The 115,343-nt window shown below is 68.5% G+C and carries 99 protein-coding genes, 5 tRNA genes and 1 pseudogene (2 of these 105 cut by a window edge); 61 read left to right on the forward strand and 44 right to left on the reverse strand.

Annotated elements, in window-relative coordinates:
• Positions 1-42: the 5' portion of an isochorismate synthase gene (locus AC6CID_RS05020; protein ID WP_024102991.1), read on the reverse strand. The gene continues 1,101 nt to the left of window position 1, outside the view; 42 of the gene's 1,143 nt are visible here — the first part of the coding sequence; it begins with the start codon at positions 40-42; its stop codon lies off the left edge, out of view.
• A 178-nt stretch (positions 43-220) separates the two neighbouring features.
• Here AC6CID_RS05020 and AC6CID_RS05025 point away from each other — a divergent pair, with 178 nt between their 5' ends.
• From AC6CID_RS05025 to entS, 5 genes are all read left to right on the forward strand, one after another.
• Positions 221-7,984: an amino acid adenylation domain-containing protein gene (locus tag AC6CID_RS05025; RefSeq protein WP_498353651.1), complete on the forward strand. Its 7,764-nt coding sequence runs from the start codon at positions 221-223 to the stop codon at positions 7,982-7,984.
• 94 nt (positions 7,985-8,078) lie between these two features.
• Complete coding sequence (locus AC6CID_RS05030) at positions 8,079-9,107, forward strand: ABC transporter substrate-binding protein (RefSeq protein ID WP_006551842.1); 1,029 nt, start codon at positions 8,079-8,081, stop codon at positions 9,105-9,107.
• Positions 9,108-9,217: 110 nt separating this feature from the next.
• Positions 9,218-18,595: an amino acid adenylation domain-containing protein gene (locus AC6CID_RS05035; protein ID WP_498353652.1), complete on the forward strand. Its 9,378-nt coding sequence runs from the start codon at positions 9,218-9,220 to the stop codon at positions 18,593-18,595.
• Positions 18,517-18,738: a phosphopantetheine-binding protein gene (locus AC6CID_RS05040; protein ID WP_006551840.1), complete on the forward strand. Its 222-nt coding sequence runs from the start codon at positions 18,517-18,519 to the stop codon at positions 18,736-18,738. Before AC6CID_RS05035 ends, AC6CID_RS05040 begins: the two co-directional genes overlap by 79 nt.
• A gap of 10 nt (positions 18,739-18,748) precedes the next feature.
• Entirely contained in the window at positions 18,749-19,999 is a 1,251-nt protein-coding gene (entS, locus tag AC6CID_RS05045; RefSeq protein ID WP_072740531.1) for an enterobactin transporter EntS, read from the forward strand.
• A 68-nt stretch (positions 20,000-20,067) separates the two neighbouring features.
• On the opposite strand, the gene AC6CID_RS05050 is transcribed toward entS, so the two are convergent.
• Both AC6CID_RS05050 and AC6CID_RS05055 read right to left on the reverse strand, forming a co-directional pair.
• Positions 20,068-20,466 carry a hypothetical protein gene (locus AC6CID_RS05050; RefSeq protein ID WP_498353653.1) on the reverse strand — a complete coding sequence of 133 codons (399 nt, stop codon included), beginning with the start codon at positions 20,464-20,466 and terminating at the stop codon, positions 20,068-20,070.
• A 74-nt stretch (positions 20,467-20,540) separates the two neighbouring features.
• The gene (locus AC6CID_RS05055; RefSeq protein WP_072740525.1) at positions 20,541-21,974 is read right to left on the reverse strand and encodes an MDR family MFS transporter; all 1,434 of its coding nucleotides are present in this window, start codon (positions 21,972-21,974) and stop codon (positions 20,541-20,543) included.
• A 108-nt stretch (positions 21,975-22,082) separates the two neighbouring features.
• Between AC6CID_RS05055 and AC6CID_RS05060 the strand changes: the two genes are divergently transcribed.
• Positions 22,083-22,970, forward strand: coding sequence for a phosphoribosylaminoimidazolesuccinocarboxamide synthase (locus tag AC6CID_RS05060; RefSeq protein ID WP_006551836.1), 888 nt, complete (start codon positions 22,083-22,085; stop codon positions 22,968-22,970).
• Between the two features lie 6 nt (positions 22,971-22,976).
• Positions 22,977-25,124 carry a S9 family peptidase gene (locus tag AC6CID_RS05065; RefSeq protein ID WP_072740524.1) on the forward strand — a complete coding sequence of 716 codons (2,148 nt, stop codon included), beginning with the start codon at positions 22,977-22,979 and terminating at the stop codon, positions 25,122-25,124.
• 83 nt (positions 25,125-25,207) lie between these two features.
• On the opposite strand, the gene AC6CID_RS05070 is transcribed toward AC6CID_RS05065, so the two are convergent.
• A complete protein-coding gene (locus AC6CID_RS05070; protein WP_494292705.1) occupies positions 25,208-25,900 on the reverse strand; it encodes a response regulator in 693 nt (230 codons plus the stop codon).
• A complete protein-coding gene (locus tag AC6CID_RS05075; RefSeq protein WP_006551833.1) occupies positions 25,897-27,450 on the reverse strand; it encodes a sensor histidine kinase in 1,554 nt (517 codons plus the stop codon). The genes AC6CID_RS05070 and AC6CID_RS05075 overlap by 4 nt, the downstream gene beginning before the upstream one ends.
• 262 nt (positions 27,451-27,712) lie before the next feature.
• Here AC6CID_RS05075 and AC6CID_RS05080 point away from each other — a divergent pair, with 262 nt between their 5' ends.
• The 3 genes from AC6CID_RS05080 to bluB all read left to right on the forward strand — a co-directional run bounded on the left by AC6CID_RS05080 (position 27,713) and on the right by bluB (position 30,461).
• Complete coding sequence (locus tag AC6CID_RS05080; RefSeq protein WP_033096838.1) at positions 27,713-29,077, forward strand: cation:dicarboxylate symporter family transporter; 1,365 nt, start codon at positions 27,713-27,715, stop codon at positions 29,075-29,077.
• A gap of 228 nt (positions 29,078-29,305) precedes the next feature.
• Positions 29,306-29,800 carry a glutathione peroxidase gene (locus AC6CID_RS05085; RefSeq protein ID WP_019290035.1) on the forward strand — a complete coding sequence of 165 codons (495 nt, stop codon included), beginning with the start codon at positions 29,306-29,308 and terminating at the stop codon, positions 29,798-29,800.
• Between the two features lies 1 nt (position 29,801).
• Positions 29,802-30,461 carry a 5,6-dimethylbenzimidazole synthase gene (gene bluB, locus AC6CID_RS05090; RefSeq protein ID WP_019290034.1) on the forward strand — a complete coding sequence of 220 codons (660 nt, stop codon included), beginning with the start codon at positions 29,802-29,804 and terminating at the stop codon, positions 30,459-30,461.
• A gap of 82 nt (positions 30,462-30,543) precedes the next feature.
• Here the strand turns inward: bluB and AC6CID_RS05095 are convergent, their stop codons facing one another.
• Entirely contained in the window at positions 30,544-32,670 is a 2,127-nt protein-coding gene (locus AC6CID_RS05095; RefSeq protein ID WP_498353654.1) for an oxidoreductase, read from the reverse strand.
• A 138-nt stretch (positions 32,671-32,808) separates the two neighbouring features.
• Here AC6CID_RS05095 and AC6CID_RS05100 point away from each other — a divergent pair, with 138 nt between their 5' ends.
• Complete coding sequence (locus tag AC6CID_RS05100) at positions 32,809-33,513, forward strand: DUF2334 domain-containing protein (protein ID WP_024103003.1); 705 nt, start codon at positions 32,809-32,811, stop codon at positions 33,511-33,513.
• Between the two features lie 58 nt (positions 33,514-33,571).
• Positions 33,572-35,215 carry an FAD-binding dehydrogenase gene (locus AC6CID_RS05105; protein WP_220666533.1) on the forward strand — a complete coding sequence of 548 codons (1,644 nt, stop codon included), beginning with the start codon at positions 33,572-33,574 and terminating at the stop codon, positions 35,213-35,215.
• Positions 35,216-35,309: 94 nt separating this feature from the next.
• Here AC6CID_RS05105 and AC6CID_RS05110 read toward each other — a convergent pair whose 3' ends face one another.
• Positions 35,310-35,954, reverse strand: coding sequence for an MBL fold metallo-hydrolase (locus AC6CID_RS05110; RefSeq protein ID WP_006551826.1), 645 nt, complete (start codon positions 35,952-35,954; stop codon positions 35,310-35,312).
• Positions 35,955-36,141: 187 nt separating this feature from the next.
• On the opposite strand from AC6CID_RS05110, the gene AC6CID_RS05115 reads away from it, so the two are divergent.
• From AC6CID_RS05115 to purM, 12 genes are all read left to right on the forward strand, one after another.
• Entirely contained in the window at positions 36,142-36,537 is a 396-nt protein-coding gene (locus AC6CID_RS05115) for an LLM class flavin-dependent oxidoreductase (protein ID WP_006551825.1), read from the forward strand.
• Between the two features lie 126 nt (positions 36,538-36,663).
• On the forward strand, positions 36,664-36,909 hold the full coding sequence (gene purS, locus AC6CID_RS05120) for a phosphoribosylformylglycinamidine synthase subunit PurS (protein WP_006551824.1): 246 nt from the start codon (positions 36,664-36,666) through the stop codon (positions 36,907-36,909).
• Positions 36,906-37,583, forward strand: coding sequence for a phosphoribosylformylglycinamidine synthase subunit PurQ (purQ, locus tag AC6CID_RS05125; protein WP_006551823.1), 678 nt, complete (start codon positions 36,906-36,908; stop codon positions 37,581-37,583). Before purS ends, purQ begins: the two co-directional genes overlap by 4 nt.
• A gap of 348 nt (positions 37,584-37,931) precedes the next feature.
• On the forward strand, positions 37,932-38,282 hold the full coding sequence (locus tag AC6CID_RS05130; RefSeq protein ID WP_033096835.1) for a VOC family protein: 351 nt from the start codon (positions 37,932-37,934) through the stop codon (positions 38,280-38,282).
• 71 nt (positions 38,283-38,353) lie between these two features.
• Entirely contained in the window at positions 38,354-39,649 is a 1,296-nt protein-coding gene (locus AC6CID_RS05135) for a M18 family aminopeptidase (protein ID WP_220666534.1), read from the forward strand.
• Entirely contained in the window at positions 39,646-40,320 is a 675-nt protein-coding gene (locus tag AC6CID_RS05140; RefSeq protein ID WP_231781116.1) for a Uma2 family endonuclease, read from the forward strand. The genes AC6CID_RS05135 and AC6CID_RS05140 overlap by 4 nt, the downstream gene beginning before the upstream one ends.
• Positions 40,321-40,387: 67 nt before the next feature.
• Positions 40,388-42,667 carry a phosphoribosylformylglycinamidine synthase subunit PurL gene (purL, locus tag AC6CID_RS05145; RefSeq protein ID WP_024103009.1) on the forward strand — a complete coding sequence of 760 codons (2,280 nt, stop codon included), beginning with the start codon at positions 40,388-40,390 and terminating at the stop codon, positions 42,665-42,667.
• Between the two features lie 2 nt (positions 42,668-42,669).
• The gene (locus AC6CID_RS05150; protein WP_064061100.1) at positions 42,670-44,445 is read left to right on the forward strand and encodes an alpha/beta hydrolase; all 1,776 of its coding nucleotides are present in this window, start codon (positions 42,670-42,672) and stop codon (positions 44,443-44,445) included.
• Positions 44,446-44,477: 32 nt separating this feature from the next.
• A complete protein-coding gene (locus AC6CID_RS05155; protein ID WP_033096965.1) occupies positions 44,478-45,128 on the forward strand; it encodes a CPBP family intramembrane glutamic endopeptidase in 651 nt (216 codons plus the stop codon).
• 11 nt (positions 45,129-45,139) lie between these two features.
• Entirely contained in the window at positions 45,140-45,526 is a 387-nt protein-coding gene (locus AC6CID_RS05160) for a sterol carrier family protein (RefSeq protein ID WP_024103011.1), read from the forward strand.
• 98 nt (positions 45,527-45,624) lie between these two features.
• Positions 45,625-47,208 carry an amidophosphoribosyltransferase gene (purF, locus tag AC6CID_RS05165; RefSeq protein WP_006551815.1) on the forward strand — a complete coding sequence of 528 codons (1,584 nt, stop codon included), beginning with the start codon at positions 45,625-45,627 and terminating at the stop codon, positions 47,206-47,208.
• Positions 47,209-47,345: 137 nt separating this feature from the next.
• Positions 47,346-48,419 carry a phosphoribosylformylglycinamidine cyclo-ligase gene (gene purM / locus AC6CID_RS05170; protein WP_498353655.1) on the forward strand — a complete coding sequence of 358 codons (1,074 nt, stop codon included), beginning with the start codon at positions 47,346-47,348 and terminating at the stop codon, positions 48,417-48,419.
• A gap of 225 nt (positions 48,420-48,644) precedes the next feature.
• Here purM and AC6CID_RS05175 read toward each other — a convergent pair whose 3' ends face one another.
• From AC6CID_RS05175 to ygfZ, 4 genes are all read right to left on the reverse strand, one after another.
• Positions 48,645-48,836 (reverse strand): DUF3073 domain-containing protein, encoded by a 192-nt coding sequence (locus AC6CID_RS05175; RefSeq protein WP_006551813.1) that lies wholly within the window; start codon positions 48,834-48,836, stop codon positions 48,645-48,647.
• A 194-nt stretch (positions 48,837-49,030) separates the two neighbouring features.
• Positions 49,031-50,011 carry an asparaginase gene (locus AC6CID_RS05180; RefSeq protein WP_006551812.1) on the reverse strand — a complete coding sequence of 327 codons (981 nt, stop codon included), beginning with the start codon at positions 50,009-50,011 and terminating at the stop codon, positions 49,031-49,033.
• Positions 50,008-50,712 (reverse strand): MOSC domain-containing protein, encoded by a 705-nt coding sequence (locus AC6CID_RS05185; protein ID WP_024103012.1) that lies wholly within the window; start codon positions 50,710-50,712, stop codon positions 50,008-50,010. The genes AC6CID_RS05180 and AC6CID_RS05185 overlap by 4 nt, the downstream gene beginning before the upstream one ends.
• Entirely contained in the window at positions 50,709-51,839 is a 1,131-nt protein-coding gene (gene ygfZ / locus AC6CID_RS05190; protein ID WP_006551810.1) for a CAF17-like 4Fe-4S cluster assembly/insertion protein YgfZ, read from the reverse strand. The genes AC6CID_RS05185 and ygfZ overlap by 4 nt, the downstream gene beginning before the upstream one ends.
• Positions 51,840-51,895: 56 nt before the next feature.
• Between ygfZ and AC6CID_RS05195 the strand changes: the two genes are divergently transcribed.
• The 5 genes from AC6CID_RS05195 to cydC all read left to right on the forward strand — a co-directional run bounded on the left by AC6CID_RS05195 (position 51,896) and on the right by cydC (position 58,935).
• Positions 51,896-52,750 (forward strand): aminodeoxychorismate lyase, encoded by an 855-nt coding sequence (locus AC6CID_RS05195; protein WP_024103013.1) that lies wholly within the window; start codon positions 51,896-51,898, stop codon positions 52,748-52,750.
• A gap of 241 nt (positions 52,751-52,991) precedes the next feature.
• Positions 52,992-54,491, forward strand: coding sequence for a cytochrome ubiquinol oxidase subunit I (locus AC6CID_RS05200; RefSeq protein ID WP_006551808.1), 1,500 nt, complete (start codon positions 52,992-52,994; stop codon positions 54,489-54,491).
• Between the two features lie 12 nt (positions 54,492-54,503).
• The gene (cydB, locus tag AC6CID_RS05205) at positions 54,504-55,541 is read left to right on the forward strand and encodes a cytochrome d ubiquinol oxidase subunit II (RefSeq protein WP_006551807.1); all 1,038 of its coding nucleotides are present in this window, start codon (positions 54,504-54,506) and stop codon (positions 55,539-55,541) included.
• Between the two features lie 2 nt (positions 55,542-55,543).
• A complete protein-coding gene (gene cydD / locus AC6CID_RS05210; protein WP_498353656.1) occupies positions 55,544-57,271 on the forward strand; it encodes a thiol reductant ABC exporter subunit CydD in 1,728 nt (575 codons plus the stop codon).
• Positions 57,272-57,288: 17 nt separating this feature from the next.
• The gene (gene cydC / locus AC6CID_RS05215) at positions 57,289-58,935 is read left to right on the forward strand and encodes a thiol reductant ABC exporter subunit CydC (RefSeq protein WP_498353694.1); all 1,647 of its coding nucleotides are present in this window, start codon (positions 57,289-57,291) and stop codon (positions 58,933-58,935) included.
• Between the two features lie 309 nt (positions 58,936-59,244).
• Here cydC and AC6CID_RS05220 read toward each other — a convergent pair whose 3' ends face one another.
• Positions 59,245-59,382: a hypothetical protein gene (locus AC6CID_RS05220; protein ID WP_228045205.1), complete on the reverse strand. Its 138-nt coding sequence runs from the start codon at positions 59,380-59,382 to the stop codon at positions 59,245-59,247.
• Here AC6CID_RS05220 and AC6CID_RS05225 point away from each other — a divergent pair.
• The gene (locus AC6CID_RS05225) at positions 59,321-61,027 is read left to right on the forward strand and encodes a BCCT family transporter (protein WP_228045097.1); all 1,707 of its coding nucleotides are present in this window, start codon (positions 59,321-59,323) and stop codon (positions 61,025-61,027) included. The two genes, AC6CID_RS05220 and AC6CID_RS05225, sit on opposite strands and share 62 nt — an antisense overlap.
• Before the next feature lie 75 nt (positions 61,028-61,102).
• Here AC6CID_RS05225 and AC6CID_RS05230 read toward each other — a convergent pair whose 3' ends face one another.
• From AC6CID_RS05230 to AC6CID_RS05260, 7 genes are all read right to left on the reverse strand, one after another.
• Complete coding sequence (locus AC6CID_RS05230; RefSeq protein WP_006551803.1) at positions 61,103-61,765, reverse strand: heme-binding beta-barrel domain-containing protein; 663 nt, start codon at positions 61,763-61,765, stop codon at positions 61,103-61,105.
• Positions 61,766-61,949: 184 nt separating this feature from the next.
• On the reverse strand, positions 61,950-62,255 hold the full coding sequence (locus tag AC6CID_RS05235; protein ID WP_006551801.1) for a DUF1416 domain-containing protein: 306 nt from the start codon (positions 62,253-62,255) through the stop codon (positions 61,950-61,952).
• A 2-nt stretch (positions 62,256-62,257) separates the two neighbouring features.
• Complete coding sequence (locus AC6CID_RS05240) at positions 62,258-63,094, reverse strand: sulfurtransferase (RefSeq protein WP_006551800.1); 837 nt, start codon at positions 63,092-63,094, stop codon at positions 62,258-62,260.
• A 105-nt stretch (positions 63,095-63,199) separates the two neighbouring features.
• Positions 63,200-63,664 carry a DUF4395 domain-containing protein gene (locus AC6CID_RS05245; RefSeq protein ID WP_220666538.1) on the reverse strand — a complete coding sequence of 155 codons (465 nt, stop codon included), beginning with the start codon at positions 63,662-63,664 and terminating at the stop codon, positions 63,200-63,202.
• 118 nt (positions 63,665-63,782) lie between these two features.
• Positions 63,783-63,866, reverse strand: coding sequence for a putative leader peptide (locus tag AC6CID_RS05250; RefSeq protein WP_363887211.1), 84 nt, complete (start codon positions 63,864-63,866; stop codon positions 63,783-63,785).
• A gap of 45 nt (positions 63,867-63,911) precedes the next feature.
• Positions 63,912-64,337: a thioredoxin family protein gene (locus AC6CID_RS05255; protein WP_220666539.1), complete on the reverse strand. Its 426-nt coding sequence runs from the start codon at positions 64,335-64,337 to the stop codon at positions 63,912-63,914.
• The gene (locus AC6CID_RS05260) at positions 64,334-65,116 is read right to left on the reverse strand and encodes an LmeA family phospholipid-binding protein (protein ID WP_081364962.1); all 783 of its coding nucleotides are present in this window, start codon (positions 65,114-65,116) and stop codon (positions 64,334-64,336) included. Before AC6CID_RS05260 ends, AC6CID_RS05255 begins: the two co-directional genes overlap by 4 nt.
• Positions 65,117-65,281: 165 nt before the next feature.
• Here AC6CID_RS05260 and AC6CID_RS05265 point away from each other — a divergent pair, with 165 nt between their 5' ends.
• The 6 genes from AC6CID_RS05265 to pstB all read left to right on the forward strand — a co-directional run bounded on the left by AC6CID_RS05265 (position 65,282) and on the right by pstB (position 71,293).
• A complete protein-coding gene (locus AC6CID_RS05265) occupies positions 65,282-66,091 on the forward strand; it encodes a winged helix-turn-helix transcriptional regulator (RefSeq protein ID WP_024103019.1) in 810 nt (269 codons plus the stop codon).
• Positions 66,088-66,999, forward strand: a complete 912-nt coding sequence (gene mshD / locus AC6CID_RS05270) for a mycothiol synthase (RefSeq protein ID WP_019290021.1) — start codon at positions 66,088-66,090, stop codon at positions 66,997-66,999. Before AC6CID_RS05265 ends, mshD begins: the two co-directional genes overlap by 4 nt.
• A 276-nt stretch (positions 67,000-67,275) precedes the next feature.
• Positions 67,276-68,400: a phosphate ABC transporter substrate-binding protein PstS gene (gene pstS, locus AC6CID_RS05275; RefSeq protein ID WP_006551794.1), complete on the forward strand. Its 1,125-nt coding sequence runs from the start codon at positions 67,276-67,278 to the stop codon at positions 68,398-68,400.
• An 88-nt stretch (positions 68,401-68,488) separates the two neighbouring features.
• Positions 68,489-69,544 (forward strand): phosphate ABC transporter permease subunit PstC, encoded by a 1,056-nt coding sequence (gene pstC, locus AC6CID_RS05280; RefSeq protein ID WP_006551793.1) that lies wholly within the window; start codon positions 68,489-68,491, stop codon positions 69,542-69,544.
• A 3-nt stretch (positions 69,545-69,547) separates the two neighbouring features.
• A complete protein-coding gene (pstA, locus tag AC6CID_RS05285; protein ID WP_006551792.1) occupies positions 69,548-70,471 on the forward strand; it encodes a phosphate ABC transporter permease PstA in 924 nt (307 codons plus the stop codon).
• A 45-nt stretch (positions 70,472-70,516) separates the two neighbouring features.
• The gene (pstB, locus tag AC6CID_RS05290; protein ID WP_006551791.1) at positions 70,517-71,293 is read left to right on the forward strand and encodes a phosphate ABC transporter ATP-binding protein PstB; all 777 of its coding nucleotides are present in this window, start codon (positions 70,517-70,519) and stop codon (positions 71,291-71,293) included.
• An 88-nt stretch (positions 71,294-71,381) separates the two neighbouring features.
• Here the strand turns inward: pstB and phoU are convergent, their stop codons facing one another.
• The 6 genes from phoU to AC6CID_RS05320 all read right to left on the reverse strand — a co-directional run bounded on the left by phoU (position 71,382) and on the right by AC6CID_RS05320 (position 78,467).
• Positions 71,382-72,104: a phosphate signaling complex protein PhoU gene (gene phoU / locus AC6CID_RS05295; RefSeq protein WP_006551790.1), complete on the reverse strand. Its 723-nt coding sequence runs from the start codon at positions 72,102-72,104 to the stop codon at positions 71,382-71,384.
• 85 nt (positions 72,105-72,189) lie between these two features.
• Entirely contained in the window at positions 72,190-74,052 is a 1,863-nt protein-coding gene (locus AC6CID_RS05300) for an LCP family protein (RefSeq protein WP_259444015.1), read from the reverse strand.
• A 770-nt stretch (positions 74,053-74,822) separates the two neighbouring features.
• A complete protein-coding gene (gene dusB / locus AC6CID_RS05305) occupies positions 74,823-75,965 on the reverse strand; it encodes a tRNA dihydrouridine synthase DusB (RefSeq protein ID WP_024103024.1) in 1,143 nt (380 codons plus the stop codon).
• 192 nt (positions 75,966-76,157) lie between these two features.
• A complete protein-coding gene (locus AC6CID_RS05310; protein ID WP_220666540.1) occupies positions 76,158-77,111 on the reverse strand; it encodes an acyl-ACP desaturase in 954 nt (317 codons plus the stop codon).
• 205 nt (positions 77,112-77,316) lie between these two features.
• The gene (locus AC6CID_RS05315; protein ID WP_019290016.1) at positions 77,317-77,919 is read right to left on the reverse strand and encodes a DUF937 domain-containing protein; all 603 of its coding nucleotides are present in this window, start codon (positions 77,917-77,919) and stop codon (positions 77,317-77,319) included.
• Between the two features lie 86 nt (positions 77,920-78,005).
• Positions 78,006-78,467 carry a hypothetical protein gene (locus AC6CID_RS05320; protein WP_006551784.1) on the reverse strand — a complete coding sequence of 154 codons (462 nt, stop codon included), beginning with the start codon at positions 78,465-78,467 and terminating at the stop codon, positions 78,006-78,008.
• A gap of 187 nt (positions 78,468-78,654) precedes the next feature.
• Between AC6CID_RS05320 and AC6CID_RS05325 the strand changes: the two genes are divergently transcribed.
• Positions 78,655-79,293, forward strand: coding sequence for a hypothetical protein (locus AC6CID_RS05325; RefSeq protein ID WP_024103026.1), 639 nt, complete (start codon positions 78,655-78,657; stop codon positions 79,291-79,293).
• A gap of 84 nt (positions 79,294-79,377) precedes the next feature.
• Here the strand turns inward: AC6CID_RS05325 and AC6CID_RS05330 are convergent.
• Positions 79,378-79,450, reverse strand: a tRNA-Lys gene (locus AC6CID_RS05330).
• Between the two features lie 333 nt (positions 79,451-79,783).
• Here AC6CID_RS05330 and AC6CID_RS05335 point away from each other — a divergent pair.
• The 8 genes from AC6CID_RS05335 (at position 79,784) to AC6CID_RS05370 (ending at position 84,285) form a co-directional block, all read left to right on the forward strand.
• A complete protein-coding gene (locus AC6CID_RS05335) occupies positions 79,784-80,443 on the forward strand; it encodes a TetR family transcriptional regulator (protein ID WP_006551782.1) in 660 nt (219 codons plus the stop codon).
• A 100-nt stretch (positions 80,444-80,543) separates the two neighbouring features.
• A tRNA-Glu gene (locus AC6CID_RS05340) sits at positions 80,544-80,616 on the forward strand.
• Positions 80,617-80,670: 54 nt separating this feature from the next.
• Positions 80,671-80,744: transfer RNA gene (locus AC6CID_RS05345), tRNA-Asp, on the forward strand.
• A gap of 39 nt (positions 80,745-80,783) precedes the next feature.
• A tRNA-Phe gene (locus AC6CID_RS05350) sits at positions 80,784-80,860 on the forward strand.
• An 85-nt stretch (positions 80,861-80,945) separates the two neighbouring features.
• Positions 80,946-81,019 (forward strand) — tRNA-Asp (locus tag AC6CID_RS05355).
• Positions 81,020-81,243: 224 nt separating this feature from the next.
• A complete protein-coding gene (locus AC6CID_RS05360) occupies positions 81,244-82,482 on the forward strand; it encodes a glycosyltransferase family 4 protein (protein ID WP_006551781.1) in 1,239 nt (412 codons plus the stop codon).
• Positions 82,476-83,207, forward strand: coding sequence for a class I SAM-dependent methyltransferase (locus AC6CID_RS05365; RefSeq protein ID WP_024103028.1), 732 nt, complete (start codon positions 82,476-82,478; stop codon positions 83,205-83,207). Before AC6CID_RS05360 ends, AC6CID_RS05365 begins: the two co-directional genes overlap by 7 nt.
• Positions 83,194-84,285: a glucosidase family protein gene (locus AC6CID_RS05370; protein ID WP_064061891.1), complete on the forward strand. Its 1,092-nt coding sequence runs from the start codon at positions 83,194-83,196 to the stop codon at positions 84,283-84,285. The genes AC6CID_RS05365 and AC6CID_RS05370 overlap by 14 nt, the downstream gene beginning before the upstream one ends.
• Position 84,286: 1 nt before the next feature.
• Here the strand turns inward: AC6CID_RS05370 and AC6CID_RS05375 are convergent, their stop codons facing one another.
• Both AC6CID_RS05375 and AC6CID_RS05380 read right to left on the reverse strand, forming a co-directional pair.
• A complete protein-coding gene (locus AC6CID_RS05375; RefSeq protein WP_006551778.1) occupies positions 84,287-84,949 on the reverse strand; it encodes a class I SAM-dependent methyltransferase in 663 nt (220 codons plus the stop codon).
• Positions 84,924-85,157, reverse strand: coding sequence for a hypothetical protein (locus tag AC6CID_RS05380; RefSeq protein WP_498353657.1), 234 nt, complete (start codon positions 85,155-85,157; stop codon positions 84,924-84,926). The genes AC6CID_RS05375 and AC6CID_RS05380 overlap by 26 nt, the downstream gene beginning before the upstream one ends.
• A 792-nt stretch (positions 85,158-85,949) precedes the next feature.
• Between AC6CID_RS05380 and AC6CID_RS05385 the strand changes: the two genes are divergently transcribed.
• The 5 genes from AC6CID_RS05385 to AC6CID_RS05405 are packed head-to-tail and all read left to right on the forward strand — an operon-like array spanning position 85,950 to position 89,356.
• Positions 85,950-86,348: an ArsR/SmtB family transcription factor gene (locus AC6CID_RS05385; protein ID WP_033096821.1), complete on the forward strand. Its 399-nt coding sequence runs from the start codon at positions 85,950-85,952 to the stop codon at positions 86,346-86,348.
• On the forward strand, positions 86,345-87,442 hold the full coding sequence (gene arsB, locus AC6CID_RS05390) for an ACR3 family arsenite efflux transporter (RefSeq protein ID WP_019290010.1): 1,098 nt from the start codon (positions 86,345-86,347) through the stop codon (positions 87,440-87,442). Before AC6CID_RS05385 ends, arsB begins: the two co-directional genes overlap by 4 nt.
• Positions 87,443-87,445: 3 nt before the next feature.
• Positions 87,446-87,859 (forward strand): arsenate reductase ArsC, encoded by a 414-nt coding sequence (locus AC6CID_RS05395; RefSeq protein WP_072740566.1) that lies wholly within the window; start codon positions 87,446-87,448, stop codon positions 87,857-87,859.
• A gap of 14 nt (positions 87,860-87,873) precedes the next feature.
• Positions 87,874-88,935 (forward strand): ArsO family NAD(P)H-dependent flavin-containing monooxygenase, encoded by a 1,062-nt coding sequence (locus tag AC6CID_RS05400; RefSeq protein ID WP_006551771.1) that lies wholly within the window; start codon positions 87,874-87,876, stop codon positions 88,933-88,935.
• 13 nt (positions 88,936-88,948) lie between these two features.
• Entirely contained in the window at positions 88,949-89,356 is a 408-nt protein-coding gene (locus tag AC6CID_RS05405) for an arsenate-mycothiol transferase ArsC (RefSeq protein ID WP_006551770.1), read from the forward strand.
• Between the two features lie 52 nt (positions 89,357-89,408).
• On the opposite strand, the gene AC6CID_RS05410 is transcribed toward AC6CID_RS05405, so the two are convergent.
• A complete protein-coding gene (locus tag AC6CID_RS05410; protein ID WP_006551769.1) occupies positions 89,409-89,900 on the reverse strand; it encodes an ArsI/CadI family heavy metal resistance metalloenzyme in 492 nt (163 codons plus the stop codon).
• A 97-nt stretch (positions 89,901-89,997) separates the two neighbouring features.
• Between AC6CID_RS05410 and AC6CID_RS05415 the strand changes: the two genes are divergently transcribed.
• A complete protein-coding gene (locus AC6CID_RS05415; RefSeq protein WP_006551768.1) occupies positions 89,998-90,357 on the forward strand; it encodes an Rv2640c family ArsR-like transcriptional regulator in 360 nt (119 codons plus the stop codon).
• 124 nt (positions 90,358-90,481) lie between these two features.
• Here AC6CID_RS05415 and AC6CID_RS05420 read toward each other — a convergent pair.
• The 7 genes and pseudogenes from AC6CID_RS05420 to AC6CID_RS05450 form a co-directional block, all read right to left on the reverse strand.
• Positions 90,482-91,135 (reverse strand): annotated as a pseudogene (locus AC6CID_RS05420) (LLM class flavin-dependent oxidoreductase); the annotation flags it as partial.
• Positions 91,045-91,413 (reverse strand): carboxymuconolactone decarboxylase family protein, encoded by a 369-nt coding sequence (locus AC6CID_RS05425; protein ID WP_006551766.1) that lies wholly within the window; start codon positions 91,411-91,413, stop codon positions 91,045-91,047. The pseudogene AC6CID_RS05420 and the gene AC6CID_RS05425, both read right to left, overlap by 91 nt.
• Positions 91,410-92,309 (reverse strand): NAD(P)-dependent oxidoreductase, encoded by a 900-nt coding sequence (locus tag AC6CID_RS05430; RefSeq protein ID WP_498353658.1) that lies wholly within the window; start codon positions 92,307-92,309, stop codon positions 91,410-91,412. Before AC6CID_RS05430 ends, AC6CID_RS05425 begins: the two co-directional genes overlap by 4 nt.
• Positions 92,306-93,055, reverse strand: a complete 750-nt coding sequence (locus tag AC6CID_RS05435; protein ID WP_498353659.1) for an SDR family oxidoreductase — start codon at positions 93,053-93,055, stop codon at positions 92,306-92,308. The genes AC6CID_RS05430 and AC6CID_RS05435 overlap by 4 nt, the downstream gene beginning before the upstream one ends.
• A gap of 26 nt (positions 93,056-93,081) precedes the next feature.
• Positions 93,082-94,551 (reverse strand): aldehyde dehydrogenase, encoded by a 1,470-nt coding sequence (locus tag AC6CID_RS05440; protein WP_498353660.1) that lies wholly within the window; start codon positions 94,549-94,551, stop codon positions 93,082-93,084.
• Between the two features lie 160 nt (positions 94,552-94,711).
• Positions 94,712-95,542, reverse strand: coding sequence for an oxygenase MpaB family protein (locus AC6CID_RS05445; RefSeq protein WP_498353661.1), 831 nt, complete (start codon positions 95,540-95,542; stop codon positions 94,712-94,714).
• Between the two features lie 46 nt (positions 95,543-95,588).
• Entirely contained in the window at positions 95,589-96,185 is a 597-nt protein-coding gene (locus AC6CID_RS05450; protein ID WP_019290002.1) for a TetR/AcrR family transcriptional regulator, read from the reverse strand.
• A gap of 87 nt (positions 96,186-96,272) precedes the next feature.
• Here AC6CID_RS05450 and AC6CID_RS05455 point away from each other — a divergent pair, with 87 nt between their 5' ends.
• From AC6CID_RS05455 to AC6CID_RS05495, 9 genes are all read left to right on the forward strand, one after another.
• On the forward strand, positions 96,273-97,499 hold the full coding sequence (locus AC6CID_RS05455; protein ID WP_498353662.1) for a cytochrome P450: 1,227 nt from the start codon (positions 96,273-96,275) through the stop codon (positions 97,497-97,499).
• Between the two features lie 76 nt (positions 97,500-97,575).
• Complete coding sequence (locus AC6CID_RS05460) at positions 97,576-98,136, forward strand: TetR/AcrR family transcriptional regulator (protein WP_016693012.1); 561 nt, start codon at positions 97,576-97,578, stop codon at positions 98,134-98,136.
• A 75-nt stretch (positions 98,137-98,211) separates the two neighbouring features.
• A complete protein-coding gene (locus AC6CID_RS05465; protein ID WP_006551758.1) occupies positions 98,212-99,399 on the forward strand; it encodes a cytochrome P450 in 1,188 nt (395 codons plus the stop codon).
• A complete protein-coding gene (locus tag AC6CID_RS05470; RefSeq protein ID WP_006551757.1) occupies positions 99,392-100,177 on the forward strand; it encodes an SDR family oxidoreductase in 786 nt (261 codons plus the stop codon). Before AC6CID_RS05465 ends, AC6CID_RS05470 begins: the two co-directional genes overlap by 8 nt.
• A complete protein-coding gene (gene cyp51, locus AC6CID_RS05475; protein WP_006551756.1) occupies positions 100,174-101,562 on the forward strand; it encodes a lanosterol 14-alpha demethylase in 1,389 nt (462 codons plus the stop codon). Before AC6CID_RS05470 ends, cyp51 begins: the two co-directional genes overlap by 4 nt.
• A gap of 7 nt (positions 101,563-101,569) precedes the next feature.
• Positions 101,570-101,764, forward strand: coding sequence for a ferredoxin (locus tag AC6CID_RS05480; RefSeq protein WP_006551755.1), 195 nt, complete (start codon positions 101,570-101,572; stop codon positions 101,762-101,764).
• Between the two features lie 15 nt (positions 101,765-101,779).
• A complete protein-coding gene (locus AC6CID_RS05485) occupies positions 101,780-102,331 on the forward strand; it encodes a Cif family virulence factor (protein WP_006551754.1) in 552 nt (183 codons plus the stop codon).
• Complete coding sequence (locus AC6CID_RS05490) at positions 102,325-103,584, forward strand: hypothetical protein (protein ID WP_498353663.1); 1,260 nt, start codon at positions 102,325-102,327, stop codon at positions 103,582-103,584. Before AC6CID_RS05485 ends, AC6CID_RS05490 begins: the two co-directional genes overlap by 7 nt.
• Before the next feature lie 22 nt (positions 103,585-103,606).
• Complete coding sequence (locus AC6CID_RS05495; protein ID WP_006551752.1) at positions 103,607-105,184, forward strand: GMC oxidoreductase; 1,578 nt, start codon at positions 103,607-103,609, stop codon at positions 105,182-105,184.
• 49 nt (positions 105,185-105,233) lie between these two features.
• Here AC6CID_RS05495 and AC6CID_RS05500 read toward each other — a convergent pair whose 3' ends face one another.
• The gene (locus AC6CID_RS05500) at positions 105,234-106,697 is read right to left on the reverse strand and encodes an FAD-dependent oxidoreductase (RefSeq protein ID WP_064061897.1); all 1,464 of its coding nucleotides are present in this window, start codon (positions 106,695-106,697) and stop codon (positions 105,234-105,236) included.
• A gap of 23 nt (positions 106,698-106,720) precedes the next feature.
• A complete protein-coding gene (locus tag AC6CID_RS05505; protein ID WP_498353664.1) occupies positions 106,721-107,566 on the reverse strand; it encodes an LLM class F420-dependent oxidoreductase in 846 nt (281 codons plus the stop codon).
• 163 nt (positions 107,567-107,729) lie between these two features.
• On the opposite strand from AC6CID_RS05505, the gene AC6CID_RS05510 reads away from it, so the two are divergent.
• A complete protein-coding gene (locus AC6CID_RS05510) occupies positions 107,730-108,413 on the forward strand; it encodes a TetR family transcriptional regulator (protein ID WP_006551749.1) in 684 nt (227 codons plus the stop codon).
• Positions 108,414-108,460: 47 nt separating this feature from the next.
• Here AC6CID_RS05510 and AC6CID_RS05515 read toward each other — a convergent pair whose 3' ends face one another.
• The 6 genes from AC6CID_RS05515 to AC6CID_RS05540 all read right to left on the reverse strand — a co-directional run.
• Positions 108,461-109,288 (reverse strand): hypothetical protein, encoded by an 828-nt coding sequence (locus AC6CID_RS05515; RefSeq protein WP_498353665.1) that lies wholly within the window; start codon positions 109,286-109,288, stop codon positions 108,461-108,463.
• 169 nt (positions 109,289-109,457) lie between these two features.
• On the reverse strand, positions 109,458-109,565 hold the full coding sequence (locus tag AC6CID_RS05520; RefSeq protein ID WP_006551747.1) for a methionine/alanine import family NSS transporter small subunit: 108 nt from the start codon (positions 109,563-109,565) through the stop codon (positions 109,458-109,460).
• Complete coding sequence (locus tag AC6CID_RS05525; protein ID WP_019289992.1) at positions 109,562-111,166, reverse strand: sodium-dependent transporter; 1,605 nt, start codon at positions 111,164-111,166, stop codon at positions 109,562-109,564. Before AC6CID_RS05525 ends, AC6CID_RS05520 begins: the two co-directional genes overlap by 4 nt.
• A gap of 84 nt (positions 111,167-111,250) precedes the next feature.
• On the reverse strand, positions 111,251-112,369 hold the full coding sequence (locus AC6CID_RS05530; protein WP_006551745.1) for a lysylphosphatidylglycerol synthase transmembrane domain-containing protein: 1,119 nt from the start codon (positions 112,367-112,369) through the stop codon (positions 111,251-111,253).
• The gene (locus AC6CID_RS05535; RefSeq protein ID WP_498353666.1) at positions 112,370-113,800 is read right to left on the reverse strand and encodes an HAD-IB family hydrolase; all 1,431 of its coding nucleotides are present in this window, start codon (positions 113,798-113,800) and stop codon (positions 112,370-112,372) included.
• A protein-coding gene (locus tag AC6CID_RS05540; RefSeq protein ID WP_498353667.1) for a glycerol-3-phosphate 1-O-acyltransferase crosses the window boundary here: on the reverse strand, positions 113,797-115,343 show its 3' portion. The gene runs 856 nt beyond the window's last position; only the last 1,547 of its 2,403 coding nucleotides appear in the window; its start codon lies off the right edge, out of view; it ends in the stop codon at positions 113,797-113,799. The genes AC6CID_RS05535 and AC6CID_RS05540 overlap by 4 nt, the downstream gene beginning before the upstream one ends.

Here is a 115,343-nt window from a genome sequence, read left to right on the forward strand (position 1 = left end):
GGCCCGGTCGGTAGCGGTTGCGCCGAGGACCGGCACTTGCATTCTCGTACCTTCCGGTTGAGGAGGTCTGCTGGCAGGACCGCGCCACAGGACACACGATCACTGAGCAACATATACGGTAAGCCTAACCTTTGGTACTGTGCCCTCCGGCGCCGCAGCGCGCACATCAGCGGATTCCGTTCCCAGCCAATCGTTTCGATCGAAGGAAAGAGGATCTCCAGTGCCCCTAGCCGGACCGGACGCCTCACGGCTCGCTCTGTCGCGCGCACAGTCGGGCGTATGGTTCGCCCAGCAACTGAACCCCGACAACCCGCTGTTCAACACCTCGGAATGCATCGAACTGCGAGGCGCGGTCGACGAGGAAGCGCTGGTCACAGCGGTTTCCAAGGCGGCATCCGAGGCCGAGGTGCTGGTCGCGGGGTTCGAGACCCTCGCCGACGGTACAGTCGTCCGGATTCCCGGTGCGCGCACACTCGATCTCGCCCCGACCGTCGACTTCACCTCCGCGGCGGACCCCTGGCAGGCGGCCCACGAGTGGATGGCGCGCGACCTCGAGCGGCCCGTCGACCTGTCGGTGGATCCGTGCGTCCGGGCCGCGGTCCTGCGACTCGCCGACGATCACGTCCTGCTCTACCTGCGTGCCCATCACATCGTCCTCGACGCCTTCGGGTTCTCGCTGTTCAACCGGCGCATCGCCGAGCGCTACAGCGCCGCGGTCGCCGGTACGGAAGTTGCTGCCGCACGGTTCGATTCGGTCGAATCGGTGATACGGGAAGAATCGGACTATCGCGACTCGGCCGACTTCGACGCAGACCGTGACTTCTGGAACGCGTACCTCGACGGCGTGGACGAAGCGGTCGCCCTGCGGCCCGGCCCGGGTGGCATCGCGCGGCGCTCCCGTGGCACGCGCTTCACCCTCGACGCCGACCGGCAGCGCGGTCTGGTGGCTCTCGGCAAGGAGGTCGGCGCGAGTTGGGGTGACGCGGTCACCGCGCTCGTCGCCGCCTACCTGCGCGGAGTTACCGGCCGCGAGGACCTCACGCTCGGTTTCCCCGTCATGAACCGGCTCGGCAGCGCCGCACTGCGGGTGCCGATCACCGCGGTCAATGTCGTTCCGCTGCGCCTGAATCCGACCGCATCGGCCACGCTCGTCGAGCTCGTCGCGCAGGTGCGCGACGGAGTGGCGCTGTGCCGCAACCACTATCGTTACCGCACCGAGGACATACAGCGCGACCTGCGACTACCGACCGGATCCCGCGGCGTCATCGGCCCGTCGGTCAACGTCAAACCGTTCGGCGACTCGCTCCGGTTCGGCGACATGCGTGCGGCCGTGCACTCGGTCGCCCGAGGACCCCTGCAGGACTTCATGGTCACCGTGCGGCCCCTCGACGGCAGTGCCGGACTCGAAGTGTTCGTCGACGTCGACGCCGACGTCTACAGCGAGGCGGATCTGACGATCCACACCGAGCGGCTGGAGATGCTGTTCGGTTCGGTGGCCGAGCGGGATCTGCACACCCCGCTCGCGCAGGTGTCCGTCCTGACCGCCGCCGAGCGACGGACGATACTCGACGACTGGAGCCACAGCCCGGACATCCCGTTCGACCCGGAGCTGACGCTCGTCGATCTGCTGCGGCAGAGGATCGAGGTGGCCCCCGACGCACCGGCCGTGGCCGACGCCCGTGTGACGCTCACCTACGCGCAGTTCGGCGCGCGGGTGCACCGCCTGGCCCGCCACCTCGTCTCGAGCTTCGATCTCGGCCGGCCGCACGCGCGGGTGGCCCTCGCGCTGCCCCGCACCGTCGACGCGCTGATCGCGATCCACGCCGTCCTCGAGACCGGCGCCGCCTACGTCCCGCTCGACGTCGATCAGCCCCTCGAACGCCTCGCCCACATCCTCGGCTCCACCGACCCCGTCTGCATCCTCACCACCCGCACGACCGACGACCGGGTCGCCGAGGTGACGGGGGTGCCGAAGCGCGTCGTGCTCGAGGATCTCGACCTCGACGCCGTGTCCGACGCTCCGCTCGACGACTCGGAGCGCGGCCCGCTGACACCCGACTCGATCGCCTACGTGATCCATACGTCCGGCTCCACCGGCAGACCGAAGGGCGTCGTCGTACCCCACCGTGGGCTGGTCAACCTGTTCCACAGCCACCGCGCCCAGGTGTTCACCCGTGCCGCCCGCGAGGCCGGCCGCGAATCCGTCCGCCTCGGACTGGCCTGGTCGCTCGCATTCGACGCGTCGTGGCAGCCGTTGCTGTGGATGCTCGCCGGGCACACCGTCGACATCGTCGACGAGGCGACTCAGCGCGACCCGGCGGCACTCGCACGCCGCGCCCTCGACGAGGGATGGGATTTCGTCGAGTTCTCACCGAGCCGGCTCGAGCAGTTCGTCGACGACGGCCTGTTCCCGGACGGCACCGTGCCCACCCTCGGTTTCGGCGGCGACGCCGTCTCCGAGCGGTTGTGGAGCCGCCTGCGCGAACGCCGGGGTGCGGCCTTCAACTTCTACGGCCCCACCGAGTGCAGCGTAGACGTCCTCGTCGCGGAGGTCGCCGACGCCGAGACACCGGTCGTCGGCCGTCCCGTCGCCAACCTGCGCGTCCACGTCCTCGACGCGGGACTCGCACCCGTGCCCGCCGGAACCGAAGGTGAGCTGTACGTGGCCGGGCCGGGTGTGGTCCGGGGATATCTCGACGCGCCTGCACTCACCGCCACGAGGTTCGTCGCGAATCCGTACTCGGAGGACTCCTCGGGTCCGTACGCCCGCCTGTACCGCACCGGCGACCTCGTGCAGTGGACCGAGGACGGCCGCATCGTCTACCGCGGCCGGGTCGACAACCAGGTCAAGGTCCGAGGATTCCGCATCGAACTCGGTGAGGTCGACGCCGCTCTGCTGCGCATCCCCGGCGTGTCCCGTGCGGCGACGGTGGTGCGCACCGATCCCTCCGGTGCTGCGCAGCTCGTCGGCTATCTCGTGGGGCAGGACGTGCCCGAACCGGTCGAGGCGCGCCGTCTCGTCGCCGAGTTCCTGCCCGGGTACATGGTTCCCGCGGCCCTCGTCGTCCTCGACGAGATGCCGTTGACCTCCAACGGCAAGCTCGACCGCACGGCGCTGCCCGAACCGGACTTCTCGTCGATGGTCTCGTCCCGCGTCGCGGAGACCGAGACCGAACGGACGCTGTGCCGGATCTACGCCGACATCCTGGGTCTCGACACGGTGGGCGCGGACGACGACTTCTTCGCGCTCGGCGGGCACTCGCTCAGCGCCGCGACACTGCTCGCCCGCATCCGTGACGAGCTCGGTGTGGAGTTGCCGATCCGGACGGTCTTCGATCATCCGCAGGTCGTCGCGCTCGCCGCGCACTGTGGAGACCACCCGACCGCCGCTCCGGCCGGACCGGCGCTCGTCCCGCGCGGTGAGAACGATCCGGCGGCCCTGTCCCTTGCACCACTGTCGTATGCGCAGCAGCGGCTGTGGTTCATGTACCGCATGGAAGGGCCCAGTCCGACCTACAACGTCCCCATCACGGTGGACCTGCACGGACCGGTCGACCCGGATGCACTGCGGCAGGCGGTCTCCGACGTGCTCGCGCGCCACGAGAGTCTGCGCACCGTTCTCGTCGAACGCGACGGCGTGGGGATGCAGCAGGTGCGCGGAGTGGAAGAAGTTGCCGGGGTCGCAGTTCCCTTCGCGGTCGAGGCCGTCGACCGCGACGCGCTCACCGGGCGCCTGCATTCCGAGGCCCGGCACGCGTTCGATCTCGAACGCGAGATCCCGTTGCGGATCCGGTTGTTCACGATGGCGCCCGACGAGCACGTGATGCTCGTGCTCGCCCACCACATCGCGAGCGACGAATTGTCCACGCCGCTGCTGCTGCGCGATCTCGGCACCTTCTACTCCGCGCACGTACGTGGCGACTCCCACGAGCCTGCACCGCTGCCCGTGCAGTACGCCGACTACGCGATCTGGCAACGGGAACTCCTCGGCGACCAGGACGACGAGGACTCGCTCGCCGCACGACAACTCGCGTTCTGGCGCAAGGAGCTCGACGGTCTCCCGGCCGAACTCGACCTCCCCGTCGACCGCCCGCGCCCGACCGTGGCCTCCTACGCGGGTGGCGGTGTCGAGCACCGGATCCCCGCCGACCGCGCAGCGACGATCCGGGAGGCCGCGCGCACGACCGGCACCACGATGTTCATGATGGTGCACGCGGCGGTGGCGGTCGCACTGTCGCACAGCGGCGCGGGCGAGGACATCCCGCTCGGATCGCCCACCGCGGGACGGCCCGCACCCGAACTCGAGGACCTCGTCGGCTTCTTCGTCAACATGGTGGTGCTGCGCACCGACCTCTCGGGCGACCCCACGGTGCGGGAGCTGCTCGCCCGGATCAAGGACACCGACGTCGCGGCGTACTCGCACCAGGACGTCCCGTTCGACCGCGTCGTGGAGACCCTCAACCCCGAGCGCAGCGCGGCCCGGCACCCCCTGTTCCAGGTGATGGTGCAGTACCAGAGCCCGCCGGCGATCACGGGATTCGACGGCCTGACGCCTACACCCTCGTTCGTCGCGAACGACACCGCGATGTTCGACCTCACCTTCGGCGTCATCGAGGAATCCGACGGTGGTTTGTGCGTGCGCGTCGAGTACGCCCGCGACCTGTTCGACGAGTCGTCCGCCGAGGCCTTCGCCGCGCGGGTCGAGCGGGCCTTCGCCGCGGTGTGCGCCGATCGGGACGCGAGGCTCTCGCAGCTCGCTCTGCTCACCGCCTCCGAGCGTGAGGTGTTGCGCGCCGGTGATGCGACCGCGCTCCCGGATCGCTCCGGACCGCGGAGCCTGCCCGCACTGTTCGCTCGCACCGTGGAGCGCTACGGCGAGGAGACCGCGCTGGTCACGTCGTCGAGCCGTCTGACCTTCCGTGACCTGGATGCGTGGTCCGACCGGATCGCCCGTCACCTCGTCGCGAACGGGATCGGTCCCGAAGACGTCGTGGGACTGAGTCTTCCGCGCGAATCCGTGCTGGTCGCGGCGATCCTCGGCGTGTGGAAGTCGGGAGCGGCCTATCTGGTGCTCGACCCGGAGCAACCGGCCGACCGGAACGAGTTCATGCTCCGCGACGCGGGTGTGGGCGTCGTGCTCGACGTCGACGCGGCCGGATCGATCACCGGCCCCGGCCCGGACGTGCACCTGCCGGACGTGCACCCGGACACCACCGCCTATCTCGTCTACACCTCCGGATCCACCGGCACCCCGAAGGGTGTGGTGGTACCGCACCGCGGTGTCGTGAACCTGTGGGAGACGGTGCGCACCCGTACCGTCGGCGATCCCGCGACGCGCCGACGCACCGTGCTGCTGAGCTACACCTTCGCGTTCGACTCGTCCGTCGAGCCTCTCCTCGCGATGCTGGGCGGCCACACCGTGCACGTGCTCGCCGAGGACCTCATGGCCGATGCCGAGGGGATCGTCCGGTACGTCCGGAGGCACCGCATCGACGCACTCGATTGCGGTCCGGTGCTCGCCGGTCGCCTGCTCACCGAGGGGCTCCTCGACCCCGCCGCGCCGCACCGTCCCGAGTCCATGGTGCTCGGCGGCGAGGCGGTACCGGGTGAGCTGTGGTCGCAGCTCGCTGCGGAAACCGATGTGCGCGTGAGCAACATGTACGGTCCGACGGAATGCACCGTCGACGCGACCGGCGTCGTACTCACCCCGGGCAGCATCCCGAACATCGGAACGCCGATCCACGGCGGCCGGGTGTACGTCCTCGACGCGCACCTGCGGCAGGTGCCCCCGGGTGTGCCCGGCGAACTGTACGTCGGCGGCCCGCACGTCACCCGCGGCTATCTCGGCCGGAGCGCGCAGACCGCGGGACGGTTCGTGGCCGACCCCTTCGGCACCGGCGGCGAGCGCCTGTACCGCACCGGCGATCTGGTGCGCTGGAGGATCTCCGGCACCGACGGCCCGGTGCTCGACTACCTCGGCCGCACCGACGACCAGGTGAAGATCCGCGGCTTCCGCATCGAACTCGGTGAGATCGAGACCGTGCTCGGCGGCCATCCCGCGGTGAGTGCCGCGGCGGTCGTGGTCCGCGAGGACGAACCGGGTCGAAAGCGGCTCGTCGCCTACGCGGCCGGAACGACGGACCCCGACATCCTCCGGATGTACGTCGCCGACCGGCTGCCCGACCACATGGTCCCCGCCGTCACGGTCGTGCTCGACGAGCTCCCGGTCACCCGCAACGGAAAGATCGACCGCAGAGCACTTCCCGAGCCGGTCTTCACGCCGGCCACCGAGAGTCGCCTGCCGGCGGACGAACTCGAACAACGCCTGTGCGAGCTGACGGCGTCGGTGCTCGGACTCGATGCCGTGGGCCCCGACGACGACTTCTTCGCTCTCGGTGGCGATTCGATCGTGTCCATCCAGCTGGTGTCCGCGGCGCGCGCCGCCGGGATCCGGTTCACCGCGCGGCACGTCTTCGAACACCGCAGCCCGGCGGGACTCGCCCGCGTCGCGGAGATCGAGGACGGGCCCGGGACGGTCGACGTCGAGGCGGCACTCGGGGACGTCCCGGCGACTCCGATCGTCCACGACATGCTCGACCGTGGTGGACCGTACGCCCGCTACGCGCAGTCGCGGCTGCTCCTCGCGCCCGTAGGGCTGACGCTCGACCGGCTGACCGACGGCGTCCAGGCCCTGCTCGACACGCACGACGCGTTGCGGGCCGTCTTCGATCCGCAGGCACGGGTGCTCGACGTCCGCCCGGTCGGTTCCGTCGACGCCGCCGATGTCGTGACCCGCGTGGACGTCTCGGACTCGGTCGACCTGCAGGAGGCGATCGTCGCCGCGACCGGGATCGCCTATGCCGAACTCGATCCCGCCGCCGGCGCGCTCGTGCGCGTGATCTTCTTCGACGCCGGTCCCGACGCGCCGGGACGGGTGTTCGTCGCGGTGCACCACCTCGTCGTCGACGGTGTGTCGTGGCGCATCCTGGTGCCCGATCTCGCCGGTGCGGTCGACGGTGTCGCCCCGGTGCGCGCAGGCACGTCTCTGCGCCGCTGGGCGCGGGGACTGCTCGACGGAGTGCCGGCGCGCAGATCCGAATTGTCGTTGTGGCGGCGCATCCTCGCCCCGGCGGGACGCGTGCGTCTGGCGTCCGGTGATCCGGATCCCACGCGGCACACCATGGCAGAAACCGCGAGGGTGCAGGTCGAGGTTCCTTCCGAGCTCACCGACGCGCTGCTCACGACCGTTCCCGAGCGGTTCCACGCCGGCGTCGAGGACGTCCTGCTCACAGCATTGGCGCTGGCGTCCGCGCGGGTGTGCGGCGAAGGGGCGGTCGCGGTCGACCTCGAAGGGCACGGCCGTGAGGAACAGGCCGTTCCGGGGGCGGATCTGTCGCGCACGGTGGGGTGGTTCACCACGCTCTATCCGGTGCGCCTGGACGTCGCGGGACTCGATGTCGCCGACGCGTATGCCGGCGGAGCGAGCGCGGGTGACGCTCTGAAACGCGTGAAGGAACAGCTGCGGGAGATCCCCGACAGTGGAATCGGATTCGGGATGCTGCGGCATCTCGACCCAGTGGGCGGCCCGGAACTCGCGAGCGTCGGCGCTGTGGACATCGGATTCAACTATCTCGGCCGGTTCACGCTGGGCGAGACCGAAGGGCAGGCGTGGGCCGGTGCTCCGGAGGGTTCGGCGCTCGGTGGGGCCACCGAAGCCGACATGCCCGTGGCGCACGCCGTCGAGATCGGTGTGCTCACCGACGATTCCGGTGCCGAGCCGGTGCTGCGCGGGATGTTCGGGTACAGCCCCGATCTCGTTCCTGCGGAGAGAGTGTCGGCGTTGGCCGACGAGTGGATCGCGGCGCTGCGTGCGCTCGCCGGGCACGCGTCGGACGAGGACGCGGGCGGGTTCACACCGTCCGACCTCACGCTCGACGACCTCGACCAGTCGGAGATCGACGATTTCGCGCTCGAATTCGGCTGAGGACGGAGCGCTTGGCGAGGCGGTCTCTTTCGGTTAGCCTAACCAATCATGACCGGGGCAACGCGCCCCGGCGGGAGACTCTGGGAGAACAACGATGCGCGTTCTGGAACGCAAGCGCGCGCGGGGCGCCGCGGCGCTCGGCGCGGCAGCCCTGCTGGCCGTCGGACTTGTGGGATGTTCGAGCGACGGCGACAGCAGCAGCGCGGAGAGCGGCACCGACTCCGCCGCGACGCGCACCTTCGAAGCGCAGAACGGCAGCATCGAGATCCCGGCCGACCCCCAGCGGATCGTGTCCTGCGGCTACGCAACCCTCCCGCTCATCCAGGCCGGCGCGAACCTCGCCGCCGTATGCGAGTGGAGCCGCGAGCTCGACAACATGGACGAGGAGACCCTGGCCGCCTACGAGGCGCTGCCGAAGGTCGCTCCCGACGGCGCCGTCTCGGAGCTCAACTACGAGGCAGTCACCGCCGCAGATCCCGACCTCATCATCATGGGCGTCCCGGCCCGCGTGCAGGAGCAGGTCGACGTGGCCAAGCTCGAGGCGCTCGCCCCGGTGGTCTTCGTCGGGCTCACGGTTCCGGGCGAGTGGCGCGAACTCGGTGAGCAGTACGCCGATGCCGCGAACGTCAGCGACTCCTACGGGGAGTTCAAGGAGGAGTACGAGGCTCGCGCTGCCGAGATCGCCGACAAGTACGCCGACTCGCTCGGGGGCCTGAAGTTCGCCGGCGTCTGCGGTGTGTGCGGTACCGAGCCCGGTGAGTTCTCCCGCGAATACGCCTCGTCGTACACCACCAACCTGTTCGACGATCTCGGGTTCGACTTCTTCGGTGAGCCGACCGATCCCGAGGGAGTTCACGCCGAGTACCTGTCGGTCGAGCAGTTGCCCGAGAACCTCGGCGAGGCCGACGTGATCGTCTACGGTGTCGAGGCCGACGGTTCGTTGCCGCCCGAGCTGGAGGAACTGTTCGCCTCCCCGCTGTGGCAGGATCTTCCCGCCGTGAAGGCCGGCAACCTCGTCGCCGTCAAGCACTCCAGTGCAGCGACCTACGAAACCGCTCTGCTGGCACTCGATTCCATCGATGCCGAGTTGGCGAAACTTCCGGCCAACCAGAGCCAGGAGTAGTCGCTGTTGCGGGCCCGCCCCGCACCACCGACCGAACGGCCCCCGACGTCCCGGCGCGGGGGCCGTTCGTCGTCCGTGCCCGAAATGACCGTCCATACCGAAAGCGACAGATGACCCGTTCCACTGCGCTCGAAGACATCGTTCCGCTCTCGCCGCTGCAACAGGGCTTGCTCTACCTGAGTACCGTTGCGGCGCCGACCGGCTCGACATCCGACGACACGGCTGGGGCCGATCCCGACGCCCACACGGTGCAATCGGTGGTGCGACTCTCGGGGGCGGTCGACGAGGAGCGGATGGCGGCCTCCGCGCAGGCGCTGCTCGACCGTCATCCGGCGCTGCGCACGTGCTTCCGTCCCCGTAAGGACGGCCGTACGGCGGGTCTCGTCGTGTCGGGCGTGGAGAATCCCTGGCGCAGCGAGGATCTGTCCGGTCTCGAACGCGCCGAGGCGGAACGCCGGCTCGAGCAGATCGTCGAGGACGACCTGCACGACTGGTTCGACCTGACGCAACCGCCGCTCGTTCGCTGGACCTTCGTGCGGTTCGGCGCCGACGAGGTGCGCCTGCTGCTCACCGCCCACCACATCGTCGTCGACGGCTGGTCGTCCCCGATCATCGTGCGCGAGCTGCTCGAAATCTACGCCGCCGGGGGATCGGCGTCGGGCCTGCCGTCCGTGCGCCCCTACCGCGACTACCTCGCGTGGCTCGGGCGCCAGGACCGCGAGGCCGCCCGGTCGCTGTGGCAGGAGGCGCTCGACGGTGTGAGCGAGCCGTCGCTCGTGGCACCGCCGGGAGCGACCCGCTCGTCGGAACGCTGCGGCGAACTCGAGGTTCCGGTCCCCGACGGGCTCGGCGCGAAGCTCGCGGAGCTCACCCGCGCGAGCGGCGTCACGCTCAACACGGTGCTGCAGACCGCGTGGGCGATGCTCCTGTCCGGTCTGCTCGGCCGCGACGACATCGTCTTCGGCGCGACGGTCTCGGGCCGCCCTCCGGAACTCGTCGGCGTGGAATCGATGATCGGGCTGTTCATCAACACCGTTCCGGTGCGGGTGCGGCTCGATCCCGCCGCGACCGTCACCGAACTGTTGCGACGCGTACAGCTCGAGCAGTCGCGCACCGTCGATCACCAGTACCTGGGCCTGTCCGAGGTGCAGCGCGCCGTCGGGATCGGTGAACTGTTCGACACCCTCACCGTCTTCGAGAGTTATCCCGTCGACCGCGACGCCCTCGAGCGAGCGCAACGCGCCGGGGGAGTGACGATCACCGGCGTCGACGGACGCGACGCCACCAACTATCCGCTGGTCCTCACGGCCGGCATGTCCGATCGGCTCGTCGTCAAGCTCGACCACCGCCCGTCGCTGATCGACGCGGACGAGGCCGCCGCCCTGGGCGCCCGCCTCGTCGCGATCCTCGAGGCCCTGTGTGCCCGGCCCGATGCGCCTGTCGCCGACCTCGACATCCTGCCGTCCTCGGAACGGGAACGTGTACTGGGCACCTGGTCCACCGCACCCGCGGCACCGTCGAGCGGCACCGTCGCCGACCTGCTCGCGCACCGGTTCACCGCCGGCACCGACCGACCCGCAGTGGTGTGCGGTGAGCAGGAATCGTCGTTCGGTGAACTCGGCGCGGCCTCGGCGCGACTGGCGAGGTTGCTCGTCGACCGCGGCGTGCGACCCGACGACCGGGTCGGTCTCGCGCTTTCCCGGACCGGCGCCATGGTCGACGCGATCGTTGCCGTCCTCACCGCCGGAGGCGCCTATCTGCCGCTCGACCCGTCCTATCCCGCCGACCGGTTGAAGCACATGATCACCGATGCCGCACCGCGTCTGGTGATCACCACCGAGGCCGTGCGCGCGGGTCTCGGTGAGGTGCTCGACGGGGTCGACGTGCTGGTCCTCGACGACCCGGATGTCGAGTCCACACTGTCGGCGCTGTCGTCGGCTCCGCTCACGGACGCGGACCGGCGCGCTCCGCTCCGCCCGGATCATCTGGCCTACGTCGTCTACACCTCCGGCTCCACGGGTCTGCCGAAGGGCGTGGCCGTCTCGCACGCCAATCTCGCCGACCTGCACGCCGCACAGGCCGCCGGGCCCATGCACGCCGCCGGTCGTGCGCCGCGCGACGGGCAGTGGCACGTCCTGCTCACCTACCCGTTCGCCTTCGACTCGGCGGTCGCCGCGCTCACCTGGCTCTTCGAAGGCCATGTGCTGCATGTGCTTCCCGACGACAACCGTGCCGACGTCGACCGCATCGTCGACTACGTGCGCACCCACGGCATCGACTACGTCGACACCGTGCCCGTGCTCATGAACCGCCTGCTCGACGCCGGTCTCCTCGAACCGGGTGGGCACGTTCCCGCGATCGTCACCGTGGGCGGCGAAGCGGTGAGCACCGCGCTGTGGCAGCGACTCGCCGCGAGCGACGTGGTGGCGACGAACTGCTACGGACCCACCGAATGCACCGTCGACGCGACTTCCGCGCACATCGCGGGGGACACCGTGACGATCGGCGGTCCCACTCCCGGGACGAGCGTGCGGGTCCTGGACCACTGGCTGCGTCCCGTGCCCATCGGAGTGGCCGGTGAACTGTACGTCTCCGGAAACGGTGTCACCCGTGGCTATCTCGGCCGCCACGACCTGACCTCGGCACGCTTCGTCGCCGATCCCTGCGGGTCCGCGGGTGCCCGCATGTACCGCACGGGTGATGTCGTGCGCTGGACGGACGACGGCACACTCGAATACGTCGGCCGCGACGACGACCAGGTCAAGATCCGGGGATTCCGAGTGGAACCCGGCGAGATCGAGACCGCGCTCACCGCGCATCCGGCCGTGCGGAACGCCGTGGTGGTCGCACACACCGACCACCGGGGGACCACCCGCCTCGTCGGGTACATCGTCGGCGACGGACCCGACACCGCTGAGGTGCGGGCCGCGCTCGCCGACCGGTTGCCCGACTACATGGTCCCGGCGGTGCTCGTCACTCTTCCCGTCCTTCCGATCACGGCCAACGGAAAGATCGACCGGAAGGCGTTGCCCGAACCGGACTTCTCGTCCCTGGCGGGTGCCGGCGAACCGCGCACCGAGACAGAGCGGACGCTGTGCGCCACCGTCGCCGACGTCCTCGGCCTCGACCGCGTGGGTGTCCACGACGACTTCTTCACCCTCGGGGGCGATTCGATCGTCTCCATCCAACTCGTGTCGCGTCTACGCGCGGCCGGCCTGCGCGTGACCGCCCGTCAGGTCTTCGAACTGCGCACCGCAGCCGCACTCGCCACAGCGTGCGAGGCACCCGCCGAGGAACCCCGACGAGCCCGGACGGCGGCGACCGGCCCGGTGCCCGTCACGCCGATCGTGCACGAATCCCTCGCGTCCGGATCGTTCGACTCGCTGCGCCGATTCACCCAGTCCCGGACGCTCGTCGCCCCCGTCGGCCTGCGGGAGATGGATCTGGTCACGGGTGTGCGGGCGCTGCTCGCGGCCCACCCCATGCTGCGCTCGCGGTTCACCGTCGGCGACTCGGAACCGTCGGGGCGTACTCGTCGCGGTGCGACATGGATCGTGCCCGAGGACATCCCGGAGGCCGCGACGCTCGTCCGGCGAGTGGATCACTCGACCACGGAACAAATTTCGTGGAACGACCTCATCGCCGAAGCGTCGGCGGAGGCTGTCGACGCACTCGACCCCGAAGCCGGGGTGATGCTCCGCGTGGTTTTCCTCGACCCGGGACCGCAGCAGGCCGGACGGATCGTCGTCGTCGCGCACCACCTCGTCGTCGACGGCGTGTCGTGGCGGATCCTGGTGCCCGACCTCGCCGGTGCCGTCTCCGCGGCCACCCGCGGGGAGACGCCAGCGCCGGAGGACACCGGGACGTCCTTCCGGGAGTGGGCGGAATCGCTCGTCGAAGCGGCCTCGTCCGAGCGGATCACCGGATCGTGGCCGCTCTGGGAATCCGCCCTCGCCGCCGAGAGTTCGCCCGCGGTGGGAAGCCGCGCCCTGGACCCGCAGCGCGACATCGTGTCGACCTCGGCGTCCGTCGAGATCGACGTACCGGTCGACGTCACCGAACGCATCCTCACCACGGTGCCGTCCGCCCTCGGTATCGGCACCGGCGATGTGCTGCTCGCGGCCCTCGCACTCGCCGTCACCGACGTCTGCGGCGGATCCGCCCTGCGAGTGCATCTCGAGGGTCACGGACGCGAGGAACAGATCGTGCCCGGTGCCGACCTGTCGCGTACCGTCGGGTGGTTCACCTCCCTGTACCCCGTGACGGTCGAACTCGGCGGAGACCGTGCACTCGACGGCGGTGCTCCGCTCCGGGCCGTCGCCCACGCGACCGAATCGCTGAAACGCATTCCCGACAACGGAATCTCCTTCGGTCTCCTGCGTTTCCTCGGCGACGACCGCGACCGCTTCGATGGCTACCGGACCCCGGAGGTGATGTTCAACTACCTCGGCCGGATGACCCTCGGCGATACCGCCGACTCCGCGTGGTCGGCCGCACCCGAGGCGGCCGCGCTCGGTGGTTCCGTCGATCCGGCCATGCCCCTCGACCACGTCCTCGACGTCAACGCGATCACGGAGGACGGACCGGACGGACCCGCTCTCTCGGCGGTGTTCACCTACGCCACCGGTGCTCTCGACGCCGATCGGGCCCGCCGGATCGGGCAGCGCTGGCTCGCGGCACTGCACCTTCTCACCGACACGGTCTCCGGCGGTGCCGTGGGCGTCCCCGTGCCGTCGGTGCTCACGGCGTCCGGGTTGTCCGTCGACGAGGTGCTCGCACTGCACGCCGAGAATCCGGACGGCATCGAGGACGTCGTGCCGCTGACACCCCTGCAGCGCGGCATGTACTTCCTGGCCGGACTGAACGAGCCGTCGGGATCGGGCAGTGTCGCCGAGGGTGTCGATGTCTACACGATGCAGACCGACCTCGCCCTCGACGGCCGCGTCGACGCCGGCACGATGCAGCGCTCGGTGCGTGCACTCGTCGACCGGCACGCCGTTCTGCGCACCGGCTATCGACTCGGCGCAGCGGGCGAACCGATCGGCGTCGTCCGTCGCGCCGCCGAACCGCACTGGGAGGTCGTCGATCTCGGGACCGTCGAGCCCGGCGAACTCGACACGCGGGTGGCGGAACTGCTCGCCGCCGACCGCACCCGCAGATTCGATCTCGCGGCCGCACCCCTGGTGCGCTTCACGCTGGTGGTCGCGGGACCGACGCGTGCGCGACTGCTGTTCACGATGCACCACCTCGTCTCCGACGGTTGGTCCACCCCGCTGCTCGTGCAGGAACTCCTGCAGATCTACGCCGCCGGGGGTTCCGCCGCCGGACTCGCGCCGGTCGTGCCGTTCTCCGACTACCTCGACTGGCTCGGCGAACAGGACGTCGCGGCCGGTGTCGAAGTGTGGCGCGAGTTGCTCGACGGCGTGGACGAACCCACCCTCGTCACACCGTCCGGTACGGCGCTGCGACCGCAGTTTCCCGCCGAACTGACGGTCGCCGTGCCCGACGGGCTGTCGCGGCGGCTCGTCGAAGCGAGCCGCGCACAGGGCGTCACGGTCAACGGACTCGTGCAGACCGCCTGGGGCCTTCTCGTCGGGTCGCTCACCGGCAGAACCGATGTCGTCTTCGGTGCGATCGTCTCCGGGCGCGTCCCCGACGTGCCGGGCGTGGAATCGATGATCGGCCTGTTCATCAACACCGTCCCGGTACGCGTCCGCACGCAGGCGGGGGAGTCGATCACCGATCTCGTCACTCGCACGCACGGCACCCAGAACCGCGTGATGGACCACCAGTACGTCGGTCTCGCCGACATCCGACGTGCCGTCGGGATCGGCGAACTGTTCGATACCCTCCTCGTCTTCGAGAACTACCCCGTCGACCGCGACGCCCTCGACGCGGCGCAACGGGACGGCGGCGTGCGGGTCGGGTCGGTCGGGGGTTCGGACGCCACGAACTTCCCGCTCGTGCTGGTCGCGGGACTGGAGGACGAACTGCACCTCGGCCTCGAGTACCGGACCGATCTGTTCACCGAGGACGACGCCACCGCACTGGGGGAGCGCCTCGTCCGCATCCTCGACCAGCTCGTCGCCGAGAACCCCGGCACCGTGGCGCAACTCGATGTGCTCACGACCGCCGAGCGGGCCGGTCTGCGCAGCGACCGGTCGACGACCCCCGCGGCCCCGTCGAGCGGAGCGGCGACCGTCGCCGATCTCCTGGCGCGGCAGATCGCTCGCACCCCGCACGCACCTGCGGTGGTCGCCGACGGCACGACACTGTCGTTCGCGGAACTGGGCGGGCGCTCCGCGCGACTCGCGCGGCTCCTCGTCGACGCCGGAGTCGGACCGGAGACGGTCGTGGGACTCGCGCTGCCGCGGTCCGAGCACATGGTCGTCGCGATCGCGGCGGCGATCTCGTCGGGTGGCGTGTACGTGCCGATGGACCCGTCCTATCCGCAGGATCGACTGGCGCACATGGTGTCCGACTCTCGACCACAGGTGATCGTCACGGTCGCCTCGGTTCTCGACGGTATCGTCCCCATCGCAGGCGACACGAGGATCGTGGTGCTCGACGACCCCGACCTGCAACTCGGCGAATTCTCCACCGCCCCACTGACGGATGCCGACCGCCGCGGTGCGCTGCGCCCGCACAACGGCGTGTACGTCATCTACACCTCCGGTTCGACCGGACTGCCGAAGGGTGTCGCGGTCACGCACGCGAACCTGCTCAACCTGTTCGAGAGCCACCGCGCGGATCTCTACGTCCCGACCGTAGCGGCGTCCGGACGCGATTCCGTCGGCGTCGGGCACGCGTGGTCGTTCGGTTTCGACGCCTCGTGGCAGCCGACCCTGTGGCTGCTCGACGGACACACGGTGCACGTCTTCGACGAGGACACCATGCGTGATCCCGAACGGATGGTCGCATACACGCTCGAGCACGAACTCGACTTCCTCGAGGTCACCCCGTCCTTCCTCGACCGCATGCTCGCTGCCGGACTGTACGAGAGCGGACACCGCCCCGCCTCCGTCGGATTCGGTGGCGAGGCAGTCAATCCGGCGTCGTGGCAGCGACTGCGGGAGCTGACCGACGGGCGCGCCTTCAACCTCTACGGACCGACCGAATGCACCGTGGACTCTCTCATCGGGGCCGTCACCGACGCCGACACACCGTGCCTCGGCCGGGCCGTGCACGGCGCCGGCGCGTACGTCCTCGACGCGATGCTCCGGCCCGTCCCGATGGGTGTGGTCGGCGAACTGTACGTCTCCGGTGCCGGTGTCGCCCGCGGATATCTCGGCCGACCCGACCTCACGACGGTGCGGTTCGTGCCGAATCCTTTCGCCGACGACGGCACCCGTATGTACCGCACCGGCGACCTCGTCCGGCGGGTGCGTGGTGCCGACGGCCGGCCCGTGCTCGAATTCCTCGGCCGCGGCGACGATCAGGTCAAGATCCGCGGCTTCCGGGTCGAACTCGGTGAGGTGGAGGCCGCGCTGACCGCGGTGCGCGGGGTGCGGGACGCGGTCGTGGACGCGCACACCGACAGTCGTGGAGTGACGCGTCTGGTCGGCTACGTGACCCCGGACGGTGCCGTCGATCCGGCGGTCGTCCGTGCCGCCGTTGCCGAGCGTCTGCCCGACTACATGGTGCCCGCCGTGGTGCTCGTACTCGACGCCTTCCCCGTCACTGCCAACGGCAAGGTCGACCGGAAGGCGTTGCCCGAGCCGGACTTCTCGTCGCTGGTCGGGGCGCGTGCACCGCGTACCGACACCGAGCGGGTCCTGGCGGGACTCGTCGCGGACGTGCTCGGACTCGAACGGGTGGGGATCGACGACGATTTCTTCTCCCTCGGTGGCGACTCGATCGTCTCGATCCAGCTCGTGTCGAAGGTCCGGGCGGCAGGGCTGTGGATCACCACGCGTCAGGTGATCGAACTGCGCACCGTCGAGGCACTCGCGGCCGCGATCGACAGTGGCGGCGGACAGACCCGTCCGGCAGCCGTCGGCGACGTGGCAGGCGAGGTGACCGTCACGCCGATCGTGTGGGACACCCTCGAGCAGTGGACGGGGTTGTCCCGGTTCTCGCAGGCGCGACTGCTCGTCGCGCCGGTCGGGCTCACGCTCGACACCCTGCGTACCGCGGTCGAGGCACTCGTGGCCGCCCATCCGATGCTGCGCTCGACCTTCCGTGTCGACGACGAAGGCCGGCCGTCGTGGACGGTCCCCGAGACCGTTCCCGACCTCACCGCAGCCGTGCGGCGCGTCGACGCCACGGGCCGGGACTGGGACGAGTTGTTCGACGAGGAGCGTGAGAACGCGTACGCCGCAATCGATCCCGAGAACGGGACGATGGTGCAGATCGTGTGGTTCGACTTCGGGCCGCAGCAGGCCGGACGCGTCCTGATCGTCGTGAACCACCTCGTGGTGGACGGCGTGTCGTGGCGGATTCTCGTCCCCGACCTCGCCGACGCCGTCGAACAGGCCGAACGCGGGGAGACGGTGACCCTGTCGTCGAGCGGCACACCCTTTCGGGTGTGGGCGGACGAACTCGCGAAAGCGGCACGCTCGGAGCGGATCACCGCGTCGTGGTCGGCCTGGCAGCGTGCCGTCGACGCCGACGAACCGATGCTCGGTTCGCGCCCGCTCGACCCGGCACGCGACACCGTCCTCTCGACCCGGTCGACCCGCGTGCAGCTGCCCGTCGACGTCACCGAGCGTGTCCTGGCCGCGAACGTCGTCGACGACATCCTGCTCTCGGCCCTCGCCGTCGCGGTGGCGTCGGTCCGGGGTGGCGACCAGGTCCGCATCGACCTCGAGGGACACGGCCGGGAGGAGCAGGTGGTCCCCGGTGCCGACCTGTCGCGCACGGTCGGCTGGTTCACGTCGATATATCCGGTGACGGTGGATCTGGCGGAGGTCGACGTGGCGTCCGCGTCCCGGGACACCGACGCCGCGGGCGCGGTGCTGCGTGCGGTGGCCCGCGCGTCGCGGGAACGACCCGACAACGGCATCGGCTTCGGCCTGCTGCGTCGACTGAACCCGGACTTCGGCGACCGCTTCGCCCGGTACGTGCCGCCGGCCGTCGTCTTCAACTACCTCGGTCGGCTCACGCTCGGCGAGGCGTCGGGCAGCCCGTGGTCGGGTGCACCGGGCGCCGCTGCGATCGGGGGTTCGGTGGATCCGGACATGCCGCTCGACCACGTCCTGCAGGTGGACGCGATCACCGAGGACACCCCGGACGGCGCGGTTCTGGAATGCGAGTTCGCCGCCGCAGCGGACGTGGTCGACGCGGACACGCTCGCCGAGATCGCGCGGATCTGGCAGGAGACGGTGCAGGTCGTCGTCGCCGCGAAAGAACTCACCGGCACCGCTTACCAGGGCACAGCGCCTGCACACATCGAAACAAGGAGAACACCATGCTCGATCGCACTACCGTCCTCGCCGACACCGCCCGGATCCTGGACATCGACGTCGACGAACTCGACCCCTCGGTGAGCCTCGTCGACCAGGGACTCGACTCCGTCCGGCTGATGGCCCTCGTGGAACAGTGGCGTAGCGCCGGCGTCGAGGTCGACTTCGTGGACCTCGCCTCCGCCCCCGACCTCGAGCAGTGGATCGCGCTGCTCACCCGCGGATGAGCGGGTGATCGTGGCCGTCTTCGAGAAGCTCCTCATCGACCTCGACCCGCTGCGGACCAGCCGCGAGTTCCGGTACCTGTTCACCGCACGCGTCGTGTCGCTGTTCGGTCTCGGTTTCCTCATCGTGGCCGTGCCCGTGCAGGTGTACCAGCTCACCGGCTCGACGGCGCAGGTCGCCGCCGTCTCCGCGGTGATCGGTGCGACCACCTTCGGGGCCACCTTCGCGGGCGGGGTGCTCGCCGACCGGTACGACCGGCGGAACGTCATCGCCCTCGCCCGCGGCACCGCGGGCGTCGCCTTCGCGCTGCTGGCGATCAACGCGTTCCTGCCCGAACCGCAGATGTGGGCGATCTACGTGCTCGCCGTCGTCGACGGCATCGCGGGCGGGATCTCGTCGACCGCGCTCATGGCGGTAACCCCCAGCCTGATCCCGCGCGACAAGCTCGCCGCGGCCGGCGCGCTCATGGCGCTGACCGCCGACCTCGGCTCCATGATCGGCCCGGCGCTCGGCGGTGTCGTCATCGCCGCCGGTGGTGTGGGTGTGGCCTACGCGCTCGCGGCGTTCACCACCGCGATCACCACCTTCTGCATCACCCGCCTGCCGTCGCTGCCGCCGACGCACGTGGCGGAGGAATCACCGCTGAAGTCGGTGGTGTCGGGTTTCCGGTACGCGGCACACAACCGCGTAGTGGGGCAGGTGCTGATCGTCGGATTCCTCGCGATGCTGCTGTCCGGCTGGGCCGTGCTGATCCCGGAGTTCGCCGACGAGGTGCTCGGCGTCGGACCGTCGGTGGTCGGCCTGCTCTACACCGCACCCGCCGTCGGAGCCGTGGTCGGCTCGCTGACCAGCGGCTGGACCGGCTCGATCCGCCGGTACGGGCTGGTGGTGTACCTGCTCATGGCGGTCTCCGCCGCCGGTCTGGTGGGTGCCGGCGCGACCGGCGTCCTCGCCGTCGTGCTGCTCGGTCTGGCCGCGCACGGTTTCGGCGACTCGCTCGCGGACGTCGTGCGGTACGCGACCGTCCAGCGCAACACCTCCGACGAGTACCGCGGACGGATCGCGGCCGTGTGGGGCGCGCAGGTGACGGCCGGTACCTCCGTCGGCGCGGTCGCGGCGGGCGTCGTGGCCTCGCTGGTGCCGATCTCGATGGCCCTGACCATCTACGGCGTGGCAGGTGTGGTGATCATCGCGATCATGTTCGTTGCGACCCCGACGCTGCGGCGGTTCGAGGACACGGGCGATCTCGAAGCTGTGGGCTGACCTGCGGGTCGACGAGCGGGGCCGGGGTGATCCCCGGCCCCGCCTTCGCGTCGATCAGCGCTTTCGCGTCATACCCGTCCGTCGCGCGCCCAGGCCTCCACGGCCGAATACCCTTCGCTGACGCCCTGGGTGTAAGCGACGAGCGCGCCGTACAACCGGGATCCCTCGGTGGCGAGTTCGATGGTGCCCACCCAGTCGGCAGCGCGTGCCATGACGTGCGCGCAGATGTCCTGCCGGTCGCGTGTCGCGGACGACACGATCCGGAACGCCTCGTCGGCGATCCGGAAGGTCTCGGCGACACCGCGCCAGAAGTACTCCGCGTCCATGGCAGAGCGCAGCGACTCGTAATCCGTCGTGTCCTGCATCGCCGTAGCGTGTACCAGTCGCTGCAGAGCATGCTCCGCAGCTCCGACGGGGAAGTACGTCACGTCGTCGATGGTGTCCTTGCCGCCGCTTGTCGTTCTCACCGCAGAGATGGTGCCCGATCTCGAGCGAATACGAAACAGCTCGTAGGTAACGGTATAGGCACGCGGCGTGTCGCCTACCCGGCCGCCGCCGGACGGTTCGGGATCAGGCACACGCACGACACCAGCAGGACGGCGCAGACCAGAACGGCGACGAACACCGGCGCCACCGAGTCCGCCAACTGCGCCGCACCGGGAGTTCCGGTGACGGTCTCGTCCGCCGCTGCGCCCCCGAGGGCTGCATTGGCCAGCGCACCGAACACCGCCACGCCCACCGCGCTGCCGATCGCACGTGCGAAGGCGTTCGCGCCCGTGACGACGCCCCGCTCGGACCAGTCGACGCTGGACTGCGCCGCGATCAGCGCGGGACTGGCGATCAACCCCATCCCGAGTCCCACGAGCACGCAGCAGAGCGCCACTTCCCCGGGAGCCGAATCCACCCCGACCTGCGTCAACAGCGCCGCGCCGCACAACAGCGGCACCGCACCCACCAGACCGGTGTTGCGAAAACCGATCCGCAGATAGAGCCGGCCCGACTGCGCCGCCGCGATCGGCCAGCCGATCGTCATCGTCGCCAGCGTGAAGCCCGCGACGAGCGCCGTGGTCCCCAGCGCGCCCTGCACGAACGACGGAACGTACGAGGTCAGACCCAGCACGACCGCGCCCACCAGGCACGACACCGCGCTGGTGGTGACCAGCACACGTCGCGTGAACAGCCGGATCGGCAGAATCGGCTCGGCGGCGCGGGACTCGATCCACACGAACACCGCGATCAGGGCTGCACCGGCGGCGAAGATGCCGATCCCGGTCGCCGACGTCCACGCCCATGACTGCCCGCCCTCGAGCAGGCCGAGGATCAGCAGGGCGGCGCCTACCGCGAGTGTCGCCGCGCCGGCCCAGTCCACGCGCGGTCGCGGTCCCGACGGCGTGTCCTCGCGGAAGTTGCGGACGAGCACCCACGCCGCGAGGGCACACAACGGCAGGTTGATCCAGAAGATCCACCGCCACGACAGGAAGTCTGCGAAGACACCGCCCACGGCCGGGCCGATCACCGCCGACATGCCCCACACACTGGCGAGATAGCCCTGCGCCTTGGCGCGCTCGGCGACCGTGTAGATGTCCCCGGCGATCGTCTGTGCCATCGGCAGCACCGCACCGGCGCCGAGTCCCTGCACCGCGCGGAACGCGATCAGCGTCGGCATGCTCCACGCCACCGCGCACAGCACCGAACCCGCCGCGAACACCCCGATCCCGAACAACAACAGCGGAGTGCGGCCGAAGACGTCGGAGAGTTTGCCGTAGACCGGGACGAGCACCGCCTGCGTGAGCAGATAGGCGGAGAACAACCACGGGAACTGCGTGAAGCCGCCCAGGTCCGCGACGATCGTCGGGATCGCGGTCGCCAGGATGGTGCTCTCGAGCGCCACGAGGGAGGTGGCGAGCATCAGAGCGATGAGGATCGGGCCCCGCTCGGACCCGAACCCGACGTCCACTCGCGACGATGCGGCCATGCCACTCCTGTTCCCACTCGTACGTTCGTTGTTCCACCCGGCGGTGAACGAGTGGGATATCCGCCACGGGGTGCGGTACGCCCACTCGATGAGCACTAGGGTGTCAGCGTGCGTCCTTCACTCGAGTCCTACCAACACCTCGCCGGCGGCAAGGTGCGTGATCTGTACGTGATCGACGACGAGCACCTGCTCCTCGTCGCCAGTGACCGGATCTCGGCCTACGATCACGTGCTCGAGACCCCGATCCCCGACAAGGGGCGGGTCCTCACTGCGATGAGCGTGTTCTTCTTCAAGCTGCTCGACGCCACCAACAACCACCTCGCGGGAGAACCCGACGACGAGCGTATCCCCGAGGAGGTCCTCGGCCGCGCACTCGTGGTCAAGCGCCTCGAGATGGTGCCCGTCGAGTGCGTCGCCCGAGGCTTCCTCACCGGCTCCGGCCTGCTCGACTACCAAGCCACGGGCTCCGTCTGCGGTGTCACCCTGCCCCAGGGGCTCGTCGAGGCCAGCAGACTGCCCGAACCGATCTTCACCCCGGCCAGCAAGGCTGCGCTCGGCGACCACGACGAGAACATCTCCTTCGACGACGTCGTCGAGAAGGTCGGTCTGAACCTGGCGATGAAGCTGCGCCAGGACACGCTCGATATCTACGACCGCGCCGCCATGTACGCGTCCGACCGCGGCATCTTGCTCGCCGACACCAAGTTGGAGTTCGGTCTCGACAAGGCCGGCAATCTGGTGCTCGCCGACGAGGTCCTCACCCCGGATTCGTCCCGCTACTGGGACGCGAACGAGTACGAGGAGGGCAAGGTTCAGCCCAGCTTCGACAAGCAGATCGTCCGGAACTGGCTCACCGGACCCGAATCGGGCTGGGACCGCGCCTCCGACACCCCGCCCCCGCCGCTGCCGCAGCACGTCGTCGACAAGACGCGAGCTCGCTACATCGAGGCGTACGAACGTATTTCGGGACTGTCCTTCGACGATTGGATCGGCTGACCGCATATGACCTCCTCGAAGATCACTCCGCCGGTCGCGAAGAAGGTGCCGCTAGAGCGCACCCATCACGGGCACACCTTCGTCGACGACTACGAATGGCTGCGCGACAAGAACGACCCCGAGGTCGTCGCGTACCTGGAAGCGGAGAACTCGTACACCGAGGCGCAGACGGAACATCTCGCTCCGCTGCGTGAGGCGATCTTCGAGGAGATCAGGTCGCGCACCCAGGAGACCGACATGTCGGTCCCCACCCGGATGGGTGACTGGTGGTACTACGCCCGCACCGTCGAGGGCAAGCAGTACGCGATCCAGTGCCGGTGCCCGATCGCCGACGCCGACGACTGGACACCGCCCGACGTCACGCCTGGTGTGGAACTCCCCGGCGAGCAGGTGCTCCTCGACGGCAACGTCGAGTCGGAAGGGCACGAGTTCTTCTCGCTCGGGGCGTTCTCGATCAGCCACGACGGCACGCTGCTCGCGTACTCGACCGACGTCGTGGGCGACGAGCGCTACACCCTGCGCATCAAGGACCTCACCACCGGTGAGATGCGGGCGGACGAGATCCCCGGCACCGCACCGGGAGCGACGTGGGCGCTCGACCACAGCCACGTCTTCTACCAGACGGTCGACGAGTCGTGGCGGCCCGACACCGTCTGGCGGCACAAGCTCGGCACCTCCGTCGACGAGGACGTGAAGGTCTTCCACGAACCCGACGAGCGGTACTGGGTGTCGATCGGTTCGACCCGCAGCGAGAAGTACCTCATGATCTGGGTCGGCTCGAAGATCACCACCGAGGGATGGGTGCTCGAATCCGAGAACCCCACAGGCGAATTCCGTGTGATCCTGCCGCGCCGCGAAGGTGTCGAGTACGGTGCCGAGCACGCCGTGATCGCCGGTGAGGACCGCTTCCTGATCCTGCACAACGACGTCGACCCCGAGACGGGGAAGAAGGCCGAGAACTTCGTCCTCGCCGAGGCTCCCGTCGACGACCCGTCCGCGCTGCGCACCCTGATCGAGCACCGGCACGACGTGCGCCTCGAGGACGTCGACGCGTTCGAGGGACACCTCGTGCTCGGCTACCGCCGCGAAGCCCTCACCCGACTCGCGGTGTGGCCGTTGACCGACGAGGGTTACGGCAAGCTCACCGAACTCGAGTTCGACGAGGAACTCTTCGCCGTCGGACCGGGCGCGAACCCCGAATGGACCCAGCCCACACTGCGTCTGGGCTACACGTCGTTCATCACCCCGAGCCGGGTCTACGACTACACCGTGAGCACCGGTGAGCTGAAGCTGCTCAAGTCGCAGCCGGTGCTCGGCGAGTTCGACCCGACGCTCTACGAGCAGCGCCGCGAGTGGGCGACCGCCGAGGACGGCACGAAGATCCCGCTGTCGATCGTCGCGCGCAAGGGCACCCCCGAGAACGCGCCCACGCTGCTGTACGGCTACGGCTCGTACGAAGCGAGCATCGACCCGGCCTTCTCCGTCGCACGCCTGTCGCTGCTCGACCGGGGCATGGTCTTCGCGGTCGCGCACGTGCGCGGCGGCGGCGAGATGGGCCGGCACTGGTACGAGAACGGCAAGTCGCTGACGAAGAAGAACACCTTCACCGACTTCGTGGCGTGCGCGCGGCACCTGATCGACGCCGGCGTCACGAGCCCGGAGAAGCTGGTCGCCGACGGCGGCAGTGCCGGTGGCCTGCTCATGGGTGCGGTCGCGAACATCGCACCCGAGCTGTTCGCGGGCATCCTCGCGAACGTCCCGTTCGTCGACCCGCTCACGTCGATCCTCGATCCGTCCTTGCCGCTCACGGTGATCGAATGGGACGAGTGGGGCAACCCGCTCGAAAACCCAGAGGTGTACGAGTACATGCGCTCGTACAGCCCCTACGAGAACGTCGAGGCCAAGGATTACCCGGCGATCCTCGCGATCACCAGCATCAACGACACGCGCGTGCTCTACGTCGAACCCGCCAAGTGGGTCGCCAAGCTGCGCGCGACGAAGACCGGCGATGCGCCGTTGCTGCTCAAGACGGAGATGAGCGCGGGACACGGCGGTGTGTCGGGCCGGTACGAGAAGTGGCGCGAGGTCGCGTTCGAGTTCGCGTGGGTGCTCGAGACGTCGGGCGCCTGCCGCGCGGAGACCGCTGCGGGCTGAGCTCGGTATCCGCTCGCGTTCTCGCTATTCGCCGCAGCAATTGCCGACGCGAATGACGAACTGTGTAGCCGATAGCAGACCGCTCACCTGCGCAGTTCGTACCGGACCTGAGGCCGGCCGGCGCGGCCGTACTCGGTGAAGCGGGTCGCGGCTCCGTCGTCGGCGAGCCGTTCGAGGTAACGCCACGCCGTCACGCGTGAGACCCCCACGGCCGATCCGACTTCCGCAGCGGTTCGCGGCCCGTCGGCGTGATGAAGGAAATCGGTGATCTTCGACAGCGTGTCGGGGGAGATGCCCTTGGGTGTGGACGGACGGGAACTGCTCGTGCGCAGAGCCGACATGGCGCGATCGATATCGTGCTGGCCCGCCGCGGTCTCGGCGTCGCGCAACGCCGAGCGGTAGGCCACGTACTGTTCGAGCTTGTCCTGCAGTGCCGCGAAGGTGAACGGCTTGAGCAGATACAGCACCACACCCCGCGCGACCGCCGTCCGCACGACCTCCAGATCGCGGTTCGACGTGACGGCGATGATGTCGGGACTCGGACGACCGGCGCTCAGGCGTGCAGCCACTTCGAGGCCGCTCGTGTCGGGGAGCCCGATGTCGAGCAGCACCAGATCCACCGGTGTGCCCACCCGCGCAGCCGACGCGACCGCCCGCACGGCGTCGCTACCCGTGTGCGCGACACCTACCACCTCGAATCCGTCCACCCTCCCGACGTATTCGCGGTGGGCCTCGGCGATGAGCGGTTCGTCCTCGACGACGAGCACCCGGATCACGACCGGCTCTCCAAGGGGATCACGGCGACGATCATCGAACCCAGCGACGGTTCGGTGCGCAAAGTTCCCCCGTGACGCGCCACGACCTGGGCGACGAGTGCGAGTCCGAGGCCGCGCTGCTCGGACTTGGTGGAGTAGCCGCGCTGCATGGCCTGGGCCAGCACCTCCGGCGACATCCCCGGCCCGCTGTCGGCGACCTCGACGATCATCGACGAATCGTCCCGACGCACAGTCACCTCCACCCATGGGTCGTCCGACGCATGGGAGGCGTCGATGGCGTTGTCGATGAGATTCCCGACGAGGGTGACGATATCGCGCGCCGGGATGGACGGAACCGGGCCCAGTTCCGTGTCGTCGGTGACGGTCAGTTCCACACCTCGCTCGGCCGCCTCGTCGATCTTGCCGAGCAGCAACGCCGACAGCGCCGGCTCGTGGATGGCACTTGTCAACCTGTCGATCAGGTGCTGGGAGACCGCCAGTTCCTGCGTCGCGAACGCGACCGCGTCCTCCGTCCGGCCGAGTTCGACCATCGTGACGATGGTGTGCAGACGGTTCGCCGACTCGTGGGCCTGCGCCCGCAGCGACTCGGCGAATCCGCGGACCGAGTCGAGTTCACCGAGGACACCGCGCAACTCGGTGTGGTCGCGGAGGGTGACGACGGTGCCGATGCGGCGCTCGTTCCAGTTCACCGCGTCGCTGTTGACGACGAGGGTGCGGTCGCGCGTCAGGTGCACCTCGTCGCGTGCCTCGCCGGTGGTTGCGAGTTCGCGCAGTGTCTCGGGCAGGGCGTCGAAGGGGACCGGCCCGGTCGGGGGAAGGCCGAGCAGGCGGCGTGCCTCGTCGTTGACGACGTCGACCTGCGGTGAGGCGCCGGGTGCTCCACCGAACACCAGCAGCCCTTCGCCGATCGAGTGCAGGACGGCGTCGTGGTGTTCGTACATGCGCCGCAGCTGGTCGGGATCGAGCCCGAGGGTCTGACGGCGCAGGCGCCGCGCGATCAGGTATCCGCCCGCCGCGGTGACCACGAGCCCGGCCGCCACCAGGCCGACGATGCCCGGAAGGCTCCGCACGAAGTTCTCGGCGATCCTCTCCCGTGTCACCCCGACCGACACGAATCCGACGAGCGTGCCGTCGTCGTAGACCGGCGCGATGGTGCGGATCGACGATCCGAGGCTGCCCGTGTACGTCTCGGTGAACGGCGTGCCCGAACGGGCCTCATCGGTGTGGCCCGTGTACGGCAACCCGATCTGCTCCGGCACCGGATGTGTCACGCGGATGCCCTCGGGGTCCACGACGACGACGAAGTCCACCCCTGTCGCCTCGCGGATCTGCTCGGCGCGGGGCTGGAGCGCTGCGGTCGGATCGGGGGAGAGCAACCCGTCCGCGACCTCCGGGAAGAGCGCGGCTGTCACTGCGATATCCGTCACGGTGCGGCGCGTGGCCTCGTCGGCGTCGCGGCGTTCGTCGACGACGATGAGCGCACCCGCCACGATCGCTATCACCGTGAACACCACCAGCTGGAGGATGAGCAGCTGGCCCGCCACGCTCATCGGCGGTCTCGCCTGGCGACGGTTCACCGTTCACCTCCCGTGAACACTATGTACACAAACTTCTCCCGCGGCGACCCGGCCACCACCATGTCCTTATGTGGACGTGATGCCGGTCACCACCCGGGCGCGGAGCGGCCCCTACCAGGGTCCCGTAGTACCCGACCGAACCACGGTCGATTCCCGAGTCCTCGCCGGTGCGTCACCGCATCCCGTTATCCGTGAACATCGCGCGACGAGCCCGCGCATGATCGAAGGGCACTCCATGAGCACCACAACCGTGCGGGGCGAGAAACGCCGCGACCGTACCCACTGGCTGTACATCGGCGTCATCATCGCCGTCGTCGCCGGTATCGCTGTCGGATGGCTGGCCCCCGAGACGGGCAAGTCGCTCGGTGTCCTCGGCACCATGTTCGTCGACCTGATCAAGATGATGATCAGCCCGGTGATCTTCTGCACCATCGTGCTCGGCATCGGGTCGGTCCGGGCAGCGGCGAGCGTCGGCCGGATCGGTGGACTCGCGCTGATCTACTTCGTGGGCATGTCGACCGTGGCCCTCGCAATCGGCCTGGGTGTGGGCAACCTGCTCGACCCGGGCTCGGGGCTCACCCTCGATCCGGCCAACGCCGGCTCGGGTGCCGAACTCGCCGAGAAGGCGCATGCCGCCGGCGGCACCGTCGACTTCATCGCGTCGATCATCCCCACCTCCCTGTTGTCCGCACTGACCGAGGGCAGCGTCCTGCAGACCTTGTTCGTGGCGCTGCTCGTCGGCTTCGCCATCCAGGGCATCGGCAAGTCGGGTGAACCGATCCTGCGGGGCATCGGCCACCTGCAGAAGCTGGTCTTCCGCATCCTGACGATGATCCTGTGGCTCGCCCCGATCGGTGCCTTCGGTGCCATCGCCAACGTCGTCGGCCAGACCGGTCTGAGCGCGGTCCTGCAGCTCGGTGTTCTGATGATCGCCTTCTACCTCACGTGCGTCGTGTTCGTCTTCGGTGTTCTCGGATCGTTGCTGCGAGCGGTCTCCGGTGTCTCGGTGTTCAAGCTCGTGAAGTACCTCGCCCGCGAGTACCTCCTCATCTTCGCGACGTCGTCGTCGGAGTCCGCGCTGCCGCGTCTGATCGCCAAGATGGAGCACCTCGGTGTCCAGCGCACCACCGTCGGCGTGGTCGTGCCCACCGGTTACTCGTTCAACCTGGACGGCACCGCGATCTACCTGACGATGGCCGCCCTGTTCGTGTCCGACGCGATGGGCAGTCCCCTGAACATGGGTGAGCAGATCTCGCTCCTGCTGTTCATGATCGTCGCCTCGAAGGGTGCGGCCGGGGTCACCGGTGCCGGTCTGGCGACGCTGGCCGGCGGTCTGCAGAGCCACCGCCCCGACCTGCTCGACGGTGTCGGCCTGATCGTCGGTGTCGACCGGTTCATGTCCGAGGCGCGTGCCGTCACCAACTTCTCCGGCAACGCCATCGCGACCCTGCTCATCGGCACGTGGACCAAGTCGGTGGACCGTGACCGCGTCGACGAGGTGCTCAGCGGACGGCTGCCGTTCGACGAAAGCATGATGGTCGACGATCACGAGCCCGCTCCCGAGCGCGAACCGGCGAAGCTGGAGAAGGTGTCCGTCTGATCCGGCATCCGCTATGACAATGGCTGTCCGCTACGGAAATTTTCCGTAGCGGACAGCCATTTCTGTAGCGACTACGCGCCGGCGGCGTGATCACGACATCCGCCGGCTCGAGGACCTCGACGAGGAGAAGGTCCGGAAGTGGGTGAGACAGGCCGCCGCGCTGCCGGGGGAGAAGATGTAGCACGCCGATGTTCGGGGGAGTGATCGGGCACACGATAGTTTGGATGCATGACCACGCCTCTCCAGGACATCCCGATCAACACCCTCTCGGGTGAACCCACGAATCTCGGCTCGTACGAGGGCCACGCGGTACTCGTCGTGAACGTCGCGTCCAAGTGCGGCCTGACCCCGCAGTACACGGCACTCGAGAAGCTCGCGCAGGAATACCGCGACCGCGGACTGTTCGTCGTGGGCGTGCCGTGCAATCAGTTCATGGGTCAGGAGCCCGGAACGCCGGAGGAGATCCAGGAGTTCTGCTCCGCCACCTACGGCGTGACCTTCCCGCTGCTCGAGAAGATCGAGGTCAACGGCGAGAACCGGCATCCGCTCTACGCCGAGCTCACCAAGCACCCGGATGCCTCCGGCGAGGCCGGCGACATCCAGTGGAACTTCGAGAAGTTCCTCATCGCTCCCGACGGCACGGTCGCCGCGCGCTTCCGTCCCCGCACGGAACCGGATGCGCCCGAGATCCTCGACGCCCTCGAAGAGATCCTGCCGGCCTGACATGTTCGGCACAGAAGCGCGGGACGCGCTGTACGACATCATCCGCATGCGTCGCGACGTCCGTGCAGAATTCAGCGGGGAACGGCTCGACGAGGACACGCTGATGCGCATCCTGCGGGCCGCCCATCACGCACCCAGTGTCGGCAACACCCAGCCCTGGGACTTCGTCGTCGTACAGGACGAACAGCGGCTGAAAGAGTTCGCCGAGCACGTCGCCGGTTGCCGGCAGGCGTTCGCCGACTCGCTCCCCGAGGACCGGAAGAGCACCTTCGACCCCATCAAGATCGAAGGCATCGTCGAATCGGGGACCGGCGTCGTCGTCACCTACGACCCCGAACGCGGCGGCAAGCACATCCTCGGCCGTCACACCATCGACGAATCCGGCCTGTTCTCGGCCGTGCTGGCGATCCAGAACCTGTGGCTCGCCGCGACCGCCGAGGGGCTCGGCGTGGGATGGGTGTCGTTCTACGAGGAGGACTTCCTCGCCGACTTCGTCGGAGTGAGCGCACCCGTGCGTCCCATCGCGTGGCTGTGTGTCGGGCCGGTCACGCGGCTCCAGGAGATACCCGACCTCGAACGGTTCGGCTGGCGCAAGGGGCGCCAGCTCGAGGAGGCCGTGCACCGCGACAGGTTCGCGGCGCCGGGTGACCGGGAAGCCTGATCCGACGGGTGGCGACCGGTTCGTGAGTGCGCGAGCCGGCCGCCACCCGCTGTTTCACAGATCGGTCGTCACCAGCCTGTTTTCAGAGTTCGGTCGCGACCTTCCAGGCACTGTGGATGGCGCCCTCGATGTAGTCGACCCGACCCGCGTCCCCGACGACGCGGACATCGATGTCCGAGCCGGCCAGTTCGTCGGCGAGCGGTGCTGCCGCCGACACACCGGACGCGACCACGACCATGCGGGCGCGTACCGATTTCGTCTCGCCACCCACGGTGAACTCCACCGTCTTCGGGGTGATGCGCTGAACCGTCGCACCACGATGCACCTCGAGGCCGACCTCGCGCGCGTGCTTGACGGCGGTCCACCGGCGCGGCATCGCCATCGGCACCCCGAGCTGCTTCCCCTCGGCGAGCAGCGTCACCCGGCTTCCCCGCTCGGCCATGAACTCCGCGAGTTCGAGCCCGACGAGCGACCCGCCGATCACGACGACGTCCTTCGCCATCGGCAGGAAACGCAGGAACCGCCGGCTCAGATCACGGATCCTCCGAGGGCTCGTGGTGATACCGGCGAGCCTGCCCACCCGGCCCATCACCCGCAGCACCGGGGACTGATCGGAGACGTCGCCCGCACCCGTCATGAGCGCACGCATGCTGTCGCCGGTGTGCACGTGCGGCAAGTCCCCGCCCGGCACGGTGGGACGTTCCCGCACGGCGCCCGTCGCGACGACCACCACGTCCGGCTTCAGGGCGCGGATCGATGCGGAGGTGGCCTCGGCGCCGAGCCGCACGTCGATGCCGAGGCGGGTGACCTCGGCCGTCAGCCATTTCAGCAGCCGCTCGTTGTCGGGGGTGGTGAGGGTCGAGAACCACAGGGTCCCGCCCAGCCGGTCGGTCTTGTCCAGGACGGTGACGCGGTGCCCGCGCTCGGTGGCGACCCGCGCAGTCTCGAGGCCGCCCGGCCCGGCACCCACCACGACGACGTGCTTCGGCGCCGCAGTGCGGACGAACGGCACGAGTGTATCGTTGCCCAGCGCCGGATTGACCGCACAGATGGGCGTGGCATCCCAGAAGTTCTCCTGCACGCACACATAGCAGTTGATGCACGGGCGGATCTGCTCGCTGCGGCCCTGCTTGAGCTTGGCGACGAGCGCGGGATCGGCCAGCAACTGACGTCCCATCGCGACGAAGTCGGTGACGCCCTCGGCGATCATTCGCTCGCCGACCTCCGGCAGCATGCGGCCGACGGTGATGACGGGGATCGACACCGCACGCTTGATGACCGCCGCGTTGTGGGTGTAGTAGCCGACCTTGTCCGGCAACGGGCCGTCGGTGAAATTCGCGAACGCGTTCAGCGCGGTGCCAGTGACGTGGAGTGCATCGGCACCGGCCTGCTCGAACAGCACTGCGGCAGCAGCGGATTCCTCGACGGTCAGGCCGTCCGTCTCACCGTATTCCTGCCCTGCCAGCCGCACGATGACGGCGAGGCGGTCGCCGACCTCGGCCTTGACCGCGCGGATCACCTCGCAGGTCAGCCGGGCCCGGTTCTCCAGCGACCCGCCGTATCCGTCGGTGCGCTGGTTCGTGTAGCGGCTGAGGAAGGCGCCGAGCACGTAGTTGTGGGCGGCGTGGATCTCGACGGCGTCCGCTCCGGCGGCGGCGACCCGGCCCGCGGCCTCGGCGAACATCCGGATCAACCATTCGATGTCGCTCTCGGAGGCCTCGTTGTAGGTGGCCTGCGCGCCACCCTGGATCGATGCCATGCGCTGCAGTTCCGCGGGCGTGCAGTCGGCCATGGCGCTCATGTCGCCCGGCGGCTTCGGGATGCTCGGCACGAGCTGCGGCCGGCCCTGCAGGGTGTCGATACGGGCGACCTTGCCGTGGTGCACCATCTGCACGCACAGTTTGCTGCCGGCCTCGTGGACGGCGTCGGTCAGTGCGCGGAGGCCGGGGATGAACCGGTCCTCGGACAGGCCGGGTTCCTTCGTGCTGGTGCATCCCGCCGGATAGGCGACCGCGCAGCATCCGGTGACGATCAGCCCGGTGCCTCCGGCCGCGCGGGCGACGAAATGATCGATGTCGCCCTGCTCGATCTCCCCGTCCTCGCAGAGGTTCATGTCCATGGCGGGCATCACCACGCGGTTGTCCAGGGTGATCGGCCCGATGGTGCCGGGGGAGAGAAGGCGCGTATAGGTCTGGTTCGGGACTGCCACGCCCGGACGGTATGCCCGGCTCCGTGTGGCCGTCGACACTGTCCCGATGAACGGGATGCGGATCGCCGGCCCGAGTCTTCATCCGGACTTCCCGGTCGGGCAGGACGCCGTTCACCCGAGTGCAGCAGGCTCGGGGGCATGAGCGGACGGATGATCGTGTCGGTGTCGGGGATCCGGGACGTCACGCGCGACCTCGTGGACGCCTTCGCCCGTGAGACGGACGCGCGTGGAGTGCCGTTGTCGCTGTTCGTCGCACCCCGCCTGAAAGACCACTACCGCCTCGTGCGGGATCCGGCGACGCAGGAGTGGCTGCTCGAGCGACGCGAGGGCGGCGACGCGATCGTGCTGCACGGTTACGACCAGGCGGCGACGAAGCGACGTCGCGCCGAGTTCGCGACGCTGCCCGAGCACGAAGCACGGTTGCGCCTGCTCGCCGCCGACCGTGTGCTCGAGGAGACCGGACTGCGCACCCGGCTGTTCGCACCACCGCGATGGCGCGCGTCGCCGGGCGCAGTGACAGCACTTCCGCAGGTCGGTTTCCGGATGATGGCGGACAACGCGGGGATCCACGATCTGGTGGCGGGCACCGTGACGAAGACGCGGCTGTACGCGCTCGGTGACGGTGCGGGGTCGGACGTGTGGCGCTGCCGCGCGATGGTGATGGGCGCGTCGCGGACGGCGCGGCGCGGGGAGCTGCTGCGTCTGGCGATCGCCGCTCCCCGGCTCGCCGAGTCCGGCCCCCGGCAGGCGATCCTCGACGCCGTCGACCTCGCGCTGCACCACGGTGCCGAACCGACCGTCCACGCCTGGCGGCCGCGTCCGTCGAACAGCCGCGTGGCGTGATCCCGCCTGGCCCGCCGGTGCTCCCGGTCGCCGCATCCGCTCGGTAATGTTGGCGGCCATGGATGCTGACGTGATCGTGGTGGGGGCGGGACTCGCGGGGCTCGTGGCGGTCGGTGAACTGATCGACGCCGGTCGCAAGGTTCTGCTGGTCGATCAGGAGAACTCGAACAACATTGGTGGGCAGGCCTTCTGGTCGTTCGGTGGGTTGTTCTTCGTCGACAGTCCCGAACAGCGACGACTCGGGATCAAGGATTCCTACGAACTCGCCTTGCAGGACTGGATGGGGACCGCCGGCTTCGACCGCGAGATCGAGGACCGCTGGCCGCGGCGCTGGGCCCAGGCCTACGTCGAGTTCGCCGCGGGGGAGAAGCACGCCTGGCTCGAGCAGCGCGGGCTGAAGATCTTCCCGATGGTCAACTGGGCCGAACGCGGCGGATACGACGCTGCAGGGCACGGCAACTCGGTCCCGCGATTCCACATCACCTGGGGTACCGGTCCGGGCCTCGTCGAGATCTTCGAGTGCAAGCTCCGCGAAGGCGTCGAACGCGGTCTCGTCACGCTGAAGCACCGCCACCGGGTCGACGAACTCGTCGTCACCGACGGCGCCGCCACCGGTGTGCGCGGAGCGATCCTCGAGCCCACCGACGCGGCGCGCGGCGTGGCGTCCTCCCGCACCGTCGTCGGGGACTTCGAGCTCTCCGCCGGAGCCGTGATCGTCACCTCCGGCGGGATCGGCGGCAACTACGACCTCGTGAAGAAGAACTGGCCGAAGCGGATGGGGGAGCCGCCGAAGCATATGCTCAGCGGTGTGCCCGCGCACGTCGACGGCCGGATGCTCGAGATCACCGAGAAGGCCGGCGGGAACATCGTCAACCGCGACCGCATGTGGCACTACACCGAGGGCATCACCAACTACGACCCGGTGTGGCCCGATCACGGCATCCGCATCCTGCCCGGCCCGTCGTCGCTGTGGCTCGACGCCACCGGCAAGCGGTTGCCGGTGCCGTTGTTCCCCGGCTTCGACACGCTCGGCACCCTCGAGTACATCGTGAGCACGGGTTACGACCACACCTGGTTCGTGCTCGACCAGAAGATCATCGAGAAGGAGTTCGGGCTCTCCGGCTCCGAGCAGAATCCCGATCTCACCGGGCGCAGCCTCCGCCTGCTGCTGCAGCGGGTCAGGTCGGGTGCCCCCGGACCGGTCGAGGCCTTCAAGGAGCGCGGTGTCGACTTCGTCGTCCGCGACACGCTCGCCGATCTCGTGGCGGGCATGAACGAACTCACCCCCGAGGCGCCGCTCGACTACGAGCAGGTGCGTTCGGTGGTCGAGGCCCGGGACCGCGAGATGGACAACAAGTACACCAAAGACCTGCAGGTCGCGGCGGTGCGCTCGGCGCGGGCCTACGTACCCGACCGCGTCGTCCGCATCGCGGCGCCGCACCGGATCCTCGACCCCAAGGCCGGACCGCTCATCGCGGTCAAGTTGCACCTGCTCACCCGCAAGACGCTCGGCGGGCTCGAGACCGACCTGTCCTCGCGCGTGCTGCGGTCGGACGGGTCGGTCTTCGACGGCCTCTTCGCCGCCGGTGAGGTCGCCGGCTTCGGTGGTGGCGGCGTCCACGGCTACCGGTCGCTCGAGGGCACCTTCCTCGGCGGATGCATCTTCTCGGGCCGGGCGGCGGGTCGCGCCGCCGCCCGCTGAACCTCCCGTCGGCGTCGACTGGGACAGCAGAGCGCAAAACGGTCGTAGGAGCGCGAAACATCCCGCGCCGACGACCGTTTCGCGCTCCGCAGCGTCAGACCTCGACGCCGTCTTCGTGCGGCAGCACGCGGAATTCGGTGCCCTCCGGCGCCATCTCGCTGTACCGGCCGTAGAAGATGCCGCGACCGTTGTCGTTGACGATGCCCTGGTGGATCGGCACGGCGACCCGCGGATTCACCGCGCGCAGGTAGTCGATCGCCTCCCAGATCTTGAGCCACGGCGCGGTCGACGGCAGGGCCAGCACGTCGACGCGCTCGTGCGGGATGTACAGCGAGTCGCCGGGGTGCAGCAGCCGCGACGGATTCTCGTCGTCGCCCACGAGGAAGGCCGTGTTGTCGATGACGGGCATGTCGGGGTGGATCACCGCGTGCCGTCCGCCGGTGCCGCGTACGGTCAGCGAACCCACCGAGAAGGAGTCGCCGGGACGCACGGCGGTCCAGTCGCCGTCGAGCAGGTTCGCCGACTGCGGGTCGGAGAACAACTGCGCTCCGGGGTTGGCCTCGAGGAGCGCGGGCAGCCGGGTGGTATCGGCGTGGTCGGGATGCTGGTGGGTCACGAGGATCGCGTCGAGTCCGGTGATGCCCTCGAACCCGTGGGAGAAATTTCCGGGGTCGAAAAGGAGCTTCGCGCCGAGGTGTTCGACGAGGATGCAGGAATGGCCGAAATGGGTCAGTTGCATGTCGTCGAGTATGCCGTCGGGAGGAGCCCGATGACCGACTACGGACAGGAACTCCGCTTCGGCATCTTCCTCACGCCGTCCGCTGCCGATCCGGTGGGCGTCGTCGACCTCGCCGTGGTGTCGGAGAGCGCCTGGACCGCATCGCAGCCCCGGCGAAGCGGTCGACGCACTGATCGAGGCGATCGAGGTGATCCGTGCTCTGTGGTCGGACGAGAAGGGCGCGGCCGGGATCGACGGCACGTACTACCGGCTGACCGGCGCGAAGCGGGGCCCGTTCCCCGCGCACGCTCTCGGCATCTGGCTCGGCGCCTACGGCAAGCGGATGCTCGACGTCACCGGCCGCTTCGCCGGCGGATGGCTGCCGAGTTCGTTCGCCGCCGGGCCCGAGAAGCTGGGGGAGATGAGCGCCCGCGTCGACGAGGGCGCGCACCGTGCCGGGCGTGATCCCGCCGCGATCCGCCGGCTCTACAACATCTCCGGCACCTTCGCGGAGACCGCGGACGGGTCGCGGTCCGACCTCGAACGTTTCGCCGGTGAGGTCGCGCCCCGCGTGCGCGAACTCGTTGCTGCCGAGCGGCGTTGAACGGGGGTGACGGGTCTCGCACGAGGAGGACCTCGGCCGATGCCCTTCCCGGTGGCCACGGCCGGTAAACTGCTGGATGTCCGGTGTCCGTCCCCGGGCGTCAGCACTACTACCGAGGAGCAGCACGTGGCGCGTGTCGTCGTCGAAGTCATGCCCAAAGCCGAGATTCTCGACCCCCAGGGTCAGGCCATCACCGGGGCGCTGTCGCGGCTGGGCTTCGCGGGCGTGACCGACGTCCGTCAGGGTAAGCGTTTCGAGCTCGAAGTCGACGGCAGCGTCGGCGACGAGGAGCTCGAGAAGATCGCCGAGTCGTTGCTCGCCAACACGGTGATCGAGGACTGGGCCATCCGGCGGATCGACGGTGACGCATGAGCGCACGCATCGGAGTCATCACCTTCCCGGGCACGCTCGACGACGTCGACGCCTCCCGCGCGGTGAAGCTCGCCGGTGGTGAGGCCGTGAGCCTGTGGCACGGGGACGCCGATCTCAAGGGGGTCGACGCGGTGATCGTGCCCGGCGGCTTCTCCTACGGCGACTACCTGCGCTGCGGTGCCATCGCACGGTTCGCACCGGTGATGGGCAAGGTCGTCGAGGCCGCGCAGAAGGGCATGCCCGTCCTCGGCATCTGCAACGGCTTCCAGGTGCTGTGCGAGGCGGGTCTGCTGCCCGGCGCGCTCACCCGCAACGCCGGTCTGCACTTCGTCTGCCGCGACGAGTGGCTGAAGGTCGAGTCGAACACCACCGCGTGGACCTCGCGCTACGAGGCCGGCGCCGAGATCCTCATCCCGCTCAAGTCGGGTGAGGGCCGCTACCAGGCATCGGAGAAGGTGCTCGACGAGCTCGAGGGTGAAGGTCGCGTGGTGTTCCGCTTCGCGGGCGACAACCCGAACGGTTCGCAGCGCGGCATCGCCGGCATCTCGTCGGCGAACGGCCGGGTCGTCGGTCTCATGCCGCACCCCGAGCACGCCACCGAGGCGCTCACCGGCCCCAGCGATGACGGACTCGGCATGTTCTACAGCGTGCTGGACGCGGTCGTCAACGCGTGACCGCCTGACCGGAATTTTCCGGCGAAGCCCCCATCGACCCTCCCGGGTCGTGGGGGCGTCGCTCGTTCCGGCGGGCTCGAGGAATCCTTCGAACCGAAGTTCCGGGACAGGAGAGACGGAACGAGGGACCCCGCCACCGTCCCGATCGGCTGCGGAATCCCTCGTCCCTACAACCCGGAGCTCGACCCCCCGATCAAGTCCCGGGCGCGATGTCGTCGTCATCCCCCATGCGCGACATCGCGGATCAGTCTGCCGGAGCCGAATCGTCTTGTCCTGAGTAGGACTACCCAAATCGGGCCTGTCCGTCGACGGGCGTTGCGTGTCGGTCCCCGGCGGTACCGTCGCGCCATGACAGCGACCATTGCGATGATCACCTTCGACACGACCGATCCGGCTCCGATCGCGAGATGGTGGGCCGGGCGTACGGGCGGCCGCATCGAGCAGGAGAACGACGGCTGGTTCTTCATCGTTGCCCTGCCACAGGGCATCAGGCTGGGCTTCCAGAAGGTGTCCGATCCGACACCCGGGAAGAACCGCGTGCACCTCGATCTCGCCGCCCCCGACCTCGACGCCGAGGTCGAGCGCTTCGTGCAGGCCGGCGCGAAGGAGGTCCACCGCGAGGACATGGGCGACGACTTCCGCTGGGTGACGCTCGCCGACCCCGAGGGCAACCTGTTCTGCGTCGCCGAGGGGCACTGACACTCGTACGAGGAGAGCGGGCCGGCGCTTTCGGTCGGCGGTCCCGCTGTCCGTGATGCGAAGATGCAGTCATGTCTTCCACGCGTGCCGATGCTCGGGGTCTCTGTAATTTCGTCGACCTGTCGCCGTCGCCGTTCCACGTCTGCGCCACCGTCGCCGCGGCGCTGACCGAGGCGGGCTTCGTCGAACTGCACGAGCAGCAGGCCTGGCCCTCCGAACCGGGACGTTTCTTCCTGGTACGCGGCGGGTCGCTGATCGCATGGAGCACCGAGGGTGTCGCCGACGATCCGGCCGCACCCTTCCGCATCGTCGGCGGGCACACCGACAGCCCCAACCTGCGCGTCAAGCAGCATCCCGACCTCACATCGGCGGGCTGGCGGATGGTGGGACTCGAACCGTACGGCGGTGCGTGGCTCAACTCGTGGCTCGACCGCGACCTCGGCATCTCCGGCCGCTTCACCGTGCGCGCGGCGGAGACGACCGAGGACGTCCTCGTCCGAGTCGACGCGCCGGTCCTGCGTGTCCCGCAGCTCGCCATCCACCTGTCCGAGGACCGCAAGGGCGTCCAGCTCGATCCGCAGCGCCACGTCAACGGCGTCTGGGGAGTCGGCACCGAACCGCGCTCGTTCATCGCGTGGGTCGCCGAGCAGCACGGAATCGACCCGGGCGCGGTGCTCGGCTGGGAACTGATGACCCACGACCTCGCACCGAGCGCGGTCGTCGGGCCGGGCCGCGACCTGGTCAGCGCACCGCGTCTCGACAACCAGGGCACCTGCTACGCCGGACTGCACGCCCTTCTCGCCGCCGCGGAACACGTCGCAGCGCACGGTGGCCCGATGCCGCTCCTCGCCCTGTTCGACCATGAGGAGGTCGGCAGCATGTCCGACCGCGGCGCCTTCTCGGAACTGCTCGACACCGTCCTCGAACGGATCGTCCTGCTCCGGGGTGGCGGCCGGGAGGAGTTCCTCCGCGCCCGCGCCGGCTCGATCGTCGCGTCCGGCGACATGGCGCACGCCACGCACCCCAACTACCCCGAGCGGCATGAACCCGCCCACCGCATCGCGGTCAACGGCGGACCGGTCCTGAAGGTGAACCAGAACCTGCGCTACGCGAGCGACGCGACCGGCGCCGGAGCCTTCGTGCTGGCCTGCGAGCAGGCGGGGGTCCCGCTGCAGCGGTACGTGCACCGCGCCGACCTGCCGTGCGGCTCGACGATCGGCCCGATCACCGCGTCGAGGACCGGCATCACGACCGTCGACGTCGGCGCCCCGCAGCTCGCCATGCACTCGGCGCGCGAGTTCATGGGCGCGGACGACGTGGCGAGCTATGCGCAGGCCCTGACCGCTTTCCTGACCCCGGCATCGTGACCGCGTTCGCCCGCCCCGAAGCACCCGCCGGTGACACACTGAAGACGGTCGTGTCCGGTCGGAGAGAACGGGGGAATGCAGTGGACGTCCCGTCCTACCCCGATCATCTGCTGTCCCTCGACGAGTGGGCGGCCCTGCCCGAATCCGACGGGCACCATGTGGAGGTGTGTGAGGGCGTGCTCCTCGCCGCGCCCGCGCCGGGGGCGGCGCACGATCATGCCGCGGTGACCCTGGCGTTGCTCCTCGACGAGAAGCTGCCCGACGAATGGTGCGCGCTCGGAGGCGTCGAGGTGCTGGTCGCGGAGAAGCCGCTGACGGTGCGGTGCCCCGACGTGATCGTCGTGGGACGCTCCCTCGTCGACGCCGATCCCGATCGGGCGCCGATCTCCGAGGTGAAGCTGGTCGTGGAGGTCACCGTCGACGGCACGGCCCGCACCGACCGCGTCACGAAGTTCTCCGAATACGCGGAGGCCGGCGTCCCGCAGTACTGGATCGTCGATCTCGGCGGACCACCGGTGATCGCGACCTTCACGCTCGTCGACGGGTGGTACCGATTCGACGGGGAGCACTCGGGCACCGTCACCCTCGATGCGCTGGGCACCGAGGTGGCCGTCACACCGTCGGGGTTCGTGCCCGCACCGGTGAACCCCGTCGCGCCTGCACAACGATAGACTGATCCGCGGCAGTTCCCGCCCGGCCTGCCGTTTTCGATCCCAGAGTGAAGGGACCCGACGCCCAGTGTCACCGCACGTGGATACCGTCTCCCACGCCGCCGAAACCCCCGACGCCGCTCAGCCCTATCGGGAGCTGGGTCTGAAGGAAGACGAGTACACCCGGATCAAGGAGATCCTGGGCCGTCGCCCCACCGACGCCGAACTCGCCATGTACTCGGTGATGTGGTCCGAGCACTGCTCGTACAAGTCGTCGAAGGTGCACCTGCGCTATTTCGGCGAGACCACCACCGACGAGATGCGTGAGTCGATGCTCGCGGGCATCGGTGAGAACGCCGGCGTCGTCGACATCGGCGACGGCTGGGCCGTCACCTTCAAGGTCGAGTCGCACAACCACCCGTCCTACATCGAGCCGTACCAGGGCGCCGCGACCGGCGTGGGCGGCATCGTCCGCGACATCATGGCCATGGGCGCCCGCCCGATCGCCGTGATGGACCAGCTCCGCTTCGGCGCCGCCGATCACCCCGACACCCGTCGCGTCGTCGACGGTGTCGTGCGCGGTGTCGGCGGCTACGGCAACTCCCTGGGCCTGCCCAACGTCGGTGGCGAGACCGTCTTCGACGCCTCCTACCAGGGCAACCCGCTCGTGAACGCGCTGTGCGCGGGTGCGATGCGCGTGGAGGACCTGCACCTCGCCCACGCTTCCGGCACGGGCAACAAGGTCATCCTGTTCGGCGCCCGCACCGGCCTCGACGGCATCGGCGGCGTATCCGTCCTCGCCTCCGAGACCTTCGACGACAGCGCCGGCGGCCGCCCCAAGAAGCTCCCGAGCGTGCAGGTGGGCGACCCCTTCACCGAGAAGGTGCTCATCGAGTGCTGCCTCGACCTCTACCGCGAGAAGCTCGTCGTCGGCATCCAGGACCTCGGCGGTGCCGGTCTGTCCTGCGCGACCTCCGAGCTCGCCGCCGCCGGCGACGGTGGCATGCACATCAACCTCGAGCGTGTCCCGACGCGCGCGAAGGGCATGACCCCGGCCGAGGTGCTGTCCTCGGAGTCGCAGGAACGCATGTGCGCGGTCGTCACGCCCGACAACGTCGATGCCTTCATGGACGTCTGCAAGAAGTGGGACGTCCTGGCCACCGTCATCGGTGAGGTCACCGACGGCGACCGCCTCGTCATCGACTGGCACGGCGAGACCGTCGTCGACGTGCCGCCGCGCACGGTCGCGCACGAGGGCCCGGTCTACGAGCGCCCCGTCGAGCGCCCGGCCTCGCAGGACGAGCTGATCGCGAACACCACCGCCGGCCTGAAGCGTCCGGAGACCGCCGACGAGCTGCGCGAGACGCTGCTGAAGATGCTCGCGTCGCCGGCGCTGTGCAGCCGCAAGTGGATCACCGAGCAGTACGACCGCTACGTGCGCGGCAACACGGTGCTCGCCGAGAACGCCGACGCCGGTGTGGTCCGTATCGACGAGGAGACCGGCCGCGGCATCGCGCTCGCGACCGACGCTTCGGGCCGCTACACGCAGCTCGATCCGTACACGGGCGCCCAGCTCGCCCTCGCCGAGGCCTACCGCAACGTCGCCGTCACCGGTTCGACGCCGAAGGCCGTCTCGAACTGCCTGAACTTCGGTTCGCCCGAGGACCCCGGCGTGATGTGGCAGTTCCAGCAGGCCGTGCGCGGCCTCGCGGACGGCTGCGCGAAGCTCGGCATCCCCGTCACCGGTGGCAACGTCAGCTTCTACAACCAGACCGGCGCCACCGCGATCCTGCCGACCCCGGTCGTCGCGGTGCTCGGTGTGATCGACGATGTGCACCGTCGCATCCCCACCGGCGTCGGCCTCGAGCCGGGCGAGACGCTGATCCTGCTCGGCGAGACCCGCGACGAGTTCGACGGCTCCATCTGGGCGCAGGTCGAACACGACCACCTCGGTGGTGTCCCGCCGAAGGTCGATCTCGACCGTGAGCGGCTGCTGTCGGAGATCCTCACCGCCGGTTCGCGCGACGGCCTGATCTCCGCCGCACACGACCTGTCCGAGGGTGGTCTCGCGCAGGCCGTCGTCGAGGCCGCACTCGCGGGCGAGACCGGCTGCCGCGTGCTGCTCCCCGAGGGCGCCGATCCGTTCGTGACGTTGTTCTCCGAATCTGCCGGCCGCGTGCTCGTGGCCGTGCCGCGCACCGAGGAATCGCGCTTCACGGGCATGTGCACCGCACGCAACATGCCGTGGGTGCGCATCGGCGTCGTCGACGAGGGATCCGACTCCGTCGAGATCCAGGGCCTGTTCTCGATCCCCATGACCGAGCTGCGCGAGGTGTGGGAAGGGACCCTGCCTGCCCTGTTCGGGTAACCGTGCCGGCCACCCAGGTCGATCGACTGGCGGCGTTCGAGGCCCGGCAGGGCCGGATCATCGCCGCGGTCACCGACTTCGGTGAGCGCCACCCCCTCACCGCGCGGGTGTGGGGGTGGCTCGGCCTGGACTTCACGGGCGTCGCCTTCGCCGCGCTGTTCTTCTGCTGGTCGCTGACGCCGTCGCTGCTTCCACGCGACTGGCTCTTCCAGGGCCTGATCGGCGGCATCAACGCCGCGATCGGGTACGGCGTCGGATGCGTCGTCGGCTGGCCCGTGGCCCGCTTCCTGCTCCCCGCGTGGCGATGGTGGCCGCCGCCGCTGCCTGTGCTGCGTGCCATCAAGGTCGCGGTTCCGGTCGCGGCCGTTCTCGCGTCGCTCGTCGCGCTCGTGCTCTCCGCCGGTGAGCAACGCCAGCTCGCCGCCTTGATGGGTGTCGAGGGCACCACGACCTCGGGATATCTGCGCACCATCGTGCTGAGCGTCGCGGTCGCTGCCGCCCTCATCGCTCTGTGGCGCGGGTTGCGCGACATCGTCCGCTGGGTGTCGATGCTGCTCATGCGCCGCACCCGGATGCCGCTCGGTCTCGCCCGCACGCTCGGCGTTCTCGTCGTCGTGCTGGCGACCTTCATGCTCATCGACGGCGTGCTCGTCCGAGGCTCCTACGCGATCGTCAATCAGGCGTTCGGCCTGGAGGACGACACCACTCGTCCCGGGGCGATCCAACCGGTCGACCCCGCAAAGTCCGGCAGTCCCGAGTCCCTCGCGGCCTGGGAGACGCTCGGATTCGAGGGTCGCAACTTCGTCTCGCGAGGACTCGACGCCGAGGAACTGACCGCCGTCAACGGCAGTCCCGCACCGGAACCGATCCGCGTGTACGTCGGTCTCGACACCGCACCCACCCCGGAAGAACGCATCGACCTCGTCCTCGCGGAACTCGAGCGGACCGGTGCCTTCGACCGCTCGACGCTCGTCCTGATCCCCACCACCGGCACCGGCTGGGTCAATCCCACCGCGGCCCGCGCGATGGAGCTCGTGCACAACGGCGACCTGGCGATGGTGGCCTGGCAGTACTCCTACCTCCCGAGCTGGATCTCCTTCCTCGCCGACCGTGAGAAGGCTGCGGCCGCAGGCAAGATGCTGATCGAGCGGGTACACGAACGCTGGTCGCAGCTGCCCGAGGACGACCGCCCCGATCTGTTCCTCTACGGCGAGAGCCTCGGCACGCAGTCGGGGGAGGGTGCCTTCGACAGCCTTGCCGAGATCCGCGCCCAGATGGACGGGGTGTTGTGGGTGGGCCCGCCCAACTCCAACCGTCTGTGGCGGCAGCTCGTCGAGCGCCGCGATCCCGGCACGACCGAGGTGCAACCGGTGTACGCGGACGGTCTCGTCGTGCGCTTCGCAGACAGCCGGGAGGCGATCCACGAGCCCGACACACCGTGGCTGTCGCCGCGCGTGCTCTACATCCAGCACGCCTCGGATCCCGTCGTCTGGTGGTCGCCGGACCTGTTGTTCTCCCGCCCCGACTGGCTGTCGGAGCCGCCCGGACGCGACCGGCTGCCGCAGATGCGGTGGTTCCCCTTCGTCACCTTCTGGCAGGTCTCCGCAGACCTCACCAACGCTGCCGGCGTCCCCGACGGACACGGCCACAACTACGGGTCGGCGGTGCTCGAGGGATGGATCGAGATCACCCAGCCCGAGGGCTGGAGCGAGAACGACACCGAGCGGGTGCGCATCGCCCTCGAGGCGTTCGCGGAGGACGACGGGCCCGAGAAATGACATCGCGAGTCGCTGCAGTGACCGGTTCCGCCATGAGCTGCACCGCTGCGGGATGTGCCGCCGCGCTGGTCGCGTGGAACAACCTCGTCCTCCCGGCGATGGATCTCGGTCCGCGCGGCCGGGCCGCAGCGAACGCCGGATTCGGTGTCGCGCTCGCCGCGGCGACCCGCGCGGCCGGGGTCTCCGCAACCGAGCTCGGCTGGCGCGGGGCAGGGAAGGGCCTGCGGTGGGGGACCGCGTCGGTGGTCCTGCCCGTCGCGGCCTACACGGTGATGCTCGCCGTCCCACCCGTACGACGGCGGATGGCCGCCGGAGCGCGACGCGCCGACCACACCGAGTGGGTCTTCGTGCACATCCCCTTCGGGACGGTCCTGGCCGAGGAGCTGCTGTTCCGATCGGTTCTGTACGCCCTGACCCGCCGCGAGTCACGGAGGTGGCACCGGGTGCTGACCTCGGTAGCCTTCGGGCTCTGGCACGTCGCCCCCGCCCGGCACGCCGGGGACTCGGTGCCCGGAACCGTCGCGCTCACCGCCCTGAGCGGGGTGGTGTTCGACGAACTGCGACGACGGACCGGCAGCGTCGTCGCGCCGATGCTCCTGCACCTGGCGATCAACGCCGGCGGGGCCGTCGCCGTGGGCATCGCGACGAGGCTGCGTACTTCCGAGCGCGACGCGCGTCGCTAGGGTGTGCTGCCATGGCACCCCGGAGACCCGTCGACCCCGCCGAACTGCGCGCAGCTCTCGAACGGGTGGGTCCGTGGATGAGGGGGGAGAGCGACGAGAAACCGCCGCGCTCCGATCTCGCCGCCGCTGTGCGGCTCAGTGCCCGCAGCCTCGAGCAGATAGCCCCTGGGTCGAGTGTGGAGGTCAGGGTGCCGCCTTTCGTGGCCGTCCAGTGCATCGAAGGCCCGCGTCACACGCGGGGGACACCACCGAACGTCGTCGAGACCGATCCGCGGACGTGGCTGCGTCTGGTGGTCGGCAGCATCGATTTCGCCGGGGCCGTGGACTCGGGTGCGGTGGAGGCGTCGGGTGGGCGCGCAGCGGAGATCGGACGGCTGCTCCCGATCGCCCGACTCTGACGTTTGCCGGGGTTCACGCCGGGCGTCCGGGAAGAAGCACCCCGCGCTGCCCGTAGAATGGGGGGAGCCCCGCTTGTCCAGCCTCAGGGAGCACGTCCGTGACCAGTGCCGATCTGTCGGTCCACACACGTAATCTTCTCGCCTCCACCGAACCCGAGAACGAACCCCGCGAAGAGTGCGGAGTGTTCGGAGTGTGGGCTCCCGGCGAGGACGTGTCGAAGCTCACTTACTACGGTCTCTATGCGCTGCAGCACCGAGGGCAGGAAGCTGCGGGCATCGCCGTGGCCGACGGTTCGCAGGTGCTCGTGTTCAAGGATCTCGGTCTCGTCAGCCAGGTCTTCGACGAGCAGACGCTCGCCGCGATGACCGGCCACATCGCCATCGGCCACTGCCGTTATTCCACAACCGGGTCGACGACCTGGGAGAACGCGCAGCCGATCTTCCGCACCACCGCCGCCGGCTCGGGCGTCGCGCTCGGCCACAACGGCAACCTCGTCAACACCGCCGAACTCGCCGAACGCGGACGTCGTCTCGGCGTGCTCGATCCCACACGGCCCGGTGCGGCGAACTCCGACTCCGACACCGTCGGTGCGTTGCTCGCTCACGGCGCGAAGGACAGCACGATCGAAGAGGCCGCGATGAAGCTGCTCCCGCAGCTGCGCGGCGCGTTCTGCCTGACCTTCATGGACGAGCACACCCTCTACGCGGCCCGCGACCCCTGGGGTATCCGCCCGCTGTGCCTCGGACGCCTCGACCGCGGCTGGGTCGTCGCCAGCGAGACCGCCGCCCTCGATATCGTCGGTGCCTCCTTCGTTCGCGACATCGAGCCCGGCGAACTGCTCGCGATCGACGCGGACGGTGTGCGCTCGTCGCGCTTCGCGAACCCCGAACCCAAGGGCTGCGTCTTCGAGTACGTCTACCTCGCGCGCCCCGACTCGACCATCGCCGGTCGCTCCGTCCACGCGACCCGCGTGGAGATCGGCCGCCGGCTCGCGAAGGAACACCCGATCGACGGCGATCTGGTCATCCCGGTACCCGAGTCGGGCACCCCGGCCGCCGTCGGTTACGCGCAGGGCTCGGGGATCCCGTACGGCCAGGGCCTGATGAAGAACGCCTACGTCGGCCGCACCTTCATCCAGCCCAGCCAGACCATCCGCCAGCTCGGTATCAGGCTCAAGCTCAACCCGCTGCGCGAGGTGATCCGCGGTAAGCGCCTCGTCGTCGTCGACGACTCGATCGTGCGTGGCAACACCCAGCGCGCCCTGATCCGCATGCTGCGCGAGGCCGGTGCTCTCGAGATCCACGTGCGCATCGCCTCGCCGCCGGTCAAGTGGCCCTGCTTCTACGGCATCGACTTCGCGTCGCCGGCCGAGCTGATCGCCAACGGTGCAGGTACCCGCGACACCGTCGAGGAGGGGCACGACTACGACGAGATGGTCGAGATGGTGCGCAGGTCGATCGGTGCCGACTCGCTCGGCTACATCTCGATCGACGGCATGATCGGCGCCACCGAGCAGCCCGCATCCCGTTTGTGCGCTGCATGTTTCGACGGCCACTACCCGATCGCACTCCCCAGCGAACATCAGGCGGGCAAGGACGTCCTCGCCGGCGTCGTCGACACCGATTCGGCCACCCCGACCGTGTTGGACAACGACAACGCGGACGTTCTCAGTCGGCCGTAGAAGCTGGTCGGGTACCGTAAGTGCCGCGGTCGGCACGGTTCGGCGTGCGTTTCGCATGCCCGGACGCAGGTGTGCCTGCCCGCATGTAGCCAGATATTTCACGACAAGACACAACTCGAGGCTGGAGCCGACAACTCATGACCGAGGACGCAACCCCCGGAGCTTCCTACGCCGCGGCGGGCGTGGACATCGAGGCCGGTGACCGAGCCGTCGAACTGTTCGCCCCGCACGCGAAGAGGGCCACCCGCCCGGAGGTCATGGGCGGCCTGGGTGGGTTCGCCGGTCTGTTCGCGCTCAAGGACGGATACGAGGAGCCGCTGCTCGCGGCGTCCACCGACGGTGTCGGCACCAAGCTCGCGGTGGCGCAGGCACTCGACAAGCACGACACGGTCGGTCTCGACCTCGTCGCCATGGTCGTCGACGACCTTGTGGTCTGCGGCGCCGAGCCGCTCTTCCTGCAGGACTACATCGCCGTCGGTCGCGTGGTGCCCGAGCGGGTCGCGGAGATCGTCGCCGGCATCGCCGAGGGCTGCGTCCAGGCCGGTTGCGCGCTGCTCGGTGGCGAGACCGCCGAGCACCCGGGCGTCATGGCGGCCGACGACTACGACCTGTCCGCGACCGGCGTGGGTGTCGTCGAGGCCCAGAAGCTGCTCGGACCCGACCGCGTGCGCCCCGGCGACGTCGTCATCGCGATGGGCGCCTCGGGTCTGCACTCGAACGGCTACTCGCTCGCCCGCAAGGTGCTGCTCGACATCGGCAAGATGAGCCTGACGGCGCACGTCGACGAGTTCGGTCGCACCCTCGGCGAGGAGCTGCTCGAGCCCACCCGTATCTACGCCAAGGACTGCCTCGCGCTCGCCGCCGAGACCGAGGTGCGTACCTTCTGCCACGTCACCGGTGGTGGTCTCGCCGCGAACCTCGCGCGCGTGATGCCCAAGGGGCTCGTCGCAGAGCTCGACCGCACCACCTGGAGCCCGGCTCCGGTTTTCGGCCTCATCGCGCAGCGCGGACGGGTCGAGCGGGTCGAGATGGAAAAGACCTTCAACATGGGCGTCGGCATGGTGGCCATCGTGGCCCCCGAGGACGTCGACCGGGCTCTGGCGGTGCTCACCGCCCGGCACATCGACTGCTGGACGCTCGGCACGGTCCGCAAGGCGCAGGACGGCGCCGACGAGCGCGCGGTGCTGCTCGGAGACCACCCGCGCTTCTGACGGGCGCGCGTCGCCCGACGCGAACACGACGAAAGGCCGGTTCCCCCAGAATGAATGGGGGAACCGGCCTCTCGGCTACTGCCGTGTTGTGAACTCGGAAGTCACAGGCTCGAAGGCTGCGGACGGTGACGAGCGCCGTCCGGCCTCGCGTCGAACGCCGACCACACCACCGACGGAGGGGGAGCCGAAAGTCGGCCTCCCCCTCCGTCGGAGAGTGATATCAGGTCAGCGACGCCAGTCGTCGTCGTAGTCGTCGTCCCAACCGGAACGTTGCTCGGCGAAGACTTCGTCCCGCTGCGAGTTGGTTGCTCCGCCAGACAGCTCTCGCTGGAGGCTCTCGAAGTCGGTGGACGGCGAGCTGTACTTGAGTTGCCGTGCAACCTTGGTCTGCTTTGCCTTAGCCCGGCCGCGGCCCATGGCCAACCCCCTCGCGCTTTGACGGGGCGGCCTGGGGAAAAGTGGCGGCCCCGGTGTGTTGAGTATTTTCCTGACGCCCACTTTAGCGTGGAAACTTCGGTTGCGCCTCCACACACCCGGCTGGGCCGGTGTCCGTTACGCCTCATAACGACCCGACCTGCATGAATGCTGTTGAAATGTGATAGAGATGCCCTTCAGAACACCCCCGGGACGGCCCGGACGGTGCCGACTCGCACGCCACCACCGAAGACCGGTGCCGACGAGAGCACCGCCAGCCGTTCGGAATCGAAGGTCGCGGCGTTCGCGGCGGCACCCGCTCCGAGGCGGTGGAGCAGGGCCGCGGTGAGCGGGAGGCGTGCCCGCTCGTGCCCGTCGTCGATCTTGAAGGCGAAAGATGTGCCGTCCGGCAGCGCGCCGGCGTGGATCCCGTCGGCGCCCGCCTTGCACAGCAGACCGCCCACCGCGCGCATGAGCTTCAGATCGTCCTTGCCGGTGCCGGAGATCAGGAACGGATGCTCGCGCACCGCGTCGGCGACGGCGCGCTCGGGCGTGCCGACCTCCGCCGTCGCGAGCCGCGAGTAGGCGCGGGCGAGATTGAACAGGGGGACGGGCACGATCGGCAGACCACAGCCGTCGATTCCGAGATCGGTGTCCTCGATGTCGCCGGTCAGTTCGAGGATCGTCTCGGTCACCAGCTGCTGCAGCGGGTGGCCGGCGTCGGTGTAGCCGTCGGTGTCCCAGCCGTTCGCCGCGCACGCCGCGAGCATCGCCGCGTGCTTGCCCGAGCAGTTCATGTAGATCGACCGCGGCGTGCGTCCGGCGGCGAGCACCTCGGCGCGGGTGAGTTCGTTGCCGGGCAGATCCGTCGGGCAGCGCAGGTCCTTCTCGGTGAAACCGGCACCGGACAGGATCCGCTCGACGGCCTCCACGTGGTCGGCCTCACCTTCGTGCGACGCCGTGGCGATCGCGAGTTCGGCGGAGTCGCGGGGGACGAAGCCGGCGCGCAGCAGCGCGACCGCCTGCATCGGCTTGTTCGACGACCGCGGATAGATCGGCGTGTGCACCTCGCCCAGCGAGACGAGGACCTCGCCGTCCGGGTCCAGAACGATCAGCGAGCCGCGGTGGATGCACTCCCGGAAGCCCGAGCGCACCACCTCGACCAGTTCGACGCTCAACGACTCTCTCCCTTCCGTGCCCGCCCCTCCTGTGGTCGTCCGGCGAGGCGGCGGGCCTTGTCGGCGACGCTGGGAGCGATGTCGGCCTGCTGCTCGAGCATCGCGGCGACCCGCTCGTGGCCCTGCCCGGTGAACAGATCGCGCACCGTGGCCGCGTGGGAGGGGACGTGCTCGACGACGATGCGGTCGCCCGCGGCCACCGGTCCCTCGGAGATCACCTTCAGGTACGCGCCGCAATCGCCGCGAGCGACGAACCGGGTGGCCCAGTCGCCCTCCTCCGAACGGATCGCGAAGGTGCGGCAAGGGGTACGGGGGCCGGTCACCTCGAGGAGCAGACCGCCGTCGCCGACGCGCCACCGCTCGCCGATGACGGCGTCGGTGGGGGAGAACCCGGCGACGTGCAGATTCTCGCCGAACCAGCCGATGGGCAGTTCCCGGTCGAGTTCGGTGCCCCAGCGGCGCGACTCGTCCTGAGAGAAGGCGTAGACGGCCTTGTGGACGCCGCCGTGGTTGGCGGTGTCGCACTGGCGGTCGCCGGTCAAGCCGAGCTCGCCGACGTGCACCGGCCCGTCGACGGGACGCTTGTCGATCGCGGTGACGGGATTACGCCGCAGTCCGGTCTCGTGCAGCGTGTGCACGACGCAGACCGCTGCGACGGTCCCCGAGGTCGCCGGCCGCGTGCCGGCCGTCTCGGCGGTCACCGGCCGCGCAATCGGTCGACCGCCGCCCTTCCTGCCTGGATGCCGTCGTCGGGAGGGATGGAGTCGGGGTCGATGGACGCCGCGCACGGTCCTGCGACGAGGGCCGTGTCGGGCGTGATGGTGCGCTTGACGAGCGCAAGCGCGATCGGCCCGAGTTCGTGATGGTCGACGATCGTGCCGATGCGTCCGACCGCGCGACCTCCGGCGGTGATGTCGTCGCCCGTCTCGGGTCGTCCGTCGGCCGAGCCGTCGAGATGGAGAAGGACGAGATGTCGCGGGGGCTTGCCGAGGTTGTGGACCCGCGCGACGGTCTCCTGACCGCGGTAGCAGCCCTTGTCGAGGTGGACGGCGCCGTACTGCTCGGGTCCGCCGACCCAGCGGGCCTCGTGGGGGATGGTGCGCTCGTCGGTGTCGACACCGATCCGGGGACGGACCGCTTCGACGCGCAGGGCCTCGAACGCCCAGCTGCCGGCCGGACGCGCGCCGGCGTCCCGCAGGGCGGTGAAGATCGCGGTGAGCGACTCGCGTGGCACCAGGAGGTCGAAGGAGTGCTCGGTGGGCCACGGCATGCGGCGGACGAAGCCACCGGCGGGCAGGGCGACGGCGGCATAGGGTTCGGCCGGCAGCGCGTCGATCCCGAGCACGGCGAGCACGGCGGGGCTGCCGGCGTCCGGCCCGAGGAGGCTCAGGACCGCGAGTTCGTTGCCGTCGCGGGGTTCTGCCTTCGCCCAGAACACCATCTTCTTCAGGAAGGCCAGCAGGTCGGGTCCGCGGTCGGCTTCGGTGTCGATCCACGTCACGCCGTCGAGGTCGGTCTGCACGAAGTGGTGTTCGACGCGGCCGTTCGCGTCGAGGCTCAGGTTCTCGGCGGAGGTGCCGTTCGGGAGCGACGCGATGTGCTGGCTGGAAATGGTGTGCAGCCAGCTCAGGCGTTCGTCGCCCGGAACAGCGAGGACGAAGCGGGTGGAACGGTCGACCACGGCGGCGGACGTGGCGGCGGCACGTTGCTCGCCGAGCGGGTCGCCGTAATGCCAGGGAAGTCCGGCATCGGGCCCGCCGGAAGGCGAGGCGACTGCGCCGGGAAGTGCGAGAAGGGCGCTTTCGGACACGATCGGAGACTCGGTCACGACACCAGTCTATGGGGAACCGGCCGACAGGTCTGCCAGTGGCTAGGCTGAGCGCCATGGCTGAGCGGGTGCTGGTGACGCTGGACGGCGAGGTGAGGGATGCGGACGCACCCCTTCTGCACGCCGACGATTTCGGTGTTCTTCGTGGCGACGGGGTGTTCGAGACGTTGCTCGTGCGAGGCGGCCGGGCGCGTGCGCTCGAACTGCATCTCGCCCGGCTCGCGGCGTCCGCGGCCGCCGCACAGTTGCCCGAACCCGATCGCGACGACTGGCGGCTCGCCGTCGACGTGGCACTCGAACAGTGGGGCGCCGAGCAGGAGGGCGTGCTGCGCCTGGTCTACACGCGTGGTCGTGAGGGCGCCGACACGCCGACGGCCTTCCTGCTCGTGACGCCGGTGGCCGAGCGTGTAGGCATCGCACGGCGCGACGGCGTGTCCGTGGTGACCCTCGAACGGGGTTTTTCGACCGATCTGGCGCAGAAGGCGCCGTGGCAGCTCCTCGGTGCCAAGACGCTGTCGTACGCGACGAACATGGCGGCACTGCGTCACGCCGAGTCGGTCGGCGCCGACGACGTGATCTTCGTCAGTGCCGAGGGCTACGTGCTCGAGGGTCCGCGGTCGACGGTGCTCGTCGCGCGTGGCCGGACATTGCTCACTCCGCCGCCGGAGCAGGGGATCCTCCCCGGCACCACGCAGCAGGCACTGTTCGACCTGGCGGGGGAGCGGGACTTCACGGTCCGGTACGAGCCGCTGCGCCCGGCGGATCTCGTCGTCGCCGACGGTCTCTGGCTGATCTCCAGCGTGGCGCTCGCGGTGCGGGTGCACACCCTCAACGGGCACGCGCTGGTCTCGCGGGTCCAGGAGGGCGAGATCGAAGGCCTCGTCGACGAGGCGGTCGACGCCGCTTCGTGAGCGAATCGGTCGATGCAGCTTCCTGAGTGGCGGCGGGTGTGCCCCCGCGGGTGATCCGTATCCGATGTGACGTGAGTCCGATGTGTCGGGCGACACGAACCTGTCCCACTTCGCGCAATCGCTACTACATTCGGTAGTAGCAAGGCCGGAGCAGTACTACCGGCGTGTCTTCGCGAACGAGAACCGCAGCGTCGGCCCCGCTCCGGATCTCCGTATCGACCGGGCCTCACTCGGAGTGGCAATGGACGTCTTGGATCTGTCCCGGTGGCAGTTCGGGATCACGACGGTGTATCACTTCATCCTCGTGCCGTTGACGATCGGCCTCGCGCCGCTCGTCGCGATCATGCAGACGATGTGGGTGGTCACCGGCAAGGATCACTGGTACCGCCTCACGAAGTTCTTCGGGAAGATGTTCCTGATCAACTTCGCGCTCGGTGTCGCGACCGGCATCGTGCAGGAATTCCAATTCGGCATGAACTGGAGCGAGTACTCCCGCTTCGTCGGCGACGTCTTCGGCGCACCCCTCGCCCTCGAAGGTCTCGTCGCCTTCTTCATGGAGTCGACCTTCCTCGGCCTGTGGATCTTCGGCTGGACGCGCCTGCCGAAACTCGTGCACCTCGCGACCATCTGGCTCGTCGCGATCGGCGTGAACGCCTCCGCCTTCTTCATCATCGCGGCGAACTCGTTCATGCAGCATCCCGTCGGGGCCACCTACAACCCCGAGACCGGCCGCGCCGAGCTGACGAGCATCTGGGAACTGCTCACCAACAACACCGCGCTCGCAGCCTTCCCCCACGCGGTCGCCGGCGGATTCCTCACCGCCGCAACCTTCGTCGCCGGCATCGGTGGCTGGTGGATGGTCCGCAACATGCGACGCGCCGCCGAGATCCGCACCTCGGAACCCGAGGAGGCCCAGCGCCTCGAGAACGACGCCCGCGGACTGTTCCGCCCCGCGACCCGCCTCGGCCTGATGGTCATGATCATCTCGGGCATCGGGTTGTTCGTCACCGGCGACGTCCAGGCCAAGCTCATGTTCGAGCAGCAACCGATGAAGATGGCCTCGGCCGAGTCGCTGTGCCACACCGAGACCGACCCCAACTTCTCGATCCTCACGATCGGCACGCACAACGACTGCGACGGCGTGATCCACGTCCTCGACGTGCCCTACGTGCTGTCCTTCCTCGCGCAGGGCGAGTTCAGCGGCGTGACCCTCCAGGGCGTCGAGGACCTGCAGGCGCAGTACGAACAGCAATTCGGCCCCGGCAACTACAAGCCCAACCTGTTCGTCACCTACTGGTCGTTCCGCGCGATGATCGGCCTCGCCGCCGGTTCCGCGGCCCTGGCCCTGGCCGGGCTGTGGGTCACCCGCGGCGGCCGGGTGCCCGACCAGAGGTGGTTCTCGACGCTGTCGCTCGTCGCGATCCCCACGCCCTTCCTCGCCAACAGTGCGGGCTGGATCTTCACCGAGATGGGCCGGCAGCCCTGGGTGGTGCATCCGAATCCCACGGGCGTGGACATGATCCGGCTCACCGTCGACCAGGGTGTCTCCGATCATGCGGCAGGAACGGTGCTCACCTCGCTGATCGCCTTCACCCTCGTCTACGCAGCGCTCGGCGTGGTGTGGTTCTGGCTCATCCGCAAGTACGCGATGGAAGGCCCGCAGGAGCACGACGCGCAACCGCCGGGCTCCGACGACGACACCGACGACACGCAGCCGAAACAGCTGTCCTTCGCGTACTAGGAGTGGGCGGACATGGGACTTCAGGAAATCTGGTTCATTCTCATCGCAGTATTGTTCACCGGCTACTTCGTCCTCGAGGGGTTCGACTTCGGTGTGGGCATGCACTTCCCGGTGCTCGGCCGCGGTAGGACCGTCGAGGCGGACACCCGGCGCCGGGTGCTGCTCAACACGATCGGTCCGGTCTGGGACGGCAACGAGGTCTGGCTCATCACCGCGGGTGGTGCGCTGTTCGCGGCGTTCCCCGAGTGGTACGCGACCCTCTTCTCGGGCTTCTATCTCCCGCTGCTGCTGATCCTGCTCGCCCTGATCGTGCGGGTGTGCGCCATCGAGTGGCGCGGCAAGGTCGACGATCCGACCTGGCGTCGCCGCTGCGACTGGGGGATCATCTTCGGCTCGTGGGTGCCCGCCGTACTGTGGGGTGTGGCGTTCGCGAACATCGTGCGCGGCGTGGCGATCGACGCCGACAAGCAGTACGTCGGCGGATTCTTCGACCTGCTGAACCCGTACGCCCTGCTCGGCGGTGCGACGACGGCGCTGGTCTTCGCGCTGCACGGCGCGGTGTTCATCGCGCTCAAGACCGAGGGACAGGTCCGGACGGATGCCGTGGCGATGTCGCGGAAGCTGGCCGTGCCCGCCGTCCTCGTGGCCGGTGCGTTCGTGGTGTGGACCCAACTCGCCTACGGCAAGGGCTGGACGATCGCGCTCGTCGCCGTGGCGGCGATCTCCCTGCTCGCGGTGGTCGCGCTGACCATCGTCGCGCGTGAGGGCTGGGCGTTCGTGTTCACCACCGTCGCGATCGCCGCGACCTCGGTGTTGCTGTTCGCGTCGCTGTTCCCGAACGTCATGCCGTCGACCCTCGACCCGTCCTGGTCGCTGACGATCGAGAACGCGTCGTCGAGCCCGTACACACTGAAGGTCATGACGTGGGCCGCAGCGTTCATGACCCCGGTCGTCCTCGCCTACCAGGGCTGGACGTACTGGGTGTTCCGTCAGCGTCTGTCGACCGACCACATCCCGCACTCGATCGGTCTGAAGATCGGCTCGAAGTGAGCATGACGCAGTCCGCAGCCCCCGCCGACGCGCCCGCGCGTCGGCGGGGGCCGGTGGACCCGCGGTTGTGGCGCTACTCGGCCGCAGCCCGCGGATATCTCGTCCTGACCGTGGTCACCTCGGTGGTCGATGTCGTGATGGTCGTCGTCACCGCACTCATGATCGGACGGGTCCTCGCGGGCGTCATCACCACCGACGCCCGGTCCGTCGGCGACTGGACGACCGAACTGGCGATCCTCGCGGTGGCGATCGTCGTGCGGGTCGCGGTGACGTGGCTGCAGTCGCGGTACGCGCACCGGTCCGCGACCCGCGTGGTCGCCGAACTCGAACACGAGGTCCTCGATTCCGCGGCGAATCTGCCCCCGCGCGAACTCGACCCGCGACGCGACGAGATCGCGGTGGTTCTCACCCGCGGACTCGACGGGCTGAAGGAATATCTCACCGGCTATCTGCCGGCGCTGCTGCTGGCCGTGATCCTCACCCCGGTGACGATCGTCGTGATCGCCCTGCACGACCTCACCTCGGCGGTCATCGTCGTGATCACGCTGCCGCTCATCCCGATCTTCATGATCCTCATCGGCCTGCTCACCAAAGGCAAGGCCGACCGCACCCTGCGCGCGATGACGACACTGTCGTCACAACTGCTCGACCTCCTGGCGGGTCTTCCCACACTGCGCGCCCTCGGTCGTGAGAAGGGGCCCGCCGATCGCGTGCGCGAACTCGGCGACGAGCATCGCGCGACTACGATGTCGGCCCTGCGCGTGGCCTTCCTGTCCGGCACGGTCCTCGAATTCCTCGCGACGCTGTCCGTCGCCCTCGTCGCCGTGAGCATCGGTATGCGCCTCGTCTACGGATCCATGCCCCTCGAAGCCGGCATCATCGCGTTGATCCTCGCGCCGGAGGCCTACCTCCCGCTGCGCACCGTCGGCAGCAAGTTCCACGCCGCCGAGGACGGGATGGCGGCGGCCGACAAGGCATTCGCCGTGCTCGACTCGGTGCCGGACGGCGCCTCCTCTCGCCGCGCCTCCTCGCGTCGCACCTCCACGGACACGATCGGCACCGACCGGGTCGCGAACTGCGAGATCGTCTTCGACGGCGTCTCCGTGCCCGGCCGCGACGGTTGCGCCCCGCACCGGCTCGACGCGATCTGCCGTCCCGGCCGGATCACCGCGTTCACCGGCGCCAACGGGGCCGGCAAGTCCACCGCCCTGCTGGCGCTGCTCGGGCTCGCCGAGCCGAGCGAGGGGACCGTCACCGTCGACGGACGTCCCGTCGCGGGCGACGAGAACTGGTGGTCGCAGATGGCGTGGCTTCCGCAGCGGCCGGTGCTGCTGCCCGGCACGCTCGCCGACAATCTGCGACTCACCGGTGTCGACCCGGAGGCCACCGAACTCGACGACGTCTGCGCCGCCACCGGCTTCGACAGCGTGCTCGCCGAACTCCCGGACGGCTGGCGGACCGTCGTGGGGGCCGGCGGCACGGGCCTGTCGCTCGGCCAACGTCAGCGACTGGCGCTCACCCGCACCCTCGCCTCCCCGCGCCCGGTCCTGCTGCTCGACGAACCCACGGCCCACCTCGACGAGGACACCGAGGCCACCGTCCTGTCCACGCTGCGCGGGCTCGCCGCGGCCGGCCGCACCGTGGTGGTCGTGGCGCATCGCCCCACCCTGCTCGCCATCGCGGACGAGGTCGTCACCGTCCACGCAGCACCGACGGAGGTGTCCCGGTGAAGGATCTGCGCCGGGCGATGGCCCTGCTCGAACTCGAGCCGCGCCGAGTGCTGCTCGCCGTCCTCGCCGGTGTCGCGACCCTCGGCAGTGCCCTGCTGCTCGCCGGTCTCTCGGCGTGGCTGATCGTGCGGGCATGGGAGATGCCGCCCGTCCTGGACCTGACCGTCGCGGTCGTCGCGGTGCGGGCGCTGGGAATCTCCCGCGGGTTGTTCCGCTACTTCGAACGACTCGCAACGCACGAGACCGCGCTGCGCGGCACCACCTCGGCCCGCGCGAATCTCTACCGGCGACTCGCGGACGGCGACCCGGCCGCCGCCCTGGGCGTGGGACGCGGCGACCTGCTCGCGCGCACCGGTGCCGACGTCGACGCTCTCGGCGACGTCGTGGTGCGCGCACTCGTGCCCATCGCCGTCGCGGCCGTGCTCTCCCTCGCGGCGGTCGTGACCCTCACCGTCATCGCTCCCGCTGCCGGCGCGGTCCTCGCCGCGGCGCTGCTCGTTGCCGGACTGTTCGCACCGTGGCTGTCCGCCCGCGCCGCGGCCCGTGCGGACGCCGATGCGAACGCCGCACGGACCCGCTTCACCGAGGACGCGGTCACGGTGCTGGACCACGCGGCGGAACTGCGGGTCGCGGGACGGCTCGACCCGCTCGCCCGGCGGGCCCGCGCCGCGAACATCGCCTCCGTCCGTGCCACCGACCGTTCCGCGGTCCCCGCGGCGTTCGCCGACGCGGCCGCACCCCTCGCGGTCGGCGCGAGTGTGCTCGGTGCGCTCCTCGTCGGTATCGCCGTCTTCGGCTCCGGTCCGGCGGCCATGAGCCCGACGACACTCGGCATCCTCGTCCTGCTGCCGCTGTCGGCGTTCGAGGCCACCGCCGTCCTCCCGGCAGCCGCGCAGACCCTCAACCGCGCACGCCTGGCGGCCGGTCGCATCACGGAGATGCTCGACCGCGCCGACAGGACGGTGCCGCACGGCATCGAACCGGCCGACGGACCCGGCCGGCTACGTGCGGTGGGTCTGCGAGGCGGATGGCCCGGCGGACCGTCCACGGAACCGGTCGACCTCGACCTGAGGCCGGGCTGTCGCGTCGCGATCGTGGGCGGCAGCGGCAGCGGCAAGACCACCGTGCTCATGACGCTCGCGGGTCTGCTCGCCCCACGCGGAGGCGCAGTGACGCTCGACGGTGTCGACCTCGCGGACATCGATCCCGCGGCCCTGCGCCGCAAGATCGGCTTCTTCGCGGAGGACGCCCACCTGTTCGACACGTCGATCCTCGAGAACCTGCGTGTCGCGCGGGGCGACGTGGACGAGGACGAGGCACTGGCCGCCCTCGGCGCCGTGGGGCTGGGGGAGTGGGTGGACGGACTCCCGCAGGGAGTCCACACCGTCCTGGGGGCCGGAGCCCGCACGGTCTCCGGTGGGCAGCGCCGTCGCCTCCTGCTGGCCCGGGCTCTGCTGTCGCCCGCACGGATCCTGCTGCTCGACGAACCCACGGAACATCTCGACGACGAGAGCGCCGACCTGATGCAGCGACTCCTCCTGGACCGCGACGCACGCTTGGTCGGCCCCGAGCGCACCGTCGTGGTGGTCACCCACCGCCTGCCCGCGGATACCGCCGCCGACCTGGTCGTTCGCGTCGAGAAAAATGCGTTGCCCGCCTCGTGAACGAAGCGTAGTTTCGCTGGTACACGAGGAAGGAGGTGGTCTGGAAGTGATTGATATTCGGACGCGTGAGGTGGCTACCCGCTAGCTGCTCGAGACGACGGAATTCACCGACCGCGCGCGGCTGGCGAATCCCAAGTAGTCACCCGGCCCCCGAGCTCCCGGTCCGTCCGATCGGGACCGCCGGTCCACGGAGCGATCCGTGCGGCGGTGCGGCTCGGGGGCTGTTCGCATTCGTGCAAAATCGGCGTTTCGGGTGTACAAGTTCGTCCGTTCTGGGTACACCGGTTTGGTGCCGATACTTCAAAAAGCTCACGATTCGTTAAGATTGCGCACGTCACCGGGGGTTTTCTTCTCTTCTGCGCTCATCGCGCTGCTCTTCGTCGTCGTGACGATCGCGTTCACCGACGGCGTCGATTCCATCTTCAGTACCGCGTCCAACTGGATCATGACGAACCTCGGATGGTTCTACATCCTGGGCGTCACGACCTTCCTGCTCTTCCTCGTCGGAATCGCCTTCACCCATTACGGCCGGGTCCGGCTCGGCGGCGACGACGAACGGCCCGAGCACTCGACCCTGGCGTGGTTCGCCATGTTGTTCGCCGCCGGTATCGGCACGATCCTCATGTTCTGGGGCGTCGCCGAGCCGATCTCCCACTTCGCGAACCCGCCCATGCAAGATGTCGAGCCGCAGTCCGTGGAGGCCGCGGAAGAGGCCATGGGCTTCGCGCTCTACCACTTCGGACTGCACACCTGGACGATCTTCGCCCTGCCCGGCCTGGGCTTCGGTTACTTCATCTACAAGCGGCACCTGCCGCCGCGCGTCAGCTCGATCTTCGCGCCCCTGCTCGGAGGTCGCATCTACGGCCCGATCGGCAAGACCATCGACGTCGTCGCGATCATCGGCACCATCTTCGGTGTCGCGACCTCGGTCGGCCTGGGCACCCTGCAGATCAACGCCGGTCTCGCGCAGCTGTTCGACATCCAGGAATCCGGGATCGTCCAGATCGCCCTCATCGCGATCGTGACGGTGATGGCCGGCATCTCGGTCGCTCTCGGTCTCGACAAGGGCATCAAGCGCCTGTCGAACATCAACATCGGCATGGCCGTGATGTTGCTGGTCTTCGTGCTCGTCACCGGACCGAGTCTGTTCCTGCTCAAGGGCATGATCGAGTCGGCCGGTATCTACGCCGAGGCCCTGCCGCGCCTGGCGTTCTGGAACGACACCTTCGCCGACTCCGGCTGGCAGAACACCTGGACGGTCTTCTACTGGGCGTGGACCATCACGTGGTCGCCCTTCGTCGGCATCTTCATCGCGCGCATCTCGCGAGGCCGCACCATCCGCGAGTTCGTCGGCGGTGTCCTCGGTCTGCCCGTGCTGTTCTCGGTGATCTGGTTCAGCATCTTCGGGATGGGCTCGTTCCACATCGAACTCGAGGGCAACGGTGGTCTCGTCGAGCGGGTCGTGGGCGACGGGGACATCCCGGGTGCGTTGTTCGAATTCCTCGGCAACTTCCCCCTCACCGGCCTGGTGTCCGGCATCGCGATCATCCTGGTGGTGATCTTCTTCGTCACCTCGGTGGACTCGACCGCGATGGTGCTCGACATGATGGCGGCCGGTCACGAGGGGAAGGCGCCCATCCATCAGCGCTTGTTCTGGGCGGTGCTCATGGGCCTGGTCGCAGCGACCATGCTCGTCGCGACCGGTAAGGACGGGCTCGACGCCCTGCAACAGGTCATCACCGTGGTGGGTCTGCCGTTCTTCGTGATGGGCTTCATCATGATGTACAGCCTGGTGCGCGGTATCCGCGAGGACCTGGGCGAGCGGCCGGAGCCGATCACCCGTCAGTGGCCCGAGGTGCGGTCGGCCGAGGAACTCGAGGCTGCTCAGGAACTACCCGCACCCGAGGTCGTCATCCACACGCGGGCCATCCCGGACGAGTGCGAGGACGGCGAGAACGCAGCCGAGGATGCCGAGGACGCCGGAATCCACCGGGTCCATGCCGGCGAACCCGATGCACTCCGTGTACGAGGCGACGGTGAACATGCCGACAAGAAGAGTGCCACCGGCACGACGGTCGTCGAGGAGAACTGAGAAAAACGGTCCGGGTCTGTTCCCTCACAGGGGAACAGACCCGGACCGTTCGAGTCTCGGAAGAAAGAGGCCTGGTCAGCCGATGTGGCGTGACAGGCGGGCGGACATCCGGGGCTTCAGTTCGCCGTCGGCGGTGACGCGCTCCTCGACGTAGGCGAGGTCGCCGCCGTCGACGATGCCGTAGAGGCGCTTGGCGCCACCGACGACCTCACCGGACTTGGTGCGGATCACGACGTCGGTCGCGAGCTCCCACGAGGACTGGGTGAGTGCGGTGCCGTAGTACAGCTCGACGACGCCGGAGCTGTGCGTCAGCAGCAGTTCGAGCGTCTCGGGATCGTCGCTGTCGGGCGCGCCCGTTCCGGACACGCGCCAGAAGCCGCTCTCGCGCCGATCCTCGCCCACGTATTCACCCGAGTCGTCGAGACGCCACGTGCGCGACTCCCACACCAGATACGCGCCGCCGTTGTGCGCGACGGTGATCTGCTGACCGAACGGATAGTCGCCGGTCTCGGGATCGTTGGCCTCACCCTCGCCGCGCCACACACCGACCAAGGGAAGGACGGCGAGCAGGGCAGGGCTCAGGTCGGGGCCGAGCCGCAGGTTCGCGGTGTCCTCGGCGCCCGGCAGCCCGGCCAGGACGGGAAGGTTCAGCTCGGCGGTGGCGCGAGCGCGCTCGGCGGCCCGGGCGATCGCCTCGTCGCCGCTACGCCGCTGGGCGTCCGATCCGTCGTTCGTCACGATCCGTCGGAGACCACGCGGTAGATGGTGTACAGCGCGAACCAGGTGATGAGGAGCGCCGCGGCGACCAGCAGGATTTCGAAGAAGATGACCACGCGGTCATTCTAGACAACCCCTTTTCCGGTACGACGAAGGGCTCCGCTCCTGGTGGAGCAGAGCCCTTCGGCGGGGTGTTCCGGCCGGATTACTTGGCGACCGTCACGTCCACGTTGTGCACGCCGGGAGCGGTGGGGCTCACGGTGGAGGTGCCGTTGCCGGAGCTCGACAGGGCGCGGATCTTCCAGTCGCCGGGGGCGGCGAAAAAACGGAAGTCGCCGGTCGCCGAGGCGACGACCTCGGCGGTGAACTCGTCGGTGCCGTCGAGCAGGCGCACGAACGCACCGCCCACGGGCTCGCCGTCGGCGTTCAGGACACGGCCGGTGATGACCGTCTCCTTCTCGGTGTCCACGCCGGCGGGCAGGGTCTGGGTTTGGACAGGGGCGCCGCACATGATCAGTTGACCTCCAGTTCGATGGGTGCACCGACGAGCGAGCCGTACTCGACCCAGCTGCCGTCGTAGTTCTTGACGTTCTTCTTGCCGAGGATCTCCTGGAGCACGAACCAGGTGTGGCTCGAGCGCTCACCGATACGGCAGTAGGCGATGGTCTCCTTGCTGTCGTCGAAGCCCTTCTCGGCGTACAGCTTCTCGAGGTCCTCGTCGGACTTGAAGGTGCCGTCCTCGTTGGCGGTGGTGCTCCACGGGATGTTGATGGCGCCGGGGACGTGGCCGCGCTGCTGCGCCTGCTCCTGCGGCAGGTGCGCCGGGGCGAGGATCTTGCCGGAGAACTCGTCGGGCGAACGCACGTCGACGATGTTCTTGGTGCCGATCGAGTCGATGACCTCGTCGCGGAAGGCGCGGATGGAGTAGTCGGGCTCGGCGGCCTTGTACTCGGTGGCCGGGCGGGTGACCTCGTCCTTCGACAGCGGACGGCCGTCGAGCTCCCACTTCTTGCGGCCGCCGTCGATGAGCTTGACGTCCTGGTGGCCGTAGAGCTTGAAGTACCAATAGGCGTAGGCGGCGAACCAGTTGTTGTTGCCGCCGTAGAGCACGACCGTGTCGTCGTTGGCGATGCCCTTGCGTGAGAGGAGCTCGGAGAACTGCTCACGGTTCAGGAAGTCGCGACGGACGGCGTCCTGCAGGTCCTTGCGCCAGTCGAGCTTGACGGCACCTTCGACGTGGCCGCCGTCGTAGGCGGAGGTGTCCTCGTCGACCTCGACGAAGACGGTCTTCGGCGCAGTGAGGTTCTGCTCTGCCCAGTCGGCGGAGACCAGGACGTCGGAGCGAGCCATGGGTGTTCCTTTCGGTGAGGGAATCCGGGAGGTTTCCGTGACCGGAACCCGTGCGAGGGTCCGTGCCAGGGTGAGGTGTGGGATGTCGAGTTCGGTGACCGCCGGTCAGGCGGGCACGCGACGCATTCGAGCGACCAGCGGGTGGATCCGGCAGCCGAGACACACGCCGAAGGCGGCGTTGAGCAGCGCCGCGAACAGCGCGAAGCCTGCGGCCACCGAGCCCACGACGATGGCGTCGGCGAAGAACGCGACCGTTCCGACGAGGGCGAAGACGAATCCGACGAGCTGCGCGAACCGCAGCGGCTCCACCGGCTCGGTCTCGATCGGAGCACCGAGGCGGGGAGCGACGAGCCTCGCGAACAGCGCACCGTACGGGCTGCGTCGCGGGCCGAGTGCCGCTCCGAGAGCGAACACGATCGTCTGCAGGGCCAGGATCACGGCCGCTGCGACGGGAGAGAAGGTGGCGACGACCAGGGCGAGGACGAGGACGCCGGTGGTGATCCACGCCGCGAAACGCGGGCCACGGACGTCGACCTGCCGACCGGACGTGCGGGGAGTGGATACGGACATGGGGAATCTCCTGCTGGATTCTGATTCGCTGGGCGGAGGGTATTCATACGACCGCGGGGCGACGCATCGGTTCGGCGGCATCGGTGCCGCAAGGATCGGGGCCAGCCCGTCGATGCGTTCAGCAGGGACAACAACAGCCACCGAGGCGGCACAGATCGACTGCGCGGCGTCGGGTGAGCATCAGCTCGTGGCGGTTCTGCACGCGAGGGAGTTTAACGCACGTCCCCTCGGGGGTGGACCCCCGGGATCACAACGACGACAGGGCTGTGCGCAGGTCGTCGACGGACGGAACGCCGGACGCGCGGAACCGTTCGCGCCCCTCGCCGTCGAAGACGAAGGTAGTGGGCAGCGACAGCACCCCGAGTTTCCGTGCCAGGACCGGATTTTCGTCGAGATCCAGCTCGACCTCGCGTGCCCGACCGGGATCGCGGTCGAGAACCTGCACGACGACCCGTCGCACGGCCGCGCACGGTCCGCACCACGGCGCGGAGAAATGCAGGATCACCGGTACGCCGTCACCGACACCCGCTGTGGCCAGCGCGGGATGGAGTTCGTGGGTGCCCGCCGAGGCGCCGGCGCCGGTGGTGCGGAGCTTGCCGGAACGGGTGCGCAGGGCCGTTCCCACCGCCAGTGTGGCGACTATCACGGCCACGAGGACGATCACTGCGATCATGCGGGCGTCTGCACTTCCTGCAGATCGATGACGACGTCGCGGGCCTCGCCCTCGATGACGATCCGGGAGCCCCGCGCCTCGACGAAGGTGGGCCGCACGCCGAACGGCAGATTCTGCGGCTCGATCGTCGTCGTGAACAGTCCGAGCACCGCCGGCTTCAGGACGTCGGGAACCGAGAAGTCGGCGCGTCCCTCGGGGCCGAAGTAGAGATCCGACGCGACGATGTGGACGCGGTCGCCGTCGAGCACCAGATCGGCCTGGACACTCACCGTCGCATCCACCGGTCCGACCGGCACCGTCCCCGTGAGGACGACCCCGCCGGCGGTCGTCGGACCGGACCCGCCGGATCCGCCCGTCCCGTCGGACTTGCTCGCCGGGGGAGCGGAAACCTGCAGGTCGGGGATGCCGTAGAGCTGTCCGAGCTCGGTGGCGTCGAGCATGACGCGGCCGTACAGCAGGTCGACGGGCACCGACCGGATCGACCCGTCGAGCAGCTCACCGGCCTCGGCGTGCGCACCGATCAGATTGGCCTCGACCGTGATGTCCCCGAGCAGATCGGTGTGGACGTTGTCGGCCACGATCTCGACGTTCTCGTAGTGACCGTCGCGGGCCTGGAGGAGGAAGGGGAAGCCGTGGATGGTCACCGCCGGATCGGATTCGAGAACGCCCCCCTCCCGCAGCGCACGCGAGACGCGGTATTCCGACCACGCCGCCGCGCCGAAGTCGGCGAGGACTGCGAGTCCGAGCAGGACTACGAGACCGAAGATCAGTTTGCGCACGCCCACCATTGTGTCGGACGCGCCGTCGGTCGGGCCGCGCCCGTCCGCTCCGAGGCCGTCCACGGAATTCTCGTGCTTACATAGCGGTAACAATCGGGGCGTTAGTCTGTTGCACGACGTTTACGACCCCTATCCGCGCTGGTCGCGCGAAGAACTGGAGGCCCGGTGGAGCTGCTCCTTCTGACCTCCGACCCGAATCCGGATGCGGTCCTGCCGTCCTTGGCGCTGCTCCCGCATTCGGTCAGGCCGGCTCCTACAGAAGTTTCGTCGCTGCTCGAGGCGGGTTCGGCGGATATCGCCATCGTCGATGCCCGCTCCGATCTCGCGGCCGCGCGAGGACTGTGCCGACTGCTCGGCAGCACCGGGTCGGCATTGCCCGTCGTCGCCGTGCTCACCGAAGGCGGACTCGTGGCCGTCAACCCCGAATGGGGACTCGACGACATCCTGCTGTCCAGCACCGGACCGGCCGAGCTCGACGCGCGCCTGCGCCTGCTCATGGGCCGCTCGGGTGTCGCGGTGGGACCGGAGAACACCGGCAAGATCACTCTCGGGGAACTCACGATCGACGAGGGCACCTACACCGCCCGCCTGCGCGGACGTCCCCTCGACCTCACCTACAAGGAGTTCGAACTCCTCAAGTACCTCGCCCAGCACGCGGGTCGGGTGTTCACCCGCGCCCAGCTGCTGCAGGAGGTCTGGGGTTACGACTTCTTCGGTGGTACCCGCACCGTCGACGTCCACGTCCGACGTCTGCGAGCGAAACTCGGCCCCGAGCACGAAGCGCTGATCGGAACGGTCCGCAACGTCGGCTACAAGGCGGTGCGTCCCTCCAACCGCGTGGGCAAGGGTGGCAATGCCACTCCCGATGTCGACGACGACGATGTGGACGACACGCTTCTCGACGACCCCCGTGCGGAGGAATCCGGCGCGGGTGACTCGGGCGCAGGGGAGTCCGGGGCACAATTCGTTCCGTGAGCACCGATACGGAATTCGTCGACCACCCGTCCACCGACCACGCCGAAGCCGTACGCGCCGTGGTGTCGCGGGCGACGCAGACCGACGGCACCGCGCCGATCTCCGAACAGGCGGTGCACTCCCTCGGACGGGAGGGCGCGGCCCGGCATCTCGTCGCGTTCGGAGAGGACGGTGAGGTCGCGGGCTACGCGAACGTCGTTCCTGCCCAGGACGGTCATCCGGCGATGGCAGAGGTGGTCGTCGACCCGCCGCAGCGCGGGCACGGACTCGGCCGCGAACTCGTCGACCGTGCACTCACCGAGGGCGGCGACGGCACCCGCGTGTGGGCACACGGCGACCTGCCCGCCGCGCAGGCGGTGGCGCGCCGTCTCGGTCTGACCGGTGTCCGCGAACTCCTGCAGTTGCGTCGATCCCTCGAGCAGGACGATCTTCCCGCCCTCGAGGTGCCCGACTCGGTGCTGCTGCGCACCTACGGCGGCCCGCAGGACGACGCCGAACTGCTCCGCGTCAACGCGGCGGCCTTCGAGTGGCATCCCGAGCAGGGGCGTTGGACGGCCGCCGACGTGGAGGAACGCCGACGCGAGTCGTGGTTCGATCCCGAAGGCCTGTTCCTCGCGTTCGATCCCGCCGAGCCCGACAAGCTGCTCGGATTCCACTGGACCAAGGTGCACCCGGCCACGGCGTCCGACCCGCAGCTCGGCGAGGTCTACGTCGTGGGTATCGACTCGTCCGCGCAGGGCAGAGGGCTCGGTCGCCTGCTCACCCTCGCGGGTCTGCACTATCTGCGCGATCGGGGTCTGCCCGGTGTCCTGCTCTACGTCGAGGGCGACAACACCGCGGCGTTGAACACCTACGGCAAACTCGGCTTCGAGCGGTTCCACGTGGACGTCGCCTACGCCCGGGCGTGACCCTCTCCGATCGGGTGGACGAACGGCGTGAAGGGTGGACTCTGCCACCCGACACGCCGATCGCGGTCAGGATTCGAGTGATGGTCGCAACACTATCGCCAGGTGTATCCGGCGTGTTCATCCGGCGTTAACCTTCGGTAGTCCGAGTGTCCACCGTCTCCTCCTAACTTCACTAGCGGGTCGAGTGCCGCAGACCCGGCGCCGGCGTCGCCCGCGCCTCGATGCCGCCGCCGCTCGGCGCCGCGGTCGTGTGAAGTTACTTCCGGAGGAGAACAGGTGAACCTCAAGCGCAATGGCGCCCTGCTCGGTGTTGTGGCCGCTGGAGCCCTCACGCTCGCCGCGTGCGGTACCGACAACAATGCCGGGTCGGTCGACGTCGATGCGTCCGCGTCCGCTGCAGCCTGCGACGGCAAGTCCAACCTCTCGGGTGCCGGCTCGTCGGCCCAGAAGAACGCGATGGACCAGTTCGTCTCCACCTACATCGCGGTGTGCTCCGAGAAGGGCACGAACGTCAACGTCGCGTACAACCCCACCGGTTCCGGTGACGGCCGCACGCAGTTCATCGCGAACCAGATCGATTTCGCCGGCTCGGACTCGGCCATCAAGGACGAGCAGGCGGCACAGGCCGCCGAGCGTTGCGCCGGCAATCCCGCATGGAACCTGCCGCTGGTCTTCGGCCCGGTCGCACTGGCCTACAACGTCGAGGGTGTCGACGAGCTCGTGCTGAACGCCGAGACGGCCGCGAAGATCTTCAACGGCTCGATCACCACGTGGAACGATCCGGCCATCGCCGCTCTCAACGAGGGCGCTGAGCTGCCCGACGCGAACATCACCCCGATCGTGCGCTCGGACTCGTCGGGCACCACCGACAACTTCCAGCAGTACCTCGAGACCGCGTCGAACGGCGCATGGACCTCCGGGGCCGGTTCGGACTTCACCGGCGGTGTCGGTGAGGGCGCGAAGGGTTCTGCGGGTGTCGCGCAGGCCGTCTCCGGCTCGCCGAACTCCATCACCTACGTCGAGAAGTCCTTCGCCGACCAGAACGGTTTGAGCATCGCGCAGATCGACAACGGCTCCGGACCCGTCGAACTGACCGAGGAGACCGCCGGCAAGGCCATCGAGGGCGCCGAGTTCGTCCCGGCCTCCGAGGGCGACCTCACGCTCGACCTGTCGTCGATCTTCGGCAGCTCCGAAGAGGGTGCCTACCCGCTGGTGCTGGCCACCTACGAGATCGTGTGCTCGGCCGGTTACGATGCCGACACCGCCGCGGCCGTCAAGTCGTTCCTGATCTCCGCCGCCAACGAGGGCCAGGAAGGCCTGTCCGAGCAGGGCTACGTCCCGCTGCCCGACGCCTTCAAGACCCGCCTCACCGAGTCGATCGACGCCATCGCCGCCGGATGACCCGCCGATCCCTCGGTCCGGTGAGTAACCGAGGGATCATCGACCCGCCCGTTCCTGAGGAATACGCTGAGAAGGATTGCGAGCGCACATGAGTGACGCGCACAACACGTCGGTCTCTATCGCGACCGACGAACCGACCCGCTCAGGAACGGGCGGTGCAACCGGCATCACGGAGGACACGATCAGCACCCCACCCCCATCCCCGGACAGGGCACGCAAGACAGTCGTGCGGCCGGGAGACAGAATCTTCGGCTCGCTCGCCTCCGGCTCCGCCGTCCTGATCTCCGTGATCATCGGCGCGATCGCAGTCTTCCTCGTCTGGCGTGCCGTCCCGGCGCTGCAGCGCAACCAGGTCAACTTCCTCACCAGCCGTGACTGGATCACGCAGGACATCACCGACATGGCGTTCGGTGTCCTCGACCTGTTCCAGGTGACGGTGCTCGTCTCCTTCTTCGCGCTGTTCCTCGCCATGCCCGTCGCGCTGGGCATCGCGATCTTCCTCACCTCGTACTGCCCCGACCGGCTCCGGAAACCGCTGGCGTATGTCATCGACCTGCTCGCCGCGGTCCCGTCGATCGTCTACGGCCTGTGGGGCATGCTCGTCCTCGCCCCGTTCCTGCGCCCCGTCGCGGAATGGCTCAACACCACCCTCGCCTGGTTCCCGCTCTTCGCCACCGGCAGCGGGTCCATCGTGGGCGGCGGAACGATCTTCACCGCCGGCATCGTCCTCGCCGTGATGATCCTGCCGACCATCGCCGCGGTGAGCCGCGAGGTGTTCGTGCAGACCCCGACGGCCCACATCGAGGGCGCGCTCGCACTCGGCGCGACCCGCTGGGAGGTCGTGCGGACCACCGTCATCCCGTTCGGCAAGTCCGGCTACATCAGCGGTTCGATGCTCGGTCTCGGCCGCGCGCTCGGCGAGACGATGGCGCTGTACCTCATCCTGCGCACCACCTCGCAGGCGTTCTCCTGGTCGCTGTTCGACGGCGGCGCGACCATCGCGTCCAAGATTGCGCTGGGATACGCCGAATTCAACAACGACATCCAGGCGGGCGCCTACATCGCCGCCGGTCTCGTGCTCTTCGTGCTCACCTTCGTGGTCAACGCCGCCGCGCGCATGATCGTCGCAGGAAAGAAGGACTGATCCATGTCGACCACCACCACGTCGACCACCGCGCTCTCCTCGCCGGTCAAGCCCCCGGCCTTCCAGCGGGTCAGCGGGCGTCGCCGCATCAAGGACACCGCAGCCACCGTGCTCGTCACGCTGTCGGTCGTCGTCGCGCTGATTCCCCTGGCCTGGGTGCTGTTCACCGTAGTCGCCAAGGGCCTGCCGGCCCTGACCTCGCCGACCTGGTTCACGCACTCGCTGAGCGGACTGACGTCCTCGTCGATGGGCGGCGGCATCTACCACGCCCTCGTCGGCACCCTCCTGCAGGGACTCGTCTGCGCGATCATCTCCATCCCGCTCGGCGTCTTCGTTGCGATCTACCTCGTCGAGTACGCCGGCCGGTCGCGGCTCGGCCGGATCACGACGTTCATGGTCGACATCCTCAGCGGTGTCCCATCGATCGTCGCGGCACTGTTCATCTACGCACTGTGGGTGTCGACCTTCGGGATGCCCAAGTCGGGCTTCGCGGTGTCGCTCGCGCTCGTTCTGCTCATGGTGCCGGTGGTCGTGCGCAGCACCGAGGAGATGCTGCGCATCGTCCCGCAGGACTTGCGCGAAGCGTCCTACGCCCTCGGTGTCCCCAAGTGGAAGACCATCGCGCGCATCGTGCTGCCCACCTCGCTCGCCGGCATCATCACCGGCATCATGCTCGCCCTGGCCCGCGTCATGGGCGAGACGGCGCCGCTGCTGATCCTCGTCGGCTACGCGCCCTTCATCAATCTCGACCTGTTCGGCGGTGAGCAAGGCACCCTCCCGGGCGTCATGGTCGCCGAGATGAACAACCCGACCGACGCCGGTTCGCAGCGCATCTGGGGCGCCGCGCTCACCCTGATCCTGGTCATCGCGGTCCTCAACATCGCGGCCAAGTTGATCAGCCGGTACTCGCAGGTCGGCAAGAAGTAACCCACAGACCTCTTCTCACATCGATACACCAGTAGGGAGCCGGTAATGGCTAAGCGTCTGGATCTCAAGGACGTCAACATCTACTACGGCAAGTTCCACGCCGTGGCCGACGTGACGCTGTCCGTGCCGCCGCGGAACGTCACCGCCTTCATCGGCCCGTCCGGTTGCGGCAAGTCCACCGTGCTCCGGTCGATCAACCGCATGCACGAGGTGACGCCCGGCGCCCGTGTCGAGGGATCCATCCTCCTCGACGGCGAGGACATCTACGATCAGAACGTCGACCCGGTCGGTGTGCGCAAGACGATCGGCATGGTCTTCCAGCGTCCCAACCCGTTCCCCACGATGTCGATCCGCGACAACGTCGTCGCCGGCCTCAAGCTGCAGGGTGTGCGCGACCGGAAGACCCTCGACGAGATCGCCGAGAAGTCGCTGCGCGGCGCCAACCTGTGGAACGAGGTCAAGGACCGTCTCGACAAGCCGGGCGGTGGCCTGTCCGGTGGTCAGCAGCAGCGTCTGTGCATCGCCCGCGCCATCGCGGTCCAGCCCGACGTGCTGCTCATGGACGAGCCGTGCTCGGCCCTCGACCCCATCTCGACGCTGGCCATCGAGGACCTGATCGGTGAGCTGAAGAAGGACTTCACCATCGTCATCGTCACGCACAACATGCAGCAGGCCGCGCGCGTGAGCGACCAGACGGCCTTCTTCAACCTCGAGGCGACCGGCCGCCCGGGTGGTCTGGTGGAGATCGACGACACCGAGAAGATCTTCTCGAACCCGAGCAAGAAGGCCACCGAGGACTACATCTCCGGCCGCTTCGGCTGAGCCGCCACTACCTACACGAGACCCCGACCGGATCCGTCCGGTCGGGGTCTCGTCGTTCGTGTGCATACTGCACTCGACAGTCGTGGGCTCAGGGGTTCTGCGCTCGGTGGTGCTCCGGGTAGACGGTCAGACTGTCCACCTTCTCCACGAGCTGACGGATCTCCTCCTCGGTGGGGAGCTTGCCGGTCACGAGGAAGATGACGCGGCGGCCCACCTCGACGGCGTGATCGGCGAACCGCTCGTAGAAGCGGCCGAGCAGGGCGACGTCGACGGCGGCTGCGACGCCGTGCGCCCATTCGCGGTCCATGAGCACGGTGAAAAGGTGTCGGTGCAGATCGTCCATCGCCTCGTCCTCGTGGTGGAGGCGGGCGGCCCGGGCGGGATCACGGGTCTCGAGAATCTCCCGTGTGGCGGCACCGAGGGCGACCGCGATCCGTCCCATCTCGGCGAAGTAACCCTTCACCTCGTCGGGGAGCACGTGCTTGGGATGACGTCGGCGGGTCGCCTTCGCGATGTGCAGTGCGAGCGCACCCATGCGGTCGATGTCGGCCACGATCTGGATGCCGCTGACGACGGCACGCAGATCGCCGGCGACCGGACCCTGCAGGGCGAGCAGCTGGAACGCCTTCTCCTCGCAGATCGTGACGAGTTCGGTGATCTTCTCGTGCTCGTCGATCACCTGCTCGGCGAGAGCGAGATCGGCTTCGAGAAGAGCTCTGGTGGACCGCTCCATCGCGGTCCCGGCGAGCCCGGCCATCTCCCCGAGGAGATCGCCGAGTTCGCCCATCTGTTCGTTGTAGACGACGCGCATAGTGGCACAGCCTACGACCTCGAGCGGTCCGAACGGCGAGCATCGGATGAACCAGAGGTGAACGTCGACGGCCGAACAGTGGTGTCTACGTGCACAGATCGTCGGCGGCGTTGGTGATCGCGAGATCGGCGGGGAGCTCGACCGACGACTCCGACCGGGTCCGGATCTGCATCGGGGCGAGCGGCGTGCCCGCGGGGGTGGGAGCGACGACGGTGCCGTCGAAGCTGGTACCCAGGACGATCTCCACGATGCTGCCCAGCTGGGCCGAGGGCGGAGCCTCCTGCAGCACCGCACCGGGGAAGGCCGAGGCCACCGTCGCAGCGTCGGTCTCCTGTCCTTCGCTGAAGCGGATCACGGTCTGCTTGCTCGTCCCGGAGGCATAGTTACCGATCGAGTAGACCGGAAAGCCGTAGGCGGCGACCTCCTCGGCGGTGCCGGCCGCCAGCCCGGACAGACCCGACGCGTTCGAGACCTGCACCGACACCGTCGACGGATCGACAGCGAGCTGGGCGGGCAGCGGTTCGGCCGGGGGAGCGGACGCGACCTCCGTCGGGTCCTCCCCCCGCTTCTCACCCGGCAGAGGGAGATCGTCGATGATCGCGGTGAAGATCGCCTTGATGTCGTCCGTGCGCGGGATCTCGTTGCCCCAGTCGTTGGTACCGGCCGTGGGGATGGTCAGGAAGGACACCGCACCCGCCTCGACGTTCTGCATCGAACGCCCGAGTTTGACGAGCGACTCGGCGTTGACGTTCTCGACGAAGGTCGCGCGGGTGAAGGCGCTGATGAAGCCGTTGAGCTTCACGGGATCGAACAGCACCTTGTTCGACAACGTCGAGCGCAGCAGCGACGACAGGAACTTCTGCTGTCGGCTGATCCGGCCGTAGTCGCTGTTGCCCTCCTGGTCGATCTTGCGGGCGCGGACGTAGTCGAGTGCCCGCTTGCCGTCGAGCGTGTGGGTGCCGGGAGTCTCGATCAGGGGACCGAGTTCGTTGTCGTACAACGGTATGGAGGTGCACACCTCGACGCCGCCGATCTCGTCGACCATCGATTCGAAGCCGGCGAAGTCGATGCCCACGAAATGGCCGATCCTCAATCCGGACATCTTCTGGATCACCTTTACCAGGCACTTCGGTCCGCCGAGGGCGTAGGTCGCGTTGAGCTTGTCGCCTTCGGCGGCCGGATAGAGCTCGGAATCGTATTCGCCGGTCGTACTGTCCCATCCGCGACAGACCGGTCGATCGACGTCCAGATCGCGGGGGAACGACACCGCGACCACGCGGCTGCGATCGGCGGGGATGTTGACGAGGATGACGGTGTCGGCACGAGCGCCCTCGGCGTCGTCGGCCGTCCCGGCGCCGATCTCACCGCTCGCACCGGCGCGGGTGTCGGTGCCGATGATCAGATAAGTCTCGTCGCCGGTCTGACCGACCGGGTCGACGATGTCCTCCGACTCGGTGTCCAGCGCGGCGATCTGGGAGAAGCCGGCCTCCGTGGACCGGACGTATCCCCACACCGCACCGTTACAGAGGAGCGCGAGGACCGAGACGAACGCCACCGCCGCTCTCGCCGCGAACCTCAGACGCTTCCGCTTGCGCTGTTTGCTCTGCGCGAGCCGGCCGAGAGTCGCGTTGCCCACCGTGCGGGGCCGAGCGGAGCCGTGCGCCTTCTCGTCCGTCGTCCGGTCGTCGTTCTCGTCCTCGGCGGGCGACGCAGCGCCCTCGGGGGACACCGCATCGATCTTGACGGTCGGCTGTTCGTCCGCGATCGGCGGTTGCTGTCGAGGAGGCGTCTGCGGCGGTCTGACGGTCTGCGGCGACCCGGCGGGAGGCACCGGGCGCGAGTCCGCGGGAGGCACCGGGCGCGAGTCCGAGGGAGGCACTGCTCGAGGGGGCTGCGCCGAGGTCGGGGGAGTCGGTACCGGGGGCGGAACGGACGGGGGGCCCGCCATCCGATCGGGAGCCTGGATGTGCGGCGGGACGGGCTTCTCCGGCGGCCGGGGCCGGGACGGTCCCGGGGGCACCCGGGGAGCACCGGGCTGCACCGGGGGGGCGACCGTGGTCGGCGGTCCCGAAGAAGCCGGCGGCACCGGAGGGCTGGGAGGTCCCGACGGAGTCGGCGGCGAAGCCGGAGGCGGCGTCCTGCGCGGGAGTTCCGCTCGACCGGCATCGTCCTCGGTCGCGACGTGCCGGGCGGATTCCGGGTCGCGGGGACGGGCCGGGGGCAACGACGAGGTGGACGTGTGCGGCGGATCGGCCGGGGGCGGATCCGACCGGGGGGACGGATCGGATCGTCGTCCCATCTTGTCGAGCAGTTCGGCGACCGTGAGCTGCTCCGGATCGTCCGAGTCCGCGGCCCGGCGGTTGCGTGCACTCTCGTGGCGACGCGAATCGGGATCGGTGTCGTCGGAGCGGTGCACCCCACCCGAGCGGCTGCGGCGGGACGAGCGGGATTCGCGGTAGCTGCTGTCGGCGATCGGCCGTTCCCAGGGAGCGCGAGGATCCGGGGATCCTGTCTCGTGCTCCTCGTCCACCGATACCTGCTCTTTCCGCGGTCGCACCGCCTCGGATCCGTCGTCGTCCACGTGATCGCTCACCGGCGACCGTCGCGAGGACTCCGCAATGATACTGATCGTCTGTTTCATGTGACGGTGACGCGGCTGTGTCGCACGACATCCACCGGTCGATCCATCTATCGTCCGGGACTACATGCCGGGACGGGTTACCCGCCCGAGTGCATCATGTCGGCGCCCTCGGGCACGCAGGTGTCCTCGGGATCGTCGAGCCAGCCGTCGGGCAGAGCGACGCTGCTCGGGGAGCCCTGACGTCCCCGCGGGCCTTCGGCATCGGCGGGGAAGGGTACGTCGTGGTCGAGTTTGCCCAGCAGGTCGTCGAGTTCGGCGAGCGTCGACACGCGGGCGAGGCCGTTGCGGATCTCCGAACCCGCAGGGAAACCACGCAGATACCAGGCGATGTGCTTGCGCATGTCGCGCAGACCGCGATCCTCGCCGTGGTGATCGGCGAGCAGTTCGGCGTGCCGCCGCATGATCTGCGTCACCTCACCGAGATTCGGCGGGGTGGGGATCGGGCGACCGCCGAGCGCGGCGCTCAGTTCGGCGAACAACCACGGACGTCCGAGGCAACCGCGACCGACGACGACGCCGTCGCAACCGGTCTGCGCCATCATCTTCTCGGCGTCGGAGGCGTCGAAGATGTCGCCGTTGCCGAGCACGGGCACGTCGGTGACGTGCTCCTTCAGCCGCGCGATTTCGTCCCAGTCGGCCGCTCCGGAGTACCGCTGCGCAGCGGTCCGGGCGTGGAGGGCAACGGCCGCGGCACCCTCAGCGGCCGCGATGCGACCGGCGTCGAGATGTGTGTGGTGCTCGTCGTCGATCCCGATGCGGAACTTGACCGTGACCGGGATGTCGGTGCCCTCGGTCGCGCGGACGGCGGCCGCGACGATCTGCCCGAACAACCGGCGTTTGTAAGGGAGGGCCGACCCTCCGCCCTTGCGGGTCACCTTCGGGACCGGGCATCCGAAGTTCATGTCGATGTGGTCGGCGAGGTTCTCGTCGACGATCATCTTCGCCGCCGCGTAGGTCGTGCCGGGATCGACGGTGTAGAGCTGCAGCGACCGCGGCGTCTCGGTGGGGCCGAAGGTCGTCATGTGCATGGTGACCGGGTGCCGCTCGACGAGGGCGCGGGCGGTGACCATCTCGCAGACGTACAGGCCCGACGTGCTGCCGGCCCGTTCGAGTTCGAGTTCGCGGCACAGCGTGCGGAATGCGACATTCGTCACTCCCGCCATCGGCGCCAGCACGACCGGGCTGTTCAGTTCGAGCGGGCCGATACGGAGGGAAGACATGGGTACCTCTGGAAAACGTTGTGTGACAAAGAAATAGCGTGCCCGTCAGTGATGGGCCGCGGAAACGACTGTGCCCGGCACCGAAAACGGCACCGGGCTACAGGATAACCTCCGCCGGACTCGGGCGGCTGTGTGCATCCGGACTCGGGCGGCTGTGTGCATCCGGACTCGGGCGGCTGTGTGCATCCGGACTCAGGCGTGCGCGCCCACCTTCTCGCGCTTGGCAGCCTCGCGGGCGAGGGAGCGATCGCGCATCTCCTCGAACCGCCCCGCCTGACGTTCCAGTTCGTCGAGGAAGTTGCCGAGCTTGTCGAGATCCTGCTGCGCCTCGCTGCCGAGATCTCGCTCGAAGATCCTCCACTTGCGCAGCACCGGCATCACGACGTCGTCGAGGTGCTGACGCAGGTCGTAGATGCCGTGCTTGGCCATCAACACACCGTTGCGACGGAAGTTCGGCATGCCGGCACCCGGCATCTGGAAGTTCTCGAGCACCTCGACGATCGCGGCGAGCGTCTGGGTCGGAGCGATGTCGATCGCCGCGTCGCAGATGTTCCGGTAGAAGATCATGTGCAGGTTCTCGTCGGCGGCGATGCGCTGGAGCATCTTGTCGGCGATCGAGTCGTCGCAGGCACGACCGGTGTTGCGGTGCGACACGCGGGTCGCGAGCTCCTGGAAGGTCACGTAGGCGACGGAGTGGAGCATGCCAGTCGAGTTGGGGGACGCGAAGCCGTTCGTCATGTGCTCCATGCGGGCGTTCTCGAGTGCGACGGGATCGACACCGCGCGTGACGACCAGGTAGTCGCGCATGACGATGCCGTGGCGGTTCTCCTCCGCGGTCCACCGGCCGACCCAGGTGCCCCAGGCGCCGTCGCGCGAGAAGCTCTCGGCGATCTCCCGGTGGTAGGAGGGCAGGTTGTCCTCGGTGAGGAGGTTGGTGATCATGGCAGCCTTGGCGACCTCGTCGAGCTTCGACTGCTCGGGTTCCCAGTCGACACCGCCCATCGCGGCGAAGTTCCGGCCCTCGTCCCACGGCACGTAGTCGTGGGGGTGCCAGTCCTTCGCCATCGAGAGATGCCGGTTGAGGTTCGCCTCGGCCACAGGCTCCAGCTCTCGCAGCAGCTCCAGTTGAGTCAGGACTCGCGTCATACTCTTCTACCCCTCACATCGTGTCCGTGTATTCCGCCGGCCTACGGAGGAGGGGAGCCCGGCCGTTCGTCGCCGCGGCACGCGGTGCACCGGTGGCCCCCCACATTCGCCCGGATCACGGTACAGGTCCGAGCGGCTCGAGGACAGTACCGTCCCGCTCGTGCCGTATCACACGGACGAGCGGAACGTGCGGTTCCGGAGGGTTTCAGCGCTTGCCTCCACCGAGAAGTCCCCCGAGGAGACCGCCGAGTCCACCACCCGAACTGCCGCCGAGCACGCTGCCGAGGACGTCGCCGATCCCACCGCCGGAGCCGACCGATCCACCACCGGCGTTCTTCAGCAGACCCCCGAGGAGATCGGCGAGACCTCCGCCCTGCGGAGCGCTCGCGGTGTTCGTTCCCGCACCGCCACCGATCTGCTTGGCGAGATAGGACAGCACGATGGGGGCGATGATCGGCAGGACCTTGGCGATCAGATCGTTCCCACCGGCGCCGTTCACGGAACCGAGGGTCGAGATCACCTGATCCTTCTTGTCGCCGAAGACATTGGAGACGATCCTGTCGCCGTCCTCGGTGTCGATCCCGTCGACGTCGACCTGACCCTCGGCCAGGTTCGACTCGGAGTGCTTGCCCAGCGCGGAGAGCAGCGAGGCCGCCCCGGTCGGATTCTGGGCGTTGGCGTCGAGACCACCGACGAGGGTGGGGAGTGCGGCGCGGACGGCCGTCTCCGCCGTCGCGTTGTCGACACCGAGTCGCTGCGCCACCTGGTCGACGGGAATGCGGGACATCAGATCGTCGAGACTTGCCATCGTTCCTGCCTTGACTCGTGGGTGCCCCGAAGTGGCCACCCGGTGCCGAGAGGGTATCGGGACGAAGCCCGTTGCAGCGGGAGGCGTCAGTCGAGCGAGGCGGCGCTCGTCGGCGAACGGCGCAACGCGATCAGGCAACACAGCAGTGCGACGAGCGTGCCGCTGAGCAGGAGCACCGTCCCGTTCTGATTGGTCAGGGTCGTACTGCGATTGAGTTCGACGTACTCGCCGTGGGTCTGGAACAGACGCGTCCAGAACACCGCGGCCGTCGCGACGCCGATCAGCGTCCCGGCCCAGCCGACGGCCACCGAGTCGAACAGTGCGGCAGCGAGGAGCAGGATCGCGGCCACGACCAGCGGTACCGCGAGGGACTCGTACAGCGGTAGACCCGGGACCGCGACACCGGCGAGATCGCCCTCGGGGAAACCGTCGCGCAGCGCCGACAGGGGAATCTCGGTGGGCCGTATTCCGCCGACCACCGGCAACACCGAGCCGATTCCCAGAGCGACGGCGGCCAGGAACAGGCCCAGGTCCACGAAACTGCGCATGTTCCTCCCCGGACGATGAACATTCGATTACCCCTGCGGCTCACCGTATACAAAGACGGGCAACCGCACCGGGTGAAATTCGCAGTGCGAAGAGACCTGCCCGAATGCACTGCTCCGAACGCGGTGGTCCGTAGGGTGAGATGCGCACGGCAGGTGCACATGGACCGATCGGCCAGGAAGGTTCGAAATGACGGACATGAATGTCGACGAGACCGGTTCGCGGAAAGGCTTGCCGCCGTGGGCGAAGAAGACCATCGCCGTGGTCGTGGCGCTGATCGTGCTCGTCATCGCCTACTACACCCTGGCGGCGTTCGTTCCTCGCTGGTGGGCGCAGCGGATCGCAAACCTCGCCGAGGGCGGCTTCGCGCGCGGAGTGCTGTGGGGTCTGCTCTTCGGCATCCTGTGCACGGCGATCCCCATCGCGCTGCTCGCGTGGATCTGGCAGGTCCGCAACTGGCGGTACAGCCGCGGGCTGCAGATCACCTTCGGCGTGCTCGCGCTGGTGGTCGCCCTGCCGAACCTCATGACCCTGGCGGTCGTGCTGGGTACGGGGAACGGTGCGCACGCGGGGGAGCGGATCCTCGACGTGGACGCGCCCGGCTTCCGCGGCGCCACGCTGATCGGCGCGATCGTCGGAGCTCTGTTCGCGGTGATCTTCGTCGTCGCGCTCACCCGCTACCGCAAGCGCGGACGTGATCTGAAGCAGGCCCGCACGGATCTCGAGCAGCGCCGGATCGAGCAGGAGCGCCTCGAGGCGCGCCGTGAGGCGGAGAAGGAACTCGGCCGGAACACCGACGACGTCCCGCCTGGCTCCCACCGTCTCTGACGAAGGACCCGGACTCCGACGAAGGACCGTGGGACGTTCCGGAACGACGAACGCCGGCGTCGTGTACGACGCCGGCGTTGCCGGTGCCCCCAGTAGGGCTCGAACCTACGACCTGCGGATTAAAAGTCCGTAGCTCTACCAACTGAGCTATAGGGGCATGGGCGCACAGTGTAACCACACCGCAGTGATCAGACCGCATGGTCCGGTGACCACATCACAGGGTGAGCCACGCTGCGCGATCGATGATATCGGACATCCGGCGGTGCGGACGCCACCCGTGACGAATGGAAAGAGGCTCGGGTGCCCACCCCCTGCTCCGCACCCGAGCCGGACAAAGCGTACCACTCGGTGTGTTCTGTGGAAACCCGGGTGTCGGGGGTGGAGTTTCACATTTCACCCGGTGGAACACGGCCTGGAACCGGGGTTGTGAGGGGGCAGACTAGAGTTGTCTCGTGGGGGAACACAGGAACGTGGAAGGCCGAATTTCCCCATGCCTCGTCAACAGGAGCGTGCGCGTCGTACGCGGGCTGCGATCGTCCGATCGGCAGCCACCGAATTCGCGCGGCGAGGTTTCGCCGCAGCATCGATCAACGCCATCCTCGAGCAGTCGAACGCCACCAAGGGTGCGATGTACTTTCACTTCGCGTCCAAGGAGGATCTGGCCCGGGCGGTGCTCGACGAAGGACTCGAGCACTACCGTGCCATCGTCGGCAGGTGGATGGACGTCCCCGATCTCGACCCCTTCGAGCGGCTGCACGGTCTCGTCGGTGATCTCGGTGCGGCTCTGCACGACGACGTGGTCATCGCCGCGGAGTTCCGTCTGGTCACCGAACCCGAGTTCGCGGAGGAGGTCAGGCTGCGCGGCAGCGTCCTGTGGGGGCGGGCCGGCTACCAGCTGGCGCGTGAAGCGCAGGAGAAGGGCCTGTTCCGGCCCGATGTCGACCTCCAGCGTTTCGTCGAGGCCATCGCGTCGTCACTCGCCGGTCAACGCTATCTCGCCGACCTCACGTCGCCGGAGACCGACGTCCGCGCCCGTTTCGAGGCCTGCGTAGAGGTGCCGCTCGAGGCGATGGCATCGGAGCAGTGGCTCGCGCAGTGGCGGGAGAAGGGCTGGCCGAGCAGGCCCAACAACGACGAATCAGCCACTTGACCTGCTGATTTGTGATTCGCGAATGCCGTGGCATAAGCTGTCCAAGCTCCCAACGGAACGCCAAACCCGTTGAGGGTGCGGTTCGGAGAAATCCGATCGGGCCCCCTTCGTCTAGCGGCCTAGGACGCCGCCCTTTCAAGGCGGTAGCGCGGGTTCGAATCCCGTAGGGGGTACGCTTCGACCTCGTCGAAGTGTGCAGTATCTTGGTGTGAGAAGTGAATATATATGGCCCTGTGGCGCAGTTGGTTAGCGCGCCGCCCTGTCACGGCGGAGGTCGCGGGTTCGAGTCCCGTCAGGGTCGCTCCAGAGTTTCGATCGGCATTCGGTTCGGGTGCCGTCCGGCCAGGTAGCTCAGTTGGTACGAGCGTCCGCCTGAAAAGCGGAAGGTCGCCGGTTCGATCCCGGCCCTGGCCACCACGGTTGTCCGGCGAACAACCATCAATTTCATATCTTCGACCCACCGGTTGCGGTGGGTCGAGCTGTGGGAACTCCGGTTCCTCATGGCCCTGTGGCGCAGTTGGTTAGCGCGCCGCCCTGTCACGGCGGAGGTCGCGGGTTCGAGTCCCGTCAGGGTCGCTCCAGGCGAAGCCCCGGCATCACATCGATACCGGGGCTTCGTCGTCGTCACCTGTTCGCGGTCCGGTGTCTGCGTCGTGGTCCCACTCGTATCGCCGATCCGCACCGGGTGCGGTCCGGCTCGCTATCGTGAGGACACAAAACATGTTCTAGTGTGTGCCCTACACAACTAGTGGACATCTGTCCGAGTGACCTGGCCCTCCGAGCGAACCCCGAGGTGGAATGTGCGCGTAGCTCTGTTGTCGTACCGGAGCAAGCCGCATTGTGGGGGTCAGGGGGTCTACGTCCGCCATCTCAGTCGCGAACTCGTCGCCCAGGGGCACACCGTCGAGGTGTTCTCCGGGCAGCCGTACCCCGAGCTCGACCCCGGCGTGACGCTCACGAAGGTGCCCAGTCTCGATCTCTACCGCGACGACGATCCGTTCCGCACCCCGAAGCTGGGTGAGTACCGCGACTGGATCGACGTCCTCGAGGTCGCCACCATGTGGACCGCCGGTTTCCCCGAACCACGCACCTTCGGTCTGCGCGCCGCACGACTGCTGCGCGACCGCCTCGGCGACTTCGACGTCGTGCACGACAACCAGTCGCTCGCGTCCGGCTTGCTGCGCATCGCCGAGGACCTTCCTCTCGTCGCGACGATCCACCATCCGATCACCCGCGACCGCGAACTCGATCTCGCCTCCGCGACCACCCTCAGCCGTAAGGTCACGCTCCGGCGCTGGTACGGATTCCTGCGCATGCAGGAGAAGGTGGCCCAGCAGATTCCCACGCTGCTCACGGTGTCGGAGAACTCGGCCGACGACATCCGCACCGCCTTCGGGATCGAATCCGAACGCATCCACACGATCCCGCTCGGCGTGAACACGGAGGTGTTCGCGCCGCGGAAGGACGAGCGAGTTCCCGGTCGGATCGTCTGCGTCGCGAGCGCCGACGCCCCGCTCAAGGGTGTTCCCACCCTGCTCGAGGCGGTCGCGAAGCTGCGCACCGAACGCGAGATCGAACTGGTCCTCGTCTCGAAACTCGCCCCGGGCGGCGCCACCGAGAAGCTCATCGACGAACTCGCGATCGGCGACGTCGTGCGCACCGTCTCCGGGATCGACGACACCGAACTCGCCGACCTGCTCGCCTCCGCCGAGATCGCGGCGGTGCCGTCGCTGTACGAGGGATTCTCGCTGCCGGCCATCGAGGCGATGTCGTGCGGAACACCGCTCGTCGCGAGCCGCGCCGGGGCCATCCCCGAGGTCGTCGGGGGCGCCGGTCGGCTGGTGCCTCCGGGCGACGCCGAACAGCTTGCAGCAGGGCTCGCGGGCCTGTTCGACGACCCGGCCGAGCGTCGGCGTCTCGGCACGAAGGGCCGCGAGCGTGTGCTCGAACGCTACAGCTGGGCGGCCGTGGCCGCGCAGACCGCCGCGATCTACGACAAGGCGATCGCCGCGCATCGAGAGGGGAAGAACGGATGCTGACCGTCGACTTCGACCGCCTGGGCGTCGTACCGGGGATACGCGCTCTCGACATCGGGGCCGGCGCGGGGCGCCACTCCTTCGAGCTGTACCGCCGCGGCGCGGATGTCGTCGCCTTCGACCAGAACGCCGACGACATGAAGGCCGTCGCGGACATGTTCGTCGCGATGGAACTCGAAGGCGAGGTCCCCGAGGGTGCGCTGGCCCGGGCCGAGGTCGGCGACGCGCTCGCGCTGCCGTACGACGACGCGACCTTCGATCTCGTGCTCATCTCCGAGGTGCTCGAGCACGTGCCGGAGGACGAGCGGGCCATCGCCGAACTCGTCCGGGTCCTCAAACCCGGTGGTGTCGCGGCCGTGACCGTGCCGCGCTGGCTGCCGGAAAAGATCTGCTGGGCACTGTCGGATGCCTACCACGAGGTGGAGGGCGGGCACATCCGCATCTACAAGGCCGACGAACTCGCCGCGAAACTCGCCTCAGCCGGTCTGACGGTCTCGGGCACCGACCACGCCCACGCACTGCACGCACCGTACTGGTGGCTCAAGTGCGCCGTCGGCGTCGACAACGACGACAATCCGCTGACGAAGGCGTACCACCGGCTGCTGGTCTGGGATCTTATGAAGGCCCCGTGGATCACTCGCACGGCCGAGAAGATCCTCGATCCCGTCATCGGGAAGAGTGTCGTGTTCTACCTCGAGAAGCCGGGAAACGCCGGTGCGGCGCGGTGAATCCGCGCGCGTGACGGTGCCGTCGGTGCCGGGTGTGCTGTCGCCGGAACAGAGCCTGGCGACGGGCCGGGCCATCGCGCGGATGCAGGAGCCCTCGGGCGCCGTCCCGTGGTTCCCCGGTGGGCACATCGACCCGTGGGATCACATCGAATCCGCGATGGCGTTGACCGTCATCGGTTTACGCGAAGAGTCGGACGCCGCCTTCGAGTGGTCGCGGCGGACGCAGCGCGCCGACGGGTCGTGGCCCATCCAGTTCCGGGGCGACATCGTCGAGAACCACGACACCGACAGCAATTTCACGGCCTACATCGCCGTTGGCGTATGGCACCACCATCTCGTGACGGGTGATCGCGGGTTCGTCGAGCACATGTGGCCGACGGTGCGGGCAGCGCTCGACCTCGTGGTCGACATGCAGTTGCCGGGCGGCCAGATCTCCTGGGCGCGAGGCGACGGCGGGATGTTCGACGAAGCGCTGCTCACAGGCTGTTCGAGTATCCACCAGAGTCTGTGGTGCGGTCTGCGGATCGCCGATCTGATCGGTGAGGCGCAACCCGAATGGGAGGTCGCGCTGATCCGTCTCGGCCACGCTCTGCGTCGGCATCCCGAGGCGTTCACGCCCAAGCCCGAGTACTCGATGGACTGGTACTACCCGATCCTCGGGGGAGCGGTGCGCGGCACCGATGCGCACGAACGGATCCGCGAACGCTGGTCGGATTTCGTCGTCGACGGTCTCGGGATCCGGTGCGTCGACCATCGTCCGTGGGTCACCGGAGCCGAGACGTGCGAACTGGTCCTGGCGCTCGACGCACTCGGCCACGCCGGGCGTGCCCGCGAATTGTTCGCGGCCATGCAGCATCTGCGCGACCCGGACGGTTCGTACTGGACCGGTCTGGTCTACGCCGACGGCAAGCGCTGGCCGGTGGAGGTCAGTTCCTGGACCAGCGCAGCGGTGATCCTCGCCGCCGACGCGCTCTCGCGCACGACGGGAGGAAACGCGATCTTCCGGGATGCGGCGGCACCCGCCGACCAGGTGGGCGCCGACCGCTGCACCGAGCGTTGCCCGGTGCTCGTCCGGTAGTTCAGCTGCCGGGCCGTGATCCGACCGTGCCGGCGGTGCGTTGGAGAACCCGCAGCGAGGACGTCACCGACTTCTCGACGAACTCCCCGCTCTCCAGTGCGAGACAGTAGATCTCGTACGGAGGCCGGCCGCCGTCCTTCGGGTCGGGGAAGACGTCGTGGATGATCAGGGCGCCGCCGATGCGCACCCATCTCGCCCAGCCGTCGTAGTCCGCCCGGGCCGCCTCGCTGCTGTGTCCGCCGTCGATGAACACGAACGAGGCGGGGGTGCGCCAGAACGACGCCACCACAGGAGAATTGCCGACCACCGCGACGACGTGCGATTCGAGGTCGCCGTCGGCGAGAGTGTGCCGCAGTGCGCCGACCGTGTCGAGGCGGCCGGTGTGCGGGTCGACCAGCGACGGATCGTGGTAATCCCAGCCGGGCTGATGCTCCTCCGAACCGTGGTGGTGGTCGACGGTGACGATGGTGCCGCCGGTCGCCTTGGCCGCAGCGCCGAGATACACGGTCGAGCGGCCGCAGTAGGTGCCGATCTCGACGCCGACGCCGTCACCGAGATACTGCACCGCAGCCTCGTGCAGTGCGGTTCCCTCGTCCTGGGGCATGAAACCCGGTGTCGCCTCAGCGAGTTCGATCGCCTCACGGGGCAGGGTGGTGCGGGACATCGGATGGATCTCCGTTCTTCTCGCGTGATGCGGTGTATCCCGAGCACCCTACCGACCGATCGCGGCGTCCGATGCTCTCGGACACGACGGTGAGACTGTCGAGATCGCGGATCGCGGCGCACGACCGCTCGACCATCACCGCGAACATGCGGTCGCCGCGCTTGGTCCTCGTGGCGATCCGGCCCGTTCCGATCCGCTCGACCTGCACGTGCGTACCGTGCCACTGAGCACGGCCGAGAGTCGTTCGGGAGTCAGGTCGTCCACCGACAACTACAGATCGGTCATCGTGCGCTCCGGCCGGGGTTTGCGGGTAGAGGTGCGAAACGCTCGGGGTCGCGGGTCGTCCGCCACGCGGCGGCGACCGGGGCGAGCTCGGTGGGCTTGGCGCCGTTTCGGTGGGCGCCGCGTCGATCGGTCCGGAATGAGCACGGACCTGCGCGTCGTCCCTGAAACGGTGCAGTACCTGAGGATCCCAGCTGTTCGCACGCGCGAGCACGTCACCACAGCCCTGCAGGTAGGTTGCGAGCCGTCCGGTCAGCTTCCGCGAACGAAAGATCCTCGGGCGTCGACTCGTCGACGGTCGCGAGGACCGACCAGATGCGATCTGTCGACCGGGCTACGACGGGACACGCCGTGCCGCCGCCACCGGACTCGTTGTACGGGGGACTGACGGAGATCACCGCGAATCTCCCACCTCGGCGAGCCAATGCGCGGTGATCGCTGTTTCATAGGCCATGACCACGGCTGTGGTCAGTGGATGTTCGGTATCCCGCGGTCGGCACAACGATTGGGGTCTCGGTTCAAGAACCGATTCCATCCGTTCCACAGTTCGTCGATGAGCTCGAGGAGCCGTTCACGAGAAAGCGTGAACTGGGTACTGGTTGTCATGGGCGGTGATCCTAGGAATGTGAACCGTCAGGTTCTGTGGGAGGAGGTTCTGCCCTGACCGGATGTGGCAAGACGATTTGCCGGCTGATTCGATCAGTGTCAATATTGATGGGTGTCGATTCAAACTGATAGTGGTGACCTCTGCTGCGCACCACTGGTACGGGAACCTCTGACGGAGGACTGGGCCGCAGACCTGGCCCGGATGTTCAAGGCGATCGGAGACCCGGTACGCCTACGGCTGCTCAGCCTGATCGCCAGCCATGAGGGCGGCGAAAGCTGTGTCTGCGACATCAGCCCGGCCTTCGACCTGTCCCAGCCGACCATCTCGCATCACCTCAAGGTGCTGCGCGAGGCCGGCCTGCTCGACTGCGAACGCCGTGGCACCTGGGTGTACTACCGGGTGATCCCGTCAGCGCTGGCGCAGTTGTCGGCCGTGCTCTCCGCCGAGGTAGGGGTGTTGCCGGGTTCGGGCTGTGCCCCGGCCAGCGATGCCGTGGAGTCGGCCCGATGACCGCGACGAACACCGAACACCCGGCTGTCGTCGGGAAGATGTCAACCCTCGACCGGTATCTGGCCGTGTGGATCGGCGCCGCCATCGTGGTGGGTCTGTTGCTCGGCCGCCTGATCCCCGGACTGGGTGAAGCGTTGAGTTTCATCGAGATCGACGGCATCTCCCTGCCGATCGCCCTCGGTCTGCTGATCATGATGTACCCGGTGCTGGCGAAGGTGCGCTACGACCGCCTCGACACCGTCACCGGCGACCGCAAACTGCTGGTCTCGTCGCTGATCCTCAACTGGATCCTCGGACCCGCACTGATGTTCGCACTCGCCTGGCTGATGCTGCCGGATCTGCCCGAATACCGCACCGGCCTGATCATCGTCGGCCTCGCGCGCTGCATCGCCATGGTCATCATCTGGAACGACCTCGCCTGCGGCGACCGGGAAGCCGCGGCGGTGCTGGTGGCGATCAACTCGGTGTTCCAGGTGATCATGTTCGCCGTGCTCGGCTGGTTCTACCTGTCGGTGCTCCCCGGCTGGCTCGGCCTCGAACAGGCCGCCCTGGACGTATCGCCATGGCAGATCGCCAAATCGGTGCTGATCTTCCTCGGCATTCCCCTGGTCGCAGGGTTCCTCACCCGACACTTCGGCGAGAAGGCCAAGGGCCGCACCTGGTACGAGGACACCTTCCTGCCGAAGATCGGACCGTGGGCCCTGTACGGGTTGCTGTTCACCATCGTGATCCTGTTCGCCTTGCAGGGCGAGCAGATCACCTCCCGCCCGCTGGACGTGGTGAGGATCGCGCTGCCGCTGCTGGCGTACTTCGCGATCATGTGGGTCGGCGGATACCTGTTCGGCGCCGCGATCGGCCTCGGCTACGAACGCACCACCACCCTCGCGTTCACCGCGGCGGGTAACAACTTCGAGCTCGCCATCGCCGTGGCGATCGGCACCTTCGGCGTGACCTCCGGGCAGGCCCTGGCCGGGGTGGTCGGACCGCTCATCGAGGTTCCCGTCCTGGTCGCCCTGGTCTACGTCTCCCTCGCCCTACGGAAGCGCTTCACCCGTCACGAGTCGGCGCAGGTGCCGGCGCCACGAAAGGTCTGATCCGTGAGCACACCGAGTGTGTTGTTCGTCTGTGTCCACAACGCCGGCCGCTCGCAGATGGCCGCCGGGTTCCTCACCGCTCTGGCCGGGGACCGGATCGAGGTGCGTTCGGCCGGCAGCGCCCCGGCCGAGCAGGTGAACCCGGCCGCGGTCGCGGCGATGGCCGAGGTCGGCATCGACATCTCGACCGAGAACCCGAAGATCCTCACCACCGAGGCGGTGCAGGCATCGGATGTGGTGATCACGATGGGCTGCGGGGACACCTGCCCGGTCTTTCCCGGCAAGTCCTACCGCGACTGGGTGCTCGACGACCCGGCTGGGCAGGGCCTCGAGGCGGTGCGTCCGATCCGCGATGAGATCCGCGCCAAGGTCGAAGCCCTCATCGCCGAGCTGACCGCCCCGCCCACCCCGCGCTGACGCGAGGCTCTCCGATGACGACGAACGTCGATGTCGTGGTGATCGGCGGTGGGCAGGCGGGTCTGGCTGCCGGCTACTATCTGCGCCGGGCGGGGCACCGCTTCGTGATCCTCGACGACCAGGAACGGCCGGGTGGGGCGTGGCCGCACATGTGGTCCTCGCTGCATCTGTTCTCCCCGGCGGAATTCGCGTCCCTGCCCGGGTGGCCGATGCCCCGCTGGCCGGACGGATTCCCGCCGGCACGGCATGTCGTCGACTATCTCACCGCCTACGAAACCCGCTACGGCCTGCCGATCGAGCGGCCGGTGCGGGTGCAGGCGGTACGCCGCGACGGCCCTGATCTGCTGGTCGACACCGACCGCGGGCAGTGGCGGGCGCGGCGGGTGATCAGCGCCACCGGTACCTGGCAGCGACCGTTTCTGCCGAGCTATCCGGGCATAAATGTGTTCACCGGGCGGCAGTTGCACACCGTCGACTACCGTAGCGCGGCCGAGTTCACCGGCTCGGACGTCGTAGTGGTCGGGGGTGGCAACTCCGCGGCTCAACTCGTCGCCGAGATCTCCACCACCGCGAGAACCATCTGGGTCACCAACCGGCCCCCGCGGTTCCTGCCGGATGGCGTCGACGGCCGGGCCTTGTTCGAGCTCGCCTCCCGCCGTGCAGTGGCCCTGGCTGCCGGACGGACTGATCCCGGCGGCATCGCCGCCCTGGGGGACATCGTGATGGTCCCGGAGGTGCTTGCCGCCCGTGAGCGCGGCGTCTTGACCGCGCTGCCGATGTTCGATCGGCTCACCGTCGACGGCATCGCCTGGGGTGAGCGTCACCAGCGGGCTGATGTCGTGGTGTGGGCGACGGGATTTCGGCCCGCCCTCGCACACCTGCGCCCGTTGCGGCTGCGCGATCACACCGGCACGGTGCCGGTCGCCGGCACCCGCGCACTCAAGGAACCGCGCCTGCACCTGCTCGGCTACGGCGACTGGACCGGACCCGGTTCGGCCACCCTCCTCGGCGTCGGCCGCACCGCCAAGGCCGCTGTCGCCGACCTCGACCTCGACCTCGACACCCGACCTGCGTGAAAGGACCTCGACCGTGAGCACACCCTCGGTGCTGTTCGTCTGTGTGAAGAACGGCGGAAAATCCCAGATGGCCGCCGGACTGATGAAAGCCGCCGCCGGCGACACCCTTACGGTGCACTCCGCCGGCACGAAACCCGGCACCAGCATCAATGCCTTGGCCGCCGAAGTACTCCTCGAAGTCGGCGTCGATATCACCGGCCAGACCCCGGTACCGGTCGACCCCCAGCTGGTTCGGAACGTCGATCTCGTGGTCACCCTCGGCCGCGAAGCCCGTCTCGATCCGGTGCCCGGGACACAGTTCGAGAACTGGGACACCGACGAGCCGTCCGAGCGCGGCATCGACGGCATCGAACGGATGCGGCTGGTCCGCGACGACATCGCCGCTCGCGTCACCGACCTCGCCCACCGGCTCCGTCGCTGAAGACACCGATGTCGGCCACCCGAATCCGGTGGCCGACATCGAGGTGGGTTGTTCAGCAGCAGGACGGTGCGGCCGGGGCCTGCTGTGTGTCCTCGGCCGGGGCCGCAGCGGTGCCGCAGCACACCCCACCCCCGGCGGTGGCCGGATCGTCGAGATGCTGCGGGCTCGAACCGAAGGTCTCCGAATCGGCGAGGACGGTGTACACCTCCCACTTCTCCCCAGCCGGGCCGGTGACCCACACCTTGTCCTGGGTAGCGAAGCAGCAGGTGGTGCCGATCTCCTCATCGGTGAACAGCCCTTCGCCGGTCAGGCGGGCAATCTCGGCATGGACCTTCTCGCTCGATTCCACCTCCACGCCCAGGTGGTTGATGGTGCCGCCCTTGCCGGGGTTCTCCAGCAGCACGAGCTTGAGCGGCGGCTCGGCGATCGCGAAGTTCGCGTAGCCCGGCTTGACCTTGGCCGGTTCGGTGCCGAACAGCTTCGAGTAGAAGGCGACCGCTTCTTGCAGGTCGTCGACGTTGAGGGCGAGTTGTGCGCGGGACATGACATCCTCCACTTGTGTGACATATGTCGAAACTCTGGACGGGTACAGGATGCGCCACCTTTTCGACATATGTCAAGTAAGTGGATAAGCTCGAACCATGCCGAAAGCTCTGCCTGTGATCGACGTCAGCGCCCCGATCTGCTGCGAACCGGTTTCGGCCGCGCCGATGAGCGACAACGCAGCTCTCGAACTCGCCCTGCGGCTGAAGGCGCTGGCGGACCCGGTCCGCATCAAGCTCATGTCGATCCTGCTCACCGCCGACGACGGCGAAGTGTGCACCTGCGATCTCGCCACCGGCGTCGACCTGACCGAATCCACCGTCAGTCACCACCTCGGGCAACTGCGCAAGGCCGGCATGGTCGTATCCGAACGCCGCGGGATGAACGTCTTCTACCGCCCTCGCGCCGAGTCTCTCGAAGCCCTGCGGATGGTGCTGGACCCGAACTGTTGTCGCTGATCCCGACGTGGTGTCGATTACCTGCCATATGGCCCGGAAGGACGTACATCGAGCAGAAAATCGGGGGTTGGGCGCGCAGCGGCCTTGGTTGGGTCGCTGGTCCGGTGAAGACTGTGTGCAGGACGACGGCGTCGGCCACGCGTCCCGCCAGGTCGAGCGTGCGCTCGCCGAGCGCGACCATGAGGATCGGGATGCGGTCGACGTCCTCGGCGGTGCGTCGCAGATACGGGAAGTCGCCGGCTGGGCCGTGCCGGTCGACGACCGCGTCACCGCGCCACAGCGTCCGGAGCAGATCGACGGTGTCCTCGAGCCGCGCCGACGTCACGCGAGGCAGACCCATGAGAGCGAACAGCACGTCGAAGCCGCGGCCGAGCCCGAGGGCGTAGCGGCCGCGGCTCAACCGGTGCAGTGTGGTCGCCATCGTCGCTGTGACGAGGGGATGGCGGGTGTGCGGATTGGTCGCCGCGGTGCCGATCCCGAGCGTGCGGCTCGTCGCGGCGGCCGCACCGGCCAGCGCTGCTGCGTCCTTGGTGTCGAACCGTTCCGACAGGAAGGCCGAGCCGAGACCGATGCGTTCGGCGACGACGATCTCGTCGAGCAGCGCCCTCGGGTCGTCGGCGTGCCCGGCGAGGCCGTAGAATCCGAGTTCCGGACAGTCCGGCTCCGGTACGGATCCGCCGGGGATGCTCACGAGCGGGCCGCCGCCTTCCGTCGCTGCAGCACGCTGCCCACTGCGTTGTCGAGCTTCGAGCCCAGCGGCCAGCCCACGTAGTGGCACAGGAACAGGGCGATCTCGCGGAGCTGCTGCTCGTCGAGCTCCTCGTTCTTCAGCGCCGCTTCGATCTGGATTTCGGCGATGTCGGGGGCCCCCTGTGCGGTGAGTGCCCCGAGCAGCAGCAGTCGCCGATCACGAATGGTCAGCCCGGGCCGGGTCCAGATGTTCGCGAACAGGTGGTCGGCGGTGACGGCGAAGTGCTCACCGGGACCGTCCTGCATTTCCCAGCCGTAGACCTTGGACATCATCTCCAGGCCGCGGCGGCGGGTCTCGTCGGTCATGCGTGCTCCTTCCGGGAACGGGTCCGTGCGATCTCGCCCGTGCCGACTCCGAGGCCGGGGCCGAGGTCGGACAGCGCCCGGGCTCCGAGCGGCAGGGCGATTCCGAGGCGATCGCCGAGATCGAGTGCGAGCGCGAGATCCTTCTCACCCAGGGCGCGCACGCGCGAGAAGATCGGGAACCAGGAGTCGTCCTCTGCGAGGGGAGATGTGGTGTCGCGCCACATGATCGAACCGGCGCCGCCGGTGATCGCGTCGGTGTGCCGGACGACCCTGCCGAGCTCGGTGAGGTCGATGCCCGCGGCCTCGGCGAGTCGCTGTGCCTCCGTCGCCGCGGTGAACGCGATGAAGTGGAGCAGGTTGCGGGCGAGCTTCATCCGGGTTCCCGCGCCGACGGGACCGGCGTGCACGACCAGCGACGCGAAGGTGCCGAACGGTTCTTCGATCTTGGCGAAGCCGTCGTCGGTCGCGCCGACCATCACTGCGAGAGTGCCGTTCTTCGCACCGCCGGCGCCGCCGCTGACCGGTGCATCGACGAAGTCGACTCCCTTCTCGGCGCACTTCGCGGCGAGTTCGACGGCGGTGGTGTCGGAGATCGTCGAGTGCACCGCGACGACCGTGCCGGGCCGGGCCGTCGCGAGAAGTCCGTCCGGACCGGTGACGACGTCGCGGACCTGGGCGTCGTCGAGGACGGTCACGCACACGAGGTCGCAGTCGGCGGCCAGCTCCGCCGGGTTCGACGCCGCGGCGGCACCCTTGTCGGTGAACGGGCTCATCGCCTCGGGCACCACGTCGAGCACGGTGAGGCCTCCGGGTCGGGTGAACAGCCGCTCGGCCATCGGTGCCCCCATGTTGCCCAGCCCGATGTAACCGACCCGGCCGATCGTGGAGCCGGTCACGAGCGGATCACCTGCCCGCCGTCGACGTTGAAGATCTGCCCTGTGACCCAGGCGGCCTCGTCGGAGAGCAGGAACAGGCATATGCCGACGAGATCGTCGGGAGTGCCCATGCGCTTGAGCGGCAACTGCTTCACCATGTCGGCGACCATGTTCGCGGGGGTGGTGGTGCGGGTCGCCTCGGTGTCGATGGGACCGGGGGCGATCGCGTTGATGCGGATGTTCGATCCGCCGAGCTCGACGGCGAGTTGCTGTGTGAGACCGTTGATCCCGACCTTCGCGAGCCCGTAGAAGCCCGAGTACAGCCAGGCTGCCGTCGACGACTGGTTGACGATCGACCCGCCGTTCTTCGTCATGTGCGGCCACACCGCGCGGGTGACGTTGAGGGCGCCGTCGAGGTTCACGCTCATGAACTTCTTGTAGTAGTCCCACGGAACCGTCAGCAGCAGATCGAGTTTCATGCCGCCGTAGATGGCGGCATTGTTGACCACGTGGTCGATGCCGCCGTAGATCTCGACGGTCGACGCGGCGAGCGCCTCGGCGGAGGCGGGGTCGGAGACATCGACCGAGGTGAAACTCGCGACGCCCCCGTCGGCGACGATCTGTTTGGCGACCTGCTCGCCGAGTTCGGCGTTGAGGTCGGCGACCACTACGTTCGCGCCCTCGGCGGCGAGCGCACGCGCGTACGCCTCGCCGATCCCCTGGGCGGCGCCGGTGACGATCGCGGTGCGACCGGTGAAACGTGCCATCGGAAAAGTCCTTTCGGAAGTTCGGGTCAGCTCGCGGGTTCGGCGACGAGCTTGGTCTCCAGGTACTCCTCGAAACCGGCCACACCCATCTCGCGGCCGATCCCGGACTGCTTGTAACCCCCGAACGGGGCGTCGGCGGCGTACCAGATGCCGCCGTTGACGCCCAGCGTGCCGGTCCGTACACCTGCGACGACCCGCGCGATGCGGTCCGGATCGGTGCCGTACACCGAACCCGAGAGGCCGTAGAGGGAGTCGTTGGCGATGCGGATCGCGTCGTCGTCACCGTCGTGAGGGATGATCACGAGCACCGGGCCGAAGATCTCCTCCTGCGCCGTGCGCGCGGAGTTGTCGAGGCCGGCGATGAGGGTGGGCTCGACGAAGAAGCCGCGCTCGTGTTCGGCCGGACGTCCGCCGCCGGTGACGATCGTGCCGCCCTCCTCGACGGCGAGGCGGATGTAGCCCTCCACGCGCTGCCGCTGCTTCTCGGAGATGAGCGGCCCGCACACCGTGCCGGGATCGCGCGGGTCGCCGGGCCGGATACCGCTCATGGACTTCGCGGTCAGGGCCACCGCTTCGTCGTACCGTTCGCGGGGGACGAGCAGGCGCGTGGTGATCGCGCAGCCCTGGCCGGCGTGCGTGCACACGGTGAAGGCCGCCATCGAGCAGGCGCCGCGCAGGTCGGCGTCGTCGAGGACGATGAACGCCGACTTGCCGCCGAGTTCGAGGAAGACCTTCTTGAGGTTCTCGGAGGCCGCGCGCATCACGGCCCGGCCGGTCGCGGTGGAACCGGTGAACGAGATCAGGTCGACGCGCGGATCCTCGCTCAGCTGTGCGCCGAGCCGGTGGTCGCTCGAGGTGACGATGTTCAGTACTCCCGGCGGGATGTTGGTCTCCTCGGCCGCGATCCGCCCGACCAGTGCCGCGCACCACGGGGTGTCGGGGGCGGGCTTGAGCACCACGGTGTTCCCGGCGGCGAGAGCGGGCCCGAGCTTGGCGAAGTTGATCTGGTGCGGGAAGTTCCACGGCGTGATCGCGCCGACGACCCCGACCGCCTCCTTGAGCAGATAGCGGTGGGTCGGGATACCCATGGGGGAGGCGTTGCCGAGATCCTGCGTCCACGCGTAGCTCTCGGCGAGGTCGGCGAAGTAGAGCAGGTCGTCGATGGGGCCTTCGAGATGCGCGGCGCTCGTGAGGAATCGGGGAGCACCGACCTCGGCGATGGTGATCTCCCGCAGTTCCTCGATGTGTTCGCGCAGGGCGTCGCGCAACTGACGGAGGCAGCGGGCCCGGAAGGCGTGGTCGCGTGACCAGTCGGTGTCGTCGAAGGCGCGACGCGCGGCCGCGATCGCGGCGTCCATGTCGGTGGCGGTGCCCTCGGCCGCGTGGCCGAGCAGTTCTTCGGTGCTCGGATCGGTGATCGCGAAGGTGCCTCCGCTGCCGGGTACGAGCTTGCCGTCGATCAGAAGGGTGGAGCTGTCGGTAGGGCGAAGTGTCATCAGACGTTCCCTCGGTTCTGGACAGGTGTCTGGACTATAGTTCGGCGACGCGATCGAATGCAACGGTTCGTCCGAAACGGACGAAACCGGTGTCGTGTGTGAGGAATTCGACGAATCTCGCACACAACACCGGTCTCGACGAGGGTCCGGTGGTCTCCGGTCAGAACACGCGCAGTCCGAGGTGTCGCCGCGTGCGCAGATCGAGCAGATAGGACTTCCACAGCAACGGCCATATCCACGGCGTGACGCGGTGCAGGCGCCGGACCGCCACGAGATAGCGGTCGAAGCGTCGCTGGTCGTCGGCGGTCCACGGGTAGTGCATGAGGTCGCGGAACTCCGGCGGCAGTGCACCGCGGGTGATCAGTTCGAACGACCTGCCGAGCACCCGGTGGATCCCGCGGCCCAGTCGTCCGAGACGCACCTCGAGGAACGCGAGATTGCAGAGTTCGGTGAGGTACTCGCGCACCTGCTCGTTCATGGAGATGTCGGTGACGCCGGCCTTCCACAGTTCCTCGTACTCCTCGCGGGTCGTGGGCCACGACTCCGGTCGGACGTTCAGTGTCGTCGCGAGGGTTGCGCCGTCGCGAAGGATGCGGGCGTACTGCTCCTCGGTGAGCGGGCCGTACAGGACTTCGTGCTGGTCGATGAAGTACTCGAGCAGGCAGACCGCGACCCACAACTGCAGGGCGGGGGAGTTGGCGCTGTAGCGGACCTCCGCGCCGGGTGACGACGTGACCCGCGCGTGGATCTTCCGCACCGACTCGCGGACGAAATCGCGGTCGGCGTCGTTACCGAACACCGCGACCGCCAGATAGGTGCCGGTCGTGCGGGCCCGCTTGACCGGATGGAGATCGGCGCGGCCGGTATCGACCGTGCTGTCGACGACGCCCTGGCCGACGCCGGGATGGGCGAGCTGCATGATGACGTTGGCGGCGTTGATCGTGCCACCGAGCGGTGAGACGAGATCGCCGAGAGTGTCGATCGTCCGCATGACCCCTCCATCTGAAGACGGACGTGTTCAGTTGATGCGTGCCACTCTAGCGTGTCTTCGTGGGGTCGAGGGAGGCGCCGGCCAGAACTCCGCGCACGACCGCTTCGTAGATGCGGTCGAGATCGAGCTCGTCGCCCAGGAAGCCGCTGCTCTGGAGAACCGCGAAACCGTGCAGGGCGGCGAACATGCCGACCGCGGCCTCGAGCGTCTCCTCCTCCGGAACGCCGCAGGATGCGAGCATCGTTCGCAGAGCGACGTTGGCGTCCAGTGCGGCGGCGAGCAGACCGTCGCGATCGACCGGTGCAGTGGTCAATGCTTCGTAGCGGCGGGGATGTTCGACGGCCCAGATGTGGTGGGCGTCGATCAGCGCGCGCAACCCGTCGACGCCGCTGCGGCCCATCGCGACCTCCCGCAGATGCGCTCCGAGATCGCTCATCGCGCGGATCTGCACGGTCGCCCGCACATCGTCGAGATTGCGGACGTGGTTGTACAGCGAGGCCGTGACGATTCCCAAGCGCGACGAGAGGGTGCTCATCGTGAGCTGTTCCCATCCCAGCTCGTCGACGATCCCGAGCGCGGCTGCGACGACCTTGTCGCGGGTCAGTGTCCGCCGACGCACGGGTCGGGAGTTGTCGTCTGCCATGAAAGCAGTCTAAGGGGCTTCCATTCCAAACGAAGGTGAGTAGTTTGTAAACGAATACCATTCGTACAATCCCACGAGAGCGGCTTCATGACGACTTCACCCACAGATCTCAAGAACCCCGACGTCTTCGCCCAGGGGGTCCCGCACGGCTACTTCTCCGAACTCCGGCGCACCTGTCCGGTCCACCGCCAACCCGAGGAGGGCGGCGCAGGCTTCTGGGCCGTCACCCGGCACGCCGACGTCATCGCGGTCTCCCGCGACAGCACGACTTTCTCCTCGGCCCTCGGGACCACCCAGATCGACGATTTCGACGAGGAGACACGCCTGAAACAGGCGTCCATGCTGCTCAACCTCGATCCGCCGGAGCACACCCGCCTTCGGCAACTCGTGAGCCGTGGCTTCACCCCGCGCATGGTGAAGACGCTCGAGGAGCGCATCCGGCGGACGTGCGAACGCACCGTCGACGCCGCGATCGAGGCCGCACGCGACGGCACGGTGATCGACTTCGTCCCGGCGATCTCGGCACCACTGCCGCTGGAGGTGATCGCAGCGCTGCTCGGCGCACCGGCCGAGGACGTCAGCAAGCTCTACGACTGGTCGAACCGCATGATCGGCTGGGACGACCCCGAATACGGCACCACCCAGGAGGACGGCGAGCTCGCCGCCGCCGAGATCTTCCTGTACGCCAACGAGATTTCCGCGCAACGACGCATCGAACCGCGCGACGACATCGTCTCGAAGCTGGGGTGTCCCGACGAGAACGGCGACACGCTCTCCGAGATGGAGTTCGACATGTTCTTCGTCCTGCTCGTCATCGCGGGCAACGAGACGACGCGCAACGCGATCTCGGGCGGGATGCAGGCCTTCGTCGATCATCCCGAACAATGGCGCCGGCTGCAGGACGATCCCGGTCTGATCGACAGCGCCGTGGAGGAGATCCTGCGCTGGGTCACGCCCGTGGTCGGCTTCCGCCGCACGCCCACCTGTCCGGCCGCGATCGGCGACCAGCAGGTCGAACGGGGCGACAAGGTGATCGTCTACTACCCGAGCGCGAACCGCGACGAGGAGGTCTTCGACGACGCGCACGTCTTCGACATCGGGCGCGAGCACAATCCGCACGTCGCCTTCGGTGGGACGGGTGTGCACTTCTGCCTCGGGGCACATCTGGCGCGACTCGAACTGCGGATCATGTTCGAGACCCTCGCCGCCCGGATCGATCGGGTCGAGCCGGCGGGTGAACCGCGGCGGTTGCGATCGAATTTCATCAACGGCATCAAGTCCATGCCCGTCCGTATCCACCCCCGAGAGCGCTGAATTCGCCGAATGAACGCGCTGCGGGCATTGCCGACCCCCTCCAACCGTAGTAATGTCCAGACACGTGTCCAGAAACGTGAATCTCGAATCGACCCGTCGCCGCCTGACCGAGAAGCAGGCCGACACGGTTGCGAGGCTCACGCAGGCCGCGGTCGAGGTGCTCCGCGAGGAGGGATTCACGGGGTTGACGGTGCGTATGGTCGCCGCCCGCGCCGGTGTCGCCCCGGCCACCGCCTACACCTACTTCTCGTCGAAGGAACACCTCGTCGCCGAGGTGTTCTGGCGTCGCTTGGCCAACGCTCCCACGGCCGACGCCGAGAGCACGAGCCGTGCCGATCGGGTGGTCGCGGTGCTGCGGGGAATCGCGCTGTTGCTGGCCGACGAACCCGAACTCGCCGCCGCCGTCACCAGTGCACTGCTCGGTCACGACCCCGATGTCGAACACCTGCGTGCGCGCATCGGACTCGACATCCGTCACCGGATCTCGGCAGCGCTCGGCGCCGACTCCGATCCCGACGAACTCGAAGCACTCGAACTGCTCTACGCCGGCGCGCTGGTCCGGGCCGGCATGGGCTACGGCACCTACGAGAAACTCGCCGACAGGCTGGAGACATCCGCCCGACTGCTATTGGAGTGAGCCATGATCCAGGCATCCCCGGGCTCCGCGTCGCACGCAGGGCCCGCTTCGCCCGATCCACCGACGCTCGGCCCCGTGATCTTCAACCCGTACGACTACGCCTTCCACGAAGATCCGTATCCCACCTACCGCCGCCTCCGTGAAGAGGCGCCGGTCTACCACAACCCCGACCTCGAGTTCTGGGCCCTGTCCCGTCACGCCGACGTCGTCGCGGCCTTCCGCGACAACACGCGACTCTCGAGTGCGAACGGTGTCTCGCTCGATCCGTCCGCCTACGGGCCCAACGCCCACAAGGTGATGTCCTTCCTCGCGATGGACGACCCGCGCCACATGCGCATGCGCCGGCTCGTCTCCAAGGGATTCACTCCGCGGCGCGTCGCCGACCTCGAGGAACGCATCCTCGAACTGACCCTGCGCTATCTCGAACCCGCTGCAGAAGCAGGGGAATTCGACTGGATCTCGGAGTTCGCAGGCAAGCTGCCCATGGACGTGATCTCCGAACTCATGGGCGTGCCCGAATCCGACCGCAGCGAGATCCGCCGTCTCGCCGACCTCGTCGTCCACCGCGAGGAGGGCGTGCTCGACGTGCCGGTCGCCGCGATGGAGGCATCGCTGCACCTCGTCGGCTACTACGCCGACATGCTCGCCGAACGCCGGAAGAAGGAGACCTCCGACCTCACGTCGGCGTTGCTGGCAGCCGAGATCGACGGCGACCGGCTCACCGACGACGAGATCATCGGGTTCATGTTCCTCATGGTGGTCGCGGGCAACGAGACCACCACGAAACTCCTCGGTAACGCCCTCTACTGGGGCGCGCACAACAAATCCGAGGTGGCGCAGGTCCTCCGCGATCCGGCTCGCGCACCGCAGTGGGTGGAGGAGACCCTCCGCTACGACACCTCGAGCCAGATCGTCGCCCGCACCGCCGTCGCCGATATCGAACTGCACGACGCCACCATCCGGTCCGGCGACAAGGTGCTGCTGCTCATCGGATCCGCCAACCGCGATTCCGACGTATTCGACACCGCCGACGACTTCCGCATCGGACGCGACAGCTCCCAGAAGATCGCCAGTTTCGGTGGGGGAGTGCATTTCTGCCTCGGTGCACATCTGGCCCGCCTCGAGGCGAACATCGCGCTCGAACAGTTCGCCCGGCGCGTCGCCGACTACGAGATCGACGAGGACCGCTGCGAACGTGTCCATTCCACCAATGTCCGAGGCTTCGCGGCCCTTCCTGTAGAGGTCACCGAACGACATGCCTAGATTCGAACCCCATCCCGAACGCCGTCCCGCGCTGGTCGCCGGAGCCTCCTCCGGAATCGGTACCGCCACCGCCTACGCGCTCGCCGAGGCCGGGCACCCCGTCGCGCTCGGGGCGCGCCGCGTGGAGGAGTGCGCGGCGATCGCGGAGAAGATCCGCGGTGAGGGCGGCGAGGCCTTCGCCCACTTCCTCGACGTGTCGTCCACCGAATCCGTCGACGAGTTCGTCACCGCAGCGGAAGAGGCTCTCGGCGCCGCGGAGATCGTCGTCTCGGGAGCGGGCGACATGGATTTCGCGCTGCCCCACGAGATGGACCCCGACCGGTTCGCCTTCCAGGTCAACGTGCACCTGATGGGCACCCAACGCCTGGCCCATCGCGTGCTCCCCGGCATGATCGAACGCAAGCGCGGCGACTTCGTCGTGATCGGATCCGACTGTGCCGTGCTTCCCCGGCCCTGGATGGGTGCCTACAACGCCGCCAAGACCGGCCTCGAAGCGCTCGTCCGCGAGATGCGGATGGAACTCGAGGGTACGGGTGTCCGCGCGTCGGTCGTGCGCCCCGGACCGACGCAGACCGGTGCCGGCATGACCGCGCCGGCGGAGGTGCTCGAACCGATGCTCGAAGACTGGGGCACATGGGGTTTCGCCCGACACCCCTACTTCCTTCGCGCATCCGACATCGCCGCGGCCGCGCTCTCGGTCGTCTCGGCCCCCCGCGGCGCCCACATCGTGCTCATCGAGGTTCAACCCGAAGCACCCCTGCGGAAGGACAATCCATGACCACACTCGTCGAGCCCCGGCGTGTGTCCGGCGGCGAACACGAACACGGCCACCTCGAGGAACTGCGCACCGATCCCATTGCGCTCATGCGCCGGGTGCGCGAGGAGTGCGGCGACGTCGGGGTCTTCCAGCTCGCCGACAAGAAGGTCGTACTCCTCTCCGGTGCGGAGGCCAACGAGTTCTTCTTCCGTGCCGCGGACGAGGATCTCGATCAGCAGGCCGCCTATCCGTTCATGAAGCCGGTCTTCGGTGAGGGTGTCGTCTTCGACGCCAGCCCCGAACGCCGCAAGGAGATGCTGCACAATTCGGCGCTGCGCGGCGAACAGATGCGCGGTCACGCGGCGACCATCGACCGCGAAGTGCAGGACATGGTCGCCCGGTGGGGCGACGAAGGCGAGATCGACCTGCTCGAATTCTTCGCCGAGCTGACCATCTACACGTCGTCGGCCTGCCTGATCGGCAAGAAGTTCCGCGACCAGCTCGACGGACGGTTCGCCCACCTCTACCACGACCTCGAGAAGGGCACCGACGCACTGGCCTTCGTCGATCCCTACGCGCCGATCGAGAGTTTCCGGCGACGCGACGAGGCCCGCCGCGGGCTTGTGGAGCTCGTGCAGGAGATCATGGACGGACGCATCGCGAACCCGCCGCAGGGCAAGGAGGACCGCGACATGCTCGACGTCCTCGTCTCGATCAAGGACGAGGACGGCAAGGAGCGGTTCAGTGCCGACGAGATCACCGGCATCTTCATCTCGATGATGTTCGCCGGCCACCACACCACCTCCGGCACGGCGGCCTGGGCGCTCATCGAACTGCTGCGCAACCCCGAGTGCATGCAGCAGGTCACGGCAGAACTCGACGTCCTGTACTCCGACGGCGAGAGCGTGAGCTTCCATGCACTGCGGCAGATCCCGGTACTCGAGGCGGTGCTCAAGGAGACGCTGCGCCTGCACCCGCCGCTGATCCTGCTTCTTCGGGTCGCGCGCGACGACTTCGAGGTCGCCGGATACCGGATCTCGGAGGGCGATCTCGTGGGTGCGACACCGGCGATCTCCAACCGGATCCCGGAGGACTTCCCGGATCCCGACGCCTTCGATCCCGGCCGCTACATCGACCCCAACCAGGAGGACATCGTCAACCGGTGGACCTGGATCCCGTTCGGGGCGGGCCGGCACCGCTGTGTGGGAGCGGCGTTCGCGCTCATGCAGCTGAAGGCGATATTCTCGGTTCTGCTGCGCGACTTCGAGTTCGAACTGTCCCAGCCGCCCGAGACCTACCGCAACGATCACTCGAAGATGGTGGTCCAGCTCGAACAGCCGTGTGCTGTGCGGTACCGGCGTCGCACCCGCGCGGCGGCCGGCACCGGCACGGCAACGCAGGAGTGAGGTTCGGATGAGGATCGAAGCAGATCTCGATCTGTGTCAAGGACACGCGATGTGCTCGATGGAAGCCCCGGACGCCTTCACGGTCGCCAAACGGGGTGAGGTGGAGATCCTCCTCGACCCCGTGCCGGAGGAGATGCACGCCGACGTACGAGCAGCTGTGAAGTACTGCCCCACCCAAGCCCTTCGCATCGTCGAAGACTGAGGACCAGGAGACAGGATGGCCACGTTCGATCGTGCCGAGCTCGACGAGATGATCACCCGCTGGGTCGACGCCAACAAACGCGCCGAGGCCGAAGGCGACTGGAAGCCTTTGGCCGACCTGTACACCGAGGACGCCACCTACGGCTGGAACTACGGTCCGAAGGACGAGTTCATGGCCGTGGGCCGCGAGGAGATCCGCGACCTCGCATTGGGCCAGGAGATGGACGGGCTCGAAGGCTGGCAGTATCCCTACCAGCAGTTCGTCGTCGACGAACGCTCCGGCGACGTGATCGGGTTCTGGAAGCAGATCGCCGACGCGACCCGCGAGAACGGCGAGCACTACTCCGTGCACGGCATCGGCGGGAGCTGGTTCCGGTACGGCGGCAACTTCCAGTGGTCGTGGCAGCGCGACTTCTTCGACTTCGGCAACGTCTCGCACCTGTTCCTCGAGATGATCACGGCGGATGCGCTGTCCGACGGCATGCAGAAGCGGATCGAGCGATCGACGGGGAAGAAGCGTCTTCCCGGCTGGTACCGGGTCGGCGAGTCGCCGGTTCCGTTGTGGTGACCGGCGTGGACACCGGCGGATCGTTCGCCGCGCTCTCCCGCACCGACCTCGCCGCGCTCGTCCCCGAACTGTTGCTGTGCGGTCAGCTCATCGACCGTTCGGGGATGGCGCATCTGATCTCGTCGTTCGGTCGGGAGGGCATGGCGGAGGTGGCCATCGAGGAATGGCAGGCGTCGTCGCCGTGGTACACGCGCCGCATGCAGCGTGCCCTGAAGTTCGAGGGCGACGACGTCGTCACCATCTTCAAGGGCATGCAACTCGATATCGGGGCGCCCCCGCAGTTCATGGACTTCCGCTATCGCGTCGACGACCGCGACCACGGCGAGTTCTCGCTCGACCATTGCGGGGCGCTGATGGACGTCGAGCCCCTCGGCGACGCCTACGTGACCGCGATGTGCCACGACATCGAGGACCCGACCTTCGACGCCACCGCGCTCGCCACCAATCCGCACGCCCGGGTGCGGCCGATCCATCGGCCGCCCCGCGCGCCGGCCGATCGGCACCCGCACTGCGCGTGGACGGTCACCATCGACCCCTCGTACGAACCACCGGCTGTCGCACCTCACACCGAAGCGCTCGGCCGGTCCGCGGCCGTGGCACTCGAGCTGAGCCCGATCGACCGCGACGGCGAAGGGAGACACGACTATTCGGGTCCCCTCCTCGCAGACCTCCGGTTCGACGAGTTCTCGAAGTCGGCCCTGGTACGCATCGCCGAGGAGGTGTGCCTGCAGCATCACCTGCTCGCTCTGGGCTTCCTCATGAGTGTGCGCAAGCGAACCGACGAGCAGTCCGCGATCGAGCTGACCCGCAAGCAGCTCACGGGTATCGCCGGCATCACGTCCGAGCGCATCCGTACCGCGCTGGGATTGCCGCGCTCGTTCGCCGGCCTGTCCGCGGTGCTCGACGTACACCCGATGCTGGCACCGGACCGGTATGTCGATCGGGTGATCTGTTTCGACGACGACGCGCTGGATCTCCGGATCAACCGGCGAGGTGGCGCCTTCGACGACGGGTCCTGGCCCACTTTGATCGACCCCGAACACCTCGGTCCGCTCGACGCTCTGGTGCGCGGTGTGGACCCGCACTTCACCACCCGCCTGGTCTCCGCGACCGAGGAGGCTCTCGTCGTCGAGGTGTTCCGTGCCGAATCCCCGGCGAACGAGTGCGACGAGGTCGCCATCACGCGCTTCAGCACGGGTTCGTCCTTCGTCTTCGAAGATCGGGGAATCCCACTCCCGCTCACGGTTGTCTGACCACGCTCCAGGAGAGCCCTTCGTGAATATTGCGCTGTCCCGCCGTACCTTCCTGCGGGGAACCGTCGTCGGCGGTGCGGCCGTTGCCGCGTTGTCGTTGTCCCCGATCCCACGCGCACGCGCCGAGGTCACCGAGGAGCGCCATCGGGCGGTCGTCGTGGGCAGCGGATTCGGCGGTGCGATCACCGCGTTGCATCTCGGCCGGGCCGGTGTGCAGACCCTGGTCCTCGAACGGGGCATCCGCTGGCCCACGGGACCGAATGCCGAGACGTTCCCTCACATGCTGCAACCGGACCGGCGGATGTCGTGGTTGTCGTCCGCCCCGGTGATGACCGGTACTCCGCCGATCCCGACCGAACCGTTCACCGGGCTCATCGAACGGGTTCCGGGGAACGGCATGGACGTCATGTGCGGCGCGGGGGTCGGCGGGAGTTCGCTGGCCTATCACGGCATGACCGTGCAGCCCGACGGGCAGCGATTCTCCGATTCGGTGTCCTCGCGTATCGACTACGACCTGCTGGCCTCCGACCACTACCGGCGGGTGGCGCGGATGCTGCAGGTCGCGACCATCCCGGACGATCTGCTCGACCACGATCGGTACCGGTCCTCACGACAGTTCCTGGACCGTGCAGGCTCGGAGGGCTACGACACGTTCAGGGTGCCGATGTGCATCGACTGGGACTTCGCGCGACGGGAGCTGACCGGGGAACTGAAACCGTCCTACACGACGGGCGACGTCATCTACGGAGTCAACAACGGCGGTAAGTTCTCGGTCGACGTCACCTATCTCGCCGAAGCTGAACGCACGGGGCACGTCACGGTCGAGCCGCTGCATCGGGTCGGCGACATCGAGCGCGCTCCGGACGGCACCTGGATCGTGCACGTCGACCGGATCCACACGGATGGGAAGGTTCTCGAACGCAAGCGGATCCTCGCACAGTCGCTGTTTCTCGGTGCCGGATCGGCCGGCACGACCCGTCTCCTCGTGAAGGCGAAGGCGAAGGGGTTCGTCCCCGATCTTCCCGACGGCGTCGGAACGGGATGGGGCAACAACGGCGACCGAGTGTTCGCCGTGACGAGTCCGCTCGTCAGCCCCGGCGACCATCAGGGCGGCCCCGCCTGTGTGGGTATGCGCGACTACACCGATCCCGCCGGACCGTTGATGATCGTCACCGGCCCGGTGCCGTTCCCCGACGATGTGGGAACGACCACGATGATCGGTCTGGGGATCGTCGACGGCCGAGGAGTCTGGCACTACGACGCCGGCCGCGACGATGCGGTCCTGAACTGGGATCAGGCCTACGACCGGGAACTCACCCGCGCGATCGAGGCCCGCATCCGGCGGATCGCGGGACCGGCCTCGATCGTCATCGACGTCAACGCCGTCGACATCAACACCTTCCATCCGCTCGGGGGTGCGCCGTTCGGGGCGGTGTGCGACGACGCCGGTCGCGTGCACGGCCAGCCCGGCCTGTATGTGGTGGACGGCGCGAAGATCTCGGGATCGACCGGGGCGTGCAATCCGTCGATGACGATCGCGGCACTCGCCGAGTACGGCGCCGATCGGATCGTCTCACGCGACCTGGATCGCGTGTTCTGACCTGACGGGTGGTTCCGGTGGCTCGGCCGCCGGAACCACCCGTTCGGTCTCAGCCCTTCGCGGCCGACAGACCGGCGCGGCGACCGAAGAAGCTTCCGTCCCCCAGCGACGTGCCGCTCGCATAACCCCACGCGCACACGCCCGACGTGCAGCGACCGGCGGCGAACAGGCCGGGGATCGGATCGCCGGACACGTGCAGCACTTCCGAGTTCACCGAGGTGCGCAGACCGCCGAGCGTGAAACCTGCTGTGCAGTTACGGAGATCGAGCGCGGCGATCGGGCTGCCGATGGGCTTGACCCACTCGCTCTTCTTGCCCAGCACCGGATCGCTGCCGTTCTCCGCGTGCCTGTTGTAGACCTCGACGGTCGCCTGCAACGTCCCGGCAGGCAGTTCCATGTCGGATTCGAGTTCGGCGACGGTCTCCGCGACCCACTTCGGACGGAACCGGAAGAAGGGCGTCGAACTCGTTGCCGCACAACCCTCCTCGTACGCCTGTTCGTCGATGATCAGATAGGCCTGGTTGTCGTTCTTCAGCAGCGTGAGCTGACCGATACGGCCCGGATAGGTGTCCTCGGGGACGTACCGCTGACCGCGGCCGTTGACGAGGATGCCGCGGGCCATCAACTGCGGGTCGCCGAAGAAGGCGACCTCGGTGGCGTCCATGTGCGCGAGATCGGCGCCGAGCGCCTGCGCCATGCGGATCGCACGGCCGTCGTGCTCCTCGATCGCCGCACCCGGGCGACCGCTGAGCTGCGGCGCGTACGACTCGACCATCTCCTGGTTGTACGCGAAACTGCCGGTCGCGAGGACGACGCCGCGGCGGGCCCGGATGTGGACGTCCTTGCCGTACTGCTTGGCCGTCAGGCCAACGACGCGTCCGTCGCCGTCGACGATCAACCGCTGCACCCGCACGTCGTATTCGGCACGCACACCGAGGCTTTCGGCGACCTGGGAGAGCGGCTGCATGAGCATGTACCCGCCACCCTTCTCGCCGGTCCGCTTGTCGGTCATCTGCGGAACGTGGCCGCGCGGGGCGGGCGTCGCGATCTCGTTGAAGGGCGCGGAGTTCTCGCCGCCGGAGTACATCAGGCCGTCGTCACCGGGGATCTCCCACCCGGGTTCGCCCCAGAAGCTCTCCTTGAACACCACGCCGTTGTCCACGAGCCACTCGTAGTGTTCGACGCTGCCCTCGCAGTACTCGATGATCTTCGCTTCGTCGGCGCCCGGCCCGAGCGCGGCGAGCATGAACGCCTTCATGTTCTCTGGCGTGTCGTCGAATCCGAGGGCCTTCTGCAGCGGGGTGCCGCCGCCGAGGTAGACGATGCCGCCCGACAGTGAGGCCGCACCGCCCCAACCGCCGGTCCGCTCGAGCACGAGCACGTCGGCACCCGCGCGGGCGGCCTCGATGGACGCCGAGACACCGGCGATGCCGTAACCGGCGACGACGACGTCGGCTTCGTGGTCCCAGGTGGAGACGCTGCCGGCGGGAAGGGGGTGGAGATCGGTGCTCATCGGGGTCCGTTCGGGGTCGGTGATCAGTGGTCGAGTTTCGAGGCGAGTCGGCCGATGTATGCGACGACGTCGTCCTGGGCGCGGTCGGGCAGACCGAAGATCACCTCGGTGACCCCGGCGTCCTCCCAGATCTTCAGTTGTTCGGCGTCGTGACGGCCTGCCAGAGCGAGGATCTCGGGAGTTCCGGCACGACCGGCGTCGGCCCAGGCCTTGTGGAGACGGGCGACGTTGTCGACGACGTCGTTCTCCGTGGGGGTGGTGATCCAGCCGTCGGCGTGGCGGACGATCCAGTCGAAGTTGCGGTCGGTGGAACCGGCGCCGAGGAAGATCGGGGGCCGTGGTTGCTGCACGGGTTTCGGCCACGCCCAGCTCGGCCCGAATGCGACGAAGTCTCCCTCGTAGGAGGCTTCTTCCTCGGTCCACAGCGCCTGCATCGCTTCGAGATACTGGCGCATGGCGGTGCGCTTCTTCTTCGGCGGTACGCCGTGGTCGGCGAGTTCTTCTGCGTTCCAACCGAATCCGACACCGAAGTTCACCCGGCCGCCGGAGAGGTGATCGAGGCTCGCGATGGTCTTGGCGAGCGTGATGGGGTCGTGCTCGAGGGGCAGTGCGACGGAGGTGCCCAGTTTGATCGTCGACGTCACCGCGGCTGCGAGCCCCAGCGCCACCCACGGATCGAGGGTGCGCATGTAACGGTCGTCGGGAAGGGTCTCGTTGCCCGTTCCCGGATGCGCGGATTCGCGGCGGATCGGGATGTGGGTGTGTTCGGGCACGTAGAAACTGTCGAAACCGCGACTCTCCGCGGTCGAGGCAGCGACTTCGGGCCGGATTCCCCGGTCGCTCGTGAACAGGGTGATTCCGTGGCGCACAACAGCCCCTCTCCAGACGGTGACGGAGAAAATGTAACGCGTTCTACATCCGGAGGGAAGAGATTTCCGGACACCTGTCCGGTTGCGGCCGGTCGGCCGTACGAAAAGGCAGTCGTCCCACGCTGAACTATCCTCGAAACGGGCATGAACGGAAGGTGGCGTGATGACGGAGCAGTCGACGACGGAGACCGCGGGCGAGGAGTCGGCGTCGACGCAGACCTCGCGGCCGGCCCTCGGGTCCACCCGGTCGCCCGGTGCGGGCCTGCGACCGGCACAGCGGGCGCGGTACATGCGGATCATCGCCTCCGCCGAGGAGCTCGCCTCCGAGGGTGGATACGACGCCGTGCAGATGCGGGCGGTCGCAGACCGATCCGGTGTCGCTCTCGGCACGGTCTACCGCTACTTCCCCTCGAAGAACCACCTGCTCGTCGTGGCGCTCGTACTCGAATTCGAGACCGCCGCCGAAGCCGTGACCACCGTGGAGATCCCTGGCGACAGTGCCGCCGAGCGCCTGATGGGCGTCCTGCGCGGAGTGATGCCGCGTCTGTCCGAGAACCCGCTGCGCTACGACGCGCTCATCCGGGCGGCGATGTTCGCCGACGCGTCCTCGGCGCCCGAACTCGACCGTCTCGGTGAGGTGCTCACCCGACTGTTCGCGCAGGCGGCAGGCATCGACATCGTCACCGAAGAGGTGCTCAACGCCGTGCGGATCATCGCCGACGTGTGGATGTCGGCGCTGGTCGCCTGGGTGGCGGGCCGGCAGTCGGTCGACGATGTGCTCGCGCACATGGACACCGCCGTCACGCTCGTGTTCGACCGGCTGAACCGACTGCAGCGGGCGAGCTGACGCCCACCCGCTGCAGTTCTGGGCTCCGCTCGGGAGCTCTGGTTCGATCAGGCCGGCACGTCCACGATGCCGATCGTGGGCAGGAAGAAGCACTGCGTGTCGCCGTTGCGCACGTTGCCGAAGACGGCCGAGAGCACGGTGCCCGACCCCGTCTCGACCGGCGCGACCCGCACGCCACCCAGCGGCAGGGTGTCGGCGATGAAGGTCGTGATGGCCTGCTCGACGATGCCGCGGGCCTGGACGGGAAGGCCGGCCGGAATGGCTCCCGCCGCGGTCTCCTCCGGCGTGCCCATCGGGACGAAGCCACCCTGGAAGGTGTTGACGTTGAACCACGCGAGCTGGATGCCCGAGGTGTCGGCGTCCTCCTCGAGGTCGACGGGGACGAACGCGAAGAGCGTCTCACCGGGCGAGACGACGTTCAGGGTGCCCGGCAGCGGCGACAGGCTGCGGTTCGGCCATGGCCCGGGCAGAGCACCCGCAACGGCGGGCACGGTGCCCAGCGGCAGGTCGCCGTCGGCCGTGCAGAACGGTGCGCCGGTGGGGTAGAGGAACGGTTCGACGCCGAGGCGACGCAGGAACTCCATGCCGTCCTCGTAGGCGCCGAGCGGTGTCGCTTCGGCCGCGTCGACAGCGCTTCCGCGTGCGTTCGCGATCGCTTCGGCGGCAGCGAGAGTCGTGGGATCGACGCCGGGCAGCGCGCGGAGAGCCTCGAGCGAGCTCACGAGCGGGCTCGTGGCGGGCGCTTCCGCCGGTGCTGCCGGGTCCGTGGGTGCGGGTTCGGCGCCGGCGATGGTGGGAAGCGCCAGACCTGCGGCGACGGTCAGGGCTGCGGCGGCCGAGATGCGACGCATCCGATTGCGGTGTCTGCGGCTCATATGGGGTTCTCCTCCTGTGGGTCGTGACACCCGGACGGGCTCTACCTAACTCTAAACTAGAGGTTTAGAGTACGACCGCTCCAGGAGACCACAAGGGCGGCGCTCCGGCCAGAGCGCCGCCCCGTGGTGTTACCGAACCGACACCCATGTGAGTCGGTGGTGCGGATGATCAGTCCGGATCGTCCGGATGCTTACGCAGATGCAGGATGCTCAGCAGGAGACCGCCCCACAGCGTGACGAGGGCGAGAATCATCATGGCGACGGCCGCTGTGCTCATCGGGTACCTCCTGTGGACGAGTCGGGTCCGGGTAAGGGAGCACCGGACGAAGCAGGCGCCTGGGCGGATGCGGGCGGACGGTTCTCGTCCAGCTCGTATTCCTCGTCGATTCCCCTGCGCCAGGGGATGAACGTCAGGAGGACGGCGAGGATGATCACGCCGGCCTGCACGCTCCAGCCGAAGGCCGTGACCAGGCTGTCGGGAAGACCGCCGTAGCCGTCGCGGACACGGTCGCGGATCTCGCTGAACAGCATGTAGCCGAGGACGAGCGGGGTGATGATGCCCGTGAACACCATCCAGCCCGTGCCGACCTTGAACGACGACACCGAGTTGAGGTGGTCGCGGAGTTCGGGCAGACGACGATAGATCCACGCGACCACCACGAGCGCCACGAAGGCGACACCCACGATGCCGAACTGGTTCGCGAAGCGGTCCACCACGTCGAGAGTGTTCAGGCCGGTGGTGGTGGGGAAGAGCAGCAGCGACACGATTGCCGACACACCACCGATGGCGAGTACCGCCGGCACCCGGCCGAGGCCCGTCTTGTCCTGGAAGGCCGAGACGGTCACCTGGATGATGCTGATCATCGACGTGAACCCGGCGAAGACCAGCGAACCGAAGAACAGCACACCGAAGAGCGGGCCGCCGGGCATCTCCGAGACGATCGTCGGGAAAGCGATGAAGGCGAGGCCGATACCGCCCGCGACCACCTCACCGACCTCGACACCCTGCGCCTGGGCCATGAAGCCGAGAGCGGAGAAGACGCCGATGCCGGCGAGCACCTCGAAGCTCGAGTTCGAGAACCCGACCACGAGACCCGAACCGGTGAGGTTCGTCTTGCGCTTCAGGTACGACGCGTAGGTCACCATGATGCCGAAGGCGACGGACAGCGAGAAGAAGATCTGCGCGTACGCCGCGATCCACACCCCGGTGTCGGTCAGCGCCGACCAGTTCGGGGTGAAGAACGCATCGAGACCGGCGGTCGCGCCGTCGAGGGTCAGCGACCGGACGACGAGCGCACCGAACAGCAGGACCAGCAACGGCACGAAGAACCGATTGGCGTTGCCGATACCGCGCTGGACGCCGAGAGCGAGCACCGCGAGCGTCGCGATCCAGACCAGCAGCAGCGTCCACGCGACGCCCGGCACGAAGCTCAGGCCGAAGGTCGCATCGGTGTCCTGGTTCAGGAACGAACTCATGAAGAAGCCTTCGGGGTCGTCGCCCCAGGCCTCGGTGATCGAGAAGAAGGTGTACCGCGCGGCCCAGGCCACGATCACCGCGTAGTACACGCCGATGACGAAGCACACCAGCACCTGCCACCAGCCGATGAATTCGGCGCCGCGGCGCAGTCTGCGGAAGGCCAGCGGCGGCGATCCGCGGAACTTGTGCCCGATCGCGTAGTCGACCAGGAGAAGGGGGATACCCGCGGTCAGCAGCGCGACCAGATACGGGATCAGGAATGCGCCACCACCGTTCTCGTAAGCGATGTACGGGAAGCGCCAGATGTTGCCGAGTCCGACCGCCGAGCCGATTGCGGCCATGATGAACACCGACCGGCCCGACCAGACTTCCCGTTTACGTGTGACCTCGTGCTGTGCCACGGACCTCGTCCCTCCATTCATCCGGATGGAGGACAACGCTAGCGCCCCGACCGGCGCGCGGGCGATCTTTTCGGGTCGGCGCCTTCAGTCGTCGTCCCAGAGCCGCAGGTCCGGGGGAGTTTCGTCCTCGTCCCCCTCCTCGCCGACGTTCCGGTAGCGGAATGCGAAGACGATCCAGCCGACCGCGGCGACGAGCACGAAACTGATCAACCGGTAGACGACCACCGCCGACAGGGCCTGCGCGCCGGTCATGCCGGAGGCGGTGAGCGCCGGCACGAGCACGGCGTCCATGACACCCAGACCGGCGGGGAGCAGCGGGATGGCACGGCTGGTGGCGGTTCCGGCCGCGTAGGCGACCGCGATACCGGCCAGGCTCGGCGCGCCACCGACCGCGTATGCGGCGAACGCCAGGCACGCACCGTCGCATACCCAGTTGCTCAGCGACCAGCCGAACGCGCGGGCCGCATGAGGACGATCGAGTTGCACCGCGCTCAGCTGGCCGACGATCTTCCGCCACGCTCGCGCACCCGCCTGCTCCGGCTTCTTCCGCAACCGGTTCAGGCTCCGCAGGGCGATCAGGCCGATCGATTCGAACGAACCAGGATTGCCGGCCGCGTACTGGATGAGCACGACCAGCAGCAGCAGACCGCCGAGCGAGAAGATCAGCGAGAACGGGTTGTTGCTGGCGCCGACGAGCAGAGCGCCGACGATGCCGAGCAGTGCGAGTCCGGCGGCCTGGAGGAGCCCGGCCATGACCAGCTGCCAGGTCGCCACCACCGGGGGTGCGCCCCAGCGCCGCATCTGTCGGTAGGTGAAGGTCGTCCCGACCACCGGTCCGCCCGGCAGGGTCACGCTCATGGAGTTCGCCGCGAGGGCCACCGAAAGCGATTGCCATTGCGAGACCTTCACACCCGCCGCGGACAGTAGCGCCCGCTGCACCCGTGCGAAGGTCGACATCTCCGCCATCGAGGCGAACACCGCTGCCGCGACCCAACCCCAGTGAAGATGCCCGAGGCCGCGGACGCTGTCGGACAGTTCCGGCCACACGAGCACGATCTCGACGGTGAGCACCACGACGAGCAGAGCACCGACGATCCACTTGAGATACCGGCGTCGCTTCGGGGTGAGCGGCCCGCTCTCACCGTGCGGGCTCTCGTCGGCTCCGTCGTCCGGCTCCTCGGGTGTCACGGTCTCGTTCGTCATCTAGTCGGTGGGCCAGCTCGACAGCGTGCGGCGGTAGAGGTCCTCGACTTCGGCGATGTGCTCACCGAAGTTCTCCCGCGACCAGCCGCTCACGTCGATCGGTTCGAGCACCGCCACGTCGACGGTGCCCGACCGCAGCAGGGTCGAGTGCTTCCACAGGATCTCGCCGGCGTTGCGGATCACGACCGGCACGATCGGGACACCGGCCTGCATCGCGATGTGGAAGGCGCCCTTCTTGAACCTGCCGATCGCCGGGGTCAGCGAGCGTGTGCCCTCGGGGGCGATGACGATCGACGTACCCTCGCGGAGGGTGTCGACGACGGGTCCGAGCGCCGCAACCGCCTGCTCGGTGTTCGTGCGGTCGACAAAGGTGGCGCCGACGAACCGCAGAAGCGGCCCGAACAACGGGTCGTTGGCCATCTCCTTCTTCGTCACGCCCGTGAAGTCCTGCCTCAGGACCTTGGCCAGCACCACCGGGTCGAGCTGACTCTGGTGGTTGAAGATGAACACCGCCGGCCGGGCGGCCCACGCATTCGCTTCCCCGACGATGCGTACGTTCACTCCGGCGAGGGCCAGGGAGACCTCGGTGCCGATGCTGATGATCGAGTCCAGCGCGGTCTTGCGGCTGCGGTTGATCAGACCGAGACCGAGACCCGTCCACACCGAGCCGAACATCCCGCCGTAGGCGGCGGCGGTGCGGACGAGTTCGCGGGCGCCCGGCGTACCGCGCGGCCGGAACCGCATGATCGGCCAGTCGCGTTCGATGGCGAATCGGGTGAGAGTGCGATCGGGGTTCGTGGCCGTGGGGTTGCCGGCGACGGCCAGGAACTCCACGTCCTCACCACCGTTGGAATAGGTGTAGCTGGCCTCGGCGTCGATGCCGTGTGTCTCGACGAAATTGCGTGCCGCCTCCGCTTTGCCGCTGCGCCACAACGATTTCCCGTCGACCCGTCCGGTGAGCACACCGTTCTCGACCTCGAGTGGGGTGAACAGGATGTGCTCGACGCCCAGCGCGTCCCCGGCGGCCTGGATCTGGTAGCGGGACGCCGACGAGGCGATCACCACCGTGTGGCCCGCGTTCTGGTGCGCGCCGATGAGTTGCCACGCCTCCGGATAGAGGTGTCCGGCTATCGTCGTCATGAACAGCCGGCGGCCGATCTCGTAGAGCTCGTCCTCGGTGTGACCGCGCCACGCCTTGAAGGCGATCGCGACGAAGCGTTCGAAGTCCTCCTCGGTCTCCGTCCCGCGGATCCCGTTGATCATCGTCGCGGCCAGTTCGGATGCGGAGACCTTCCCGGCGAGCACCCGGTCGCGGAAGAAGTGGACACCGGAGAAGCCGTGCACGATGGTGCCGTCGAAATCGAAGAAGGCCGCCACCTCGGGTCCCTGCGGACCCGTACGCACCCGTTCGAGGGCCTGCTCGAGGTTCACCGTTCCACCTTTCTGTTCGACACGTCGAGCGACTCGGCCAGCGCGACCCGCTGGGCCAACTCGGACAGCTCCGCTGCGAATGCCTTCCTGCGCTCGCGGACGGTCTCGGGGTCCTCGTCGTGGTCGAGCAATCCTCGATTGCGCGCCAGGTCGAGCGCGGACGCGAACAACTCCGACGACACCGATTCCGGCCCGTACAGGCGGCGCTGCAGCAGCATCTGCCGGCCCACCGCCACACACTCGGACAGGAAGGCGGCGCGGTCGACCTCGAGCTCCGGATCCCGGACGGCGAGGCGCTCGGCGACGACGAGCTGCGCGTCGAAGAACGACCGCAGCGTGCGGTGCGACATGAAGAAGCCGGTCTCGACGAGACCGGTCAACGCTTCGTCCTTCGTCGGCAGCGTGTCGCCCCAGGACGGGACGAGCAAGGCGAGCTCGTCGCGCATCTGGGTCTCGTAGGTGTCTCGGTCGGGGAAGAAGAACTCGAACTTCAGCAGGTCGCGCAGGTTCTTCGCCTCCTCCCACGCCACCCGGACAGGATCGTCACCGAGATTGGCGTGCGCGTAGAGGATGGCCAGCTCCATGATCGACCGGTTGACGAACCAGTGCACGCCGCTGTTGCGGTAGAACGCCGCGACGAGATGCTGACCCGGCTGGATCGAGTAGACCGGTTCCTCCCCGCCGGCGTAGGTGGTGACCACCCCCGCGTGGGTGAGCGACGAGAGCACGTCCTCGAGCCCACCTTCGACGTCGAGGATGTGGAGCCCGCCCTGCGGGACACCGCGGCGATCGAGATAACGGCGGACAGGTGCGATCACGGCCCGCACCTCCTCGAGCGTCAGCGAGCGGTCGCGCACACCGAGCAGGGCCAGGGTGACCAGGCAGTTCACCGTCACCGGAGTGTTGCAGTTGATGCCGACAGCGACTTCGAAGGCGACCTTCTGCAGCGCCTTGCGGCGCAGCACCCGTATCTCCTCGGAATCCGTCGGCGCCGCGGACGGGTCGGCTGCCGGCGCCGGTGCGGTCAGGTCCGGATCCCCACCGGCGACCAGCAGTTCGCGCATCGACACGGGATCGCCGAACCGCACGTACACGTTCCCGGCCCGCTTGCGCTGATTGCGGGCGTAGCGCACCAGCCATCCCAGGCCTTCGGTTTTCTTCGTCGCGCCGGTCTGTTCGGCGGCGACCGCCGCGACCTCGGCGAGTCCCTCGTAGGTGATCGAGACCGGCACCAGCATCGCGTCCTCGACGCGTCCGCCGCGGATCGCGTTGGCGACGTAGCTGAGCAATCCGTAGCGCGGGGCCCGGAGCTTGCCGGTGCGGGTCCGGCCGCCCTCGAAGTACCACTCGAGGTTGAACCGCTTGCTCAGCAGGAACGCGAAGTACTCCTCGAGCGCGGCCTTGTAGACGTCGTCGTCTGCGAAGCTGCGCCGGATGAACACCGTGCCGGTGCGGCGGGCGACGGGACCGATCGGCCAGAATGTGAGGTTGGCCCCGCCCATGATGTGGTTGCCGGGAAAATCGTTCGCCGCCAGGATGTCGC

The organism is Rhodococcus sp. GQ147, from assembly GCF_059759155.1.

Bases quoted from the DNA above. Each gene is read 5' to 3' on its own strand.
- AC6CID_RS05030 (WP_006551842.1), top strand. From the start codon at position 8,079: ATGCGCGTTCTGGAACGCAAGCGCGCGCGGGGCGCCGCGGCGCTCGGC.
- AC6CID_RS05035 (WP_498353652.1), top strand. From the start codon at position 9,218: ATGACCCGTTCCACTGCGCTCGAAGACATCGTTCCGCTCTCGCCGCTG.
- AC6CID_RS05040 (WP_006551840.1), top strand. From the start codon at position 18,517: ATGCTCGATCGCACTACCGTCCTCGCCGACACCGCCCGGATCCTGGAC.
- AC6CID_RS05055 (WP_072740525.1), bottom strand. From the start codon at position 21,974: ATGGCCGCATCGTCGCGAGTGGACGTCGGGTTCGGGTCCGAGCGGGGC.
- AC6CID_RS05065 (WP_072740524.1), top strand. From the start codon at position 22,977: ATGACCTCCTCGAAGATCACTCCGCCGGTCGCGAAGAAGGTGCCGCTA.
- AC6CID_RS05075 (WP_006551833.1), bottom strand. From the start codon at position 27,450: ATGAGCGTGGCGGGCCAGCTGCTCATCCTCCAGCTGGTGGTGTTCACG.
- AC6CID_RS05080 (WP_033096838.1), top strand. From the start codon at position 27,713: ATGAGCACCACAACCGTGCGGGGCGAGAAACGCCGCGACCGTACCCAC.
- AC6CID_RS05085 (WP_019290035.1), top strand. From the start codon at position 29,306: ATGACCACGCCTCTCCAGGACATCCCGATCAACACCCTCTCGGGTGAA.
- bluB (WP_019290034.1), top strand. From the start codon at position 29,802: ATGTTCGGCACAGAAGCGCGGGACGCGCTGTACGACATCATCCGCATG.
- AC6CID_RS05100 (WP_024103003.1), top strand. From the start codon at position 32,809: ATGAGCGGACGGATGATCGTGTCGGTGTCGGGGATCCGGGACGTCACG.
- AC6CID_RS05105 (WP_220666533.1), top strand. From the start codon at position 33,572: ATGGATGCTGACGTGATCGTGGTGGGGGCGGGACTCGCGGGGCTCGTG.
- AC6CID_RS05110 (WP_006551826.1), bottom strand. From the start codon at position 35,954: ATGCAACTGACCCATTTCGGCCATTCCTGCATCCTCGTCGAACACCTC.
- purQ (WP_006551823.1), top strand. From the start codon at position 36,906: ATGAGCGCACGCATCGGAGTCATCACCTTCCCGGGCACGCTCGACGAC.
- AC6CID_RS05130 (WP_033096835.1), top strand. From the start codon at position 37,932: ATGACAGCGACCATTGCGATGATCACCTTCGACACGACCGATCCGGCT.
- AC6CID_RS05135 (WP_220666534.1), top strand. From the start codon at position 38,354: ATGTCTTCCACGCGTGCCGATGCTCGGGGTCTCTGTAATTTCGTCGAC.
- AC6CID_RS05155 (WP_033096965.1), top strand. From the start codon at position 44,478: ATGAGCTGCACCGCTGCGGGATGTGCCGCCGCGCTGGTCGCGTGGAAC.
- AC6CID_RS05160 (WP_024103011.1), top strand. From the start codon at position 45,140: ATGGCACCCCGGAGACCCGTCGACCCCGCCGAACTGCGCGCAGCTCTC.
- purM (WP_498353655.1), top strand. From the start codon at position 47,346: ATGACCGAGGACGCAACCCCCGGAGCTTCCTACGCCGCGGCGGGCGTG.
- AC6CID_RS05175 (WP_006551813.1), bottom strand. From the start codon at position 48,836: ATGGGCCGCGGCCGGGCTAAGGCAAAGCAGACCAAGGTTGCACGGCAA.
- AC6CID_RS05195 (WP_024103013.1), top strand. From the start codon at position 51,896: ATGGCTGAGCGGGTGCTGGTGACGCTGGACGGCGAGGTGAGGGATGCG.
- AC6CID_RS05200 (WP_006551808.1), top strand. From the start codon at position 52,992: ATGGACGTCTTGGATCTGTCCCGGTGGCAGTTCGGGATCACGACGGTG.
- cydB (WP_006551807.1), top strand. From the start codon at position 54,504: ATGGGACTTCAGGAAATCTGGTTCATTCTCATCGCAGTATTGTTCACC.
- cydD (WP_498353656.1), top strand. From the start codon at position 55,544: ATGACGCAGTCCGCAGCCCCCGCCGACGCGCCCGCGCGTCGGCGGGGG.
- cydC (WP_498353694.1), top strand. From the start codon at position 57,289: ATGGCCCTGCTCGAACTCGAGCCGCGCCGAGTGCTGCTCGCCGTCCTC.
- AC6CID_RS05220 (WP_228045205.1), bottom strand. From the start codon at position 59,382: ATGATCCAGTTGGACGCGGTACTGAAGATGGAATCGACGCCGTCGGTG.
- AC6CID_RS05235 (WP_006551801.1), bottom strand. From the start codon at position 62,255: ATGTGCGGCGCCCCTGTCCAAACCCAGACCCTGCCCGCCGGCGTGGAC.
- AC6CID_RS05240 (WP_006551800.1), bottom strand. From the start codon at position 63,094: ATGGCTCGCTCCGACGTCCTGGTCTCCGCCGACTGGGCAGAGCAGAAC.
- AC6CID_RS05245 (WP_220666538.1), bottom strand. From the start codon at position 63,664: ATGTCCGTATCCACTCCCCGCACGTCCGGTCGGCAGGTCGACGTCCGT.
- AC6CID_RS05255 (WP_220666539.1), bottom strand. From the start codon at position 64,337: ATGATCGCAGTGATCGTCCTCGTGGCCGTGATAGTCGCCACACTGGCG.
- pstC (WP_006551793.1), top strand. From the start codon at position 68,489: ATGAGTGACGCGCACAACACGTCGGTCTCTATCGCGACCGACGAACCG.
- pstA (WP_006551792.1), top strand. From the start codon at position 69,548: ATGTCGACCACCACCACGTCGACCACCGCGCTCTCCTCGCCGGTCAAG.
- pstB (WP_006551791.1), top strand. From the start codon at position 70,517: ATGGCTAAGCGTCTGGATCTCAAGGACGTCAACATCTACTACGGCAAG.
- phoU (WP_006551790.1), bottom strand. From the start codon at position 72,104: ATGCGCGTCGTCTACAACGAACAGATGGGCGAACTCGGCGATCTCCTC.
- AC6CID_RS05300 (WP_259444015.1), bottom strand. From the start codon at position 74,052: ATGGCGGGCCCCCCGTCCGTTCCGCCCCCGGTACCGACTCCCCCGACC.
- dusB (WP_024103024.1), bottom strand. From the start codon at position 75,965: ATGTCTTCCCTCCGTATCGGCCCGCTCGAACTGAACAGCCCGGTCGTG.
- AC6CID_RS05310 (WP_220666540.1), bottom strand. From the start codon at position 77,111: ATGACGCGAGTCCTGACTCAACTGGAGCTGCTGCGAGAGCTGGAGCCT.
- AC6CID_RS05315 (WP_019290016.1), bottom strand. From the start codon at position 77,919: ATGGCAAGTCTCGACGATCTGATGTCCCGCATTCCCGTCGACCAGGTG.
- AC6CID_RS05320 (WP_006551784.1), bottom strand. From the start codon at position 78,467: ATGCGCAGTTTCGTGGACCTGGGCCTGTTCCTGGCCGCCGTCGCTCTG.
- AC6CID_RS05325 (WP_024103026.1), top strand. From the start codon at position 78,655: ATGACGGACATGAATGTCGACGAGACCGGTTCGCGGAAAGGCTTGCCG.
- AC6CID_RS05335 (WP_006551782.1), top strand. From the start codon at position 79,784: ATGCCTCGTCAACAGGAGCGTGCGCGTCGTACGCGGGCTGCGATCGTC.
- AC6CID_RS05365 (WP_024103028.1), top strand. From the start codon at position 82,476: ATGCTGACCGTCGACTTCGACCGCCTGGGCGTCGTACCGGGGATACGC.
- AC6CID_RS05375 (WP_006551778.1), bottom strand. From the start codon at position 84,949: ATGTCCCGCACCACCCTGCCCCGTGAGGCGATCGAACTCGCTGAGGCG.
- arsB (WP_019290010.1), top strand. From the start codon at position 86,345: ATGACCGCGACGAACACCGAACACCCGGCTGTCGTCGGGAAGATGTCA.
- AC6CID_RS05400 (WP_006551771.1), top strand. From the start codon at position 87,874: ATGACGACGAACGTCGATGTCGTGGTGATCGGCGGTGGGCAGGCGGGT.
- AC6CID_RS05410 (WP_006551769.1), bottom strand. From the start codon at position 89,900: ATGTCCCGCGCACAACTCGCCCTCAACGTCGACGACCTGCAAGAAGCG.
- AC6CID_RS05415 (WP_006551768.1), top strand. From the start codon at position 89,998: ATGCCGAAAGCTCTGCCTGTGATCGACGTCAGCGCCCCGATCTGCTGC.
- AC6CID_RS05425 (WP_006551766.1), bottom strand. From the start codon at position 91,413: ATGACCGACGAGACCCGCCGCCGCGGCCTGGAGATGATGTCCAAGGTC.
- AC6CID_RS05435 (WP_498353659.1), bottom strand. From the start codon at position 93,055: ATGGCACGTTTCACCGGTCGCACCGCGATCGTCACCGGCGCCGCCCAG.
- AC6CID_RS05440 (WP_498353660.1), bottom strand. From the start codon at position 94,551: ATGACACTTCGCCCTACCGACAGCTCCACCCTTCTGATCGACGGCAAG.
- AC6CID_RS05445 (WP_498353661.1), bottom strand. From the start codon at position 95,542: ATGCGGACGATCGACACTCTCGGCGATCTCGTCTCACCGCTCGGTGGC.
- AC6CID_RS05450 (WP_019290002.1), bottom strand. From the start codon at position 96,185: ATGGCAGACGACAACTCCCGACCCGTGCGTCGGCGGACACTGACCCGC.
- AC6CID_RS05455 (WP_498353662.1), top strand. From the start codon at position 96,273: ATGACGACTTCACCCACAGATCTCAAGAACCCCGACGTCTTCGCCCAG.
- AC6CID_RS05470 (WP_006551757.1), top strand. From the start codon at position 99,392: ATGCCTAGATTCGAACCCCATCCCGAACGCCGTCCCGCGCTGGTCGCC.
- cyp51 (WP_006551756.1), top strand. From the start codon at position 100,174: ATGACCACACTCGTCGAGCCCCGGCGTGTGTCCGGCGGCGAACACGAA.
- AC6CID_RS05480 (WP_006551755.1), top strand. From the start codon at position 101,570: ATGAGGATCGAAGCAGATCTCGATCTGTGTCAAGGACACGCGATGTGC.
- AC6CID_RS05485 (WP_006551754.1), top strand. From the start codon at position 101,780: ATGGCCACGTTCGATCGTGCCGAGCTCGACGAGATGATCACCCGCTGG.
- AC6CID_RS05500 (WP_064061897.1), bottom strand. From the start codon at position 106,697: ATGAGCACCGATCTCCACCCCCTTCCCGCCGGCAGCGTCTCCACCTGG.
- AC6CID_RS05510 (WP_006551749.1), top strand. From the start codon at position 107,730: ATGACGGAGCAGTCGACGACGGAGACCGCGGGCGAGGAGTCGGCGTCG.
- AC6CID_RS05515 (WP_498353665.1), bottom strand. From the start codon at position 109,288: ATGAGCCGCAGACACCGCAATCGGATGCGTCGCATCTCGGCCGCCGCA.
- AC6CID_RS05520 (WP_006551747.1), bottom strand. From the start codon at position 109,565: ATGAGCACAGCGGCCGTCGCCATGATGATTCTCGCCCTCGTCACGCTG.
- AC6CID_RS05530 (WP_006551745.1), bottom strand. From the start codon at position 112,369: ATGACGAACGAGACCGTGACACCCGAGGAGCCGGACGACGGAGCCGAC.